We start from the raw sequence: 114,270 nt of genomic DNA on the forward strand, positions 1-114,270 counted from the left end.
CTTCAAGCCATTCGTTGTGAGTCATTTCGATTGTTGATTTTTTCACCATCATCACCCCACCCTTCTAAATTATCAGGAGAGTCTTTGTCAGTATTTTGTGATACATTTACAAAAATATGACTATCTGGATCTGCCATTGCGGTATCGTAATTAAACACTAGATTCACCTCTCTGTTTCTTAATTGCAAAATTGTTATCTTTTCCATTTGTGCGTAATAGCTTATAAAAGTAATAGGGTTTAACATTGAAATAGTTTGCGGCTTGTCTTCCAGATGGAAACGCCCTCTCTTCTCCAGTTTTTCTATTCGTCACTAGGATCGGGATAGCATGTAATTTTTGTGCAGCAGCTCGAACCTTTTCAGTAGGTTCTTTGATTCCAATCAAATAAGCATGCTTTACATTTTCTGATCTAGTTGACCATTCTAAATTTGAAAGATTATTATTATTTTTGTTTCCATCAATATGATTTACTTGTTCTTTCTCTAAAGGATTCTCAATAAATGTTTGAGCGACTAATCTATGAACTAACTTTTTGCTTTGTTTTTTGTCGACGTACAAGTTGACCATTCTATATCCGCAGGTCCCGTTACTTTGAGATAAGATTAAATTTTTCCTGATACTTTTTACTCTTCCAAAGGTACTAACTTGGTACAATCCTTCATATCCACTGATATCTTTCCAAATCTCTTTCAATTTGATATAATCCTCCTAGATAAACTTTCATTAGTGACTTACTTTTGCTTGCTGGCGGGTAAGTCTTTTTTTTGTATCCTCATAGTCCCAGCACCTTTTTGACAATCTTGTTCGCGAAAAATGAAACAGGTATTAATGTTAATGCGATTGGCCAGTATCCGATAGTAGCGATTCCAATCATCGCGCCAGTGAATATCACCTTAGTAGCTTTGTAAGTCGCTAATTTTTGTGCTAATTCAACTGGAACAGTCGGCACATATTCAAAATCTTTTCTCATGCTCTCACCTCATAGTTTCTAGTTGTGTTACGTTCTTTCCATTCCATTGCAACTTCAAAAGGAATCCGAACAGATTCTTTAGTTCCACGCTCTGTTGGTGCTGTTTTTTCCATAGGTAAAGGATCAAATTCCCGATCTGTCATTTTCTTAATCCAACCAATTGAATATCCCCACCGTCTTGCTAACTCTGATCGGCTAATCATTTCTGGATAATTCTTTTTAACTTGAATCTTATCGTTTCTAAATTGGACAACTTTTGGTTTTTCAATAATCATCGCTATTCTCCTTTCATATATTTTTTTGATACCCAATGAGGCATCCGCTTTTTGAACGCTTCAGAAATACTCATTCCTAGAATTTTTAATATTGAGAAAACAATCGAAAGTTCGACAACTATTTCATCTAAAAATTCCATGACGTATCTTTCTAAATCCTCTTTATCCTTATCATTAAGCGGTTCAAGTTTTGATTTGATTAGTAGAGCTTTTGCTCTTTCTCGTCTTTCTTCTCTTTGGATAGTTTCTTGATCTTGCAAAAAATCAAGCTCTGTTGGCGTTAGTACTTCGGAAACTTTTCCATCAAGAGCTTTCAAAGTTCCTAAGTATTTGTTACCCGCTTGGCTTCCAAATAGGTCATCCCCAACAGCGTTGTTGATATCAACAGCTTTATTAACTGGAACTTCTTGGGTTCCTTTGGTATATCCGTTAAACGTCGAGAATGGAATTTTACTCAAACTTGCGATTTCTTTTTGTGAAAGATTTCTTCGTATCAGCAAAGCATCTAATTCACTTTTTAAAGCGACTCGCATCATTACGATCCCTCCTTAAATTATTTCATGAATTTGTCCGAATTAGGTTTCGATGATTTCCTATTTTTAGGATCAAAATCAACCCTATTCCTTAGTTATTTCGTCTTTTTTTATATTTATTTCGATTTCGGCTTAACTGTAAAAGTAATCCCCAATAACGAAGCAAACATGTTTACAATTAACTTATGAAGCAAGTTGAGGTTCGCTTTCAAACTGCCATTTGGATTTAATGAACTCGAAAATATCTTGAGCTTGTTCGTCTGTCGATAAAAACAGAATAATCATTTCATCAACGCTATTTGATGCTGAGAACAACGATCCTTCGATTCCTGGTTCAACACCAAATTTTCTTTGAATAGCTGGTATCAGCATTTTGATGTATTGATTCAAGAAACGTGTATCAATTGAAGCTCGAATCATTTGTGGCTTGTCTTTCATTTCTTCACCTCCTTGTTTTTAAGAGTCGTTTCGCGTATTTCTTTTTCAAAAAAAATAGTCCAATCAAATCCAAGAACTGTTGCAATTCTCATAGCATTTTTGACAGATGGTCTGCGTCTACCTTGCTCAATAGATGAGTAAGTTGTTCTTGGCATATTAGAAAGCTTTGCAACTTGATATTGTGTCATTTTTTTATCTGTACGCTTTTTTTCTAGCCATTTTTTCATCTGTATACCTCCTCTTCGATGTGTCATATTGCGTACTTTTATATTACTACGCATAATGACACGTGTCAACAAAAAAAATAGTCTTTTTGACACATTTATCTATTTAACTTTTTTGTACGCTTTTTGCGTAGTATTATTAATACATAAAGAAGCATAAAGGAGCTGTTCAACTTGTTTGGTCAAAAATTAATCGAACTAAGAAAACAAAAAAAGCTAACACAAGCTGACATGGCAAAGATTTTAGGAGTTGCGCGCACGACATATTCATCATATGAACAAGGCCGTAGAACTCCAGATGTAGAACTTCAAAATAAAATCGCAGATTTTTTTGGTGTAACCCTCGATTATCTCCATGGCCGTGAAGCAAAAGACGAATCAGAACTTTCGAGTAATCAAATGACTGTAGCTGCACACATCGATGATGATGTTTCTGACGAAGAGATGAAAGAGATTCTTTCTTTTATTGATTACATTAAAAATAGAGACCATGGCAAGTAGGTGTTGCATTTGAATAACGTAGAGAAGTTAATGTCTAGATTTCCCGCCCTAGAGTACAGATTCGAAAATAGAATGTCAGATAAACAAAAAGGTTTATACATTGACAATGTTGTCTATTTAAATCCTCGCCAATCTTCGAAAGAGCTTGCGTGTACAGTTGCTGAAGAGATTGGTCATCATTTAACAAGTTTTGGAGATATTGTTGCCCAAGATAATAACGAGAAAAGAAAACAAGAGCAAAAGGCTCGTGATATTGGTGCAACTTTGATTGTTGGACCTGAGGACTTCATAGAATGTTACTATGAGCGTTTTACATTTATGTGGGAATCGGCAGAGTTTTTAGGAATCACAACTGAGGCTCTAAAAGAAGCTGTTAAAACCTACTCTAAAATGTATCCAGAAGGCCTGACTTACAAGAACTACCGAATTATTTTTAGAGCGAATGGGACTGTTGGTGTATTCGAGTGGTTTGAATGAACCTAGATTAATGGCGACTACTACTACCTGCCATTAAGTGGGAGTAAAAAAATGAAAAAGTCTAGGAGGCAATTGGTATGGCGAAGAAAAAAGTAACTGGGGAAGACGGAAAAACTTATGTCATGAAGGAGAAAAAACCGATCTACAAAAGAATCTGGTTTTGGGTCTTAGCGGTTCTTGTTGTAGCAGGAGTAGCTGGTTCCTTAGGTGGCGGAGATGACAATAACGCTGCAAAAGATGCTCAAGAAAGTAGTTCAACTACAGTTGAAACGGAAACTAATGAAAGTACCAAGGAAAGCGAAGCAACGAAAGAATCCGAACCAGCAAAAGAATCTGCACCAGCTTCTACGGAAAGTGAGGAAGAGGAAGCTACTAATGCTGATGAAAAATATCAAGCAATTTTAGATGAATACACCCAAAAAATTAAAGATGCAGTACCAGGTCTGGTGGATGAATATAATGCAGAAGCGGAGAAAAATCAAGATGGGGTTGAAGGTTTAGCTGAAATATCTAACAACAAGATTTCCGAGCTTGCTGAAATATCTAACGACGGAATTAGTAAGATGGCAGATGTACATTTTTCAAACGGCAGCGGTAAATACGAAGATTATGAATCTTGGGCTACTAAATTAACTGATGTTTATATGAAGGAAGCCGAAGCGATAACCGATGCATATATGGCATCTGCTCAATAAAAATACCAAAAGATCAGGCTTCGGCCTCTCCCCTACTGGCGACGCCGGTTCGATTCCGGTTTGGGGAATAGTTTTTTTAATAGTATTTTCGTAAAAAAATTTTCGATAGGAAAAGGGAGGAATAAAAATGAATACTATTGGCCCTATTCTTCTTATTGTGAGTTTCTTAGGTATGGTAATTACTGCAATTATTGCTAACAGAAAAAGAAAAAAACAGCAAGATTACACATTAACTAGGCGAATGCTTATTGCATTTACAGCAATACTAATTCTAACCATAATATTTGCGAAACTAACGGATCCAAAGGAGCCTGCAAAATCGACCACTGTAGAAAGTAGTTCTGCAGTTAAGAAAACGTCTGAAAGCAAACAAACTTCAAACAGTAGCACTAAAACTTCAACTGAAGAGTCCAGTTCTACTATTGAATCAAGCTCTTCAAGTGAATCAGATTCGATTAATACGCAGATCGCTGCCTATCTCGAACAAAATAAAGGATTTGCGAATGGCACATTGGATGAAAACGGAAATCCTACGGAAAATGGCACACCTAATCCTGTATTTAATTGGGCGTTAACTATTAATGAAATAGATTACGAAGAAAACCTTCTTAAAGTAAATGTGAACGATAATTTCCTAACGCTTAGCCAAACTGATGCTAGCTCAGCTATTCTTTCTGCTCAGAACGCTGCTGTTTCGATTGTAAGCGAAAGCGAAAATTGGGATATGGATAAAGCCAGCGATGGAATTTTTACTCAAATTTACTATAACGGTAATGTAATTGGCAGATCAAAAATGACTGACGTTAAAGAATTTAAGTGGAAATAACTGATTTAATGCTAAGAAAAAAGACTTACTGGGATTGTAAGGAGGAATAAAAATGAAAAAATTAAGCGTTGCATTGTTGGTATGCTCTGCCCTACTTTTATCTGCTTGTTCAAGAGATAAAAATGCTGAATCAACAGATTCAACTTCAAAGCAAGAAATAAAATCAAGTTCCACAAACGATTCAAAGAAAAAAGAAGCTGTTGAAGCTAAGAAACGTGCAGAAGAAGCAGAAAAGAAAAAACAAGAAGAAATCACTAAGAAGGTTTCTGAAGCTGATACTGCTATGAAAGCAGCTGAAGCTAATTTGACTGACGAAACAATAGCAGCAGCTAAAAATGCAATTAATGCTATCCCTGGCGGAAATACTGATCTTCAAAAACGGTTAGAAACAGCAGCAGCGAATCTTGAAGCAATCAAACAACAAGCTACTCAAGCGCAACAACAGCAAGCTACAACTCAAGAGCAATCAAATCAAGTACAAAATGATGCTGACGGCAACGGAATTCCCGATGATTCGCCGTATAACAATACTACGCCGGAAGAACGTGCTAGGGGCGCTCAAATGGAGGCAGAGGCTAACGCGCAATGGCATCAAGGCCAAGAAAACATTCAAAACGGTTACGATCCAAATGGGCAACCCCTACTTCCCGGGCAAGACCATGCTGCTGGTGCTAATCCAGACGGATCTCCTGATGCCTGGGTGCAAGATCAAATTGATTGGGCAATAGAAAATGGTTACTCTAATCCAGACGGAACACCTACAGAAAAAGGACAACAGGCAATAGATGAAGTCAATGCTAACGCTATCCCTACGGATGATCAGTATTAAAGTAACACCCCCGCCCCGTTCATCCGAGGCTCTTTAGTAAATACTCGTCTCTCATCCTAGCACGCAGGAGGAGTTTCATGTTTCAAGAATTCAACTCTTTAATTCTTTTAGAAATCCTCATGATTATTTATGGTATTGGTTTGGTAATCGGAACTGTCCGTATCTTCATTGAGGACAAAATATTAGACGCGCTAACACTATTTTGTGGTATTGCGTTAATTATCGCTGGGGTGTTTGCTATTCTCTTAACTCAGTTATTGGATTTATAGTTCCCTCCCCTCTTGGCACTACCGGTTCGGGGACAAAAATAACCGTGCAAAGCACGGTATGAAAGGAGTTTGTATTTTGTCAATAAGTTCATTACAGCAAAAGGAAAAAACATTACTAAACGACATAAATCGATTAGAAAGAAATTTAGCAAGTGAACAAAAGAAAGCATCAGATGCAGACAAAAAAGTTGCTGATTCTCGAAATGCTATTAGTCGTTCAAAAGTAGCTTCCACGATTCGTTCCAAAGAACGCACAATTGAATCAGAGACAAAAAAATCCATTAATGCTAAGAGTAAAGTAGCTGAAATTTCAGGTAAGCTTGCAAAAAAGAGAAAAGAGCTTGGAGATACACAAGTGAAGCTAAGTAAGGCACGAACTGATGAAAGCGAAAGATTCCAAAAAGATTTAAAAAAATCCTACGATAAACAAGTAGCAAAAATGAAACAGATCCAAGACAAAGAAGTGAAAGTAATTCAGTCTGAGGTTCTTAATGATCCATCATTAAATGATAAAGAGTACGATATCTTCATTTCATATGCATCAGAAGACTCAGACTATATTGATAAATTGGAAGCATCTTTAAAAAAAGAAGGATTCTCAATTTGGCGTGACAAAAGTAACATCGGCTGGGGACAAAGCATACGTCAATCTATTGATAATGGACTATTAAAATCGAAATTTGGTTTAATAGTCATCTCATCCAAATATATTGAAAAATATTGGACTGGATATGAGTTAGATGGAATTCTAAACAAAGAAAGTTCTACTGGAAGACAAATGGTGCTACCACTTTGGCATAATGTTACAAAAGATGAAATAGACAAAAAGAGTCCATCACTTTCTAACAGATTGGCTTTAGATACAAGAATAAACTCCTTGGACGAAATAGTTGACAACTTCAAATCACTATTGGAGTAGTTTTAATCTATATAATAGGTCAAGAATTCTATAGAAATCATAAGAACCATCACTACTGATTCCCATGAATGGTAATTCTACCAATCCAGCAGATTTGGCAGCCTTTAGTGATTCTTGAGCCCATTCTGGCGTACTATGCAGAACAATCTTTATTAATTGGTTTTGTTGAAGCTCTAAAGTTTTTATTTTGTTTTCTAAATGAATTATCTTGTCATTATCAGTCATACAAAACACCTCATAATTGGATGATAAATATACCATCCAATTATACCACAAAAAGAGCCTTCGGGCTTTTCTTTTAACCTGAAAACGAACACATGTTTGAATTTTATCAATAATAATTCAATTTATCTTTTCATATTTAAATCATATTGCGCTTAATTGATATTTTTTTGAATTTCTCTCTAAATAATCCGAAAGGAATGATTTTATGGCATCTATAAAACCATACAACTTAAAAAGTGGCGAACTTAGATATGAGGTTTTTATCTCGAATGGTATCGATCCTGGGACCAAGCGGCAAAATAAGATCCATAAGAAAGGTTTTAAATCTTGGGATGAAGCAAACAACTATGCAAAAATAACTGAAGGTGAAATTGCAAAAGGTGATTATCAAAAAAACGATGTTAAGTATATGACAATCGAGCAGTTCCTAAAAATATGGATTACTGATTATAAAATGAAAGTAAAAGAAGGAACTCGCATTGTTCATCGTGAAAATATCAGAATGTATATTGAGCCTTATATTGGTAAGTTCAAGTTAACCAAGTATTCTCGTGCTGATCATCAAAAATTTATCAACAAACTATTTACTCTTGAAGGTAAAGGTCGAAGTAAAAAAGGATTATCTTATAATACTGTGCAATCTATTAACGCTACCCTTTCGAACGCATACAGAAAAGCAATTCAGCTTGGTTATGTTAGCGAAAACCCAACGCAATTTGTGGAATTCCCGTTAAAACCAAAAGCTCCAAAGGTCCCGCCCCACTACAGCGCTGATGAAGTTGATCAGTTTTATGAAGCTGCCAAAAAGGAACATGAACCATTTTGGTATCCTTTTTTCTTACTAATTTTCGATTGCGGACTTAGGAAAGCTGAAGTGATGGCTCTTCGTTGGTCAGACTTCGATTTCACAAAAAGTTTTGTGAGTGTGGAACGTGAGCGATTATATAGAGCTGAAGCTGGCGCAAATAAAGATGCGATTATTATTGACGAAACCAAGACTCCCTCTGGAGAAAGAGATCTACCGATCACTCAAAGAACAAAATTTGCTTTAATAGAGTTTTATAAATACTTTTACGACAAAATTGGGATCACCCCTTTACAGAAAAATAATTCTGATTATATCTTCATTTACACAACTAGTAGTTCAAAAGGTAAAATTGTTCGTAATCGTTCGGTGAATGGTGCTTCTGTTCGAATTGCTAAAAGAGCTAAGCTACCTCCAATCAAAGTCCATGACGGACGTCACACATTTGCTATTCGGATGAGGCAAGCTGGTGTGGATTTAGATGACATAAAAGATTTGTTAGGTCATAAAGATATTTCTACTACTCAAATTTATGCTTCGGTCACTCCAGAAGTGAAAGAACGATCGATGAAAAAGTTCGAAGAATATCTCGAAGAGCAAAAGAAAAAGCACTCATAATTGAGTGCTTTTCTAGTTCACTATCACCTTTTCTATCACTAGAAAAGCATCGATGCAAACATGTTACTATCACCAGCTGTTATTAAATCAGCTAGAAACAGCGTATTATAAACGATCGTTTAATTCTTTAGCTAAATCTTCAAAGCCTGGTTTACCAAGCAAAGCGAACATATTTTTCTTGTAAGCTTCTACCCCTGGTTGATTGAATGGGTTAACACCCATTAAATAACCAGAAATACCGACAGCAATTTCAAAGAAGTACATAGCATAACCTAAAGTATAAGCATCCATGGTAGGAATGTTTAATACAAAGTTAGGAACGCCGCCATCCGTATGTGCTAACAAAGTTCCTTGATATGCTTTTGAATTAACAAAGTCTACGTCTTTACCTTCTAAGTAACCTAATCCATCTAAATCAGATTCTTGTGAAGGAATCGCCACAGATTTACGAGGTTTTTCAACTTTCACGATTGTTTCAAAAATATTACGACGGCCTTCTTGGATATATTGTCCAAATGAATGTAAGTCGGTTGAGAAGTTAGCACTTGATGGATAAATACCTTTCAAGTCTTTCCCTTCTGATTCGCCGTATAATTGTTTCCACCATTCGTTGAAATATTGCATACCTGGTTCATAGTTGACTAAAATTTCAGTCACTTTGCCTTTACGGTATAAAATATTGCGTAATGCGGCATATTGATACGCTTCGTTTTCATCCAAGTTATCACTTGAATAAGCTGTACGGGCATCTGCTGCACCTTGCATTAATGCGTCAACATCTGCACCGCTTGCTGCGATTGGTAATAAACCAACTGCGGTAAGTACTGAGAAACGTCCACCGACATCATCAGGAATAACGAATGTTTCCCAACCAGCAGCATCTGCTTCAACTTTTACAGCACCGCGAGCTTTATCTGTTGTTGCATAGATACGTTTGTTTGCTTCTTCTTGACCGTATTTTTTGATCAACAATTCTTTAAAGACACGGAATGCGATTGCTGGTTCAGTCGTTGTTCCTGATTTAGAAATCACGTTAACTGAGAAATCACGGTCGCCGATTACTTCGATCAAGTCAGCAATATATGTTGAACTGATTGAGTTTCCTGCGAAGAAAACTTGTGGTGCTTTACGATTATCTTTGCCTAATACATTAAAGAAACTTTGATGTAAGAATTCGATTGCTGCACGGGCTCCAAGGTATGAACCACCGATTCCGATAACCACTAATACTTCAGAATCAGATTGAATTTTTTCGGCTGCTTTTTTAATACGAGCAAATTCATCTTTGTCGTAGTTTACTGGAAGATCGATCCAGCCAAGGAAATCATTTCCTGCGCCAGTACCTTCGCGTAATTTTTTGTGAGCTAATGCTACTTCATCTTTGATGTAGTCCATCTCATGTTCGCTCACGAATGGTGCTACTTTCGAATAATCGAAATGAATGTGTGCCATTGTTTCTCCTCCTTGAAAGTCACTTCATACAATCTATACTTTACGTTTCTTTTAACTATTTTTCAAGCTTAAACCTTTTAAATTATTAAACTGTTCCTTGAGTAAGCATTGCAGCAGCAACTTTAGCAAACCCAGCAATGTTTGCTCCTGCGGCAAAATTGTCTTTGTTTGCATATTTTTCTGCGGTATCACGACAAGTTTCATAGATGTTTTTCATGATATCATCTAATTTGCTGTCAACTTCTTCTGCTGTCCAAGCCAATCGTTGAGAGTTTTGGCTCATTTCTAATGCTGAAACAGCTACGCCACCTGCGTTAGCAGCTTTACCTGGTCCGTAAAGTACGCCATTTTCATGATACAACTTGATTGCTTCCATTGTGCTTGGCATATTTGCTCCTTCAGCAACAACTTTCACACCATTTTTTACTAAGATCTCTGCCTTTTCATCATTGATCTCATTTTGAGTCGCACATGGTAAGGCGATATCTGCAGCTGTTTCAAGTTCCCAAACAGATCCTTCATGATACTCTGCAGTTGGTGATTCTTTAGCATATTCAGTCAACCGTGCACGACGAACTTCTTTGATTTCTTTTAAAAGTTCAACGTCGATACCATTCTTATCGTAAATATACCCGTTTGAATCAGAGCAAGTTAAAGCAGTTGCACCTAAAGCCTGTGCTTTTTCAATCGCGTAGATTGCCACATTCCCACTACCTGAGACAATGACTTTTTTTCCTTCAAACGAATCTTTACGATCTTCCAGCAAATGTTTTACAAAGTAAACTGCTCCGTAACCTGTAGCTTCTGTCCGTATTAAACTTCCATTAAAGCCTAATGGTTTTCCTGTCAATACACCCATATCATATTCACGCAACCGTTTGTATTGTCCGAACAAGTAACCAATTTCACGACCACCAACACCAATATCCCCTGCTGGTACGTCTAGATTTGGTCCGATATGTTTCGCTAATTCAGTCATGAAACTTTGGCAATAGCGCATAATCTCAGCATCAGATTTTCCTTTTGGATCAAAATCAGAACCGCCTTTGCCGCCGCCGATTGGAAGACCTGTCAAACTATTTTTGAAGATTTGTTCAAAACCTAAAAATTTCAAGATACTTAAATTCACGCTTGGGTGGAAGCGTAATCCACCTTTATATGGTCCAATCGCAGAATTAAATTGTACCCGATAGCCACGATTGACTTGCCAATTGCCTTTATCATCTTGCCAAGGAACACGAAATTGGATCAATCGTTCTGGTTCTAGGATCATACCTAAAATATTTTTTTCTGCGTATTCAGGATGCTCTTCTAGAAAAGGAATGACTGTCGGTAAAAATTCTTCCACCGCTTGTAAAAACTCTTCTTGGTTCGGGTCTTTTTTCACCAGTTCTTTTTGAATCTGCTCTACATATTGTTTTACTTCCATCAAATTCCTCCTCACATTTAATACACATATTTTACATCATTTTCTAATAAAAGTGAAAATTTTTTTGAATTTCATTGCAAATTGAATGTCAATTGTTCGTATTTACAGTATGATTATACCGACTTAACAGAAAATTAGTATTAAATGAGGAGATAATAAAATGAAGAAAACATTCGATGTGATCGTAATTGGTGGTGGCCCGGCTGGAATGATGGCCGCTATCACAGCAGCAATGAACGGTGCTAAAGTCGCGTTATTCGAGAAAAATAAACGATTAGGAAAAAAACTACTGATGACTGGCGGTGGGCGCTGCAATGTGACAAACAATCGTCCTGTTGATGATTTGATTGTCCATATTCCCGGTAATGGCCGATTTTTGTACAGTACATTTTCACAATTTGATAACCAAGATGTCATGCGTTTTTTTAGTGAACGTGGGGTCGCATTAAAAGAAGAGGATCATGGACGGATTTTTCCTGTTTCTGATAAATCGGCTACTATCGTTAATACCTTAAAAGAGGAATTAGAAAATTTGTCTGTCACCCTTTTCTTTAAAGAGCCGATTGAAAAAATCATTACAGATGGAGTGATTGTTCAAGGTGTCCGAACGACCGAAGGGGATTATTTTGCTAAAAGTGTTGTAGTAACTACTGGTGGAATCACTTATCCTTCTACCGGCTCACAAGGTGATGGGTATCGTTTGGCCAAAAGTCTTGGTCATCATGTCACTCCTTTGTATCCAACGGAATCCCCTATTTTCTTAACAAATGATTTTGTTGCCGCCAAAACATTGCAAGGTCTATCTTTACAGGATATTAAATTATCCGTGGTAGATGAAAGCAACAAACTAGTCGCTAGTCATGAAATGGATCTGCTTTTTACCCATTTTGGAATCTCTGGACCTGCTGCTTTACGTTGTTCAAGTTTTGTTAATCAATTGTTGCGAACTCAAAAAACAGCAACCTTAGTCCTGGATTGTTTTCCTGACAAAACGAGTGATGAATTGATGGATGAGATCATCGATTATTCAGCGACTAGTTCAAAACAATTAAAAAATGCATTAACTGGTTTCTTACCTGAACGACTGTTGCTGTATTTCTTAACAACTCTCGGAATCAGTGAACAAACTTTTGCCCAAACATCAAAAGAACAATTAGCAGCCTTCATTTCTTACTGTAAGGATTGGTTGTTGTCTGCTAATAAGACCTTTGGCTTAGAAAAATCATTTGTAACTGGAGGGGGAGTAGAACTAAAAGAGATCAATCCAAAAGAATTAGCCAGCAAAAAAATCCCCGGCCTTTATTTTGCCGGGGAAGTATTAGATGTCAATGGATATACAGGCGGCTATAATATCACCACCGCATTTTGTACTGGCTATGTTGCCGGCACACACGCTGCGTACCACGCCTTTACTTAATGAATCAATTCTACAAATCGCCCGCGAGTCAATTCCACAATGGCCTCGGGGGCAATTTCCATTTGTAGTCCTCTTTTGCCAGCTGAAATCGCGATTCTTTCGAATTTTGTTGCTGAGATATCAACATAAGTTGGAAAAAGTTTCTTCATTCCGATTGGAGAACAACCGCCGCGAATGTATCCAGTCGTTGTCTCTAAATCTTTTAAATGAAGCATCTCCACTTTTTTATTGCCGCTGGCTTTTGCTATTTTTTTTAGGTCTAACTCATGATCACTTGGAATAACTGCCACAATCGGACCTGTTTTATTTCCCACAGCTACTAATGTTTTGAAGATCCTTGCGGCTTCTATTCCTACCTGTTCAGAGACATGTCCGGCGCCTAAGTCTTGTTCACTCCAAGCATATTCATGTTCGATATAAGCGATTTTCTTTTGTTCGACTAATCGAATCGCATTGGTCTTTTGAATTTTCTTTTTTGCCAAGCTAATCCCTCACTTCATTTTTTCTAAAGTCTAGCAAAAAAATACTAGAAAACAAATTCGGCAGCGCTGAGCTGCGCTGCGTTTTTAAAATTCGAAAAGAATTTTCCAATTTCTACTGATTAATCCCTAAAAATAAGGCTTTTTTTCTATCTTAATTCATCAATCATTACGGCTAATTTTTCTGCTTCGATCTGTGCATCAGGATATGCTTGTCCTGCTAAACAACCATAGGCCATGCATGAACCGTCTAGCGAACCGCTGACTTGTGAAAATTTCCCTATCCGTCCAAGTGATACCGAAATGATCGGTAAGGAAACAAAGGTTTGAGCTTTCATAGCAATTTCCATCTGGCGCAAAACATCTGCTTCATTTTGTGGTTGGAGTACAATTTTTGCAATATCTGCACCACAATGTTCCGTCAAGTTTAAGCGAAATAAGATGACCGCATCTTCAGGAGTTTCTTCAAAATTGTAATAACTTAAAATCACTTTTACTCCTAAAGACTGCATCCATTTAATAAATGACGTCGACAATTGATCAACGATTGAAACTTCCACATCAGCTAGATCAATTGTTCGTGAAGAAACTGCAAATTCATTGATATGACGATATTGAGTTAGAGAAATATCGATTTGTCCCCCAGCTTCGGCCATCCGTAAATTGAAAATCAGTGGAATATTTCGAATCTCGTCTCGCAATGTTAACAGCGTAGTGTTCAGCTTCTCATCGTCTAAGATGTCTTCATAATAATCCGCGCGCCATTCGATCACTTCTGCAACTTTTTTAGCTTGAATCGCTTGTTCAATGATCTCCTCAAATGTTGCCCCCATGATTGGCACACAGATTTTAGGTTTTCCTGCATCAAAACGCACATCTCTTACTTGAATATCCATCATAAATATCCCACCTCAATTTCTTTATTTTTTTATCCTATAAAACAAGACCTTCAAGTAGTTACTCTCTTCAAAATCACTAGCTGGAAAATCAGCCGGCAAGCGATAACTTTCTACTAGTTGATAGGTGACTTGTTTGTCTTGCAACGCGCCTTCGATCGCATGTCTGAATTTTTTAATCGAAAGATTTGCGGCATTCGTTGAAGCGATGATCATTCCTTCTTCCGCCAAAATCTCCACACTTTCTTCAATCAATCGTCCATAATCTTTTGCTACGGAAAATGTTTTTTTCTTATTACGAGCAAAACTTGGAGGATCCAAAATAATCAAATCATAATTCAATTTTTTTCTGCGTGCATAGCGGAAATACTCGAAAGTATCCATTACGATAATTTTTTGTTGCGCCAAAGGCAATGCATTTACTTCAAATTGTTCTTGTGTCTTAGCTAAGCTGCGTTGGGCTAGATCGACACTAGTCGTCTCTAATGCACCGCCATATGCTGCTGCTACGGAAAACGCACCAGTATAACTGAACATGTTCAATACTTTTTTTCCAGCAGCAAGCCCTTCTGTCAGTCGTCTGCGGACATCTTTCTGATCTAAAAAAATCCCCGTCATATAGCCTTCATCAAGATATACTGCATAAGAAACCCCATTTTCTTTTATAATCAATGGCTCCTGCGGCTTTTCTCCTACCAACCATTGACTTTCTTTTGATTCACTTTTGAAACGAATCTTTTCGACAACGCCTTTTGCTTTTGGAAAAACTTCCAGTAAACTAGCAACGATCATCTTTTTAAAATGATAAATAGTCTGGTTGTACCACGAGATTACTAAATAATCAGCGTAGTAATCAACGGTCATCCCACCGAAACCATCGCCTTCACCATTGAACAGACGAAAAGCAGTCGTTGTTTCATCAGAAAAAAATGCTTGACGCTTTTGAATGGCTTGTTGGAATAGCTGCTTAAAAAACATTTGATCGATCGAACGTTGTGTTTGGTCAACCACCCAGCCAAAGCCTTTGTTTTGCTTGCCTAAGTAACCTGTTGCGAGATACTTTTGTTTATTATCAACAAATTCCACCCATTCTAAGGGAATTTGCTTGATGGTTTGTTTTAAGTCTTCTTCTTGGATCAATGGATTTCCTTGGCGGATCCGTTTTACTCCATAATTAGTTAATTCTATTTTCACACTCATCCCCGCTTTCTTCTATAGTATAGCAAAAAAAAATAGGATTTTTCGCTTATAAAGTTTTCTTTAAGGCTGATTGCTCTTGATTTGATAAGAATTGACGGGGTTGCTAGAAGCGAGTAAACTGATAACAAGTGAACATTTCGCAGTTTAGCTGCGTCAGAAAGGAAGTTTCCATTGAAAAAATTAAAGGCTCCTACATTTTTGAATAAACGTCTCGGCTTTTATGCGTTGTTAACATTCTTATTGTGGGCAAAAAGTGTTTTTGCATACTTATTTGAATTCAATTTAGGGATCGAAAGTCTGACACAATACTTCATCCTGTTTATTAATCCGATCGCATCGACAATGTTCTTATTATCGATTGCTTTATACGTGCGTCGATCAAAGGCTTCTTACTTTACGATGATGCTCATCTACGCATTGGCAAGCTTCTTACTTTTTGCCAACGTCGTCTACTATCGTGAATTTACTGACTTTATTACAGTCAATACTTTCCTAGGTGCGGGTAAAGTCGCTAGCGGCTTAGGGGAAAGTGCGATTCGTCTGTTTCGTCCATACGATCTTTTGTATTTGATTGATATCGTAATCTTGCCTTTGCTTTTATGGCGCAAACGTATCAAAACAGAAGAGCGTCCGGTTCGTGCCCGAATGGCTTTTGCGATGACTGCCCTTTCAGTTATGGTTTTCTCAGGAAATCTTTTTCTAGCTGAAGCAGATCGTCCGGAACTATTGACTCGTACTTTTTCTCGCGATTATTTGATCAAATATCTTGGCGTAAATGCCTTTACTGTTTACGACGGTATTCAAACATATAAGACAAATCAAGTCCGAGCAGAAGCAAGTCCCAATGATTTAAAAGAAGTTGAATCTTATGTAAAAGAACATTATGCTGCGCCTAACAGTGAGTATTACGGTCTTGCCAAAGGCCGGAATGTCATTACCATCCATTTAGAAAGTCTGCAACAATTTGTGATTGACTATAAATTAAAAGATGAGAATGGGCAAGAACATGAGGTTACGCCGTTTTTAAATAGCATTTTCCACAGCAACAGTACCTTTGCCTTTGATAACTTTTTCCACCAAGTAAAAGCTGGAAAAACTTCTGATGCTGAAACATTGATGGAAAACTCATTGTTTGGTTTGAATCAAGGATCCTTATTCTCACAATTGGGTGGAAAAAATACTTTCCAAGCTGCTCCAGACATTTTAAAACAAACAGCCGGTTATACAAGTGCTGCGTTCCATGGGAATTCTGGAAATTTCTGGAACCGTACAGAAACGTATAAAAACTTAGGCTATGATTATTTCTTTGATTCTTCTTATTATGACGTAACGGATGAAAACTCATTCCAATATGGCTTGCATGACAAACCCTTCTTCCAACAATCTGTGAAGTATTTGGAACGTCTGCAACAACCTTTCTACTCAAAATTTATCGCTGTTTCAAATCACTATCCATATAGCGAATTTAAAAATGATGAAGCTGGCTTCCCGATGGCAAATACGAATGATGAAACAATCAATGGTTATTTTGCCACAGCGAACTATTTAGACAAAGCAGTCGAAGAATTCTTCAATTACTTGAAATCTTCCGGCTTGTACGACAATTCTATCATTGTGATGTATGGCGATCATTACGGGATTTCAAATTCCAGAAACTCTGACTTAGCGCCATTACTTGGCAAGTCAAAAGAAACTTGGTCAAATTTTGACAATGCCCAAATGCAGCGTGTCCCTTATATGGTCCACATTCCTGGTCAAGATAAAGGCGGCATCAATCACACTTATGGTGGCGAAGTCGATGCATTGCCTACTCTATTACATCTTTTAGGCACGGATACAAGCAAGTATATCCAATTAGGACAAGATTTATTATCAGAAGACCATGATCAAATCGTAGCTTTCCGTGATGGCGATTATGTCACACCAAATTATACGTATTACAGTGGCAACTTATATGACAATAAAACTGGACTGCCTATAGCAGAACCTGATGCAGCCCTTCAAACACAAACAGACGCTTGGAAAGATGCCGTTTCGACTCAACTAAGTACGTCAGATAATATCAATAATGGCGATCTGCTTCGATTCTATTCCGCTAGTGGATTGAAACCAATCGATGCTTCACAATTTGACTACAAAGATGGGCTCAATAAAATGACGAAAATTGAAAGCAAACTAGGCGATAAATCAACCAGCCTGTTTGATCAAAATGGTAAAAAATCTACACAAGAATTATACAAGACCGAAACTTATAAACAATATCAAGAACAAGGTCAATAATAGCAAAACACTCTTCACAAAATTGTGAAGAGTGTTTTTGCGTTTGTTTCTTCAGATAGAATTCATATTTCTTTCAAATTCCGCTTCTATACTTAGCGATAAGAGGTGGAAATCTATGGAACTTATTTCTAGGACATTTTCGACTATCAAACAACAGAAAATCCAATTTTCAGTTTCTTGGTTGATCACTCTATTCGCTCTTTTGATTTTGACCAGTTTGTCTATGTTAAACTTGCTCTTACAACGATTAGATTCTGCTGATCAGATACAGTTGCTTACGACTGAAGAAGTCCATCAACTTCAGAAATATTTCTTTGATCAACTCGTTATTGTTGCCATCTGCTTTTTTGTCTTAATCGTGCTGTTTTTCGGATTTAGGATTTACCAACAGAAAAAAACTGCTGGCTTGAAACAATTGATTGATTCGATCAGTTTGGAATTTTTTTTCGAGATATTGATTGCAAGTGTCGGCTTGATTTTATTCGTCATTCTTTTTGAACCGATGTATACCTCAATTTTACAATTTTTTTATCATCAAGGATTGAATCAATTAACTGAACTACCAAACTTTGTCTTAAGTAATGGTACTAGCGGAATCGCCTACTCCATTCGTTCGCCGCTTTCCTTCGATCTATCTTCAACTGCTTGGCTGAATTTATTCTTTGTTTCATTATTTAAAATAGTCTTCTCTCTTTTTTTATGTCTATGTTTGTTAATTTCCACTTTTCGATTACTGTATTTTAGAAACAAATGAAAAACACACGATAAACACGAACATTACTTCATTCCCTTTCGTTTTTATTCAGATAATACTTGAAAGTCGATTGATCCTTCATTATACTTAGAAAGTATTCGGTTTTTACCGATATAATGAACTTATTTCTAAGGAGCGTTTACTTATAATGGAGAAATTCTTTAAATTAAAGGAACAAGGAACTAACATTTCTACTGAAGTAATGGCAGGAATCACAACATTTTTTGCTATGAGTTACATTTTGTTCGTTAATCCAACAATTTTATCTGCATCAGGAATGCCGTTCCAGGCGGTCTTCTTAGCAACAATCATCGCCTCGGTCATCGGAACTTTGGTTATGGGCGTATTTGCTAATGTCCCTTATGCACAAGCACCTGGTATGGGACTAAACGCATTTTTTACTTATACTGTTGTCTTTGGACTTGGTTATTCTTGGCAGCAAGCATTAGCTATGGTATTTATTTGTGGAATTATTAACATTTTGATTACTGTCACTAAAATTCGAAAGTTGATCATTCATGCCATTCCAGAAAGTATGCAGCATGCCATTGGCGGTGGTATTGGGATCTTTGTTGCTTATGTTGGAATAAAAAATGCTGGCTTGCTCTCATTTAGTGCTGATTCAGCGGCCATCACTAACAGTGTAGTCGAAGGCGGCAAAGCGACCAATGTTTCTATTAACAGCGGGATTATTCCAGCATTGGCAAATTTTAATAATGCGCCTATCTTATTGGCTGTGATTGGTTTAGTCATTACTACTATTTTAGTCGTTAAAAATGTTCGCGGTGCAATCTTGATTGGTATTGTACTTACAACGTTATTAGGTATTCCAATGGGCGTGGTGCAATTAGGTTCCATTGATTGGCATGCAAATTCATTAAGCAGTTCGATTCAAGAACTTGGTACGACTTTCGGAGCCGCTTTTGGTACAGAAGGAATGGGATCGCTCTTTTCTAATTCAGCTAAGTTGCCACAAGTTCTCATGACTATTTTAGCTTTTAGTTTATCTGATACCTTCGATACGATCGGCACCTTCATTGGTACTGGTCGCCGAACGGGGATTTTCTCAAAAGAAGATGAAAAAGCTTTAAATGATGATTCACGCGGTTTTAAAACAAAAATGGACAAAGCATTATTTGCTGATGCAATCGCTACTTCAATCGGTGCAATCTTCGGGACCTCGAATACAACGACTTATGTCGAATCAGCAGCTGGTATTGGTGCTGGTGGTCGAACAGGACTTACTTCCGTCGTCGTAGCAATTTTATTTGCATTAAGTAGTTTGTTCTCACCATTGATTGCCATTGTTCCTGCACAAGCTACAGCACCGGCATTGATTTTAGTCGGAGTCATGATGTTGGCATCATTTGCTGACATCAATTGGCTTGAGTTAGAAGAAGCCGTCCCAGCTTTCTTTGCCAGCATCTTTATGGGACTTTGCTACAGTATCTCCTATGGAATCGCAGCTGGATTTATTTTCTATACGATCGTCAAAGTTATCAAAGGAAAGACAAAAGAAATTTCTCCAATACTTTGGATTGTAGACCTTCTATTTATTTTAAACTTCATTATTTTAGCAATTTTGTAACCGATCGTTGTTCAACAATTTGAGCTTCCTAAAATAATTACTACTAGTTAAAAAAGGTCGTGACGCATTGCGTCACGACCTTTTTATTCGTTAGGTTTATCCGGAAATACAATGGTAAAAGTCGTCCCCTTGTCTAATCTGCTAGTAACTTCAATTGTTCCTTTGTGCAAACGAACCAATTCTTCTACGATCGACAACCCCAAACCAGATTCTCCGTATTTAGTATTTTTTCGTGATGGATCGGCTTTGTAATAACGATCCCAAATATTCTTCACTTGCTCTTCAGTCATTCCAATACCTGTATCTGTGATTGTGATCTTCGTTGCTTGTTCAAATTTTTTAATTGCCACAGTAATCGTTCCATCTTTAGTAAATTGAATCGCATTTTGGACCAAGTTGACCATGATTTGGACAAAGCGGTCATAATCTGCATAAACATTGATCGGCTCACTTGTTTGTAAGATTAAATGATTCCCTGATGCTTCTGCTTTAGGCTGTAACTGAGCAACCAGTGTTGCAACAGCTTCAGTCGCATTGAATGTTTGTAAAATGATACTTATTTGATTAGTACGAATCTTTTCATAGTCTAGATTCTCATTGACCAAACGAATCAAACGAGATGTTTCATTTTGCATCAATGTGATTGCTTTGGCTTTTTGGTTTTCAGGAATCGCATTATATTGCATACCTTCTAATAAGCCATTGATTGTCGTTAATGGGGTCCGCATCTCGTGGGACGCATCTGCCATAAATTGTTTGCGCCGTTCTTCTTGCCGTTCGATTTCTTCTTGTGATTCTTTTAATGAGACCGTCATCTGATTAAAATCATTGGCTAAATCATCAAATTCATCACGGTTTCGATTTGGTACGACTACATCAAAGTTTCCTGCTGCTACTTCTTTAGTTGCCGAACGCATACGGTTGATACGCCTTACTTGACGCATCGCAAAGAAATAACTGACGATGATTGCAAGAATCGAGGCGATGATAAAGGCTTTAAATAGATCCGTTACAATTAGATTCACACTAGTCTCCACATTCATCGCTGGTTGGCTAACCAGTAAGACACCAAAAAAAGCACCATCTGTAAAGAAAGGGACCATCGCATAAGAAGTTGTTTGATTGTTCCCCATCACATTTTTTGAACTCGTTTCTTTTTGTTGTTGACCGTCTTTCAATGCTTTCCATTGTGCGTCACTAACTAGATGTTTATTGACTTTCCCTGATTGCTCAGGATATTGGACTCTTCTGTCTTTATCAATAAAAACAAAAGAAACGTCTTGTTGATTTAAACTGGATTCTGTCACGCCGATAGCGAATTGAAAAATTTCATTGCTGGACATTCCTTCAAAACGGATATCTCTACTTAAAGAAAGATTGTTTTTTTCCATCGACTGGGCATAGCCGAGCAGTGCCTTATAGTTATTATCTTCTAAAGTTTTACGAGTAAATTGTGTAAATGAGACTCCTAATGTTAGTAAAATCAGGAGGATCAACCCGCCGAATGCTAACAATTGTTGATACAGGTATTTCATTGACTAACCTCAGTATCATCAAATTTGTATCCTACTCCCCAAACAGTTTGAATCACTTGCTCACCGACTTTCTCAATTTTTTGTCGTAATTTTTTGATATGAGCATCCACTGTTCGTTCATCACCAAAATATTGGTAATCCCAGACTAACTCTAACAACTGTTCCCGGGTAAATACTTGACGCGGTTTTTTCGCCATCGTATACAATAGATCAAATTCTTTAGGTGTCAATCCTTCAATCAATTTATCCGCTAAATACGCTTCCCGCGTTTTCAGATTCATTTTGAAATGAGCCGTTTGGACATCAAAATTTTCATCATTTGATTCGCTATCTTTTTGGGGTTCAGCTGTCAATTCACTACGCCGATACAAGGCTTTAATCCGAGCAATCAAAGTCAATGGAGAAAATGGTTTTGTCACATAATCATCTGCTCCCATCTCTAATCCAATCACTTGATCGCTTTCAGAATCTCTTGCCGTTAACATGATGATCGGTACAGTTTTAGAGATTTTACGAATCTGACGTCCAACCTCCATACCGTCCATACTGGGTAAATTCAAATCCAATGTAATCATATCCCATTTCTCTGGGTCTGATTTAAAGGCATCCAAGCCTTCTTTACCATCATATTTGAATTCTGCTTCCCAACCTTCATTCAAGAAAAACATCTGCATCATTTCAGAAACAGATTCATTGTCTTCAATCATTAATATATTCATGTTTTACCTCCTATAATGTCACTTGATTCTCATTATCAGTATACTCTATTTCATTTTTTTCAACCATCACCATACTCGTATCTTCATTAACAATTTGTTTTTTCTTCAATCTTTTCACCTATATATAGAAATTCTTAAAGTATCAGTTACTTCTTTGCATTTTTTATAACAGAATGTTATACTCATTTTTGCAACAAATTTATTTTATTAGGGGGCCGTTACGGATTCGACAGGCATAGTTTGAGCTTGAATTGCGCTTCGTAGGTTACGTCTACGTAAAAACGTTACAGTTAAATATAACTGCAAAACAAAACAACAACTCTTACGCTTTAGCTGCCTAAAAACAGTTAGCGTAGATCCTCTCGGTATCGCCCATGTGCTCGAGTAAGGGTCCTATTCTAAGTGGGATACGTTCCAATTTTCCGTCTGTAAATTGGAACAGAGCTCATCAGACTAGCAATGTCCACGGCCTGTCATGCGGCAGAGGACAACGCGAAATCCAAATGGTATGACTATGAGCGTAGATTTTTAGGTGTCGATATGTTTGGACGCGGGTTCGACTCCCGCCGGCTCCATTACTGTATTTTCAGTGGTTTTCTCTAGATTCTAAAACTACTTAAAATCCTTTTATACCAAGGGTTTTGGTTGTTTTTTTGTTTTCGGTGGTTTTCGCTAAAAAATATCATAGGGCATTCAAATTAGATTCATCAATCCACGTACCTTCTCTAAAAAAAACACTCCGCTAAGCGAAGTGTTTTTTTAATTATTTTCAAAAATTAACGAACAACCATAACATTACACGGTGCATGAGCAATGACATAAGAGGTCGTTGAACCAACTAAAACTCGTTCAATCGCACTTTTTCCTGTCGCACCCATCACGATTAAATCAATTCCTGCTTCCTTAGCAAACTGCACGATAGTTACTTTGGGACTGCCTTCAATTTTCTTAGTAGTATGATCGATCTTACCAGAAACCATTTGCGAAGCCTTGTCTAACGTTCGTTTGGCGTTCTCTTCTCCTACTTCTTTAGCGTATTGAATAAGGCGTGCGTCCACAGTAGCAACAGACATATCTGTCACCGTTAAAATATACAAGTGTGCCTCATTTCTCTGAGCGATTGACACGGCTTCTTTCAATGCATCGTACGACTGATTAGATTCATCAACTGGAACTAAGATTTTTTTATACTCATCCATAAAAGCGCCTCCTTTTTAATTGATTATACATGTTCCATCGATAGAACTTAACCATAACGTTTGGTATTAATCAAAGAACCGACTATTCAATTAAAAAACAAGTTCTTATTTTTACCCGAACTTGTTTTTTACTAACTATTTATTTTTTTCTAACTGATTTAACTGTGTCTCAATTTTTTCAAGTAGTTGAATCATCTGACTGTCCTCTTGATTTGGTAATAAGAATCGATTCAACTCTCCCACTTTTTCTTTAACCGACAAAGCAGTTTTTTTTCCAAGAGGTGTTAGTCTTAACAAGGCACTGCGTTTATCTTCCGAATTTAATTTCTCAATATAACCATTTTTGACTAGTGCATTGATGGCTCGGGTGATTGTGCTTTGATTCAATTTAACTAATGTAGAAAACTTACTCTGAGTAATCTCTGGATAATCTAGTAATTTCAATAGATAAAAATAATTGGTTGCATTGATATGAGGTGAAGCCAACATGTGATTTAAATAAACCGTAATCTCCTGGTTCAACAAAGCCAAACGTTGAACTAGGCCGTCTTCTTTTGTAAACGTCATAACCGTACTCCTTTGTTCATTAAATAAACACGGCTTTCCTCACTACTTCGTGAGAGAAGCCGTGTCTATTCAATTATAACCTTACGCGTTTAAAAATGTGGGATTTTCTTTAAACATTTCCCAAGTATTTTGAGTCGTTTGCTGATTGACCTCTTTGGATGCATTGAATTGCTCCTTTGAAGTACCGTAAGTCACATGGAATTGGTCTGCTTCGATTTGAGCTAAAACTGCCGGAATAAATTCATCGACTGCTACCCCGTAAGCATGTTCTGTAGAACCACCAAGTTCAGTATTTACTGCTGGTGGGAAAATTTCAAATACATCAACCGCAGTATCTTGTAATTGTAAACGCAACGCTTCGGTAAATCCATGCAAACCCGTTTTACCAGAAGTGTAAAGTGGTACCCAAGCACCTGGATTAATGACTAAACCAGAAGAAACATTGACAATCGCTGCTTCTTTTTTGGTCAAAAGGTGGTTCAACGTTAACATTGACAAATGCATTGGTGCTTCAAAATTAATAGCTAATTCTTGATGATAAAATGACCAGTCTTTGTCCGCATTTTGTAAATTGATCCATCGTTGAATTCCAGCATTGTTTACAAAAACATCGTATTCAGGAAATACTTCTTCTAATTTCCCAACAAGCTCCACCCGTTCTTCTGGATTACTTAAATCTGCTTGCAATGTTTGTAAAGATGGTTCTTTTTTCAATGCCTCGTTGATATTTTGCTCACTGCAATCTACTACTAAAACTTTATTACCTGCTTCTAATAAATGTTTTGCCAATTGAAAACCGATTCCTGTCGTGCCGCCTGTGATGACAATGTGCTTGTTTACTAATTTCATGATAAAACCTCCTTCTCGTTCTCTCAGGATAGCACTTTCATAAAGACAAATAAATGCATTTGCATGTTTATTCTAAAAAGTGGTACACTGAGAGCATAAAATAAAAAAGGAGGTATGCTCCATGATTTTAATCACATCAGCAGCAGGTAATACCGGTCGTGTTATCGTCCAACGTTTGGTCGACGCAGGATTAGATGTTTTGGCAACAGACATCAACCCAAAAGTAAAAGATTTACCGGGAATCAAAGATGCCATGGTAGGTGATTTAACTGATTTATCTTTTATTCATGATCTTATGGAAAAAGCAACAAAAGTAGTGTATATCCCGCCATTGTTTTCAGCTCAAGAGGCTTTAATTGGTAAACGAATGATTGATTCGGCTCAAGAACATGGCATTGACTATTTCCTATTTGTTTCTGTCATCCATCCAATTTTATCAACGTTATTACAACATACGGCTAAACGCGAAGCAGAAGAATATTTGATTTATAAAGGAATGGAAAGTCAACTACCTTACACTATTTTACAACCGATGCATTATATGCATAACTTTAATCCAAAAGTTGTAGCTGAATCTGGCAAATATCCTATTTTCTACAATGTCGATTCGAAAGTTGGCTATGTGGCAACAGAAGATGTGGCAGAGGTCATCATTAAAGTCTTTTCAGAAGGAAACAAGCACAACAAAGCCACGTATGAATTAGTTGGGACTCCAGCCTATTCACCAAATGACTTGATTGCTATGTTCAACAATATCACTGGAAAAACTGCGGTCACGGAATACGTAGAGGTGGAAACTTTCTTAGAACAAATCCATGCCAATGATCTATTCTTCCGAGCAGGATTCAAACAATTGGCCTATTCTTATTCTACGTGGGGATTAGATGGCAATTCAAACGTACTAACTTGGTTACTTGGCCATGAACCGACTACTTTTGAAGATTATGTAAAGAAAAATTTATCAAAATAAAAACTTAAAAGGCATTCAACTCATGGAAAGAGATCGAGCTGAATGCCTTTTTTACAAATATTTTTAAGCAGAACACTTTTTCCTTGATTCTAATAGACCATCCATAAGATTGAATCAATTTTTACCATTCAAATGTGTCTAATTGTTCTTCCAATTCAGTGATCTGATCTTGAAGAATTTGGATCTCTTCTTTGATTTCTTCCAACGTTGCGCCACTTGTACTATAACCTTTATAATATGCCGTCATATAATCGTTATCTTCTAATCGCTGCAAACGATCACGCAGTTGGCCCAGTAAATCCAGATTACTTTCATACTGTCTTTCATCCATAACAATCTGCCCCTTTCTATCTTAAGCCAACGCATTAGGACTAGCTAATTGTGGTCCGTCACCTGCTCTAGCTAATACCCAATCGTCATTATCCCACATTTCTGTTTTGCGACGACCACGGAAATAATCCCAGCGAGAATCGATTTCCATTTCAATCAGCTGCTCATTCGCACCTAAAGTAACCCAATTGTAGCTGCCATTTGAATGACCAAATTTGATCCACAAAACTGGAAATTGATGAGTTCTTCCGTCAGCATCTAGAAACTCACGACGCTGTTGTTCTATACGGATAAATGATAAGACACGTGCATAACTGCGATTGCTTTTTGAAAAAATAGTTTCCGCAATTTCACGAGCATGTTCCGATGAACTCATTTTTCCTGAAGGGACATTCGTCATGTTTTTCACACTTACTAACGTATCCTTCAAAAAGATTGCGATGATTCGAGGACCGTTTACTTGAAACTTTCCATCTTTTTGAAAACGCCATATCGTGATTTCTTGATTGTTGCGAATTTCATTTTTTTCTTCTACTAATTGATAATCTGCCGGAATAGCTACTACTTTATTTAATAATTCTTTCCGTTCCATTTTCCAGACCTTCTTTCGAGTTATTCACTCAATTTATTGATAGTTGCAATAAACGCTGTCTGTTCCTCCGATGTTAAAGGAGCAAAAAATACGGTATTCGCTTTTTGTAACGCTTCAGATATAACTTGATACATCTCTTTTCCAGTACCTGTCAAAGAAAGTACGTAGCCTCGCCGATCTTCAGGATTTTCTTTACGTAAAACATACTGACTATCCATTAATTTTTGGATTGCTCTTGTAACATTACTCGCATTGACTCCAGTTAGTTGAACTAATTTTTCTTGGGGAAGATCGCCAAAATCATGCAGCTTTAAAATATAATAGTAAAGGCTTGAATTTAATTGATACGGAGCAAGGTAATTATCGATTAATTTGATATATTTACGACTGACGATAGGTAATTGTTTCAGTGCATCGGTCTTACTAATTTCGTGGTGCAATCTATTCACTTCTTTCTAAAAGTTTATTTACTTGCGCAAGCAAATAATAAAACATATAATGAGCTTAGTCAAATAAAATGTTCTGTTTGGAGGAAAAAAACGTGTATAAGACAAACACTAAATGGATGGTCAGTGCGATTTATCTAGCTACTCTAGTAACAGCCATTGAATCTACGATTGTTGTTACGGCAACTCGTTCAATTGTCAGTGATCTGGGCAGTGCCAACTTAACATCATTGATTTTTGCAACTTATTTGTTTTCCAGTGCCTTGGCTACACCTATTTTTGGTCGCTTAGCAGATAATTATGGGAAAAAAAGAATTTTTCAAATAGGACTTTTACTTTTTTTATTGGGAACAATTCTTTGTGGTCTCTCTATCTCCAGTTGGATGCTTTTTGGTTCTCGAGTCATTCAAGGAATTGGTGCAGGGGGGATTATGCCTATGACCTTTGCTTTGATTGGTGAATTGTTTGATATCAGTACTCGTGGAAAAATTATGGGCTTGAATAATTCTGCTTGGGGAATCGCTTCATTGATTGCTCCGTTAATTGGCGGACTGATTTTGAAACAACTCACTTGGCATTGGATTTTCTTTATCAATGTCCCCATTGTACTCATCGTTCTTCTTATCGTACAAATCTCTTATAAAGAAAAACGGCCTCAGACTATCTCTCAAAAAGGAACTTTCCATCAATATACTTATCTTATTGCCGGTTTATTGCTATTGCTGAGTGGCATCCAATTATTTAGTACCTATTTTTTATTAGGTACAGTAATTTTGATTGCAGGGCTTTTCGTACTCCTCTTCTTTTATCGTCAAGAAAAAAAGAGCATGACCCGATTCTTCCAATCAGTACGATGACTATTTATGATTTTTCCTTGCTGACAATTTGTGTCTTTTTGATCAATGGCGCGTTGATCGGTTTTCAAGTTTATCTTCCTATGTGGATTCAAACGGAATTGCATTTATCACCTACTTCTGCTGGTTTAGCCTTATTACCCTCTTCCTTATTTTTTATTCTCGGCTCTTATTATTCTGGTAAGCTTTTAAACCGTTTCGGACAAAAACTTTTGTTACAATTAATTGTTGGAGGAGCTTTACTTGGATTTTTATCTTTGAGTGTTCTGCCCGGCAATACCGGATACATGGTCTTACTTATTTTCTCGAGTTTGCTTGGTTTTTTTATCGGAACGGGTGTGACTATCAGTGTAATTGCTGCTCAAGCCTATGCTACTCAGCAAAATCTTAGCACTGTTTCAGGATTCATCACATTGTGTCGGACACTTGGTCAAAGTTTTATGGTGACCTTTCTCGGTGTGATTAATCAACGAATCTTTCTATTGAAACATCTCCAACTAGCTGGTTATCACAGTGTGTATCTAACTATTAGCATTATTTTTATTTTACTGTTGTTTTTAGTTAGCCATCGTCCTACTGTAAATCCACACGAACAAAAAAACGAAGTCTCCTAATTGGAAGACTTCGTTTTTTGTTCTCTTTTAGCGAAAAGGATTATAAAAACGTCCGCCGTTGACCAGCAATAAGAAAATATCTGCTGAACATAATAAGATTACAATTAATAACGCAAGATAATCTGGGCCTTTCAAAGGTTTAGCCAGCAACCACGTACGCCCTTTTTTCTTGCCAAAACGCCGAAGTTCCATTGCAGAAGAAATCGTTTCAATTCGTTCCAAACTTGAAAAAATCAAAGGAATCGCAATGGTTAGATTTCCCCGCACTCGTTTCATCAATGAAGCTTTCTTGGAAAGTTCATTTCCTCGCGCTTGTTGTGCTTTAGAAATCGTTCGAAAATCTTCTTGAATATCTGGAATATAGCGTAGTGCTAAAGAAAAAGCATAAGCAATCTTATAGGAACCGCCCACTCGATGGATACTTGATGCTAACTCGCTTGGATTTGTAGTCAAAATAAAAATCAAACCTGGTGGGATCGTAACGAAGTATTTGATCAACAAGTTGAATTCATAAAAAAGCTGCTCTTGAGTCAGTGTATACCGGCCGATCCCTGCAAAGATTACATGACGCGTCCCATAAATTATCACTCCATATTCAGGTGCGAACAAATAGACTGTCAATAAATTCAAGATAGAAAAAAAGGCGATGAATTTTAAAACAAAGGCGATCTCATGATAACTGATTTCTGCTACTCGGAAAACGATGGCTGAAAATACGGCTAAACCCAATAAAAATCGAGTATCGTAAGAGATCATACCGACGATCGAGATCATTAAAAAACAGAGAAGTTTTGTGAATCCGCTAAGTTGATGAATCACTGTTTTTTTTGGCAGATAACCTATCAGATTATTCTCCATCAGTACCCTCCTCATGTTGGATAAATGCCGACACAAATCCTGCAGCATCAGTTAAATGATTATTTTTCGCCAAACGGTACAAACTTGTTTCGCGTAGACTAGCTGAAGTCACCAGTTCTGCCGATGATAGTACATCAGCCGGTGTTTTATCAGCGATGATCTGGCCGTCTTTTAACACGAGCGTTCGCCGAGTATGTTCTAACATCAGATGCATATCATGAGTGATCATCAAAATCGTAATTCCTTGTTGATTTAGCTGACGTAAAAATACCATCATTTCATTGTAATGATAATAATCTTGACCAGCTGTGGGTTCATCAAGGATTAACAATTCAGGTTCAAGCACTAAAATCGAAGCAATTGCAACTCTTCGTTTTTGTCCATGACTCAATGCTGAAATCGGCCAATTACGAAATTCATAGAGACCACAAACTTTCAAAGTATCCAATACTTTAGCTTGAATTATTTCAGGATCAATCCCTCGATTCTCTAGACCTAGAGCAACCTCATCAAAGATCAGATTCTTAGAAAGCATCTGACTACTGTTTTGTAGAACATAACCAATCTTATCCGCTCGTTCTTTGATACTTTCTTCTGCAATCGAATGATCCTTCCATAACAGTCTACCTGTCTGCAAAGAATGAAAACCAGTAATCAGATTAGAGAGTGTCGATTTTCCGGCACCGTTATGACCTACTAAACTGACCATCTCTCCTTGATAGAGCGTCAAATCAATGTCTTTAATTACCAATTCAGCACCAAAGCCAAAAGATACTTTATTTAAAGTGAGTAAAGGTACCTTTTTTTCAGCAGGTAATCGGAAAGTGCCTTGTTCTTTGGCTAATGCTGCCGAGATTTCCGGCGAAACCAATGAATCAACTTGTGTCAGCTCTGAAAAGTCTGTCAAAGAAATTCCGGCTCGCTTTAATGCTGTGAGATAAAGTGGTTCCCGAATCCCGTATTTAGCCAATAGATCACTTTTTAGCAGCTCAGTTGGTGTCATATCAGCGATTATCATCCCTTCATCCATCAAGATGACTCGATCGATTGATGCGGCTAATACCTCCTCTAAACGGTGTTCAATAATGATCGTCGTAAATTTTTGCGACTGATACAGTTGGTCGATCATCTGAATTGCTTCATAGCCTGTCTGCGGATCAAGATTGGCTAAGGGCTCATCAAACAAAAGAATCGGCGTCTCATCAATCAATACACCCGCCATCGTCACCCGCTGTTTTTGTCCACCAGAAAGGTCTTGCGGGCGCTTTTTTAGCTGTGCAGCTAGATTGGTCTTTTCTGACCAGTAATTCACTGCGTCGCGCATTTCTTTTTGCTCTATCATTTCATTTTCTAGTGAAAAAGCGATATCTTCTGCTACCGTTAGTCCAACAAATTGACTATCCGTATCTTGTAGTACGGTTCCCACATCTAATGAAAGATCATAAATAGAAGCTTCCCCAAAAGTTTTCCCATTGATTGTCAGACTACCAGTGAAATGTCCCTGTTCATTTTGTGGAATAATACCGTTGAGACATTTTCCCAGAGTTGATTTTCCAGAGCCGCTAGGTCCCATGATTAATATCTTTTCTCCTGGGCGAATGGTCAACTGAATATCTTTTAATGTTGGTTCAGCTTGACTATCATATTGAAATGTAAAATTACGAAACTCGATCATTTTATTTCCCCGCGTTCTAAGCTTCTTTATTCAAACTACCTTTTTTTGTTTTTGTCTGTGCGTATGCTTTTAACAAGATGACTCCAATGATTCCTGTGACAATCGCATTTGTGATTCCGGCTACGATTCCTTGTGTAAAGACTTTGCTTGGTGCTTCGGCATAGATCAAAATATCCCCAATCGGTGCGATAACGACCCAAGTAATCAAATTAGCGATTGTTTCACCAACTACAAAAGTACCGATTTCCTTTTTGCCAAAGATCCCTTCTTCAATTGGGATTCGTTTTGCTAACAAACCAAAGAAAACACCTAAAATTCCCGAAGCAATGATCCATGACCACCATGCACCATAAGTCGTCAAATCACCCAAGGCATGTCCGATGAATCCGGCTAACCCGGCAACGATTGGTCCATAAACTACTCCTAATAACGCTAAAAAAGGATACGCTGTCGCAATATCTGTATTTGGAATCCCGGTTGGAATAGTCACAAACCGTTTCAAGATAAAGAAAACTGCTGCTCCGATACCAATTGCTACAATGTGTTTTACTGTAAATTTTTTATTCATACTTTTTCTCCTCCAATTAATACTTGATACATACTTAAATTTTTGTTAGTTCAATCGTCCAATCATTGCCGGTCCCAATCTTATACACAGTAGAAAATGAATCCAAGTTGATTCCCAGACCAACATTTAATAATGAATTAATATAAAGCACTGCTTCTTTTGGAGCGACTTGAGCGAATGAGCGACCAAAGATGACGGCATCTTGGTAGCGAACTACACCTTGATAGTATATTTTTACTCGTAGACTTTGTCCATATTCAACTTGCCAGCTTTTGAAAAAGTCCACAGGAATATTTGTCCATAATGAGCCAAAACGAATGTCAGTAATATCGATTGTCCCAATAATTTTATTTTCATTTTGGACGGGAGCAACTAATGGAAAAGTCACCCATTCATTCATTGGGATAACTGAACCCAATTCAGCAAAAGTCACCTGTTGACTAGCTAAACGAGCACCATTATAAACATATACATCTCGTCCATGAAACGTATGACTTTCTGATGATCCCGGTAATCGTTGCGTCTCTTCATCGATTTGTCGTACTTCTTTAATCCCCACATACTGTGCTAAGTAAGTCAATGTCCCATTATCTGGAGTGATTACATATTGTCCATCTTTCAACTCTGCGACGACACTACGCCGTGTTGAACCCACTCCTGGATCGACGACCGAAACAAACACTGTTCCAGCTGGCCAATAAGTAGCCGCTTGTAATAAACGATAACTAGCATCATGTATATTGTATGGGTCAATCTCATGCGTCAAATTATTGATATTTAATGCTGGATCCACTTGGTAAGCTACACCATACATCGCATTGACTGCACCATCTTGTAACCCGAAATCAGTTTGTACTACTAAAAATCCTGCCATAAAAATTCCACCTTCCAATTTTTGAGGTTGATTATTGGTTTTTTCTTAGGGTCGTCACCCTTACTTCATACACAAAAAATGCCCTTAGCAAAAATTGCTAAGGGCATTGACTATGCGTTACCACCTTTAATCGTAAAATCCTCACAGATCTTACCTCAATCAGTACCCAAAAAATCTTTCTTGGAGACTGTGCTTTGTTAACGGGAGCATCCGTATTTCCTTAAACATTCGGGAAATCCGCTCAAAAGCCATTTTCAAGTAATTCATTCGCATTCCTTCTCACCAAACAGGAACTCTCTTAGCAACTGCTATTACTTTACTTTCTTTTTCATCGCGTTTCATTGATTGTTAATAAAATAGCAGAGAAATTTTCACTTGTCAATGAAAACTATCAAACAAGCCCAGCAAAATCAATTGGGACAAACATTGAAAACCAGAAAAATCTAACCTTTTGAATTGTTTATTATATCCAGACGTATTTTTATTTGCGTTCTTTTATTTCTTGGTATTTACGATTTTTAGAAACTTCCATATAAGCAGGACGTATGATTTTTTGCACATTGACCAACTCTTCGATGCGATGAGCGGACCAACCGACGATCCGAGCAATAGCGAACATCGGTGTATACAATTCTTGCGGCAGATCTAACATATGATAAACAAATCCGCTGAAAAAATCGATATTTGCACTGACGCCTTTATAGACCTTACGTTTTTTCATAATAATCTCTGGCGCCAAACGTTCGACTTTACGGTATAAATTAAATTCAGCAGCAGCCTCAGATCCTTTTTCCACTGCTAATTTTTCTACATAATGTTTGAATATCTCTGCTCGTGGATCAGATTCAGCATAAACAGCGTGGCCCATTCCGTAGATCAATCCTTGTTTATCGAAAGCCTCTTTATTCAAAATTTTTTCTAAATAATCTCGTATCTCATTTTCATCTTCACAATTGGTGATGTTGGTTTTTAAATCCTCCATCATTTGAGTGACTTTGATATTGGCACCGCCGTGTTTAGGCCCTTTTAATGAACCCAATGCTGCTGCAATAGTCGAATAAGTATCTGTACCACTGGAAGTCACAACGCGAGTCGTAAAAGTCGAGTTGTTTCCTCCGCCGTGTTCCATATGTAAAACTAAGGCCATATCTAACGTTTGCGCTTCCTGAAAGGTGTATTTTTTATCTGGACGCAACATCGTTAAAATAGCTTCTGCTGTGCTCAAATGTTCATCTGGACGGTGGATATACATACTTTCACCTTTACTGTAGTGATTATAAGCGTGGTATGAGTACACTGCAATCATTGGAAAAGTAGCAATCAGGGATAGACTTTGATCCAAAACATTCTCAATACTAATATCATCTGCTTTTTGATCATAACATCCTAATGTCAGAACACTGCGGCTCATGACATTCATAATATTATGTGAGGGGGCTTTCATAATAACATCACGCACAAAATTAGTTGGAAGTGTTCGTCTTTTACCAATGGATTCCTTGAATTCTGCTAGTTCGACTTGAGTTGGCAATGTACCAAATAATAACAAATAACTGATTTCTTCAAACCCCAAACGTTCTTCAGAAACAAATCCTTCCACTAACTCATTAATAGTGATTCCGCGGTAGCGTAATTCCCCTTCGTTAGAAATTAATTTGTCGCCATCCATGACTTGCGAATGGATCGTAGAAATGTTGGTAAGACCGGCTAAAACACCTTTTCCATCGAGATCTCGTAATCCTCTTTTTACTTGGTGTCTTGTATATAAAGAAGCCTCTAAATGGTCTTCTTTTTGACATACACCAGCCATTTTGTTTAAATCTAACATCTGTGTGTCCTCCTAACTATTTTCATCTTTACAATCAAGTTAGAAAACATTATAACATCATTGCTATAAAATGAAATACTTTTAATAATTTCATTTACTTTCTTTTTTTTTATTCGTATAATATAACCATTAAATCTAAACGATAACGTATTCAGGAGGGGATTTTTATTGAACTGGAAAAAAGAACTTTTCGTTAATAACGAACATTATACATATTTTGATCTTGCATCGATTGTTGCTGATTATCAGAAAAAAATTTCTGATTTCCCATATAGTATCCGCGTATTATTAGAAAGTCTAGCTCGTCATCAAGAAATCACTGATTTGGAGAATTTGATTGCTTTTGATGCAAAACATCCCACTGGTGTGGTTCCTTTCCGTCCGTCACGAGTTGTCTTACAAGATTTTACAGGCGTTCCTGCTGTTGTCGATCTTGCTGCAATGCGTGATGCAGTCGTTCAATTAGGAGGTGACCCAAAAGTCATCAATCCTGAAATCCCGGTCACTTTAGTCGTGGACCACTCTGTTCAAGTAGATCGTGCAGGAACGAAAGAGAGTTTGTCCTATAATACCGAGAAAGAATTTGAACGCAATCATGAACGTTATCAATTTTTAAAATGGGCTCAACAAGCCTTTGATAACTTTAATGTCGTTCCGCCCGAAACTGGGATCATCCATCAAGTCAATCTTGAATATTTATCGGATGTTGTTATAAAAAACGAGAAAAACCTGGTGTTTCCAGACTCTTTAGAAGGAACTGATTCACATACAACGATGATTAATGGATTAGGCGTATTGGGTTGGGGCGTTGGTGGGATTGAAGCAGAAGCAGCCATTTTAGGCGAAGCTTCATATTTTCCTACACCAGAAGTTATCGGTGTGGAAATAACCGGAACATTGAGTCCTGGTGCGACAGCAACTGATTTAGCCCTTTACTTGACTGAACTTTTGCGTAATGAAAAAGTTGTCGGAAAATTTGTCGAATATTTTGGATCTGGTTATAAAAGTTTGAGTCTTTCTGATCGGGCAACGATCGCGAATATGGCACCTGAATATGGTGCTACTTGCGGTTTTTGTCCAATCGATGAAGAAACATTAAGATATCTTCGTTTGACTGGACGTTCCGAAGAACAAGTGAACTTGGTTGAAGCTTATGCAAAACAAAATCAGCTCTTCTATGATGGGACTGAAACACCTACTTATACGCGAATAATTACCTTAGATTTAGCAACTGTCCATTCTTCTCTTGCAGGTCCCAAACGTCCACAAGACAGGATTCCTCTAGCTGAAGTAGCAGAAAACTTTCAAGATTCCTTGACTAAACCCACCGGACCACAAGGCTTTGGCTTGGATATTGATGAGATTCATCGAAAAGTCGTTTTACAAAAAACAGAAGCTTCTATCGAAACAGGTGATTTAGTTCTAGCTGCGATTACTAGCTGCACTAATACAAGCAATCCCTCTGTCATGGTAGCTGCGGGATTATTAGCAAAAAATGCCGTAAAACTGGGACTACATGTCCCTACAACTATTAAGACGTCACTAGCTCCAGGCTCAAAAATCGTAACGCAATATTTAGAAAAGGGCCATTTACTCGAACCTTTAGCTGAATTAGGATTTGATATTGTCGGTTATGGTTGTACCACGTGTATAGGAAACTCGGGGCCTTTGGATACCGAGATCGAAACGAGTTTGAAAGAAAGTGAATTGGTCGTATCAGCCGTATTATCTGGAAATCGGAATTTTGAAGGTCGGATCCACCCACTAATCAAGGCAAATTATTTGGCTTCTCCTCCTTTAGTCATCGCCTATGCTTTAGCTGGAACAATCAAAAAGGACTTAACAAGAGAACCCTTAGCAGTAATTGCTGACAAAGAAATTTATTTGCAAGATCTATGGCCTACTCAAGAAGAGGTGAATGCCTATATCAATGATTTCTTAAATCCTGATGACTTTCGTGATGCTTACAAAAATATTTATCACTCAAATGAACGCTGGAACCAAATTGAAACATCCAAAGGCGATTGCTATGAATGGGAAGATGCGTCGACTTACATTGCTAATCCACCCTTTTTCACTACTATCCATCAGCCCACAAGTGAGACTGGCCTGAATAATTTGAGCGTTTTAGCCAAATTTGGTGATACAGTGACGACAGATCATATTTCTCCAGCTGGAAACATCGGACTTCAATCCCCGGCTGGAAAATATTTAAAAGCTCACGGCATAGCTTACAAAGATTTTAATTCCTTTGGCTCTAGGCGTGGAAATCATGAAGTCATGATGCGGGGAACTTTTGGCAATATTCGAATCCAGAATCAACTAACTCCTGAAACCACAGGCGGTTATACCAAGTTAGCAACAACTGGCGAAGAACTCTCGATTTATGATGCAGCGATGTATTATCAAAAGGAAAAAATCGGGACATTAATTCTTGCTGGAAAAGATTACGGAATGGGTTCTTCTCGTGACTGGGCGGCTAAGGGGACGAATCTTTTAGGCGTCAAAGCCGTATTAGCAGAAAGCTATGAACGAATCCATCGAAGCAATCTAGTAATGATGGGCGTTGTTCCTTTTGAATATCTTTCAGGAGAAACCGCAGAAACCCTTGGATTAACAGGGATGGAAAGTTATCGTTTTAATCTTCCTGAAAATCCTACTATCAATCAAATCATTGATGTAACTGCTAAAGGAGAACAGACAATCCATTTTAAAGTCAAATTACGTTTCGATTCGAAAGCTGATATCATCTATTGGAAAAATCAAGGGATCTTGCCTTTAGTTATCAATAAAAAAATGCAAAAGGAGCAAGCTTAATGACGAATCTATCACAGATCATCCCTTATATTGAAGGCGATGGGATCGGACCAGAAATCTGGCAAGCAACACAAAAAGTTGTTGATGCTGCCGTCTATTCTGCGTATCAAGATCAAAAAAAAATTGAATGGCTAGAAGTACTTGCTGGACAAAAAGCTTTTGATCAAACTGGGGCATGGCTTCCTGAAACGACCTTAGAAGCTATAAAAAAATATAAACTTGCGATCAAAGGTCCGTTGACTACCCCTATTGGTGAAGGATTTCGTTCATTGAATGTCACATTGCGGCAAGAACTTGACCTATACGCTTGTGTGCGTCCTGTACGCTACTTTAAAGGAGTGCCTTCCCCTTTAAAAGCACCTGAAAAAACAGAGATAACAATCTTTCGAGAAAATACTGAAGATGTCTATGCTGGCATTGAATTTGCCAAAGATTCTGCTGAAGTAAAACAACTCTTGAGTTTTCTCACCGATCAATTATCAGTGACCAATGTTCGCTTCCCCCTAACAAGCGCTTTAGGGATCAAGCCAATCTCTCAAGAAGGAAGCCAACGTTTGATTACAGCTGCAATCGATTATGCAATCAAACAAGGGAAAAAACGGGTGATTCTAGTCCACAAAGGAAATATCATGAAATTCACAGAAGGCGGATTTAAAAATTGGGGATACGAATGGATTGAAAAAAATTATCCTCAAGTTTTCACAATGAATCACTATAAAAAAATCGCTGCAGAGTTCGGAAATAAACAGGCCCATGATTCATGGGAGGAAGCAAAAGATAGCGGAAAAATCATTGTAGATGATGTTATCGCGGATAATTTTTTACAACAAATCCTTTTATATCCAGAAAAATATCAAGTTGTCGCTACTACAAATTTGAATGGGGATTATATTTCTGATGCTTTAGCTGCACAAGTTGGCGGTATCGGTATCTCACCAGGAGCAAATATTAATTATCAGACCGGACATGCTATTTTTGAAGCAACTCATGGTACCGCTCCTGATATTGCGGGTAAAGGTTGGGCAAATCCTTGCTCTTTACTTCTTTCAGCTGCGATGCTGTTGGACCATCTTGGATGGAATAAAGCTAGCAAAAAAATCATTACTGCAGTTGAGCAAGCCTTACTAAATAAACAAATGACCCATGACTTCGCACAGATGCTTGCTATCGAGGAGTTGTCTACTACAGATTTTGCGGATTATTTGATTCATTCTATCCAAAAAAGTCAATAAACACTTGATATTTTCTGACATCTGCTTATTCATATACAGAAAAAAACCACTCAAACTGATTTTGAGTGGTTTTTTCGAATAGACCAATTGATTAACTGAAGAAACATTCTTTAGAAATAATCCCAGCTATCTCGCTATATTTGATTAATACTTGTCCATTTACTTGGTCAATTTTATCTGCATCCAGTCCGTAAAAACGCTCAACATTCACAATGCAACCGTCATTTTCCTTACGGATCACTTCGCCAATGATCGGCCGAGCAAAATCAGTTTTACGGCATTCATAGCTTTCTCCTATAATAATCGCTTCTTTATTCATTCAACCACCTCATTAACGTTTTATACTACACTTATATAATAGCACTAAGCGGCGTAAAAAACTATATTAACGGTGTTATTTCTGATAATAATCAGCATTTTTAATAGAAAAACGATTTTTAATCGATATTTTCTAATAATAACGACACATATTGTTCCAAATATGATTGATCTATTTGATCATACATACCAATCTCTGAACTATCTAAATCTAACACTCCGATCAATCGATCATTTTTTTTCATAGGAACCACAATCTCAGAACGTGCTGCTGAATCACATGCGATATAATTCTTATGTTCTAAAACATTCTCAACAATCATTGTTTGATTTTTTTCTGCCGCTTCGCCACAGACGCCTTTCCCCATAGCAATATGGACACACGAGACATTTCCTTGGAACGGTCCTAAAATCAATTCGTCCTGTTTAAACAAATAATATCCAGCAAAAACAGTTTCTTGCAGTGTTTGATTCAACAATGCTGATGAATTCGCTAAATTAGCAATTAAATCGGTTTCTCCTTCTAGCAATGCTTTTTGTTGCAATAATAATAATTTATAGGCTTCTTCTTTTGCTGTTTGGTTTTTCCAACTCATCATGATTCCTCCAATTAAAATCGATTTTCTTCTATTATTTAGTGAGAAATTAACACTTTTGATTTATTCTACCCTAACTTTAAGGATAACTCCATCGGTACTATCATTCTCTTTACTAATAGAAATATCAATTAAATAGATACTTTCTTAGTTGTTTAATTCGTTCTTCTTGTATATTAAATATTTCATTACTATTACAATCAATACGGTTAAATAAAAATTCAACTTTTCCACACTTTTTAGTTATTTCTTCTTATATAATTGAGTTCGAAAGATGAAAAGTGAGGGAACCCATTGATTAAATTAAAAAAATATACGGCACTAACGCTATGTGCCTTAACATTGACCACTGCACCATTAAGTGTTTTAGCAAATGAGTACGATCAAAAAATCACTGATCAAGAAAAAAAAATTACTGAGTTACAGCAATCAGAACAATCGGTGGAAGAGCAAAAAAATGTATTAGAACAACAAGTAACTGCCATTGAGCAAGAAGTCGCTGCTGTTTTGAAAGAAAAAACCAATGAAGAAAAGAAATTAAGTGAATTGACAACTAAAATCGGACTTTTACAAGAAAAGATCCAAAAACGGGAAGTCCAACTACGAAACCAAGCACGCGACGTCCAAACAAATCATGATAGTGCTTCGATCGTAGACGTAGTCATCAATGCCAAATCAGTAGGCGAAGCTGTGAAGAAAACAGTTGCTGTCTCTACAATCTTGAATGCAAGTAAAGATATCATGGAACAACAAAAAAAAGATAAGATAGCACTTGAAAAACTTGAAGCAGAAGCAGAACAACGCTTACAACAAATCAATAAAAAAACAACTGAGTTAAAAACAAAACAAGAACAGCTCGTACAAATGAAGTTAGATCAACAAGTAAAAATCAACGCCCTTCAAGCAAGTATCGCAACTGAAAAGGATCAGAAAAAGAAATACGAAAAACAAAAAGAAGAGGCCGAAAAGAAACGACAAGCGGCTTTGAAAGCTTTAGAAGAACAAAAAAGAAAAGAAACAGCAGCCCGAGAAAAAGCACAAGCCGAAGCAGAAAAACAAGCAAAAATAGCAGCTGAAAATGCTCGGAAACAAGCAGAAGAGGCACAAAAACAAGCGGATGCTGCAGAAACTGCTAAGCAAAAACAAGCAGCAGAGATTGCCCAATTAGAGGCACAAAAACAGGAACAGCAAGCAATTCAACAACAAGAACAAGCTCAAACAGTGACTGATACAAATGCCAATCAAGTGACAACATCCCCTACGACAAATAAGACAAAACCTGCCGCAAACAACAATGGCTGGGCCTCACCTTTATCAATTGGTCTGTCTGTCACTAGTCCATTCGGTTTGCGGCAAGACCCAACAGGTGCTTCTGGCGGACAACATGACGGCATTGACTTTGCAGGTTCTGCCGGTACCCCGATTATGGCCTCTAAAAGCGGGACAGTCGTAGAAGCAGGTTTTCATTGGTCAGCAGGTAATCATGTAGTGATTCAGCATCCAGATGGCTATTATTCATACTATATGCATATGGTCTCAGCACCAAGCGTCGCTGTTGGTTCAGAAGTTAGCACTGGACAAGTTTTAGGCGGCATGGGAACGACAGGAAATTCGACTGGTGTCCATTTACATTTTGGTGTATCCACTGCTTTATGGTCTAGTTTTGTTAACCCTGCTCCTTTATTAGGAGTCTAAAAATAGATAGAAAGTAGCAAGATCAGAGTATTTTTCTGATCTTGCTACTTTTTTTAATAAAGATCTATTCTGCCACTTCGTTATTCTTAGTGAACTCACCATTCCAATTGATTACAAGTGCTCTCAACAAAACATAGATATTGAACTACTTTTCAGATTTAAGCTAGTTATAGTTGAATAAGAATTTCTATTCATCTCAAGATAGTCTCATTGATTTTCCTCGTTTCATCTACACGATAAATAATTTATCAAAGTAAGAGCTTATCCATTCTTGAATGTGCCTCGCCTACTTTGCTTTAGATTGTTATCCTAAAAAAATTATGGGATAATAATTACGAACATTCGTTCCAAAAATACAGCAATAGATTCAGTAGATTAGAAGGAGGCCGTTTATGCATTACAAAGAATATCAGACAATACTCTCAACCAAAAATGGGTTGAACCTCTTTCGCGGCTGCACTCATGGCTGTATTTATTGTGACAGTCGCAGTAACTGCTACCACATTGATCATGTATTTGAAGATATCGAAGTAAAGAAACATGCTCTGGAAATTTTGGAACGAGAATTACAGAAGAGACGAAATCCTTGTATGATTAGTACAGGCGCTATGACTGATCCATATATCCAATTGGAATCACGTCTAAAAATCACACAAGGTGCATTGAGATTAATCGATCATTATGGATTTGGTGTGACTATACAAACAAAATCCTCACGAATTTTACGAGACTTGGAATTGTTGGCCTCTATCAATCAAAAAACAAAAGCTGTAGTTCAAATGACGTTGACGACCTATGATGAAGGATTGTGCCAAATCTTGGAACCTCATGTCTCTACGACTTATGAACGTTTTGAAACACTCCTAAAATTTAAAGCTGCCGGTATCCCAACCATTGTCTGGCTCTCTCCTATCCTACCGTTTATCAATGATAGTGAAGAAAATCTGCAAGGAATTTTAGATTATTGTATTAAAGCAGATGTGAAAGGAATCCTCTGTTTTGGATTTGGTGTAACACTCCGTGATGGAAATCGTGATTATTTTTACCAACAATTGGATAAACACTTCCCAGGTATGAAGAAAAAATATCACTATGCTTTTGGAAATAGTTACATCTGCCATAGTCCCCACAATGAACGATTGATGGAACTGTTCATTAAAACATGCAACAAACACGGCATTCTTTGGCGGACAGAAGAAATTTTTCGCTATTTAAAAAAATTTGAGACCAAACAAGAACAACTCACTTTATTTTAACAAACTAAAATGCTTGCTATGAAACTCGTTTCATCATTTATACTCCTCTTGTAAAGAAAAAGGAGGAATAAGTTTATGAATACGTATGTCTCAGTTCAGCAAGAAAATCTACAAGAACATTTTCAAGTTTCCCTACATTTTTCCGATGATCAATTACAACTTGTAAGAAACCGCGGACTCAAGCGGCCGATTATTCAAAAACTCCGCTTAGTTGAAATCAAACATTTGTTTATTCATGAAGTATTGGGCTGTCCCATTATTAGTTTCTTTTATCGAGATCGTCGGTATACTTTTTATCAATCCGGTCTTGGTGTGATGGAATACTTAAAAGAACATTTAATCAGTTAGAAAAGTTAGAAGAGGTGTATTTTCATGGCAAATATCCGTGATATCGCAAAAATCACTGGTTATTCGGTCTCCACGATTTCTCGTGTCATCAATAATCATCCTTATGTGGATGAAAAAAAGCGGGAAAAAATTTTGGCAGTAATGAAAGAACTAAATTATGTCCCGAATCGATCAGCACAAAATTTAAGTTATGGCAAGACAAAAAATATCGGTGTAATCTTACCTTTTATCAACCACCCCTATTATGACCAGATGCTCAGCGGTATTATGCAAGCAGCTTTTACTCACCGCTACCGTGTCAGTTTATTGCCAACAAATTATGACCGAGAGCTTGAAAAAAACTACTTGGATGAATTTGCGATGAAAACGTATGATGGCCTGATCGTTACCACCAAATCAAATCCCATTCGCGTTTTTAAAGACTATCATCGATATGGGCCGATTATTTTTTGCGAAAATATCCCGGATGAACCTGTTAATTGTGTTTATTACAATCTTGAGAATTCTTTGCGTGAAGCGTTTCGATACTTAAAAAATCATGGAGTGAAACACTTAGGAATGACACTTGGTCGCAGCAAAAATATCAGTCATAATTCCAAAGTGACCTTGCAAATCGCCGAAGAAATTTTTCCTGGCTTTGACAGACAGAATATTTTTTGGGATTGTTGTGCCCATGATCAAGATGGTCAAAAAGCAGTTGAATTTTTTAAACAACGGACCGTTGATGGCATTTTAACAAATGGAGATGAAGTAGCTGCTGTCCTACTCACTCAGTATCATGAGAATCCCCCTTTAGTAATTGGTCGTGAAAATTTATTAATCAGCCAATTGCTTGGTTTTTCTAGTATTGATCACCATCTAGCCGAAGTCGGTCAGTCTGCTTTTGAAGCTTTTTTTTATCATAAACAAGAAAAACTTTGTATACCCCACACTTTTATTCAACGATAAACAGCTGCTCTAACACTTTTTTATCGTCAATTAAAAAAACAGAGTGGGGACAAAATTAGTCACCACTTCCGAAAGTTTGATTTCATTTATTGTATCTTCAAGATAAATCTACTTAAAAGAAAATAATCCATGCAAAAAAGTTCACGATACGTTTTCTATCGTGAACTTTCTTATTTAATCATCAATTTCAGTTTCTAACACTTCACCTGATGTTGCATCGATTTTAACTTCTGTTTCATCCTGTCCTGCTATTACCTTGACTTCCCAATACATAGTTCCTGCATCTTTGTCCAAGCTCCAGTCAACTGCTTCTCCCTTACCGACATGTTTTTCAGCAATGTCTGATACTTGTTCGATACTTAAAAGACCCTCTAAGTCTAATTTGTCTTCTGTTCTTTTGACACCATTTCTATCTTCAGCATCTAAATTTTCTTCCCGCTCTTTAGAAACAGCTTTAGTATTGGCATCTACTCGCAGTTCATATTCTTTATCATCATCGACACCTTCAATTTTATACAAATATTTTCCCAAAGATGTTTCTAAATCAATCGAAGTAATATCACTATCTGGGTAAGCTTCCTGGTAGGCTTTAATTGCATCTGCAACACTCACGTTTACGTCCGCCCTCGTTTCTCCCTCAGAGGAAACCTTAACAGATTGGCTTGTTTTTTGTGTAGAACTAGAACCGCTCGAATCATCTGAATTAGACCCACAACCTGCTAAGCCAACTAATACTACCGCTGACAAACCTACGCTGATTATTTTTTTCACTATATCCACTCCTTACTTTATAACAAATGAGTCGCTCAAAACCCCGCTCACATTTATGAATGTATACTAATCATTACATTTATCTTATAATTTGTAAAATTATTGAATTAATTTGCTGTTTAAAAAAGCATTCTTCTTTGATAAATAAAAACTCTTGATTTCTCAAGAGTTTGTGATATATCTCTAGAATTAACAACAGATTACTTGTCAAATTATACAATCAAATTTCTAAATCATTTTATAGACCACAACAATCGATAAACGTAACTAAAAACAACTTGATTTTTTTACTAACATACAGTTTATTAAACAATCTCAGCCAATCAAAATCTCATAAATAATATACAGTTCCCAGGTCGATATCTTAATCTTATAAAATTGTTCCAATGTATAAAAAATCGTTTGGACATTTTGATAGAACGGTTTGCTATTAATGCTCAGTTGGTTAATATCTTCTGGAACTGGATAGTCCTCAGCACCGAGAATGGTACGTTCTACCATTAAAGCTATGTGCATCATCAGATTAAACTTCATCTTAGCATTTAATTGCAAATTAAATCTTTTCTCACATTTTCCAACGACATCTTCTACTTGTCGAATAATAACATCTGGATTTAAAAATTCAAGCTTTTCAGAAAGGCCTTCTTTAGAAAAGAAATGAATAAATTCATTTACCAATAATGGGATGCTACTAGGATGGATTAAATTTTTCAATTGTATATTCAATTGATTTTCAGCATCTTCATCTAAAACATCAATTAGATTGATACTAGCGACAGGTGTTTTATTATCTAGGTAGGAAGTCGTCAAGATTGCTGCTGTCTCTTTTAAATATCCTTCTTCTGAATAAGCTCTTTCTAAAGTATTTACTAGTTCACTGAAGTTCAAGACTATGAGTTTAATATCAGGATTAAAATATTTTTCACAAATCGCTTTTATTTTTTTGGCAACATCTCGTCCAGAAATACTTGCAATGATAACATTTTTTTCTACCGCAAATCCTTCAAAATACTGTACATTAGTAATAAAGTCTCGTTCAGTCGTTTTGGCAATTTCATAAAAAAGATTTCCATTGACTAGTTGTTGTCCAATCTCTAGAGCGTAAGAAGTTGTTAGATTATTGATTACTAGGAGTTCTCCAAGTATCTGAGGTTTTAAACTTTTATACAATTGTGTTAATGAACCCATGTCCACCAACATAATGACTCCTTCTGATGTGTCTCTTTCTGAAAGCCAGTCATTAACTTCTGCTATAATATCTCTGGCAGAAGAAGTTAATGGCATATTGATAGCATCAAAAACATAATCTCCACACATTTTATTTGCTACAGCTTGAATACTACTTGCTGTCGTATTGCCGTGTGCGACAAGAAGTGCTTGATACCGAATTTCTTCTGAAACTTTACCGATCAACATTACTCCCAAGAAAAAAGTGACAAAGCTCTGAATTTCCATTGGTAACTTTTTAGTCAGATTTGTGACTAGAAGTGACGTTCTAGGATATTGCTTTGAGAACAGATACATTTTTTCTTCTATTTTTTGCGGAGATATTTCCTCTTTTAAAACTTGTAACAACCGACAAACAGTATCTAGCGCTTCTTTAGTCAGCATTTCATTATCAACAATCTGATGATTTTGTTTTTGAACATTTGTTTTGATATTTAATGCTAAGCTATCATTTATCAACGTCACCGTATTTTCTAAATATTGACTATCAAAAGCACGCAATTCATCCTTTAATGTAATGAAATCAGTTATTTGGAGTAATGGCGTAATTTTTTTAGCAAAAAGCGGAGTCTCTTCTACCGAGGATGTCAAATCAGACGGATAATTGATTTGAATAACAGATTGCTTGTTTTCTCCAACAAACAAGGTTTGACTATTTGGAGATACGCGTAAAGCGTCTGCGCAATCCATTCTTACCTGATTAGCTAAACTTCCAATATTTCCCGACAGCTCTTGTGTTGTTAACTCAGAAAAAACATCATTTGAGATTATGATACTTTTCTTGATTCGTTTTGATTCACGTTCAAATAAATAGTTAACGAGCTCTATCCTCTCAAAGATTGGCCGTTCGTGAAAAGTGGGCAAGTCGATAATTACAGAGATGCGGCGATAAAAGGTTGGTAATAATACCTCTTCAGGTATCTCTGTGGTGGCGAATAATAAACGTACATTTGAATGGATTAACTCTGCTTCCTCTCCAACAGGTCGGAATTTTCCAGTATCCATAAATTGAAATAGCTTTTCCTGATTTTCATGGGAAAGTCGATGAACTTCATCTAGAAATAAAACGCCATTATTTGCTTGGGCCAGAAGACCTTTCTTTTCTTTTTCTGCACCCGTAAAAGCTCCCTTAGTATGACCAAATAAAATCGAAGAGAGTAACTCAGGGTTATTGGCATAATCTGCACAATTAAATACAAAGAAATTTTGTGCCCCATTACATTTTTTTTCGTGCAGATAATCAAAGATCAACTGTGCTAAAAAACTTTTCCCCACACCACTTGCTCCATGTAAAAGAAGCGGCAGACCCAACGGTGGGTATAAAACTGCAGCTTTGCATTTTTCGATTGCCTTTTTAGCACTTCCATTACTTCCGATATATTGAGAAAAGACATCCACGTCTTCATTGTCACCCACATTTTTGAGCGACCAATATACAGGCTTTGTTCCATTTTTTTGTATTTCTTTTTGATCCAATAATTCATTTAAGTACAAACTTGTAGCTGAACGGCTTAATAAGATAGAATCAGCGATTTCTTGCGTTGTTAAAGCTTTCTTTTCAGTCAATAAATTTAATAATTGTTCACGTGTCTCTTGTCGCATCACTCGACCTCCTTCAATAAAAATACCGTATCTCAGAAAAAATGTCATTTAATTGAATATTTTTACTTAACTCATAGCACTAAAAACTATCCCAGTTAAGAGTATGATTCATTTACTCTCTGACTAGAATAGTTTTCTTAAAATTAAATGAAACTTCTATGCATTTACATTACTAGAGCTGAGTAGTCGAGACAATAAAACGATCACTGCTTCACTACTTGTTTTTGCCTCCAATACTGATAATTCTCCTTTATCAGCAAATCGATTCAACCAAATCGGTTCCCAATTAGCAGCTTGAGCAGGAATGATATCGTTGCGATAACTGTCACCTAAATAGAGTATTCTTGTTATACTTTCTGGTATCTTAGCAGCTACTTTTTGAAAACAACTCACATTAGGTTTAGCATCTCCTAATGATTCCGAAATGAACTGCCACTTTGGATCAATGAAACGGCTAAGTTCTAATTGATCCAATTTAGCTTGTTGTTGTCGAGTAAATCCATTCGTTAAAACACCACAAAAAATATCTGCTCTTTTTAAAACTTGTAAAAGAATAGTCATTTCGGCAGATAATGTCTGCTTACTTTGACACTCATGGTAATAATTATCTAAATCGATAATCTTTGAATCATTAGTTACTTCCAATTTTTTTAAAATAGATAGCCATCGATTGTAATTATGAACTATTTGCCCTTCGTGATATTGTTGATAAATCTCCTCACTATGATGACGAAAATCACGATATAGTTGCATAAAATAATTTTCATCAAACGAAAGATTTGGAAAAAATTTTTTTATTGTACATTTGAATGCAGCATAATTATCTAGTAATGTGTCATCGATATCGAAAAAAACAGCATTTTTCTTTAACATATACCTAACAGTCCTAATACTATTCCTAAAAGCATGATCCCAAACATCACCATATTCACATTTACTTTTTTTCGTAATAGCCAAAATGCAAATAATGTTACAGCTAAGGGAACAATCCCTACAAATAATTGATCAAGATAATCTTGAATCTTCATTACTTCCTTACTACCTTTTACACTAACTTCTAAAATTGTTTTGAATTTAACATTTGAAGCAGTCATTGATCCCATCATCATCAGACCTAACATGCTAGAAGCTTTCGTCAGTATTTTCATACCACCTGATTCATACATCCGTTGAATAAAACTTGCCCCAACAGAATAGCCACTATATAACGCATAATAATGAATTAGAAATGCAGGGATATTATAAATGAGTAGAAACATAACCGCACCTAAAGGGGAACCAGTAGCAGCTAAAGAGATTCCTATCCCAGCTGCAATCACTCGTAAGATTCCCCAGAAAAATGAATCGCCAATTCCAGAGATTGGTCCCATTAGGGATGCTTTAACCGCTGTAATTGAACTAGGATCAAAGTGGTCGTCTTCACTATTTTGTTTTTCCATTGAAGCAACGAGTCCCATAATAAAATTATTTATATGCATTGTGGCATTAAACCAAGTTGTATGGCGAACAATTGCTGTTGCACGATCCTCTTTTGTTTTATAAAAACGATTAATGACAGGTAACAACGTATAGATTACTCCAACAGCGTGATATTGAGTTGCTCCTGTACGACTTGCATTCATTGTCCATGAACGCCAGAAAACAGAGCGCATCATTTTCTTTTCTTCTTTAGTTAAATTTTCTTGGAATTTCATGCGAAAAAGTCCTCCTCTTCTTCAGTTTTGGTCATGGAACCAGTATGATGATTTCCAGTACCATTACTCATATCTCTAATTTCCAAGTCGCGTTGTGCACTAATAACACAAATAACTACACCAATAACAGCAACTGCTACAGCTGGTAACTGAACATAGGCAGTTAGAACAAATCCTAGGATATAAAAAACTGCTAGTTTGTTGTCCCATAATAATTTCAGTAACATTGCAAACCCAACAGCAGGTAATAACCCCCCAGCAGCGCTAAGTCCGTTCATTAAATTTTGTGGAATATTTTCAACAAATGTATTTACTGGTCCACTACCCGCTAATATTCCGATAAACGAGATTGATGCAATAATTAAGTAATAAATTACCCAAGTACCATAATGAAGTGTGACGATCATTTTTTGGTTATTTTCTCGTGCAGCCTTGTCTAGGACTGGGGCAAAAATATTCATAAAGACATTTTTAAGAAACATTACAACAAACGCTGCTAACATTCCAATTGGTACTGCTAACGTCATCGCTGCATTTTGTTCCACGTTAGAAATAATTGCAAAAGTTGTTGCTAGTGTGGTCGCAGTTACTGGTTCTGCTGCTATTACCCCTCCAATATTTACATTTCCTAGAAAAACCGCTTCTAATGACGCTCCCATTAAAATACCTATTTTCATATCGCCCATTAGAATACCTGTTACAAGACCTACTACTAATGGACGTTCCATCATACTCTGTCCAGTTAAATAGTTTCCGGCAAAACAGATGAACACTGCTAAAGCCGCCATCGTTGCATGCATTAACATATTGTTTTCCTCCTATTTCAAAGCTTCTTTTAAACTCAATTGTGGATTCGTCGGCAAAACTTGATTGTAACTATTCACACGCTCCAAGCGAGATAATTCTTTTGCTGCAGCTAACTCATCCGGATTCAGCTGTACGCTAGGAAAGACCATTGTCTTAGTTTTTGGATCAGATTTGTCAAATCGTCCAGCATTTGCTACATTTACTGTTGCTAAATTTTCAACATTTTGAGCAATTTTGTTTGCATCTGATACACTATTTACAATGACAAAAATACGTTTATCAGCCCCTCTTGGATCATTAAATACTTTAATTGCATCATCTACTGAACGAATCAATAACTTCATACCATTTGGTACTGCCATTTTTAAAGTCATTTGCATAACCTCATTTTTTGCTGCCTCATCATTTGCAACTACTAATAATGGGGCATTTAATTCTTTTGTCCACACCACAGCCACTTGCCCATGAATCAAGCGATCATCCACACGAATTTGAGTTATCATTATATTTTCCTCCTTAGTTTTCTACTGTCTAATTATTACTTTCATATATTAAAAAAATGTTTCTTCTTTAGGTAATTGTGTCGTTACTAAACGGACTTGACTTTCATTGATTGCTTCATTGATAGTCTGTTGTGTAAAAATTTCTTTTTCTGGTGCCAAAACTAAAGTTAAAATAATAGCTAGATTGCTATTAGAGATAACAAAAATTTGGTCTTTTTTACTCATCATAAGTTTTGTTACGACCTTTTGATTGACACTACCTCCAAACAAATCAGTAAAAATCACGCCTTGTTCATTTTCTCCAACAGATTCAATAAATTCTTCGATGAGCGGCGTATAATCCTCATCAGTTAAATATGCATCAACTATGTTAAGTTCTGCCCCTTTATCTGCTAGAATTGTCAAGGAGCTTTGAAAGCCACTTGCTAGTTGCCCATGTGTTGCAACCAGGAATCTTTTTTTCATATTTATCACCTCACTTTATTATAAGCAAATACTGTGCCAAAAATAAAAGAAGTGGAAATGATGCACTATTGCACCTTTTCCACTCCTTTTATATCTGTTTAAACAGATTATTTTATTTTTAAACACATTGATTTATTGACAGAAATATCAGTATTGAAAGTTAGTTCTATATATTTAAACAAAAGAAAAAAAGCCCTTGATATACAAGGGCTTAAATCTATCGAATAACAATTGATTAACGACGGATTTCTTTGATACGAGCTGCTTTTCCGTGTAATGCACGTAAGTAGTAAAGTTTTGCACGACGTACTTTACCATAACGAACGACTTCAATTTTTGCAACACGTGGAGTGTGTAGCGGATACGTACGTTCCACACCAACACCGTTAGAGATTTTACGTACAGTATAAGTTTCGCTGATACCAGCTCCGCGACGTTTGATAACTACGCCTTCGAATAATTGGATACGTTCGCGAGTTCCTTCAACAACTTTCGCATGAACGCGAACAGTGTCCCCAGGACGGAATGCTGGGATGTCAGTACGTAATTGTTCTTGAGTTAAAGCTTCGATTAATGGATTCATTTTATCATTCTCCTAATTTCCAAACAATCTTAGGGCAGATTCCCTAGCGGATTATCGTAATAGATGAGTTTTACACTCACCTAAACATTTTACCAGAGGAATACTCATCTGTAAAGATAAATTTCTTGTCAGAAGTATTTGACGAATCGATTCACTGGTTCTCCTTCATTTGTTGATTATGCAAAGAAAGAGCGATTTACAATTGTTGTTTTTTACACTGATTTTAGCATTCTACTACAAAATCACAGACTTTTTTGTCTTTTACTGTTCTTCTTTAATCTCAGCTAAAAGTTTCTCCATCTCAGGAGTTAATTCTGCTTTTTCCAACATATCTGGCCGACGTAGATACGTTCGGCGCAATGATTCTTTTAACTGCCATTCTTCGATCAAACGATGGTTTCCATTCATTAGTACTTCCGGGACACCCATACCTTTAAATTCTGCTGGACGAGTATATTGGGGATGTTCTAATAAACCAGTCGAATGAGAATCCGTTTTAGCTGAGGTTTGATTTCCTAAAACGTCAGGCAACAAACGGACTGTGGCATCGATCATTACCATTGCACCAAGTTCGCCGCCGGTCAATACATAGTCACCTAAAGAAACTTCATCGGTTACTAGTGAGCGAATTCGCTCATCATAACCTTCATAGTGTCCGCAAATGAATACTAGTTGTTCTTCTTGTGAAAATTTTTCTGCCATTTTCTGATTAAATGGTTTTCCAGCAGGATCAAGTAAAATCACTCGTTTTTTCTGATCACCAGTTTCAGCTTCGATCGCTTTTAAGTTGTCATAGATTGGCTGAACTTTTAATAGCATTCCTGCTCCGCCGCCATAAGGGTAATCATCTACTTGTTTATGTTTATTATCAGAAAATTGGCGGAAATCATGAACGTTGATCTCAAGCAAATTTTTTTCAACTGCTTTTCCGATAATGGATTCTCCTAATGGTCCTTCAATCATTTTAGGAAAAAGAGTCAAGACATCAATCCGCATCGTCTAACAGTCCTTCTGGTATTTCGATGTGAACGACCCCTTCAACTAGATCGATGTCTTTTACTACAGAGGCGATATAAGGGATCAGTGCATCTTTTTGACCTTTACGTTTTACGACCCAGACATCATTGGCTCCCGGTGAGAGAATTTCAGTAATTTTACCAATCTCTTTATCATCTTTATCGACGACAGTCAGACCAATGATCTCGTGGTAGTAATATTCATGTTCATTCAATTCACTTAATTGTTTTTCTGAGATTTTTAAGATGCCATCACGGAAAGGTTCGACTAGATTGATGTTTCCATAGCCTTCAAAACTAAGTAAATCAAAGTTTTTATGTCTGCGATAACTGGCGATGGTTAAAGATAAAACTTCTTGATTTTCTCGAAATAAGAAAACTTGTTCACCTACTTGATAACGTTCTTCCGCGAAATCTGTAGTAGAAATCACTCGAACTTCCCCACGAATCCCGTGAGTATTGACGATTTTCCCGACTTTATAATAATTAGTCACTTATTTTCCTCTTTCTGCTTGTTCTATTTAGTCATTGAGACAGCCATTTTTAAACTGCTCATTGAATCAGCATTCATGATTGTATACACGGTTTGATTGTCTTGCCAAACCACTTGATTTGCTTGATAGTCACTTGGTGTCACTCGAAAAGAAATCTGTCCCACTTCATGCGGAATAGGTAAAAAAGCTCTTTCCAAATATTCAACCGTTTGTTTTGCTAACGGGAGCGGACTTTCCTGCTCAAGATTATTTGCTTGTACTGCTAAACTCCAATTGCCTTCTTGCCACATCAAGAAACTAGAACCAGCTCCTGCCGTCTGATAGCCTGTGATATCATATCCTAGATCGACCGGCTGACCATTTGGATCGTAGGTCTGTCCGACCTCATCTTGGGCTGCTTCTTTTGTACTGAAAATCTTGCGTTGAAATTGAGCAATCGGTGATTGACCATTTAATATTGGATCATTTAATGGAGTAGCTTTTTCAACAACGTAATAAGTAACTGTCAGTAGCTGGGACTCTTCAGAAACAGCGATCCCAATCGGTTTTCCTCCACTAATAGTTGCGGGATCAGGAAATCTTTCATTAGGATAGTTGGCTTGTAATTCTTCCATCGCTGATAATGCATGGTTTTCATGGGACGAATTCGTTTGGCTTGACTCGTTTTGTGGTTTAGTCTGAGTAACTGAAGTTGTGTTAGCTGTGGAACTATTTTTAGTTGAACTTGATGTGCTTTGTTTTGAATGATCCGTTGTTACAATCGTAGAATCTGCGGTGTTCTCTTTTGAATCATTATTTTCTGAGTTACAGGCAGCTAATACAAACAATGCACTAAACAACAACAAATATTTTTTCATGATGGACCACCTCCATCTACAGTCTACCGTATTTCTAACGAAAAAACACTCGAATCAAACCGACTCGAGTGTTCTCACTTTATTTACCATCCACGATGTTGAGACGAATTTTTTTCGGTCCATTCGTCCGAACACTATACACGATCGTACGGATCGCTTTTGCTACTCGGCCTTGTTTTCCGATGATTCTGCCGATGTCTTCAGGCGCAACCGTTAAGTTGTACTCTAAAAAATCATTAGATTCTTCGATCTCTAACTTCACTTCTGCAGGTTTTGTCACCAAAGGATGAACAATTGTTAACACAAGGTTCGTTAAATCTTGCATAATTGATCACCTTATTTCTTAGCGAATTTAGCTTCGTGGTGTTTTTGCATGATGCCTTCTTTAGAAAGAATGTTACGAACTGTATCAGAAGGTTGTGCACCTTTTTGTAACCAGTTTAAAACATTTTCTTCTTTTAACACGACTTCTGCAGGGTTTTTCAAAGGATTGTAAGTACCCACAGTTTCGATAAAACGTCCATCACGAGGAGAACGAGAATCAGCAACAACGATACGGTAGAAAGGTTTCTTTTTAGAACCCATACGTTTCAAGCGAATTTTAACTGCCATTGTATAACTACACCTCCATATAATTAATCACAAGATGTAGTTTAACACGCCTTGAGTTTGCTGTAAAGAGTTTTTTCTTTACAGCTCTTTTTTTCTTGAAAAGCATATCTTTTGCGCTACTTACTTATTTTTCGTAAGATGTATTTATAACATAACTGTACTAGGAAGCGGAGGAATTGTAATGACAAAAACAATTGGTATCTTGGTTGGTAGTCTGCGTAAAGATTCATACAACAAAATCGTTGCTAAACAATTTGCTGAATTATTACCAGAGGGTTTTGAAGCTAAATTTATCAAATTTGATGATCTTCCATTTTACAATGAAGACTTAGAAGTAGAAGGTTCTGTTCCTGAAGCGTGGACACGTTTTCGTAACGAGGTCGGCGAAGTTGATGGCTTGTTCTTCGTATCTCCTGAATATAACCGTTCAGTTCCAGCTGTATTAAAAAATGCGTTAGATGTCGGTTCTCGTCCAATGGGCAGCAGTGTCTGGGGCGGCAAGCCTGGTTTGGTCGTAACAGTATCTCCTGGCGGACCTGGTGGATTCGGAGCAAATCATGCATTGCGTCAATCGTTGGTCTTCTTAGATGTGCCAACCCTGCAGCAACCTGAAGCGTATATTGGTGGCATCATGAGCTTAGTTGATAGTGATGGACATATTGCCGACGGAACAGTGTCATTCTTTAAAACAATCACCGATAAATACATCGAATTTTTTAACAAATTAACTAAATAGTTCTATCTGAAAAAGCTGTAGAAAATAGTCATCCAATGGATCCTATCTACAGCTTTTTTAATTCATCGTTTTTCCAAATTTTCCTTGTGTTATACTTAATCAGACTACAGATTGGAAGGGATCATTTGACAACTATTATTAGACATGAAGAACCAAAAGATTATCGTACTGTGGAGGAAATCACCCGTGAAGCATTTTGGAATCTTTACGTCCCTGGAGCAGAAGAACATTACATTGCCCACAAACTACGAAATCATCCTGATTTTATTCCAGAATTAACGTTTGTAATCGAGTTAGATGGCAAAATTATCGGCAGTATTTTTTATAGTCATACTAAAATCGTTGGAGAAGATGGAACAGAATACCCTGTGATCTCTTTTGGGCCGGTCAGTATCGATCCGGCTTATCATCGACAAGGTTATGGACGATTATTGATTGAACATTCCATCGCTGAAGCCAAACGTCTTGGTTACTCAGCTATTGTCATTGCTGGCTTTCCTTACCATTACCATCCTTATGGTTTCATTGGTGCGAAAAAATACCAACTTTCAATGCCAGACGGGAAATTCTATACCGGCATTATGGCACTTGTTTTAAAAAAAGGGGCTCTTGATGGGATTAAAGGAACCATTCTTTTTTCTCCAGGTTTATATCCAGATCCTGCTGGGTTAGCAGCTTTTGACCAGACGTTTCCAAAAAAAGAAAAGAACGTGTTGCCTCACCAAGCACAATTTCAAGTTACAGCTAGTGAGATCGATGAAAATGAGTATTAAAAAAAGCCAGAATCTGGCTTTTTTATTTTTTTAAATGGAGTTGAGCAAACTGGCCGAATTGTTCGGTTTCAAGTAATTGGAATTTTTGCTGGTTAGACTGTGGTAAAAAGAGCGGGACACCCTCGCCTAATAGAATCGGGACAATTTGAATCCACCATTCATCGATTAGTCCTGCTTCGATAACCGGTTGTAACAATGAGCCGCCGCCAATGACCCAAATGGTTTTATCTGCCGGCAATCGTTTGATAAATTCAACAGGATCATCATTGACTACTTGTATATTGTCATCGACGTCAATCATAGAGTGACTAAAAACAAAGTTTTCTTTTCCAGGATTAATTACTTCTAACTTGGCATCTCGTTTGACGACATCATAGCTTCGCCGTCCCATCATCGTATAATCGATCATTTGATAAAACGGATCGAAGGGGACAAGATCTCCGCCTTCTTGTTGGTACAACCATTCTAAACGATCTTCTTTATCTGCTAAATAACCATCTAAACTGATTGCTCCATAAAAAACTGCTCTTGCCATAAAACACACCCCTTTTTATCATAGTAACAAGTAACATCATCAAAACCTATTTTTTTGCATAAAAACAGCCTCCCAATTAATCGGGGAAGCTGTTTTTCATTACAAATTGATATCCATCTTATAAATTAATTTTGATAACTCGATACTGTCTTTGACTAATTGACCAATGTATTTCATCGCTTTTGTTTTCATCAATGCAACGATTTCTTGATTTTGTTTAGTTAAATAATCCGTCAAAACTTCTCCGTGCAACTCTTTTGCTTTTTCATCTGTTTCAGCAACTAATCGAATCAACGTTTCACGACTAGCTTTGACAAAATCGATGTCTGATTCGATTAATTCACTATAATGACCTTCTACTAACGCAGTGATTGTCCGATACATCCAATAACCATCCGCTAAATTCCACTCTAAGGAAGTATCATTGAAGCTTGGTGCTGTGTCCGTTGCATTTCCATAAAATGGTAAGTGCGGATTGAATGCAGGAACTCCTAAACAGACCCACATAATGGTCGAAAGCTCTTCTGGCACATGATTTCGTACTTGCATAATATGTGAATCTTGCGTCCGATTCAAAGCAATTGGGCGATAGAGATGTTTTTCCCGTTCCGTTCCTTTTCCATAAGGATCATAAACCGTTTCATTATAATGAGAACCTAAAATATACGCGACATCCTCAAGGCTGATTTTTCGACTGGCTTTGCGTAAAAATGGCAAATCTGAAGAAACCGGAGTCTGCTCGATTTCTGGATTTAAGTAGCGTTGACCAAACCAAACGCGCGGTGTATTGTAGTAACGATCTTTTTCAGTATCTGTTCCGAAAATATGGCGGAAATTAAAGCCTTCATGATCCGGATTCAAATGATGGTTTTTGACGAATGCTTGAATCCCTTCTGACCACATAAAATTATCTGGATCATTAAAGTCGATTTCTTCTTGAGCGATTTGATTTGCAATCACGGAATAATGGTCTTCTGGAATCCGTTGAGCGACCCAGTGATGACCTGTCACGATCTCCATATACCACACTTCATCTTTGTCACTAAAGACGACTCCGTTACCTTCAGGTGAACCATATTTTTTAATGATTTCTCCTAAATATGCTACGCCATGACGAGCCGAATCAATATATGGCAAAACAGCAACCACCATTGAATCTTCTGCAATACCATTTGCAACTAAAGGATCATAAGCAAGGACATGTTCATTTGCATAAACACTTTCTGTTGCACTGATTCCGACATTTTTTTCATTAAACCCACTACCACCAAAGATTCCTTCTTTTTCAACATTCACATTAGGCACCATTTGATACCGATAGGCTTTTTCCGGATAGTCAAACGTAAAACCATTCTTATTGGAAATATACTTGCCTGCTTGATGGTCTTTGGCTGGGATCACTTGGATCTTTTGCGGAGTATCTGCTACAAACATATCATTGTTGCGCGCCATCATTGTCGATCCATCCATCGCTGCTTTCTTTCCTACTAAAATCGTTGTACAAGCCATTGTTATTGCCCCCTGTTTCGTATGCCTCATTTTTGTACAGGTCAACTATAACGCTGATGACTCAAAAAGACCAAAGATAACCTAAAGCGTTTCCTTTTTCACTAATTCTGTGTAACGAAAACAATTTTTTTCATGATCATTGACGATTCCAACAGCTTGTAAGAACGCATAGATGGTTGTACTGCCAACAAATTTGAATCCACGTTTTTTCAAATCCTTTGCGATTTGATCAGATAATGCTGTTTTTGTAGGGATATCTGAGGCGGTGATTGGATGATTGTCTATTATTTGATAATCAGTAAATCCCCATAAATAATCAGCAAAACTTAATCCTTTTGCATGCATTTCTACTATTTTTTGGGAATTGTTAATCGCCGCTTCGATTTTTCGCCGATTACGAATAATACCAGCATCTTGCATCAATGCTTCGATCTTGGCTTCATCAAAATTAGCGACTTTCTCAATCTCAAATTGTTCATAAGCCAAATCAAAATTTTCCATTTTATTCAAAATTGTTTGCCAACTTAATCCTGCTTGATCCATATCCAAAACTAGTTTTCGAAAAAGTCGTTGCTCATCGTATTCTGGCACACCCCAAACGGTGTCATGATAGCGTTGCATCTTTTCATTATTTCCTGCCCATTGGCAACGGTACATTTCTCTCACTCCTTTAAGAATAGCTGCTTGTAGTATAGCAATGGGAAAGCGCTATGACGAGAAAAAATACCTGAACTAGCTATGATGTATTGCCTCTGTGACCTTGTAGGTCCTTCATCCCAATTTCATGAGAAGCAGCATTACAATATAGAAAGTTCAGGTATTCAGCTAGTTTATATTTTTTTATTTACGTTTCTTTTTCTTCTTTTTATTCTTCTTAACCATCCGGTTCAATGCCATCTTACCCATTTTACCTTTGATTCCTGAACCAAACATTTGATCCATTCCTGCTGGCATACTGCCTTTGCTCATTTGTTGCATCATCTTGCGTGATTCTTTAAATTGTTTAATCATGCGGTTAACTTCTACTACAGAGTTTCCTGAGCCAGCAGCGATTCGACGGCGACGACTTGGATTCAATAAATCAGGATCTTCTCGTTCTGCTGGTGTCATCGAGTAAACCATCGCTTTTTTGCGCTCTACGTCTTTAGGATCAACTTTGACATTTTCGATTCCTGGCATTTGGTTCATACCAGGGATCATTTTTAATAGATCTTCAATGGGGCCCATCCCCATCACTTGATCCAATTGTTCGATAAAATCATTGAAGTCAAAACTATTTTCTTTCATTTTACGAGCAAGTTCTTCTGCTTTTTTCTCATCATAGTCTTGCTGGGCTTTTTCAATCAGAGTCAGCATGTCTCCCATGCCCAAGATTCGACTAGACATCCGATCTGGGTGGAAAACTTCTAAGTCCGTTAATTTTTCACCAGACCCTACGAATTTGATTGGCGCACCGGTCACAGCTCGAATAGATAGTGCCGCACCTCCACGAGTATCCCCATCTAATTTAGTAATCACAACCCCGGTAATTCCTAATTGTTCGTTAAAACTTTGTGCTACATTGACTGCATCTTGACCAGTCATCGCATCGACAACTAAAAGAATCTCGTTAGGTTGTGCGAGTTCTTTAATCTGTTTCAACTCATCCATCAATGCTTCATCGATATGTAAGCGACCAGCTGTATCAATCAACACATAATCATTTTTATTTGCTCGTGCTTGCTCCATCCCTTGACGAACAATCTCAACAGGACTAACATCCGTGCCCATATCAAAAACTGGAACATCTAATTGCTGTCCTAAAACTTTTAATTGGTCGATTGCCGCTGGACGGTAGACGTCACCTGCGATCATTAGAGGACGGGCTTTTTCATTTTTAATCAGTTGGTTCGCAAGTTTTCCAGCAAAAGTTGTTTTACCGGCCCCTTGTAACCCAGCCATCATGATAACAGTCGGGATTTTCGGTGATTTTTCAATACCAACTGCTTCAGTTCCCAATGTTTTGGTTAATTCTTCATCAACGATTTTTACGATTTGTTGGGCGGGTGACAAGCTGTCTAACACTTCTGCCCCTAACGCACGTGTCCGCACTTCTTTGGTAAATTGCTTCACCACTTGCAAGTTCACATCGGCTTCAAGTAACGCAAGTCGGATCTCCCGCATCATTTCTGTAACGTCTGATTCCGTGATCTTTCCTTTTTTACGTAATTTTCCCATCGCAGCTTGTAAACGCTGCGTTAAACTTTCAAATGCCATTGATCAATTTTCCTTTCTATTCATCCAAATCCTGTAAGTTCGTAATTATTCCGGCTAAAAATTCATCCTTAGGATAATGTTCCGTTACATATAATTCTAACTTATCAAGTTGTTCTTCTCGTACGATATAATCAGAGAACAAATGTAATTTACGCTCATAATCTTCCAAGATTTTTTCTGTTCTTTTGATATTATCATAAACTGCTTGCCGACTCACCTGATATTCCTCAGCAATTTCTCCTAAAGAAAAATCATCTGCATAATATAACTCCATATAATTCATTTGCTTTTCAGTCAACAACGTTGCATAAAACTCAAACAACGCATTCATACGATTGGTTTTTTCGATTTCCATTACGTCATCCTCATCTCTTGCCAATTTTCTTCAGAATAAACGGGTAGCCCTTGTTGGATAAAGTATGCTGTTGCCACACCGACACCTTTGATGCGAGTGCCAGAAAAACTACCATCATAGATCAGGCTGCTGCCGCAAGAAGGACTTTTTTCTTTTAAGACCAATCCTGTAATCTGCAATTTTTTCAATTCATTGTAAGCGCTGATCGCACCTTGTTTAAACGCATCAGTCAGATCATTGCCCATTTTATCAAAGACTTTTGCTCGACCTTGCCAGACATCAAAACCATCGCCGCCTTGAATCTCAGCAGGTGGACGCGGTGTAGGCAAGCCGCCCAAAACTTCTGGACAAATCATTATCGCTTGTCCTGTTTCAACTAATTTTTTCAGCGCTGCGATTTCATTTGAATCGCCGTCATATCGACACGCTATCCCACCTAAGCAGGCACTAATTCCCAGCATGGCTATTTCTCCTAGTAAATTGATAGAAAATAGGTGACAAAACTGCCTTCCCATTATACCATTTATTCAGGTATGGAAATAGTCTTTCAGAAATGTTCTACCAAGAAAAATGAATTCCCTTACCTCAGAGAGGAGACACTTATGAAACGTGTATTAGTCGTAGATGATGAGCTTTCGATTGTAAAATTATTGAGTTTTAACTTAGAAAAAGAAGGCTATGCCGTTACTACCGCTGAAGATGGAAAAGAAGGTTATGAATTAGCCTTGAATGAAAAATTTGATTTCATTATTTTAGATGTGATGTTGCCATCAATGGATGGTTTAGAAATCGCCAAAAAATTACGGCAAGAAAAAATCGACACACCTATTCTAATGCTCACTGCCAAAGATGATACCATTGATCGAATCTTGGGTTTGGAAATTGGGGCAGATGATTACCTCACCAAACCATTTTCACCACGTGAAGTTTTAGCTCGAATGAAAGCTATTTTTCGACGAGTGGAACCTCGCCAAGAAACAGTAGAACATGAATTTTTAACAGCTGGTGAGATCAAGGCAGACTTAGCCAACTATCAAGTGAGCGTCCGAGGGGAAACCATCGACTTGACCCCGAAAGAGTTTGAATTATTAGTCTACTTTATGAAACGACAAAAACGTGTGATTGATCGCGACACATTACTCGATCGAATCTGGAAATATGATTTTTCTGGACAAAGCCGAATCGTAGATGTCCACGTCTCCCATCTACGAGAAAAAATCGAAGTCGATCCTAAACACCCACAATATTTGCAAACCGTACGAGGCTTTGGTTATAAATTTCAGGTACCTGCCCAATGAAACGTAAATATTTAGATTATCTGGTTCCTTTTTTACTAATCTGTCTGCTTTTTTTTGGTAGTTGGAAGTTAGCCAATCACTTTTTTACTAAAGAATTATTGGAGCTGCAAGAAGAATTTCTAACTAATAATGGCGAACTGCTTATCCATCGACTAGATTTGACCCGCCTTGATTCTGAGCAAAATCAAACTGCAATCCAAGATTTTGCACACGAGGCCCACGATCGAATCACCTTATTAGACCCAAAAGGAAGAATTATTTTTGATAGTGCAGAACCTGATCTTTCTGGCAATCGAGAAAATCGACCTGAAGTAAAATTTGTTTTAAATAAAAATGATATCGGCTCTTCTGTTCGGTATAGTACGACTTTGCAGGCGGAACTACTCTACACTGCTCAGCCGATGCGTTCAGGTGATGAGATTGCAGGTATTTTACGAGTGGCGAAAAAAACCTCTGATTTTCAATCAAAAACACAAAACTTCCAGCGAACCATATTTACTATTTTACTTTTGTTTTATGCCTTTATTTATTCGATCATTTGTTACTTGATATATCAGCGAAATCGACCGATTGAAACTGTCCTTCCTGTTTTGCAGCGAATGTTGAAAGAACCCGAAAAAAGCAATTATGTCATGCAAAATTCCTCACAATGGCGGGAACTTTATTTCACAGTCAACCAAATCAGTGAACAATTAAATGAGACTTATGCCGCCTATACATCGACGGAAGAGCAATTTTCTACTCTCTTCCATGAATTGACGATTGGTGTCTTTATTATTGATACTGAAGGACGCTTCATGATGATCAATCCAGCGATGGAAGAATTATTACAAATCGGCGGTGTCAGCCAACATTATTATTGGCAGGTCATCCAAGATAATAAATTCATCCAGTTGATTCAACAAGTCTTAGTCGATAAAAATCAGATTCATCAAGAAATCGCAACAAAATTGCCCAATCCGCTCAATCTCGATATTCGCTTGCGTTATATCGAAAATGAACTTAAAGGGGATCAAGTTATGGGAACGGTCTATGATTTGACTCATGTCCGTCGTTTGGAAAAAATCCAACGTGATTTTGTTGGTAATGTCTCTCACGAGTTAAAAACACCTGTGACCTCTTTGTTGGGCTTTACTGAAACTCTACTAGACGGTGCCAAAGACGACCCTGATCTGACTGAAGAATTTTTGACAATCATGGAAAATGATGCCAAACGATTGCAGCGCCTGATCCAAGACATTATTGAGTTATCAAAAGACGGTGATGATTTGGCAGAAGATCGACAAGCACTCGAGCTCAATTATTTCTTCCAACAGCAAATCGGATTGTATCAACATTTATTAAAAAACAAACAAATCCGAGTCACAATCGATGGTGCCAAAAATTGTTTCTATCAAACACGGTTGACTTTTTTTCAGCCGATCATCAAAAATCTTTTAGAAAATGCGATTCAATATTCTTCAAAAAATAGTCAGATTGAATTAAGTTATCATCTGTCAGATCAATTGATTATAACGGTCACTGATCATGGAATCGGCATGTCAAAAGATGATCAAAAACGGATTTTTGAACGTTTCTACCGAGTAGATAAAGCGCGTGCTCGCCATTCAGGCGGGACCGGTTTAGGCCTTGCTATCGTCAAAGAATACAGCGAGATCCTTGGTGGAACAGTCAAGGTAGAAAGTCATCCAAAACTTGGTTCTACTTTTACAGTCATCTTGCCAAATAATTAAAAATTAGACAAAAAGAGTGGAGACAAAAATTGTCTCCACTCTTTTTGCTAGGTAGCATGAATATTTCTCCAATAAATGACTTATTTTATTGTGCCATCTGCAGTTCGTTCCACTTTCATTGCTGTGATTGGCAAGTATCCTAATTCTTTAACTGGTCCGGATTGTATCTCGTCGCTAGTCATGTAGGTCAAAAAATCTGCTAACACTTTATCTGGTTCACCTTTTGTATACATATGCTCATAAGACCAGATCGGCCATTTATTTGTAGTGATGTTTTTCATATTAGCTGTCACACCTTCTAATTGTAACGCTTGTAAACTATCATCAACATAAGATAAGGCTAAATAACTGATGGCTCCTGGTGTTTGGGCGACAATTTTTTTCACTGTTCCTGAAGAATCTTGTTCCTGAGATTGGATAGACTCTTTCCCGTCTAATCCCCATTTCTCAAATGTCGCGCGTGTACCGCTACCAGATGCGCGATTGATTACTTGGATTGTTTCATCCTTACCACCAAGCTCCTGCCAGTTTTTGATTTGTCCCGTAAAAATATCAATCAATTGCTGTTTAGTGATATTTTTTACACCGACGTCTTTATTGACCACTGGTACAAAACCAACAACAGCTACTTTATGATCAATCAATTTACTGGCATCTATGCCTTCTTTTTCTTCTGCAAAAACATCAGAATTACCGATTTCTACAGCACCGCTCTCAACTTGGCTCAATCCTGTGCCGCTCCCGCCTCCTTGAACGGAGATTTGGACATTCGGATGATTTTGACGATAACTTTCTTGGGCTGCATCGACTAATGGTTGCAGCGCAGTCGATCCAACTGCTGTGATTTTTTCAGCTTCTTTTGCTGAACTGGAATCTTTCGTGGCATTACCAGCACCACACCCTGCTAAGACAATCACTGAAAATGCTATCGCTAAACTAATTTTCTTCATCATTTACACTCCTCATAAATTTTTTTTTTGAGAAAACCTGTGAAAAACTGGTTTTGATTCTCGTTTATTTCCTCTTTACTTTAACAATAGGATGTAAATATCTGATTGGGTGCTTGTAAATGATTCGTAAAGAACTGTAAATATTTGGTAAAGACGAATTTACTTACTTTTTATTAGTTTTAAGATACAATATGCCTATACAAAATAATTCATGAGAGAAGTGAAAGATATGTTCGTTATAACCTATGAATTGAATGGCTCAGTAAAAGAAGCGAGTTACACTAACACCAATGAATTTATTGCCGCTCAACTAAAAGAAGTCCCTGATTTGCCTGATTACTATCATGTGATAAAAGCCGAGACTAATAATAAAACAATTCCCTTAAAGGACCAAACAATCAGCGGTTTGTTCAATTACTTAAATAACTAAAAAAAGGCGGATCAATTGATCCGCCTTTTTTAATTGTTTAGATAGTCTGTCAAACGCTTCATCGCTTCTACCAAGTTTTCCATCGAAGCAGCATAACTAAGTCTGATATATCCTTCGCCTTCAGGACCGAATGCAATTCCCGGAATGAGGGCAAGTTGATTTTTCTCAGCCAAATCGATACAGAATTTCATCGAATCTTGCTCTTGATCTGCAGGGATCTTAGCAAAAATATAAAACGCTCCTGATGGACGTGCCACATCAAAACCTAAGTTAGTCATAGTTTGATAAACAAAATCGCGTCGTTCTCGATATTCTTCTCTCATGACTTCTGCATCCGAAATCCCTTGCACGAGTGCTCGGACCGCTGCTTTTTGTGAGATCGTCGACGCAGCTGTTACTAAATATTGATGAACTTTGATGATTTGTTCTACCAATTCTGCCGGCGCAAAAATAAAGCCGATCCTCCATCCTGTCATAGCATGAGACTTGGACAAACCATTGATTAAAATTGTTTGTTCCCGTAAGTATTTACCAAATGAGACATGTTTGGTTTCATAATTCAGTTCACTATAGATCTCATCACTGATTACAAAAATCGGATATTTTTTCAATGTCGCACTTAAAGCAGCAACCTCTGCTTCATTATAAGCTACTCCTGTTGGATTTGACGGTGAAGTAATGATAATTGCCTTAACCTTGTCGCCATGTTCTGCTATCGCTTGATCAATCTGCTCTGGCGTTAAAACAAAGCCGCTTTCACGTGTGTCAATATAAACCGGTTCAGCACCTGCTAATAAAATTAATGGTTCATACCCTGGATATGTCGGTGCTGGTAATAATACTTTATCTCCAGCTTCCAAAATCGCTAATAAGCTAGCCGACAATGCTTCCGTTGCGCCGACAGTCACTAAAACTTCTGTCTCCGGCTGATAATTAACTGTATATTTTTCAGATAAAAAACAGCTCGCAGCTTTTCGAACATCAATCAAACCAGACATACCGGTGTAATGGCTGAAATTATCCTTAATTGCCTGTTGCCCTGCTTCTTTAATATGCTCCGGGGTATTAAAGTCTGGCTCGCCTAACGTCAACTTTAACATATTAGGAATTCCAGAAACTTTTTCATCAAATTGACGAATCAATGAGACGGCAATTTCATACACATTTTTATTAAATCGATCTTGCACTTTATTCATATAACCCCTCCATTTCTAATCATATTATCACAATTATTCAGATAGTAAAGTAGAAATATTGTGTAATTTTGTTAGGTTTAATAAAGCTTTTACCATATCTAACACTTCTTTGCTTGTTCTCACCTAATTTTTACAAAAATATTCATTTAACTTATTTTTCCTTTTTAGAGCATCTTAATTACTTTACTAAGAAAAAAATTTACTTCTAAACAGATAATGGTTTGTTGATAGCAGCATAAAATAACTTTAATTATTCCCGTCATTTTTCGATTTGTGTTGAATTGACATTTTATCAATCATAAAATAACCTTAGAGGCACTCGATTGGAGGTTATCTATGATGTATAAAAAAATCTTACTGTTGCCATTTAGTTTCTATTTAGTTCCATACATGCATCTTTCACTGGCAATTGATTATCTTTTTGATTCACTGATAGGAATTTTTTTATTTATGATAGTAACTATCACTATCGGGTTTTATGCAAAAAAAATACACTGTATATCTTTACTGATTTTAGGCAATATCATCAATATTTTATTGAGTTATACCTTGATTGTTTTAAAAAGTCCTTTAGTTGAGCTCTATCATTCTTCTTCACCTTTTATAGTTGCGATTCCGCTGATCATTCTCTTTCTATTTACACAGTTGACAGGTATTTTTTGGGCACACGTTCTTCAAAAAGAAGGCGCTCTTTCCACTGATAAAGGAAATAAAAATTAACTGTCTTACATTTTAATACAGTCAAAAAGCTTCGGATCTCCTCAGTGATCCGAAGCTTTTATTGGTTGATGAATCAGCAACGATTAAATAACTTTTATTTCTTAAAATAATCTCTAGTAGCCTGTTCGTCTACTTCAAGTTGGCGAATCAATCCATCCACAGTTTCAAAAGCTACCTGACCACGCAACATCTGATACCAACGGACTTTTACTTTTTCTCCATAGATTTCTTGATGAAAATCTAAAATATTGATTTCAACAGTCAGCAGGCGATTAGAGCCAAAGGTATCATTATGTCCGATTGATCCCATCGCTGGGTACCATTGATCACCAACCTTGATCTCATTAACATAAACACCTTCTTTAGGCAGTTTCATGTCTTCTGGCACTTGGATATTCGCTGTAGGATAACCCAACGAACGTCCACGTGCTTCACCGTGAATGACAGTCCCGCTAATTTCATAAACATACCCTAACAAATGATTGGCTTCTTCTAAACGCCCTTCTGATAACAAACGACGGATTCGTGAAGAACTGATTTTTTCTGTTTCATGTTCTTCCGTTTTTTTTGCAACAATGACTACTTCAAACCGATCCTTTGCGTATTTCGGCAGATGTTCCGCATCGGCCGACTGATCTTTTCCAAAATTGTAATCAAACCCTGAGACTGCGACTTTGCCATGCAGTCCAACAATATATTGATCAACAAATTCTTGAGGTGTCAACGCGGCAAAAGATGACGTAAACGCTACTTCATATAAAAGATCCACGCCTAGTTTCGCCATTCGTTCTTCTTTTTGCTTCAGAGTTGACAGGTATTTGATTGGTTTGCTTTGAACTTGTTGAAAGACGATTGCTGGGTGTTGATTGAATGTCATAACAGCTAATTTTAATTTCTTTTCCTCAGCGATTTTTTTTCCTGTATTGATTACTTCTTGATGTCCTCGATGAACACCATCAAAAAAGCCTAAAACTAATACACAATCTCCTGTTGGGATTTCTTCCGGTTGATATGGATGACGTAATTTTATGATTTCCATCTGCTATACCTCGTTTCGAATCACTTTACTAGGTTTTAAAAGCCAGCTTTTTTCTGGATGCTGTTTATAAAGACTGACTAATTGCTCTTGATAAAAAAATGCAATCAATTCTCCCGGCATCTTTTCCAAGTTAAATGTCTTCAACGGTAAAACTTGGCCGTTTTTTACTTTTTGCCAATCTTCAGTAGTAAGATTGATCCGTGGAAAAGCATTCATCGCTTCCTCGATTGGCCGCAAGGCGTGATCAATCTGGTTTTGCTCCATTAACTCACTAACCTGTGCTAAGGTCATTGCCTGTCCGACTGAAAAACCTCCGCTTGCCAAGCGAGTCAAATCAGACATATGAGCAGGATAACCCAGTTTTGCTCCAAGATCTACGGCTAATGTTCGAACATACGTCCCTTTCCCACAAGTTACTTGAAAGCGCCAACTCTGCGTTTTAGTCTCGGCATCATAAACAGGTGCCGTGGTCCGCTTGAAGTGTTCAATGATTGCTTCGCGTTCTGGTCGTTCGATCGTTTCACCTGCTCGAGCGTATTCATACAAACGTTTGCCGTTTACTTTTACCGCAGAATACATCGGCGGCACTTGTTTGATCTTTCCAATGAATGTCCCCATCATCTGGTCGATTTCTACTTCGGTTAAAGGAAGATCTACCGCTTTTGTTTCCACCACTTCACCGCTGCGGTCTTCTGTCGTAGTAGAAAAACCAATCGTGATTTCACCTTCATAGATTTTTCCACTGTCTTGTAAGTATTCAATTACTTTTGTTCCTTTACCGATGCAAATAGGCAAGACACCATCTACATCAGGATCTAGTGTTCCTCCATGACCAACTTTTTTAGTCTGTAAAATCTTTCTTAATTTAAAGACACAGTCATGACTTGTCATACCGCGCTCTTTCCATAACGGCAAGATACCGTCCATTTTGTCTCCTCATTTCATCTTATAATTAACGTTCCCATTATAGCATAGCCGTTCCGAGAATTGGCAAGATAGCTTTTGACTCCACGACTTTGATTTATTTTTCCCATCTTTACTGCAAAAGTTAAATTACAATCGAATCATTCTACTCGTTTAACAATGTACAACTAAATGGAACACCGCTAAATTGACTATTATTCCTAACAGAATACAAAAAAATATCCGAACTATCATCGATGTATTGCTTTTGTACTTTCACAGATTTTTGTCACTAATCTGTGATGGACAGCCGCTTTACATTTTAGCTAGTTCAGATAGTTCGTTTAGTGTTAATTTGGACATACAGTTATTCTTTTTTTGCTCTGGCTTTTTTCTTTTGTCGTTGACGATTCAGCGCAAATGAGATACTCGGCTCAGAAGATTGGCGCATAGTATATGATTCTAACTGATTGACTTGGTGCCGATAATTATTTGCCGTAAAATTAGTAATTTCTTCGTCAACTTCGTACTTGTCAATCGTTTTTCTTTCTAGGTAGAACCCACGGATCAATTCTTTTGCATACAGCGGATCTTGTTGAATCAGGTATGTTCCAAACAAACCATGTCCACTCACTTGATGCATCAAATTTTTTCGTTCGTCTACAAAAAAATCAATCAGATCTTCATCATAAACATCTCGCAAGTTTTCTAAACTGTCTAAGATTGCTTCACTGTTTCGGATAAATATTTTTCTAAGAGACGAAATATCTTGATTATCAACGATTTCTTTGCGTTTTTGCTGTCGTTGCCAGAACATTTTCGGATGCATGATGATCCGAATGATCCGCCGAACAAAAATCAGCCAAAAACTTAGTAAAGATAACATCTGCTTAGTTACCGACTCAGAGACATTTGAAATAAAACGTGAATAAAGACGATATGCACCCGCATCGATTTGATGTCTTCTATAACTTTCATCCAGCCCATCTCGTTCAACGGAAATAATCAAGGCTTGGATTTCTTGAAATTCTTGTTGCGCACTCTCAGGCATCGAATTATTGAAGATTTGTTGAATTCGTCCTTGGTAATTTGCGATGACTGCAAGTAAGGCAAAACGTTCTTTTTCACTGAGTTGTTTATTGTCCAGATCAGCATACAGCTCATTGATAACCTCACGTAGTATCAACATCAGTTTCGGGTCTGTTGGAGGGATGACTTCACCTTCAGATAAGATCGGCAGTAAGATCATCCCGATAATCAAGGTTAAGAAAGTCACACAAGCGGTGATAAACAAAAGCAGCGAACGTTCAGGAAATGCCAAACCATTCACCGTTGCTGGTAAAATAAAAATCGTCGCAATACTAACAGTTCCTTTGACACCGCCAAAAGTCAATAACAAACGGTTTCTTAACTGTGTACGATTTATCTGCCAGCCTTGAGTAACAATATAAAAACCGCTGACAAATAAAAACCGCAGGGCAAATAAAAGAGCTGTCAATAATAATACGATTCCTAAAAGATGAGTATTGGAATAACTTTGACTATTCCAAACAGGTGAAAAGACTTGCGACAACTCGATCCCTAAGAAAATAAAGACTAAGGCATTTAGCATAAAACTGATTGTATTCCATGTACTCTCAGTTACATTTGATAACTGAGCTTCAAATAGATTGACACGGCGAAAGCCTGTCGCTTGTAAAATACCAGTAACTACTGCAGCAATAATTCCTGAAGCATGGAATAATTCGGCAATAAAATACGCTGTAAACGGTAAAATCAGTTCAATCAGTAGATACGCAGAGACATCTTGCGCAGAGATCCGTTCAATAATTTTTATAATCTCATTTTTTAGCCAAATGATCAATAATCCTACTAAAACACCAACAACACTAGATTCTAACAATGAGATCGACGCATCCATCGCTGAAAATCGACCTGTCAAAAGAGCCGCTACCGCAAACTGAAACGCTGTTACTCCGGTTGCGTCATTAATCAAGCCTTCACCTTCTAGAACATGCATGACTGACTCAGGAATCTGCAATCGCTTCGCTAATGAATTGACAGCTACTGCATCAGTCGGTCCCAATGAGGCTCCAAAAGCTAAGCAAGCTGCCAGCGGAATCATCGGCAGTATTTTATGCAGTACAAAGCCTAGACCAAACAGTGTGAAAATTACACCGCCAAAAGCCAATAATAAAATCAAGCCAAAGTGTTTCAAAATCGAAGGTATATCTGCCGTCTCACCTTCTCGAAACAATAACGGTGCAATGATCATCACCAAGAACACCTCAGGTTCAAAATGAATCGAACTGCCAACTTTAGTAAATCCTAAAATAATGCCAATAATAATTTGGATCATAAAAATAGGAAAGGAAGGAAAAACTTTTGCTAAAACATTTGATAAGGTAATGGCAATGGCTAAAATGATAATAATCTCAATTAAGCCCATTCACTCACCTCGGGGAACAATTCTCTTTGGCTTTAGATAATAATTTTAAGAACTCGCGTTTCTTATTGATGATACGATCTTCTAATTCAGATAACTCTTTTGAGTCGTCATCTAATGAAAGTTGGGCTCGTTTTGTTTCCATTCGTAATAACTCATGCTTCATCCGTTCTAATTTCCGTGATGTCAGCAGATTGATTTTTTTAATTTTTTGTTTCACAGCTTTTCGTTCTTCCGGGCTCAAGTTCTCAAACTCTTTATGGAGAGCTTTCATCCGTTCTTCAAATTCTGTTGTCATTTTAGACTTTGCCTCCTTGAAAATATCCAGCAAAAGGATTACTTACAAACTGCCTACACTGTAACAGGATTTTTCCAATAATGCAAAAAGAACCTGAAAAATTTTTTCAGGTTCTAACGAATTTATTCTTTATTTAAATCACGGATCAGCTGGTCGATTTTAGAACCGTACTCAACTGATTCATCCAATTCAAAAAACAATTCAGGCGTCTTATAGATTGATAGCGCCTGGCCTAGTTCTCGGCGAACCAAACCGCTTGCTTTATTCAATCCTTCTTGCGCCTTTTCTTTATCTGAAGCTTTGTCAGATAATAAGCTGTAATAAATCGTCGCTTGTTGCAAGTCCCCAGTAACGTGTACATCTGTGATGTTCACATTCTGGACGCGCGGATCACGAACTTTTTTTCGCAAGATATCATTGACTTCTTTTAAAATCTCCTGCGCAAGACGACGATCGCGATAATTTGGCATAGCGATTGCCTCCTTAAAAACTATTTTTGTTTGATTTCTTCCATGATGAAGGCCTCGATAACATCGTCAACTTTGATGTCGTTGAAGTTTTCAATCATTGCGCCACATTCGTAGCCCATTTTCACTTCTTTTACATCATCTTTGAAACGTTTCAAGCTGGCAAGTTTACCTTCAAGAATAACGATCCCATCACGGATGATCCGGACACCGCTATCTCGTTGGATTGACCCTTCGTTAACGTAGCATCCTGCAATCGTTCCAACTTTCGAAACTTTGTAGGTTTCACGAACAGTCATTTGACCAGTGATTTTTTCTTCGTACTCAGGATCAAGCATTCCCTTCATCGCTGTTTCGATTTCTTCGATTGCTTTATAGATGATCCGGTGTAGACGAATATCTACTTCTTCAGCCGCTGCTTGTTGTTTTGCTTGCGGTGTAGGTCGAACGTTGAATCCGATAATAATCGCATTACTTGCTGCCGCTAAGGTAACATCACTTTCGTTGATTGCCCCAACAGCCGAATGAACGATTTTTACCCGTACGCCTTCGACATCGATTTTTTGCAATGATGCAGACAATGCTTCAGCAGAACCTTGTACATCTGCTTTAATGATAACATTTACTTCTTTTAATTCGCCTTCTTTAAGGGATTCAAATAAGTTATCCAACGTCACACGAGCATTGGCACTGCGATGTTCTAACACCGCACGTTTAGCACGTTCTTCACCTGCTGCACGAGCTGTTTTTTCATCATCAAAGATTGCAAAACGATCGCCAGCTTGAGGAACGTCATTCAATCCCGTAATTTCGACTGGTGTTGCTGGTCCAGCAGCTTTTTCACGACGACCAATATCGTTCGTCATGACACGAACACGTCCATAAGTATTACCAACAACGATTGGATCGCCGACTCTCATCGTACCTTGTTGTACCAATAATGTCGCAACTGGTCCTTTTCCTTTGTCTAGACGAGCTTCGATAACTGTTCCAATACCATGTTGTGTTGGATCAGATTTCAAATCTTCTACTTCAGCAACTAAGAGGATCATCTCTAATAATTCATCGATGTTTTGATTGAACTTCGCTGAAATCTCTACAAAGATCGTATCACCGCCCCAAGCTTCTGGAATCAGTTCGTATTCACTTAATTCTTGCATTACGTGTTGTGGGTTAGCACCTGGTTTATCGATCTTATTTACGGCTACGATAATCGGTACTTTTGCTGCTTTTGCATGGTTGATGGCTTCGATTGTTTGCGGCATTACTCCGTCATCAGCTGCAACAACTAAAATCGTGATATCTGTGATACTTGCACCACGTGCCCGCATACTTGTAAAGGCCGCATGTCCTGGTGTATCTAAGAAAGTGATTGGTTTGCCATCAATGTCGATTTGATACGCTCCAATATGTTGTGTGATTCCGCCGGCTTCTCCACTAGTTACTCGAGAATGACGCAAAGTATCTAGCAACGTCGTTTTCCCATGGTCAACGTGTCCCATAATCGTTACAACTGGTGGACGAGAAACTAAGTTTTCTTCATTCACATCTTCTGCATCAAAGAAACGATCAATATCTGCAACGTCAATCGTCACTTTTTCTTGTGACTCAATACCGTAGTCAGTTGCTAATAATTCAATTGTATCTTTATCCAATGGTTGGTTTTGATTAACCATAACGCCCATCATAAATAATTTTTTGATGATTTCAGCAGGCTCGCGATGAATTTTCTTTGCGATATCCGCTACGTTCATGCCTTCTGTATATTCCAATACTTCTGGTAATTCACGGAATTTACGTGGTGGAACAGCTGGTTTTTGACTTTGTTGCTGTCTACCTTTTTTACCCTTTTTATTGAATCGGTTTTTATTACGATTTTGGTTGCCGCCAAAACTATTATTACGGTTTTGATTGCCTCCTGAACGTTGCCCTTGGTTGCTGTTTTGATTGGAACGTTGGGTATTGTTTGTTCCGCTTTGCGCTGGACGTTGCCCTTGGTTTTGACGTTGCGCATTATTTGTTCCGCTTTGTGCTGGACGCTGGCCTTGGTTTTGACGTTGCGCATTATTTGTTCCGCTTTGCGCTGGACGTTGGCCTTGGTTTTGACGTTGCGCATTATTTGTTCCGCTTTGCGCTGGACGTTGCCCTTGGTTTTGACGTTGCGCATTATTTGTTCCGCTTTGTGCTGGACGTTGGCCTTGATTTTGGCGCTGCGCATTGTTTGTATTGCCTTGCGTTGGGCGTTGCCCTTGGTTTGAACGGTTTGCGTTCGCTGAGTTGTTTGTCTTATTATTTTGTGTCAAGTCTTTATTTCCTTTTCTATTCTGGAAATTTGGGTTGTTCTTCGAGCTCTTTCCATGGAATTTTGATTTTTCGTGCTGGTTAGCTGATGGTTTTGCTTGAGTAGTTTGTTCAGACTTGCTAGAAAAAGCTTGTTTCAATTTTGATTCGTCATCTCCGGATAATGTACCCATATGATTTTTAACGTCCATACCTAAAGACTGTGCTTTTTCCACGACATCCTTATTTGATTGATTCACTTCTTTGGCAAATTCATATACTCTTTTTTTTCCCATGCAATCACCTTCCTAACCTGTTATTAACGTCATAATTTTGTTGGCGAATCCTTGGTCTAAAACCCCGATAACTTTTCGCGGTTTTCCAATCGCGCCTAAAATCTCTCCTTGAGTAAATTCGATAAAACATGCCGTTTGGTAATACTTACTTTTATCTGATACCTTTTTTTGGGTATTTTCACTGGCATCAGTAGTAACGATCACGAGTTTTACTTTATTTTTACGAATCTCATTGATCGTTAATTCTTCCCCTGTAATCAGTTTGCCTGCACGCATTGCAAGGCCTAACATGTTCAAGGCCTTCTGTTTATTCATTGCCGAAGAGCTCTTTTCTGGCTTTTTGGTGCTTCACATAATCAAGTAGTTCTTGATAAAATTCATCGCTTAAATCAGTCCCCAAAGTTCGGTCTAAGATACGTTTTTTCCACGCTTCTTCGACTTCAGCCGGCTCCAATGCCACATAGGCGCCGCGACCTGGTTTTTTACCTGAAGGATCGATTGAAACATCTCCTTCTTTTGACTTAGCAATACGAATCAATTCTTTTTTAGGGAACATTTCACCGGAAACGACCGATTTACGCAAAGGAACTTTTCTTTTTTTCATTTGCTGTCCTCCTATCGGGCTATTCTTTTGTTTGATCAGAAGCAGGATCTTCTGTCAATTCTGGTGTTATTTCTTCAATCTTTTCGTCGATCACTGGATCAATTTCTTCAACTTCTGATTCATCGTAGTTTGCGTAAAATTCTTCCATGTCAGATTCAGATTTGATATCGATCTTATGAGCTGTTAGTTTAGCTGCAAGCCGTGCATTTTGGCCGCGTTTACCGATAGCAAGTGACAATTGATAATCAGGAACTACCACTGTACAAACTTTTGGATTTGCGACGTCAAAGATAACATCTTCCACTTGCGCTGGATTCAAAGAGTTCGCAATAAATACTGCGGGATCTTCATTCCATTCAACGATGTCCATATTTTCGCCTTTTAATTCGTTGACGATTGCTTGAACACGTTGACCTTTAGGACCTACACATGTTCCCACTGGATCGATATTAGGATCTGTTGAACGAACAGCTACTTTTGCGCGGTCACCAGCTTCACGAGCGATGCTGACAATTTCCACGATTCCATCATAGACTTCTGGAATTTCTTGTTCAAATAAGCGGCGCAATAAATCCGGATGACTGCGACTTACAAAAACTTGTGGTCCTTTTGACGTATTTTCTACTCGTGAAACGTAAACCTTTATCCGATCATGGGGCTTGTAATGTTCATTGGGCATTTGGTCTTGTTTTGATAAGACCGCTTCGATCTTACCTAAATTGACATAGATGTAACGATTGTCTTGACGTTCTACCACACCTTGCATGATATCGTTTTCGTAGGCGCTGTATTCATTATAGATAATACTGCGTTCAGCTTCACGCACACGTTGTAAAATAACTTGTTTCGCTGTTTGAGCAGCAATCCGGCCAAAGTCTTTGGGTGTTACTTCAAAACGAATCGTATCACCGATTTCATATGCTGGGTTGATAGCCATCGCATCTTTCAATGAAACTTCTAATTGTGAATCCATGACTTCTTCCGTCACTTCTTTTACGGCATATACATGGATATCCCCTTTTTTCTCGTTGAATTCAACTTCAACGTTTTGAGATTGACCATAGTGGCGTTTATATGCAGAGACTAAAGCTGCCTCCAACGCTTCGATCACGATTTCTTTCGAAACACCTTTTTCTGCTTCTAAAGTATCCAAAGCATTTAGCATTTCTTTACTCATTTTAACTTTCTCCCTAGTTCATATTAACGAATCTATTTTTTGAAAAAAATAGGTTTGATTTCAACTTAAAATTCGATCGCAAAACGGGCTTTTGCAATATTCTTACGTTCAAAAACCATATCTTTAGTACGTGTTTTGATTTTGACTGTCAATATTAATGTATCTTCAGTCACTTCTTTTAAGAAGCCTTGATATTGTTTCTCACCATCAATCGTTTGATACAACGAAACGTTGATGTATTGGCCGATTGCGTTTTGGTAATCTTTTTCTTTTTTCAATGGACGTTCGGCCCCTGGTGAAGAAACTTCAAGAAAATATGCTTGCGGGATTGGATCTGGATCGAACGAATCCAACTTATCACTGAGTTTCTCGCTGACAAAAGCACATTCTTCAATATCGATGCCGCCTTCTTTATCGATAAACACTCTTAAAAACCAACTTTTTCCTTCTTTGACGAATTCCACTTCGACTAACTCAAAATTTTGCTCATCCAAAATGGGTGTTACTAAGTCAGTCACTGTTTCGACTACACTGCTCAAACTGTCAGCCTCCTTTAATCCATTAAAAAGAGTGAGCGAAAAATCCGCTCACTCACCATCAGTCTATGATTACTTTGTTATATTAGCATAAATTCTTTGAAAATTCAACCTTCTCATTTTCATAATGAGAGTTTCTTTCATTTTAGGTTGGAATTTATCCTTTTCTTTACATATCAAAAAGTGAAAGTTGATTTTCATCTGGTAGATCTTTCAAAACACCATGGGTATCCATGTATTCAATCAAAGTCTTTGATACTTTCCCACGTGAGGCTAGATCTTCTTTTGATAAGAAAACACCATCCTTACGTGCTTCGACAATCTGTTTTGCTACGTTTAGTCCAAGCCCTGGCACTGCACGGAAAGGTGCAATCAATGTATCACCATCAATCACGAAATCTTGGGCATCTGACTTATACAGATCAATCATCCCAAAATGGAAATTCCGCTCCAGCATTTCGTTACATAATTCCAAAACAGTCAGCTGGTTCTTTTCTTTTGTCGATGCGTCCATTCCTTTATCCGTGATAGCCTTCATCGCCGCTTTCACTGCATCTTTGCCTTTTGCCATCGCAACTAAATCAAAATCATCGGCACGAACGGAAAAATAGGCACAGTAATAAAGAATAGGAAAATAGACTTTAAAATATGCTACTCGCAACGCCATCAGTACATAAGCTGCCGCATGGGCTTTGGGGAACATATACTTAATCTTAGAACATGAATCAATATACCAATCAGGAACATTGTTTTCTTTCATGGCAGATAAATACGTTTCACGTAATTCCTCATCAATTTTATTCCATTGCCCTTTACGAACGGTCTCCATGATTTTGAAGGCCATCCCACTATCAAGTCCCGCATGAATCAAATACACCATGATATCATCCCGACAACCGATAACTTCTGCTAGATTTGCTTCTCCGCGGCTAATCAATTCTTCCGCATTACCCAGCCAAACATCTGTCCCATGAGACAATCCAGAAATTTGCAATAATTCAGCAAAAGTAGTTGGGCTGGTTTCTTCTAACATCCCGCGAACAAAGCGAGTCCCAAACTCTGGAATACCTAAAGTCCCTGTTTTTGAATAGATTTGATCTGGTTCAACTCCTAAAACTTGTGGGCCAGAAAAAATCTTCATTACTTCGGGATCATCTGTCGGAATCGTTTTAGGATCAATTCCTGATAATTCTTGCAGCATCCGAATCACCGTTGGATCATCGTGACCCAAGATATCTAATTTCAATACATTATCGTGGATCGAATGGAAATCAAAGTGCGTTGTTTTCCATTCAGAGTTTCGATCATCCGCTGGGTACTGAATCGGAGTAAAATCATAAACATCCATATAATCAGGAATAACGATTATCCCACCTGGATGTTGTCCAGTCGTTCGTTTGACTCCCGTTGCCCCTTTGGCTAAACGATCAACCTCCGCATTACGGAAATGTAAATTGTGATCGCGTTCATAGCCTTTGACAAATCCATACGCAGTCTTATCGGCAACTGTACCAATCGTCCCAGCACGATAAACATATTCTTCACCAAACAATACTTTCGTATAGTTATGCGCCTCTGGCTGGTAATCACCAGAAAAGTTCAAATCGATATCAGGTACTTTATCTCCGTGGAATCCTAAAAATGTCTCAAAAGGAATGTCGTGTCCGTCTTTATTAAGCCGTGCACCACATTTTGGACAAGCTTTTTCCGGCATATCAAAACCTGAACCATAAGACCCGTCTTCAAAAAATTCAGAGTACTGGCACTCAGGACAATAATAATGCGGCGGTAGTGGATTAACTTCAGTGATCCCAGTCATCGTTGCGACAAAACTCGAGCCGACTGATCCACGTGAGCCTACTAAATAACCATCTGCATTACTTTTATGGACTAATTTCTGAGCAATCAGATAGATAACTGAAAACCCATTACCGATAATCGAAGTCAATTCTTTTTCTAAACGCTTTTCAATAATCTCTGGCAATGGATCGCCATACAATTCCCGAGCCCGATCATAACTTAATTTTTTGATTTCTTCTTCTGAACCAGGAATTTTCGGTGTGTACAACTCATCTTTGACTGGAATAATTTCTTCACAGCTATCAACGATTGTATTAGGACCAGCTACAACGATTTCTTTTGCCAATTCTGGCCCTAAGAAACTAAAAGCTTGCAGCATTTCATCGGTTGTTCGGAAATGAACATCGGGCAAACTGTGACGATTCAACGGATTCGCTCCACCCATCGAGCTGATGAGAATTTTTCGATAGATTGCATCTTCTTTATTTAAATAATGAACATCGCCTGTTGCTACGACAGTCTTATTTAATTCTTTGCCGATCTGAATCAAGTTTCGCAAAATATCTTCTAGGTCAGCTTCGCTTTTTACCAACTCTTGTTCGAGTAATGGCGCATAAACTGCTTTTGGCATCACTTCGATATAGTCATAGAAAACCGCACGTTTTTTTGCTTCTTCTACCCCTTTTTGCATCATTGCTTCAAAGATCTCGCCTTGTGAACAGGCAGAACCGATCAATAGATTTTCTCGCATCTTACTTAGCTGTGAACGCGGGATTCGCGGAACTCGTTCAAAGTATTCCACATTAGACATGGAGATCAATTTGAATAGATCCTTTAATCCATCTTGGTTTTTAGCCAAAATTGTAGCGTGAAAAGGACGGGCTCGTTTGTAAGAATCCCCTTCACCTACATGATCATTTAATTGATCATGATAAATCATCTCGTGTTTTTCCATTGCTTCTTTGACAAAGATCCAGGCTAAATGACCAGTTGCTTCCGCATCATAAACTGCTCGGTGATGTTGTTCCAAGCTGACACCAAACTTTTTAGTCAACACGCCTAACCCAAATCGTTTAAATTCTGGATATAAGAATCGGGCCAGCTCCAAGGTATCAATAACCGGATTAGGCGTTTCCGACATATCATGGCGAACGTAAGTTGTATTAATAAAGCCAATATCAAACGTCGCATTATGTGCGACTAAGATCGCTCCTTCACAGAATTTTTCAAACAATTCCATGACTTCTTTTTCTGGTTTTGATCCACGAACCATCTCGTCAGTGATTCCTGTCAAATTGATTGTGGTTTCTGACAATGGATGTCCTGGATCAATAAACTCTTCAAAAGTATCAATGACGTTTCCTTTGTGCATTTTGACAGCAGCTAATTCAATGATTGTATCGTAAACAGCAGATAGACCCGTCGTTTCCACGTCAAACACGACATAGGTAGCGTCTGTCAAAGATTCATGGGCATCGTTATAAGCAATTGGCACACCATCAGAAACGACATTGGCTTCAACTCCGTATAAAATTTTCACACCGGCTTTTTTGCCGGCTGCATGAGCTTCTGGAAATGATTGAGCTCCGCCATGATCGGTAATCGCAATGGCTTTATGTCCCCATTTCCCTGCTTGAGCAACCAATTCACCGGCACTGTTGATTGCATCCATCGTACTCATATTAGTGTGTAAATGTAATTCCGAACGTTTTTCAGTAGCAGTATCTTGTCGTTGCGGATGTTTTACTTCTTGGATATCTTGAGCATTCATAACTAGATCACGCATAAACGTATCTTCTTGTACGCTTCCTCGGACACGGATCCAACTATTGTTTGCAATAGCATCAAAAATAGCTTCATCTTTTTCACCATTGGAGAATTTTTTCACTACAAATGATGAAGTATAGTCAGTCATTTTTAAGATCAGAATCTTTCGTTTTGAACGTAATTCTCGAACTTCTTTATCGAAAATAAAACCTTCAATAGTAATCCGGCGTTCTTCTTCAATGATATTTCCCATTGGTGTGATTGCTTCATCAGCTGGGATATTTCGTCCCATTTGGATTGGTCCATCAAAATGAGCAGTATTTTCTTTCTTTTCTTTTTTCTTTGATTCATATTGAGCCAAGCTAGCGGCGGCTTGTTCTTGCATCACCTGTGCCTGTTCTTGTTTACGAGCCTCAAATTCTTGTAGTTTTTTATCTGCTTGTTCTTTGTCTACTTCTGGGTCGATCCGCAAATGAGGAAAACCATATGAGACTAGATTTTCTTCGATCTTTGGTAAATACTGCTGTTTCAAAAAGGGGATGACTGTCTCATTGTCAATCAATAAAACAATCCGCTTATCTTGAATCAGCGGCAACGGCTGGCTTAAAACTTGTTTAACTAAGGGAGTATCACATTCTTGCTCACCTAATGCCAGTTGCCAATAATTTTGTAAGAGAGCTTCTTCAAACTGTCTGTCATCTGGTACGATATGTAATTTTACCTTTGCGATCGATTGAAAGGCTAGTTGCAACTTTTGATGAAAGGTATAAAACAATTTAGCTGGTAAAATTTGCGGGGTTTGAATAAAAAATTCCCACATCCGAGATTTTTCGTGAACAACTACTTCGCGGATCTCTGCTGCTTGGATCGCTGGATGTTGTTGCTCGGTCTCGGCTAGTTCAATTTGTCGTAATAAATTTTCGAACAACTCACGATTTTTAGACAAAATGACATCTCCTTCACTTTTTCAAGTATGTTCCAGTATACCTGTTTTTATTTATGATTGCATTAGAAAAAGGATCGAAAAAATTCGATCCTTTCATTTAAAAGAAGAAACGTTGAATATCGTTCCATGTGACTAAAATCATTAGAAGCATGATAAAACCAAAACCAATCATAGTAATCAAGCCTTCTTTAGCTGGATCGAGAGGTTTTCCCCGCAAGCCTTCGATAAGGTTCAATAAAATTTTCCCTCCATCAAATGCTGGGATGGGCAACAAGTTGACAATCCCTAAGTTGACTGATAACACTGCCATCAAGTAGATGACTGTCTTAAGACCTGCTCGTGAAGCTTCAGCAGACATTTGATACATCATTACCGGTCCTCCAAGTTTATCTAAACTAAAGCCGCTAAACAATGAACCTAACGCACTGAAAATATTTTGAGTCATTTCCCATGACTGAGTCAAGCCACCAACGATTTTATCTAAAAAGCTCGTTTTAAGATAAGGTGTCACACCAATTTGACCGACTTTTTGACCATTGCTCTCCACGCTCTTAGGCGTCATTTGAACTGTTTTTTGTTTCCCGTCTTGCTCGATGACGACTGTCAATTTCTTTCCGGGCTTTTTCGTGACAGTAGTTGTTAGGTCATCCCATGAAGAAATTTTTTCTCCTTCGACCGCAACGATTGCGTCATGATCTTTTAAGCCAGCAACAGCTGCCGGACTGCCTGCTTGTACGGTGCCGATCTGATTCGTATTATAATCTGCTACCCCACCTTGCAAAAATGCCAACGCAATAAAAAGAATAATCGTCAAAAGAAAATTATTCATCGGTCCTGCAAAATTAGTCAAGATTCGTGCACCTAATTTTGCAGATTGAAATTGGACATCGCGTGGTGCGATGCGGACTTCTGTTCCACTTTCTTCGATGACCGTCGCATCATGCTGGACTTTATAAGTCGTCTCTTGACTCTCATCACCATTTACATAGCCCTTAATCGTAAGCGCATCGACCAAGTCTGCTGAAATCAATTCCATTGGAATACTATTAGGCAATTGGACTTTCTTGCTGACGTTGATACGTCGTACTTCGTTTTGATCGGTCAGCTCCACTGAAAGCGGCATTCCAGGACTTAATTCCGTCTCTTCATCTTCTAAACCAGCCATTCGGACATAACCGCCAATTGGCAGCAAACGCAATGTATAAGTTGTTCCGTCTTTTCCCATATGAGCAATCAATTTTGGGCCCATTCCAATTGAAAATTCACGAACCAATATCCCTGAGCGTTTCGCAAAGAAAAAGTGGCCAAACTCATGAACAATCACCAGGACACCAAAAACGATTAAAAACGTAATAATCGTACGCATAATTTTCCTACCTTCATTTATTTCTTAGAGTTAGTTTATCATAGACTCAAAAAAATACAGCTCTTTTCAAAGAAAATTTAAAAAAAAAGAGCGTTTCCGCTCTTTAGAAAACACCTAATAAATGCATCATAGGAAAAACAAACAACATGCTATCGAAACGATCCAAAATACCACCATGTCCCGGTAAAATAGTGCCGGAATCTTTCACACCATAATGACGTTTGATTGCAGATTCTACTAGATCACCAAACTGACCAACTACTGAGAAAATGATTGTAAAAATAATCATCGTCACTAAATTGTGTTGAAATACTTGTGGTTGGACCAAGACAAAGATCACTGCAACAACGATTGCACTAACGATTCCGCCTAGTGCTCCTTCAATGGTCTTGTTAGGTGAGATATCTGGCCAAAGTTTATGCTTGCCGATTTGACGACCTACCATGTACGCACCGATATCCGTTGCCCAAACAACGAAGAAAGCAAACAATAAAATAGCTAACCCTTCTGCACGTGCCGTTACTAAATTTTGAAATCCTACGCCTACATACAAACTAGCCACAACGGGAAAACCAGCTTCATCGATTGTATAGGTATTTTTTGATACTACTGAAAAACCTAAAATCATCATTACTGTCAAATAAAATAGTAAGAAATTACTATTTTCCCCACTTAAAAAAGGCAGCCAACGTTCTGCTGGTAAAACAAGAAAAACTGCACCTATTATGGAAAGTACCCCTTCAAAACTGAGGATTGTTAGTCCCCTCATACGAAATAATTCATACACACCAACTCCTGCTAACACCGCTGCTGCAAGTTCTACAGCAATCCCGCCTACATATAGAATTGGAATAAAAATCGCTAACGCGACGACTGCGGTGATTACTCGCTGTCTCATTTTTTCTCCTCCTTGTTCAAGCCTCCAAAACGCCGATTTCTTTGTTGGAAAGAAGCGATGGCAGCTTTTAAGTGATCTTCATCAAAATCTGGCCACAAAGCTTTAGTAAAATACAATTCGCTATAAGCTAACTGCCACAGCAAAAAATTACTGATCCGTTCTTCGCCACTTGTGCGAACGACTAATTCCGGGTCTCGTAATTCTTGTGGCAAAAAGCCCGTCATTAAATGATCCCCTACAATGGTATCATCAATTGTTTCTACAGCGAGTTTTTCATCTTTAACTTCTTGTGCTATCTGTTTGATTGCGGTAACGATTTCTGCCCGACTGCCGTAGTTTAGTGCAAAATTCAAAACAAGGCCATCATTTTGTGCAGTTTGTTCAATCGCTCGTTTCACTGCATCTTGTGTATGGGCAGGTAAATATTCTTCGTAACCCATCACATGAACTCGAACATTTTCTTTGATCAACTCTGGTACGAAGGTATCAAAAAAATCTACTGGTAGCTGCATCAAAAATTTTACTTCTTCTTCCGGCCGTTTCCAATTTTCCGTTGAAAAAGCATACAACGTCAGTACTTTGACTCCTAAACGATTCGCATGTTTGGTAATTTTTTTGACAGTCTCCATTCCTTCTTTATGACCGGCAATTCTAGGAAGACGACGATTTTGCGCCCAACGCCCATTGCCATCCATAATAATTGCAATATGTTTTGGAATTGCTCCTTCAGGATCGAAATTGAAACTGGATTCTTCTGGTGTATATTTTTCTTTCTGTGGAAAAAAACGTAAGACCATATTTTCCCTCCTACTTTTAACTAATACCTCTCTTAATCCATTTCCTAAATTTTTCAGAAAATAAGCAAGTATTTAGATTCATCAGCCATTATAGCAATAATCTAAATGCTTGCCTATGACTATCTATGGGTATTTAGACTTTTTCAAACTTTCAATATACTCATGTTTTTGTTTCAACTAAGTGTTGGCCATATTTTTGGATAGATATAAGATTTGTACCAAGCTAAACTTATCCAATAACTAACAAAAAAACTGGTATACAATGAATGCACACCAGTTTTTAACTTAAACTTCTAATAATTCTTTTTCTTTTTCTGTAACAATTTGATCGATTGCTTTGATGTTTTCATCTGTTAATGTTTGAATATCTTTTTCAACGTTGCGTAGATCATCTTCAGTCAAGTCGCCGTTTTTTTGTTGTTTTTTGTAGTCATCCATCGCATCGCGGCGAATGTTACGAACAGCAATCTTTGCGCCTTCAGATTCTTTTTTCACTTCTTTAGCCAATTCTTTCCGGCGTTCTTCTGTCAATTGAGGAATCACTAAACGAATCACATTTCCATCATTGGCAGGATTCAAGCCGATATCGCTAGCTAAAATCGCTTTTTCAACATCTTTGATCATATTTTTGTCAAATGGTGTAACCATCAATACGCGTGCTTCAGGAATCGTGATTGATGCCATTTGATTAACGGGTGTTGGAACACCGTAATAATCAACTGTGATGCGATCAAGCAAACTTGCATTTGCGCGCCCAGCACGAATTTGTCCTAATTGACGTTGCAAGGCCTCTTGTGCTTTTTTCATTTTGTCTTTTGCTTCATTCATTACTGCATCTGCCATGTTATTTCCCCCTTACAGTCGTCCCGATGTTTTCACCGAGTACAACTCGTTTAATATTTCCTGGTTCATTTAAATTAAAGACAACAAGTGGAATATCATTGTCCATACTCAATGAACTTGCAGTCGAATCCATGACTTGCAACCCTTTGGAGATCACATCTAAATGGGTCAATTCTTCATATTTCACTGCATTTTCATCAAGTTTTGGATCAGCCGAATAAACGCCATCGACATTATTTTTTGCCATTAAGATTACATCTGCATTGACCTCTGCTGCTCTTAATGCCGCAGTTGTATCCGTTGAAAAATAAGGATTCCCTGTTCCACCGGCAAAGATTACGATACGCCCTTTTTCAAGATGACGTTCTGCTTTGCGGCGAATGTATGGTTCTGCGATTTGTCGCATCTCTATAGATGTTTGGACCCGTGTTGGGACATCGATATTTTCTAAGGCATCTTGTAACGCTAAAGCATTCATCACAGTTGCTAACATCCCCATATAGTCTGCTTGTGCACGTTCCATCCCCATTTGTGCACCGATTTGTCCACGCCAAATGTTGCCGCCGCCAACGATGATTGCCATTTCGATTCCTAGATCATGAACCTCTTTGATTTCTTCAACGATCTCTTGGATCACTGGTGGATTGATGCCGAATTTCTCATCACCTGCTAAGGCTTCTCCACTAAGTTTCAATACTACACGTTTATACTTTGGTTCATTCATCACAATACCTCCACTGTCACTCTACTGATATTTTAGCATATTCTGTCTTTGAAGCCAGCCAAATTTGGATTTGCTTAAAAAAAGGGAGCGCACATCTCCCGTGCGTTCCCACCTGTTGGAAAACAGAATTATTTTTTGATTTGGCTCATAACTTCTTCTACAAAGTTATCTTCGCGTTTTTCGATACCTTCGCCGACTTCGAAACGAACGAAGCTTTCAACTGTCGCACCTTTAGAAGATACATATTTTTCAACAGTCATATCAGGATCTTTAACGAATGGTTGATCAACCAAAGCGATTTCTGCTTTAAATTTGTTCAAACGGCCAATAACCATTTTTTCAACGATATTAGCTGGTTTGCCTTCATTTAATGCTTGTTCAGTTAGAACTGTTTTTTCATGTTCTAATTCTGAGTCTGGAATTTGGCTTTCATCTACATAGCGAGGATTAATTGCCGCAACGTGCATCGCAACGTCTTTTGCAACTGTTTCATCAGTTGTACCGTTCAATAATGCTAAAACAGCGATACGTCCGCCCATGTGTAGGTAGCCGCCAAATGCTGCATTGTCTTCTTTTTCAACAACTTTGAAACGACGGAAGTTGATTTTTTCACCGATAACTTGAGTAGCTTCAATCAATGCAGCATCTAAAGTTTCACCTTTAGCATTTGTTAATTTCATCGCTGCATCCATGTCAGCTGGTTTATGTTCAGCAACTAATTCTGCGATTTCTTTAACTAAGTTTTGGAACATTTCATTTTTAGAAACGAAGTCTGTTTCAGAGTTTACTTCTACGATTGCAGCAGTATTTCCATGGATTGCAACTGAAGCTAAACCTTCAGCGGCGATACGGTCATTTTTCTTAGCTGCTTTAGCCATACCTTTTTCGCGTAAAAGATCTACAGCTTTTTCAATGTCGCCTTCTACTTCTACTAATGCGCGTTTTGCATCCATCATCCCTACGCCAGTCATGTCGCGTAGTTCTTTTACCATTTTAGCTGTTACGTCTGCCATTTTAAGGGCCTCCTTAATTTTTCTAAAAAAGCTGCTTCAAAGGAATATATTTACTTTGAAGCAGCATAAGCTACTAGATTATTCAGCTGATTCAGTAGAAGCATTGTCGCCTTCCACTACATCAACGATTTCTTCGATTGAAGTTGCTTGTCCGCCATCTTCAGCTACGAAGTCTTCTTCAGCTACTTGATCTTCCCCTTGATTACCTTCGATGAAAGCATCAGCCATTTTAGCAGTGATTAATTTCACCGCACGAATCGCATCATCATTTGAAGGGATTACTACGTCGATTTCATCTGGATCGCAGTTTGTATCAACCATAGCTACGATTGGAATGTTTAATTTTTGAGCTTCTTGAACAGCAATACGTTCTTTACGAGGATCAACGATATACATAACATCTGGGATGCGAGGCATATCAGCGATACCGCCTAAGAATTTTTCTAAACGTTCACGTTCTTTGTTCAAACCAACAACTTCTTTTTTAGGCAATACTTCGAAAGTACCGTCTTGTTCCATTGCATTGATTTGTTTCAAACGAGCGATACGTTTTTGGATTGTATCCCAGTTTGTTAAAGTTCCGCCTAACCAACGGTGGTTTACATAGTATTGACCAGCGCGGATTGCTTCTTCTTTGATTGCTTCTTGAGCTTGTTTTTTAGTACCTACGAACAATGCAACGCCGCCGTCTTCAGCAACATCTTTCATGTAATCGTAAGCAACGTCTACTAACTTGACTGTTTTTTGTAAGTCAATGATGTAGATTCCGTTTCTTTCTGTGAAGATATATTTCTTCATTTTTGGGTTCCAGCGACGAGTTTGGTGACCAAAGTGTACGCCGGCTTCTAGTAATTGTTTCATAGACAATACTGACATTTGTGTTTCCTCCAATTGGTTTTTTGTTTTCCTCTTCTGCTCTCGTTTTTGTAAAGAACTGACGATGCAGCACCACTTTACAAATCAAGTCAGAATGTGGATTTTTGCGTTGTAGTCGCCTACACACAATTAGTAATTATACAAGAATATTTTTAATAAATCAATCTTTTTTTCTCTGTTAGATTGGAGATTAATATTTATGAAGGAATACTGCCCAAAAATACTTTTTCTGCTATACTGAGTGCATAATTATTATTCAGCTTGCTAGATGAATAAAGCGACTAGTTGTGTTTTCAAAGGACAAAAGATTGAGCTGATCAAGAGAAACTTATCGACTAGAAAAACTGCATTCTATAAGAAATAAGGAGATTTTTATGCGAAAAAAAGACCGCCATGAATTAATCAAACAAATTATTTCGGAAAATCCGATTCGTAATCAAAATGAATTAATGGATTATCTGCAACGATATCATGTCTCAGCGACTCAAGCGACGATTTCAAGAGACATTCGCGACCTGAAAATCGTAAAAACAATTGATGAATCTGGGAAACCGCGCTTTGAATTATTCCAAGACCATCAAACTCCGACGGAAGATGACGATATTAAGCGATTGATCCGTATGACAAGTGACGTCATTGTCAAAGTTGCTACAGTTCAATTTATGACAATCGTCAATACTTTGCCGGACAACGCACATTTATTGGCTTCTGTCTTAGATGATCTTTCCAGTGAATTGATCGTTGCTACTATGGCCAGTTTCGATACGATTATTATCATCTCTAAAACACCTGAAGATGCCCAAAAGGTTGCTGATTTTTTGCAAAACCCCACGCAAGAATCTATCTTTACTACTATCAAGACGGCAGGAAATGACTAACACCTGCAAAAAGACAAACAAGGTATCGATCTCGGAAAATGAGATTGACACCTTGTTTTTTTATTTTTCTGGAACGATTAATTCCTCTTTGATAATTTTATTTTTGGCAACTGCGACTGCTTGGCGGGCACTTTCAGATAATTGTCCGTCAGTTAGATCAACTCCGGCTTCTTTCAATCCAAAATGCAGGCTTTTTCCCCCAGAAAACTTATTATCAGAAATTGATTCAGCAATTTCAGTAACTGCTGCTCCCACATTTTTCTTCGTTGAAGTTAAAGTAAAGTTACCCATTTTACCATCAGCTAATTGATAATTGCCTTCATCGCTTTGATCACGATCAACTCCAATCACCCAAACTTTTTGATCGGGGGCATTTTCATTACGAGCTTTAGCTTCTTGAAAAACACCGGCTCCCGTACTACCAGCTGCTTGATATAAAATATCTGCACCCGCTTCATACATTGCGGCTGCAATCACTTTTCCTTTATCTGGAGCATCATAGGATGCAGCATATTGCACACTTACTTTGATTTCTTTTTTCAATTCTTTCGCGCCAGCTTCGACTCCGGCTTCAAATCCTTTTTGAAAACGTTGGATCACCGGCCCTTCCATCCCGCCAATAAATCCAACCTCGTTGGTCTTTGTCGTATAAGCCGCTGCAAGACCAGCTAAATAAGCACTTTCTTGGTCTTTAAATGTTGCGGAAACGACATTCTTTATTCCCTTGACTTCTCCATCGACCAAGGCGAATTTTAGCTCAGGATGTTGCTTGGCTGCTTCTTCCAGCGCATCTGCTTGCAAGTAACTCAAACTAATAATCGTCGTAAATCTATTTTCGACTGCCTGATTAATATTTGTGCTGTTTTCTTGCGGATCATTTGTTTCAATGTAAGTAAAATCTTTTTTTGCTTGTAATTTTTTAGCAGCGCCCCATTTTTCAAGTCCTTCCCAACCAGCTTGATTAAAAGAACGATCATCAACGCCGCCAAATCCCAATATTAACGCTATTTTTTGCTTTGTTTCTGCATCTTGCTGTTCTGCTTGTCCTTGACCGCAACTTGTTAAAACTAGTAATAATCCTGCACAAAATAAACTGAACCAAATTTTTTTCATGAGTTCCCTCCGATGTGTCTTGACACGTTTTCTTAAAATATACCATACTTGCAGGCTAATTGGAGAAAAAAAAGAAAGTCGTGATTGACACGACTTTCTTTTAACAACTTACATTTTATTTGGTGCATGAACACCTAATAGACGCAGATCTTCTTTTAAGATGACTGTCACGGCATGGACTAAGGCGAGACGTGCCTCTTTTTGATCATCATCGACTAAAACTTTGGTATGAGCATAATATTTATTGAAGGCTTGTGCTAAACGGATCGAATGCTTGGCAATCACAGATGGTTCATATTGATCGGCTGCTTGCATGACTACTTCTGGATAACTTTGAAGCAGTTTGATGATCTCCCAACTATCCGCATCATTTACTGCATATACCGCTTCAGGATCAATCACAAAATCAGCTTTTTCTAAAATAGTCATTGCACGAGCATGGGTGTATTGAACATACGGCCCTGTTTCTCCTTCAAAACGGACAACTTCTTCCAAATTAAAGTCAAAGTTATTCAATCGATCATTTTTTAAGTCGTGGAAGACAACCGCTCCGACACCAACTTGATGAGCAACTTCTTCTTTGTTTGGCAGCTCAGGATTTTTCTCTTGGATTTGGGCTAAAGCGGAATCATTGGCTTCATTCAACACTTCTTCTAATAAAACAATCTTTCCTTTACGTGTTGATAACTTTTTGCCATCTTTAGTGATTAAACCAAATGGAACATGAACCATTTCATCGGACCAATCAAAAGATAGTTCTTTCAAAACAGCTTTCAACTGTTTGAAATGTCCGCTTTGTTCGTTACCGACAACATACAATGATTTCACAAAATTGTATTCACGCTTACGATAAAGTGCTGCCGCCAAATCACGCGTGATGTATAATGTCGCCCCATCTGATTTTTTAATCAAGGCTGGATTTAATCCATATTGCTCAAGATCAACGATTTCTGCGCCTTCATTTGTTTGAAGTAAATGTTTTTCCTCCAACATTGTAACAACTTCATCCATCTTGTCATTGTAGAACGCTTCTCCATTATATGAATCAAACTCAACTTCCAACATACCATAGATTTTGTTGAATTCTTTTAACGATTCACTGCGGAACCATTTCCATAATGCTAACGCTTCTTCATCGTTTTCTTCTAGTTTTTTGAACCATGCGCGGGCCTCATCATTTAATTCAGGTTCTTCTTCTGCTTTTTCATGAAATTCTACATATAGCCGTAAAAGTTCATTGATGGGCTCTGCTTTGACTTTTTCTTCTGACCCCCATTTTTTGTAAGCTACAATCAGTTTGCCAAATTGAGTTCCCCAGTCGCCTAGATGATTGATTTTAATTGGATTATAGCCTATCTTGCTTAAAATCAAGCTGATGGAGTTTCCAATTACCGTAGAACGCAAGTGTCCCATCGAGATTGGTTTGGCGATATTGGGTGAAGACATGTCAATCGTGACGTTTCCTTCATTGCCGATATTGCTATCGCCGAAATGACTGCCTTCTTTTGCAATTTGTTTTAAGACCATGCTAGAAATAACTTCTTTTTTCATAAAGAAATTTAAGTATGGACCAACAACTTCAATTTTTTCAAATGCTTCTGGATTGATTTTTTCTGCTAATTCAGCCGCGATTTGTTGCGGAGCTTTTCGAAACACTTTAGCTAAAGAAAATGCTGGAAAAGCTACATCCCCATGATCGACTGACTTTGGATTTTCTAATAAGCGTGCCACTTCTGACAATGTGAGATTCTCTTTAACTACTTCAAAAACAGCCTGTGCAACGATTTCTTTATTATTCATTCTAGTTCCTCCTAATTCCTGCTCATGAAAAATTTTCTCTAAGGTACATTTGAGTTCACTCAGCAGCTAATCATTATTAAATCAACTTTTCTACTCATTTAAGCCTATCGATTGATTGTGTCTATTATATAAGAATTCGAAAAAAAAAGCCCCTGATGTATACATACATCAGAGACGAGAATTCCCGCGGTACCACTCTTATTGTCGAAAACGACCAACTTAGACTATAACGGTAGCTGCCGGTTCATCTCAAAAGTGCGCCCTCTATTTTTGTTTATCCGGCTCCCATCTACCCGAACTCGCTGTAAAACAGACCATAGACTTCTCTTTTTCATCAATGAAATAAATATCTGGGATTATACTAACAGAAATTTCTTCATCTGACTAGTCAAGAAAAGTTTTTTATTATGGATGGGGAATGAATAAATTACCCAATGTGGCTGCCATCACTGCTTTGATTGTGTGCATTCGATTTTCTGCCTGCTGAAACTGCAGCGCATTTGGACTGCGAAAAACTTCATCAGTGACTTCCATTTCAGCAAGACCATAAGTTGCTTTTATTTCTTCGGCAACTTGTGTTTCAAGGTCATGGAAAGCTGGCAAACAATGCAAAAAGATTGTCGTCTCTTTATGAGTCTTGGCCATCAATGTTGAATTGACTTGGTATGGCAACAAAAGATCAATCCGTTCTTTATAAGCTGCTTCTTCTCCCATAGATACCCAGACATCGGTATAAATAATATCTGCTTGTTCCACCCCTTGATCGATGTCCTCTGTGATTAAAATTTTTGACTTTGCGGCATCCGCATATTTTTTTGCCATCGTCAGTAATTCTCGTTCCGGATAAAGTTCTTTAGGCGTTACGATGGAAATATTCACCCCTAAAATCGCACTGGTAATCAAAAGTGAATTTGCCACATTGTTGCGGCCATCTCCTACATAAGCTAAAGTCAGCCCTTCCAATTTCCCAAAATGTTCCTTGATTGTTAAAAAATCTGCCAGCATCTGAGTCGGATGCCATTGATCGGTTAATCCATTCCAGACTGGCACTCCTGAATGAGTTGCCAAAGCTTCTACAATCTCTTGGGAAAATCCGCGATACTCAATTCCATCAAACATACTCCCTAAAACTTTTGCCGTGTCTTCCACCGATTCTTTTTTTCCTAATTGAATATCATTTTTGCCTAAATATTCAGGATGTGCTCCGAGATCGAGGGCCGCTGTCGTAAAAGCCGCCCGCGTTCGCGTCGAAGTTTTTTCAAACAACAATGCGATATTTTTTCCCGCTAAATAATTATGCGGGATATTTTGTTGTTTCAATTTTTTTAAGTGTGCTGAAAAATCAATTAGATAAAGAAGCTCTTCTTTAGTGAAATCAATTTCTTTTAGAAAACTTTTCCCTTGAAAAATATTCGTCATTCCGCTACCTCCGTTTTGAATATTAATTCTATTTATCATAATTTTATTTATTTTTATTCATAATAACGAAATAAATCAGAAGTAGCAACCTTTTTAAAAATTATTTTAAAAAAACTCCCCCGAAAGTTTCCGAGGAAGCAGTTGAATTATCTTACAATCTGATTTTTAAGCATCTTAGTTATGTTGAAAAGCTAAACTTGGATCAGCATTTAAACTCATTTTCGCAAAATGATGCTTTTGTAATTCTACATGGGCCGCCGCTCCAATCATCGCAGCATTGTCTCCGCATAAGCGTACGGGGGGGACAATCAATCGTACATTTGGGATCTCTTGTTCGATGGCGTTAGTCATTTGTTCTCTTAATCCACGATTTGCAGCGACTCCCCCTGCTACGATCAATTGTTTGACCGGATACGTTTTACAGGCTCGGATCGTCTTAGTAACCAATACCTCAATCACACTGGCTTGAAAACTTGCCGCTAGATTGTTTGGATCTAAAATTTCTCCACGTTGTTCTGCATTATGGGTCAAATTGATAAACGCGCTTTTTAATCCACTGAAACTAAAATCGAAATTATCTTCTTTGATCATCGCACGAGGAAAATTATAGGTATCTGTTCCTTGATGTGCTAATGTATCGATCTCTTTTCCGCTTGGATAACTTAAGCCTAAGACACGACCCACTTTATCGTAGGCTTCACCTGCGGCATCATCACGCGTTTCTCCAATAATCTCAAATGAACCATCTTTTTCCATGTAAACTAATTCAGTATGTCCACCACTAACTAGTAAAGCCATCAAAGGAAATTCTAATGGTTCAACTAAACGTGCGGCATAGATGTGTCCGGCCATATGATTGATCGGTAACAACGGCAAATCATTTGCCCAAGCAAAAGCTTTTGCAGCACTTAGACCAATCAATAATGCCCCAACAAGTCCTGGACCATAGGTTACCGCCACAGCACGAAGGTCTTTAGCTGTTACATTTGCTTCTGTCAGTGCTTCTTCGATACAGATTGTAATCTGTTCAACGTGGTGGCGACTCGCTACTTCTGGCACGACACCGCCAAAACGTTTATGACTTTTGATCTGCGACGCCACAATATTAGATAAGATTGTTTCGCCATTTTCAATAACTGCGACACTTGTTTCATCACAGCTACTTTCAATCGCCAAAATAAGTTCTGTTTCATTCATTTGCTTTTCCTACTTTCAAAGACATCAGTACCGCATCTTCTTGCGGATGTTGATAATAATTTTTCCGTCGACCGATTTCTAAAAAACCGAACTTTTTATAAAAAAGACGCGCCTCTTGATTCGAAGCACGTACTTCTAAAAAAATACTCGCTATTTGTTGTGCTTTTGCATATTCAAGCAAACGGTTCATCAACTGTTGGCCAAATCCTTGCCCTTTTATTTGGGTCGCAATATTTGTGATCTCGATTTCATCACACACTTGATGGAATCCTAAAAAAGCCGCCTTGCCAGCTGTTTCTTCAATAAAATAATGACTATGGGCTAGCTGCATATCGCTAGCAAACTGTTCAACACTCCAAGGCGCATCGTAAGTATATGCAGCTTGACTGATTGCCCAGATTTTTTCTGCTAATTCGTCCAACTTATCTCACTTCCAAATGTTTGATCATGTCTAACGCATCTTCATTGTTCTCAGTATAATAATTTTTCCGAATATTGCGAGCAGAAAAACCCAAGCGTCGATACAACCGTTGGGCATCTGTATTGCTGATTCGCACTTCTAAAGAGAGTGTTTCACAATCGTTCATTATAGCGAAATTTTCTACTTCGTCAATTAACAGCTTACCGATTCCACGATTTTGAAAAGCCGTTCCTACTGCGATATTAGTGATGTGTGTATCATTGCCAATTAAACGGCTACCAATAAATCCCGCAATTTGTGCCTGCTTACTTACAATACAAATATATAAATGGGGAATAGGTGAATGGATTTCTGCAAGAAAAGCACTTTTTGTCCAGGGCGTCTCACCAAAGTATACATCTCGTTCTAACGCGATCAACTCTTTGATGTCTTGATCGACAATTTTTCTCAATAAATATGCTTCCTCATGTAATTCGATAGATTTTTCATCGAAGGGATACTGCTTTCCATATAAAATTGTTTTGACTAATCCACTAAATTTTTTCAACATAGTTATCGTCCTCAGAGTGATGTGTCTCCAGCCATTTTTCTTCTGCCTCTACTCGTTTTAAATACTCTGGGACGACGCCATGAATATTCTCGATTGGTTTTGCCTGCCTTCCAAATTTTCCTAGAATCATCCCGCTGGGTAAATTGATTTCGTCTAATTCAGAAACTTCTGCTTCCGGTAAGGCTGATTGGATTTGTTCTTTAAATTTATTTATTTCACCAACGAAAATCGCTGGTTGTTCAATCTGGTCCAATAACTCGGATAATGCGACGTGCTGATCTGCTAAAACATTTACCAGCTGTTGTTCTTTCCAACGATACGCACCTGCATATACATTATTTCTTCGCGCGTCCATCACCGGAACAATCAATTTATCTGTTTGAACATTTCCAGCAATCACCGCTAAACTAGAGACCATTGTCAATTCAATCCCTAGGGTGTGGGCCAATGTCTTAGCAGTTGTCACTGCTATACGAATCCCAGTATAAGAACCAGGCCCTTTGGCTACAACGATTCGATCCAGATCAGTTGGTTTTAGCCCGCTTGCTTGCATCACCGCTTCGATTGTCGGCATCAAGGTTAAGCTGTGATTTAATTTTCGATTTAATTGAAAGTGAGCTAGTACATGTTCGTCTTCTAAAACTGCCACGGCTAGTGTCTGATTGGATGTATCCATCGCTAATAATTTCATAAAAGTTCATTTCCTCGCATTTAAGATAGCCATATTTTAACACAAACCATATTTGCTTTCCTACTAACTAATCAAAGATTTCTTTTTTCCTAAGCAACTAACTGTTCCAAGTAGCCATGAAAAAAAGAGCAGCGATTGCTGCTCTTTTATTGCGTCGAATCTCGTTCAATCAACTTAGTCCCCAGCATGATCTTCCGCGGGGCAGGAGAAAATTCTTTCGCCAAATCTACTATCGTCGAAACAGCTAATTCACCCATCCATTCCGTTTCCACTTTGATCGTCGATAATGCCGGCGACACATATTTTGCCACACTGACATCATTGAACCCGATTACTGAAATATCAGCCGGAATCTGTAATCCTGCCTCTTGGATTGCTTGCATCGCACCTACTGCTAACGCATCGCTTGAAGCAAATAATGCATCCGGCAGTTCCGATTGATCCGCTAAAAAATGAGCCATTGTTTTTTTTCCAGCTTCCATTGAAAAAGCAGCCGTTAAAGTAAATTCTGGTCGATAAAGATTCAGTTGTTCCATTTTTTGTTTAAAGACTGCTAACCGCGGATCCTCGATTGGTTGCAGATTATGTTTAGTCTTTTCTTTTCCTGAGAGAATCCCGATTTTTTTGTGACCATGTTGAATAAAATGATCAATCACTAGATCCATACTTTGATCGAAATCGACTACTAGTGAATCAATTCCCATCTTCATGCCATCAAAATCAACCAATAATAAATTTTCCTCGTATTGTCTTAATTGGCGAATTTGTTTTGCATCAAATTTTCCTAAAGCGATCGTCCCACTGACTTGACTATCTGATAATTCAGCCAAAGTTTCTCGTTGGATATCAATGTGCAATTCTTCTGCTTTTTTCTCAATTCCTAAACGAATCGATAAATAGTATAAATCAGCTAATTCTTCTGCTTCATCGTACCATTGAACAAGTCGGATTACTGCTTTCCCACTTTTATTCACTCGCTTATGTTTGGTGTAATTCAATTTTTCTGCCATTTCGAAGATACGTTGCTTTGTTTCTTGAGCAACAGACAGTTCTTGATCATAATTCAGTACACGCGAAACTGTTGCGGGCGAAACGCCAGCCAGCTTTGCAATATCTCGAATAGTTGCCATCGCTGCCCCTTTCTACAAAGTGTGAATAAATCGCATAAAGCCTGCTTGTCCTTGTTCATTACGTTTGAAAACTCCTGCATCCTCCAACACACGAGCAAAAACTGTTCCAACTGCTTTTTGTACGACTTGCGTCACATTTTCGTCTGTAATCTGCTGATCTTGTTTTAATTGTTCTGCCCACTTCACATGATAGTCCGCAATTGTGTTCTCATTGCCTAATAAGTATTGTTCTACTTCGTTTAATTCTGAGGCTAATCGAGGCGGTAAGATAGCTAGTCCCATCACTTCAATCAAACCAATATTTTCTTTTTTGATATGTTGAACATCCGGATGCGGATGAAAAATCCCATCTGGAAATTCAGCTGAAACATTATTATCACGCAAGACTAGGTCTAATTCAAATAGGCCATCTTTTCGCCGAGCAATCGGTGTGATTGTATGATGTGCAGTTCCGTCTGGTGTTTGAGCAATAATTTGTAAAGCTTCATCTGAATACGTCTGCCATTTTTTTAAGATATGATCTGCTGCAGCAACCAACTCATTTTGCTTCTTCCCTTGTAGACGGATCACTGACATGGGCCACTTCACGATGCCTGCAGTGATATCAGGAAATCCTTGCAACGTAAAAGAATGTTCTATCTCAGCTACAGCCATCGGAAATGTGTGGCGTCCGCCCTGATAATGATCATGTGAAAGAATCGAACCTCCAACGATTGGTAAATCAGCATTGGAGCCAACAAAATAATGCGGAAGCACTTCTGTAATCTTCAATAAACGTTGAAAGGTTGCCTTAGTTATTTTCATTGGACGATGTTCTTCCGATAAAATAATACAGTGTTCATTGTAATATGCATACGGGGAGTATTGAAAACCCCAACTTTCTCCATCAAGATTCATGCGAATGATTCGATGATTGCTCCGTGCCGGATAATTCATCCGTCCTTTATATCCTTCATTTTCCATACACAATAAACACTTCGGATAATCGACTTGGACTGCTTCACGTTCTGCCGCAATCTGCTTTGGATCTTTTTCTGGTTTTGAAAGATTGATTGTGATTTCTAACTGACCGTACGCTGTTTCAACCGGAAAGAAAACATTGCGAGCAATCTCGCGTGTTTTGATATAATCATTGTCTTTACACAGTTGGAAAAAATAATCCGTTGCTTGGATTGGATCTTTTGAATAATATTGGGCAAAATACGCATTTACTACCGATGGTGGCGGCGTTAGTAGATCCATCAATTGAGCTTCTAATAGCTCTTTTTCTGCTAGAATATCTGTAATCACTTGATTTTTTTGTGCCTGTTGCAAAAGTTGTTCCACCAGTTCAACTGCCGATTCAGTTACCGCACGAACTTCATTTTTTGCTAATCTTTCTTCTCCAATCATTGCGAGCACTCGATTTTCTAGATATAAGCGATCCATTTCCATCCATCCGCCTGATTGGATAGCTAGTGTAATGAAATCTCTGACTGTTTGACTAATCGACACGTCGATTTCCTCCTTATTCTTCATAACCATGTGGATGACTTACATGCCAATTCCACGCTGTTTCAATGATTGCTTCGATATCAGTATATTCTGGTTCCCAGCCTAAAGTTGCTTTTACTTTTTCACTTGACGCAACTAAATGGCTTGGATCACCTGCACGACGCGGACCGATTTTAGCTGGAATTGCTTTACCAGTTACTTTGCGAGCCGCATCCAACATTTCTTTCACTGAGTAGCCATTATTTGAACCAAGATTAAAAAAGTCGCTCGGATTGCCTGCTTTTAAATAGTCTAAAGCAAGAATATGAGCAGCAGCTAAATCTTCTACTTGAACATAATCACGGACACAAGTTCCATCCAACGTGTCATAATCATCTCCGAAAATTGTCAGCTGATCTCTTTGACCTAATGCTACTTGTAAAATAATCGGTACTAAATGGGTCTCCGGATCGTGATCTTCACCAATGCTTGCATCTGCTTTTGCTCCGGCTACATTGAAATAGCGCAACGCGACATAACGCATATCATAGGCGTTATCACACCATTTCATCATTTTTTCCATCATTAATTTGCTTTCACCATATGGATTTGTGGGATTTGTAGCTACTTCTTCTGTGATTGGAGAAATTCCTGGTTCTCCATAAGTTGCTGCAGTCGAAGAAAAAACGATATGTTTTACATCAAATTCTTCCATGACTTCTAATAAATTTTCCATACCAACAACATTATTATTGAAGTATTTTAATGGCTTTTCAACAGACTCTCCAATTAATGAGCTAGCAGCAAAATGAACGACTCCCTCAATCGATTCTTTTTCAAAAACATCCATCAGAAAAGTTTTATCGCGACAATCGCCTTCATAAAATTTAGCCTTGGAGTGGATTGCACCGCGATGGCCAGTTAATAGATTATCAACTACGACCACTTCATAATTTTGAGAAATTAATTTATCGACTGTGTGAGAACCAATATATCCAGCACCGCCTAGAACTAAAATTGCCATTTGATTTTCTCCCGTCACATTTATTTAGTAAACAAATTATAATTTGTTTACTAAATAAATGCAAGTAGTTTTCCCATTCATTAAACTTTTCATTTTTGGATTTTTGCTTCATAATGAGAGTATCAGGTAGGTAATGCATTTATTTTTGCAAATCTCACCGTTATAAAATGACTTTAGAGTAAATGTATTTTTCATTAGAAAATACATTTTTTACACTTGAGAAAGGAGTGATGAAACGATGCGTAAATTTGCTTCAGGATTCGTTACTGGTACTTTGACTGCAGCAGCAGTCGTTGCCGGCGTAGTAATGGGTGTGAAAAAGAAAGTAATCGATCCAATCGAAGAAAGAGATTCCAAAATCGATGAAAATCGTAAAAAAGCCCGCAGAAAACGAATCGCTCGTTAAAAAAAGAAAGCCATCTGGCTTTCTTTTTTTAACGATAAATTGTTTGAACCATTTGATTTGCTAAATAAAAGATTCGATCTTTACTTTTAGGTCGCGGTGAAGTAGCATTCAGCCAATCAAGTCCTTCCAATGGGAGACCGTAACAATATATATGCGGCAAAATCTGTCCATCTTGAGCAATCAGTTGATGTGTCTTACGATTCACTCGGATGGCCCCAGTCAGCTGTTTTTTCCCCTCAATAATCAAGTAATGCGGAACAATATAACCTTTTTCACGCATCCGAATCAATAAAGGATTTTTCGTGTGTTCCAAACCGGTTGCAGACAAACGAGCCTCAATCAAATTTTTACTGAAAAAAGAACGGCTTGGATTTTTTTTGCTATAAGCTAAAAACTGTCCGTCTATTCTTTCTACCATCATTTCAGGAGCTAAAAATTTGACTACGCCAGCTTCGATCAATGCTAGTAATTGTTTTTGCCGAATGATTGGTGCACCGACAGTCAAAAAATTATAGTTGCGTTTGAATGTGCCAAAGAAATCTTCCAAATATTCTTTAGGCGTAAATTTTTCTTGATCCAACATAGCATGCAACGGGGCTTGTATTTCTTTATACGTATCGGTTGCGCTTGCTATTGCTCCAGTTTTATTCCCTAATGCTGCTGCTTCGATATCTTTTTTTAAGTACCTTTGGACAAATTCAGGAAAGTCTTGTGGAGCAACTTTTTTTGCTGGATCAAAAAGTACTGACCAGTCCAAACGATCCTCTACAGGAATCTGGTATTTATCCAAAATAATCTCACGCTCACCTATACGGTAATCTGCTAAAAATTGCGGCATATTTATTTTTGTATCTGCCAATTTTTTTTGATAATAAACCAATTCAGCTTCTTTTCTCAATAGATCAAATAATTCTTGGGCACTGCCGTTAAACTGATTCATAAATTCATTAGTCAAAATTTGCGGCTGAGCATCTTCGCTAGGCCTTTTTTGATTTTTAGGTCGTGTATGATACGGCAATCCTCTGCCCGATCCCACGATCAAGGTCTGTTCATTACCTGACGGAAGGTAGTTCAGATGATTATTTTCTTCACTGAATCGACCACCCCATTTATCAACAAACAATGCCAAATAATCAAAAAAACTCAACCCCACTCCTCGAATAATCACAGTATCCGTAGCGAGTATTTTTTCAAGCGGCGTATCAGATGGATTCCCCGGTCCCTGGTAAAAAAGTTCATGTTTTTTAGCGTAATCTTCGTTATTTTTTCCTTCTATAAAATAGTTAGGCGAATGTCCTGTTGCTAAAATTACATCCGTAACTTGATGAATATCTGACGCTTGGATCAAGATACATTCTTTTGTCACAGTCAGATCGATGACTGCTTCTTTGATTAAAGAGACTGTGATATTTGTCGGTAACTGCTCAGTTAATTGTTTAAAAAACCAACATTGATAAACACCATAATACCGACGCTGACAGTAATCATTTTTCCCTAATTTCGTCTCTGATAAAAACGAGTCCCCCTCAGCGAAAGTAGATAAAAATTTCACGGCTTCTGTCTGACTCCACTCGGCTAAGCTTGGTCCTTCCTCTTCTGAAAATAAGGTGACATGTTGCATAACCGTGTTCATAATTACTTGATCACTTTGTTCTTTACGCCAAACCTCTCCTCCAGGACCAGCAGGATCAAATACGAGTAGCTCAATTTTTTCACAAGGAGCCTGTTTAATCAACCGATCTAATGCGATCAATCCATAAGGACCTGCTCCAACAATTGCAATTTTTTTCATATACATTCTCCGTTTTTGATACATCCTTATCTTAAGAGTAGAGAATAATCACAGAATAAGCAATCAAAAAAAGCTTCTGATGAAGATTCAGCAAAAGCTTAGAAATTAATTTAATACCCAGCGTTCAAAGGCTTCTTTTACACCGTCTTCTAAATTCGTTGCTACTGTATGAGTGGCAGCTGATTTGATCATTTCACTAGCATTTCCCATCGCTACACCAGTACCAGCAAATTCAATCATTGATAGATCATTTTCCGCATCTCCGATTGCCATCACTTCGGATTGTTGGATACCTAGATGCTCACTCAGTTCTTTTAATGCCAGCCCTTTGCTGGCATTTGGATTCAAAACTTCCAAGAAATAAGGTGAACTGCGAACAAGTGTATATTTTTCGAAATATTCTGCAGGGATCTTTTTGAAGGCAGCACTTAAAATTTCTGGTTCATCAATCATCATCATCTTAACAGCTGTGATGTTCTCTGCGATTTCTTCAGGTGTTCGATAATGCAAAGGCATATTTACCAAATAAGATTCCACCACTGTGTAAGGGCTGATGTCACGATTGGCTGTATACATCGCTTTTTTATCTGCAACGTGCAAATGGACATCTAACAATCTTGCTAAATGATCGATCTCAAGATAATTCTCCCGCGTCATACTATGTTCTGCTACAATATCCCAAGTTTTCGTATTTAAAACTAATGCGCCGTTATAAGTAATGATGTAATCATCTGCATTCGTCAAACCCAACACCTCTAATTGTGCCTTGGTTCCTGATAACGGACGTCCTGTGGAAAGAACCACATAAACTCCTGCCGCACGAGCAGCTTTAATACTTTCAACGACAGGTAAATTAATCTCATGATGATCGTTCAACAATGTCCCATCTAAATCGATGGCCACTAATTTTATACTCATAACTAATTAGCTCCTATTTCTTATCAATTATTGTACTTTACAAAAGTTTTCAACTTTCATAATAAAGGTTATTTAATAGCTCGTCAAATCTCACAAAACAGATTCTTTTTTAATTACTGGCTTACTCACCAAAAATCCCAATAATTTATTAGTTCTTTGCTGACGTTATTGTAACCAATCCCTAGTTACACACCCATTTTCAAAAATATTCAACCAGACTCGACTATCCTGCCTGATTGAGCACTAGTAAAAAAAAAACGGCTAGACAATTAGCTAGCCGTAAAAATTAATCAATCTTCTTTTGTTTTACTTTTCCTGTCCATTCTTGGATACCGCCTTTAAGAATATACAGATCTTTGTAACCTTTTTTACGTAGCATATTGGCTGCACGAGCGCTAAGTGCCTTGTTGTGATCATAAATATAGATTGGTTGATCTTTGCGTAAAGAACCGATAGATTCTTTCAACATACTAAACGGGAAACTACGCGCTCCTAAAATATGTTTTGCATTGAATTCATCACGTTCGCGAACATCGATGATTTGCGCCTTACGCATCCCTGCTTGAAATTCTTCTTGTGTAATGACCTTTGCCGAGCGTTTCATCATGATCCGCATGACCAGTTCATACAACCCAAACAGAACAATGACCGAAATTAGTACAATATTAATTTTCCACCAAATTGACATGACTTGATTCCTCTCTTATTTCTGATCTATTTAGCCAATGAAGCCGCCCCGATTACACCAGCTTCATTTCCTAACTCTGCTAGTTTAACTTTAGTACTTTCACGAACTTGCGGGAAAGTAAATTCTTTAAAGTATTTTTCAACACGGCTACGCAAGAATTCACCTGCTGCTGAGACACCCCCGCCAATTACGATCGTTGATGGGTTCAAGGTATTTCCAAGGTTACCGCAAGCTAAGCCTAGGTAGAAGGTCACTTTATCTACTACCATTAATGCTAGGTCATCGCCATCATTTTCTGCTAGCTCAAAAATATCTTTACTTGTAATGTCTTCCCCGTTATCTAAACGTGCCTTTAATGTTGAATTTCCTGCATATTCTTCTGCTAACTGACGAGCTACTCGAACGACACCTGTCGCACTAGCCACAGTTTCTAAACAGCCCCGTTTTCCACAAGTACATTCAAAACCTGTTGGGTCCACAGTCACATGTCCAATTTCACCTGCACAACCGGCTGCTCCATGAAGCAATCGTCCGTTCATAACGATTCCGCCGCCGACACCAGTTCCTAAAGTCATAAAGATAACGTCAGCTTCGTTTTCTCCAGCACCTTTCCAACGTTCGCCCAAAGCTGCGACATTGGCATCATTATCAATACTGAATTTGATGTTCGTTCCTTTTTCGATTTCTTTTTTGACTTGTTGCAACTTCGTCCAATTTAAGTTATAGGCTCCAATGACAGTCCCTGCTTCGATGTCGACACTACCTGGTGTTCCCATCCCGATCCCGATAAATTGTTCTGGTTTCATATCATACAACGACAAATGATGGTTGATTGAATCAATAATATCTGGCACGATATGTGAACCATCGTCTAAAATATTCGTTTCAATACTCCATTTTTGCTGAATTTCACCTGATTCAGTCAAAATAGCAAATTTCACGGTTGTCCCGCCTAAATCAATACCTAATAATTTTTTATCCACTCTAGTCACCTTCTCGACTTTCTTCAATGTGATGTTCTCGTTTTAAAATGCCCCAACCCTGCAAATAAGTATCCCGATCAATTACACGGCTCTCATATAAATTTTTCAATTCGATCTGCATCAATTCAATATCATAGATTCGCTTTCCAACGTAAACATAAATACCAAATTGTTTGAGTAGTTGCTGCACATCATACAAACTTTTCATTAAACCACATCCCTAATATTATACAGAAAAAAATAATTTTTTTATAGTCCAATTTTTTATTTCCTGATTTATTTTAAAAAAATAGCCTTTTCATCCATTTGATAGTGTATAGTATCAGCTGAACAGACGCAACTTGTATGAGCTTACTCTTCTAATAGTGCAATCAATCTAGTAACTGTTTTCCAATTACGTGCAGTCAATCCTTTAGACAGCTGATTGATCTTTGTCGTCAATTTAGAAAAACGAATACTTTGCTCAGCAAGATAGTAAATATCTTTCTCGGCTACGACTGCCCATTCTCCCAAAGCTGAAAGTTCTTGTTGGATCAGCTGGTCGGCTGAAAAATAAACATACAGATGAGAAATCTTAGGGTCTTTCTTTTCAACTTCTGCAACCTTCTCTTGAGTAAACGGCAAACGATCTCTTACGCCGATCATTTCAGCTTTCGTTCGATAGAGAATCGGCACAAAAAAAGCAAACCGTTTTTCAAATGCCGCTTCTACTTCAGCTGAAAAGTCCGTTAGCTGCCGATCCGTTGTAAACAAAATATTCCCACTTTGAATGTAACTGCGAACATCCGTGAAACCCAATTCGATAAATAGTTCTTTTAATTCCTGCATTTTAATACGGTTTTTACCACCAACATTGATTCCTCTAAACAACGCTACATATCGCATTTTTTGCTCCTTCACTAAAAAAGCGGACGTTGCTGTCCGCGCTCATTGATACATACTAAATTTTCTTAACCCAAAAAAGACGAATAAGACGATTACGAAAATAAAAAATAAGACAGATGTAATCCGTGCTCGTAGTGAGAAGCGATCTTTTCCATAAGGAACAGCTACTGCCCAACCAGATAAGGCTCCACCGATAATTCCTCCTAAATGCCCCCAAATATCAATCGTAGAATCAAATAAGCCAAAAACTAGATTCATCACAATAAACAGAGCAAATTGACGCGTCAAAGCTTGGATAGCACCATTATCTCGGTAGTGCAGACCGACTACTAAAAAAGCACCAAATAACCCAAAAATTGCTGTACTAGCACCGCCTGATAGCGTTGTTGGCTGATTGAATGCAAAACTAGCGAAATTTCCCATCACACCACTCAATAAATACACAAGTGCAAAGCGCCAATGACCAAAAATCGCTTCACATTGTTGTCCCATATAGTATAAGACCACACCATTTAACGCAAAATGCATCAGACCAAAATGAATAAACATCGGTGTGATAAACCGCCAATACTGATGCTGCCAAATAACTGCTGGCGAAAACATCCCTAAATGGTTCTCAATCGATAATCCTGGTAATAAATATTGCAGCAAAAAAATGAATGTATTGATTGCAAAAAGAGTATACATTACATATGGCTGATCTTTTCTCATACAGTTACCTCTTTCTTCTAGTGATTCTCATTATTCCCAGCTAGAACAAAAAATGCTGACTAAGAAAGAAATAATTGTTGAATCTGTTGATCAAATGCTTCCGTCTGCCAATCTTCCATCAGCTGTTCGGCAAAGACCAGACTGCAAGTCTTGCCATGATAATTTGCCAAGTAACGATCATAATAACCGCCACCAAAACCAATCCGATAACCTGAACGCTTAAATACTAAACCAGGAACAATCAATAGATCTAGTTCATCAGCTGGTGCGATAGCTTCGATTGTAGGCTCTTCCACTCCAAACCTCGTTGTAGAAAATGCGGTATCCGGATCGACCCAATGAAAGACCAGTTTCCCTTTTGGCATCGATTTTGGAACAGCTACTTTTTTCCCTGCTTCAAACGCTCGTTGAATCAACAAAGACGTAGGAAATTCAAAGGATGTTGCCATTGTTACACCAATACTAGTTGCATTGTTCCATGTAGCACTTTTAAAAAATTTATCGAGAATAATCTCGACTTGTATTCGTCTTTTTTCGCTCCCAGCAATTTTTTGTAACCGAGTAATCGCTAATTGTCGAAGTTCTTGTTTTTCCATCTAATCACCTTCTTATTAGAAATACTAACAAAATCGATACAAAATAAAAAGGGGGTGACTCCCCCTTAACAAAATCACTAGAAACTAACTAAAAATTTTTTCGCTCGCACTTAGCTTAGATACGTGGATCATCTATTTTTTTTCATCAATTGAAAAATAAAATATGGTGCGCCAATTAGTGAAACAATTATTCCAGCTGCCATTTCACCATCTGGCAAGATGACCCGTGCCAAGATGTCACTAAACAATAATAAAATACCACCGATCAAAGCTGACATTACTAGCGTCTGATTGTTTTTTCGTCCTGTTAATTGACGCGCGATGTGCGGTGCGATCAGACCGATAAAACTGATACTTCCAGCAATCGAGACACTTACTGCTGCTAAACAAACTGCGCAGATTAAAAAGAATAATTGTGTCCGCTTTAACTTTATACCCAGACCAACTGCTATCTCATCGCCTAATTCTAATACTTCTAATGAACGACCTCTTAATAAGATCAATGGTAATAGAAAAACTAACCATGGAAGCAATAGCCAAACATGATCTTGCGTTGTTCCCCAAATTGTTCCGGCGAGCCAAGATGTGACAAATTGATAGTTGTCCCTAGACACTCGAATCGTTCCTATCAGTGTCAAAGCAGAGATTCCTGCATTTACTGCGACGCCTGCTAGCAACAAGCGATTCGGTGTAATTCTTTCTGCTTGTCGACCAAAGTAATAAACCAAAGCCGTTGCAATAAAGCTGCCTGCACAAGCAATCAGTGGCAAATACCAACTACTTTCACCTCTAGCAAAAAAACCTAAATAAATCAAAACAGTCAGTCCTGCTCCGGCATTGATGCCTAAGATCCCTGGATCTGCTAAATCATTATGCGTAATCGTCTGGAATAAATATCCTGACACCGCTAGACCCATGCCAGCTAATATCGAAACAAGTAAACGAGGAACTCGAAAATCAAATACAATCAATTGTTGACTCGTTTTAGCAGTTCCTTGGAAAACATGAATCAGATCGTTGAACGTCAATGGGATCGAACCTACTGTCAAACTAAGTGATGCGCCGATTATTAGTAAGAAAAGCAAACTCAGCCAACCTATTTTTTTCCTCATAAGCTTCCCTTCCTAATTTGTAGAAGTAAAAACGGGACCCCAATCAGCGTGATAATAACTCCCGTCGGTGTTTCTAGAGGTGGTGCGATCAAGCGAGAAGCAATGTCTGCTACAACAAAAAACAAGGCGCCAAAAAAGCCTGAAGCAAGAATCACATAACGATAATCATGGCCCACAAAAAAACGAACGACGTGGGGAACCATCAATCCAATAAAACTGATTGTCCCTACTAAAGCCACCGAACTTCCAGCTAGCAACAATACCAAAATCATGCTCAATTGACGAATACGGTTAGGATTTTTCCCTAATGAAATCGCCGTCTCATCTCCCATACTTAGTAAAGTAACTTGTGGACTAATCAAACATGCCCCAATGATACCTAATACGATCAATGGAGAGATCGTCTGCAGTTGGTTCCAAGTAAGATTTGCGGTGCCACCTACAAACCAAAAAGTGACGTCTTGATTCAAATCAAACAACAAACTAATGCTTTGACTGATCGCAGCAAAAAAAGAACTCAATGCCGCTCCTAATAAAACGATCCGAATCGGTGATAAACCAAAAGACACGCGTGTTGAAACAAAATAAATCAATAAAACTGAGATTGAGGCTCCTAAAAATGAGCCTATTACCCCCATCGTCGGTGATGGATTGGTAGTAAGAGCAAAAACTAGCGCCAATCCTAGTCCAGCTCCTGAATTGATTCCTAAAAGTCCAGAGTCTGCAATCGGATTAGAAGTAATTCCTTGAATCAATGCCCCAGAAATCGCAAAAGCAGCACCGACTAAAACAGCTCCTAACATTCTCGGCAAGCGTAAGTAACGAATCAACTGTTCTCCTTGATTACTAGAATCAAAATGCAACAACGCATGAGTAACATCTGACCATTTACTCGTAACGGCACCATAGCGCAAAGACAGCAACATCGCGAGCAACAGGAGAATCAAAACGACTGGAAAGAAAGAATTTCGTCTAGTCACTTGCTAACACTCCTTTACTAAGTCATAAGCGATAACTAATGGTTTATCGCTATTAGGCAATGTTGCAAACGTTGCTTGGATATCGAAAAGATTCAGCAACTTATCTGCCGTAAAAATTTCTTTGGGTGTACCTTGAAAAAGTAATCGTCCTTTTTTCATTCCTAATAAATAATCAGAAAATCGGGAAGCATGATTCAGGTCATGGATCGTCATTAAAATTGTTTTTCCTTGACGATTGATTTCCTGCAATAGTTCCAAAATTTCTAATTGATGTGCTGGATCCAAAAAAGTGATTGGTTCATCAAGGATTAAGATATCAGTATCTTGGGCTAAAGCCATGGCAATCCAAACACGCTGTTGTTGACCGCCAGACAACGTAGCTAATGTTCGATCTTTTAACTTTTGTAAATTAGTCGCTTCAATCGCCCAATCAATCAACTGATGATCCCGTTCTTTCAAACCAGAAAAACCCTTTTGATAAGGAAAACGACCGTAAGCGACGATCTCTGCCACAGTTAAACCGGTTATTTGAGTACTACTTTGTGATAAAGAAGCGATTTTTTGAGCGATAGATTTGGTATCTAGACATTGGACATTTTCACCATCAAGTAAAACTTCTCCTTTGATTGGATTTAAGATCCGCGCTAAAGCTTTTAAAAATGTTGATTTTCCGCTGCCATTTGGTCCAATCAAACTTGTAATCTGGCCTTTGGGAATTTCTACTGTAATATCGTTTACAACGATTTTTTTCTCGTATCCGATTGAAAGATCAGCCGTATTTAATTTTGTCATAGATCTTCCTCATTTCTTTGATAATCGTTCTCAATTATGACGCTCTTTTTCATCAGCGTCAACCCGTCAATTAAAGAAAGATCGTTGTTGACAGCCTTTGTTCTTTCGGTAATAATAGTAATTGAGAATATTTCTCAATTACTGTTGAAGGAGTTTTTTTATGTTCAAAAAAATAGTTCTAGGAACCGTTACTTTGTTAGCGCTGTTAAGCTTGGCTGCTTGCGGACAAAGTAGTGAAAGTAAAGACGCAACTAACGAAGTGCGGACAATGACCGATGCGCAAGATCATAAAGTTGAAATTCCCCAAAAACCCAAACGAATCATTGCTTCTTATTTAGAAGACTATTTAGTCGCTTTAGATGAAAAACCTGTCGCTCAATGGACAGTTGGCGAAGGTAGAATCCAACATTATTTACAAGACAAGTTAAAAGGCGTTCCTACCATCAATTACGATTTACCTTATGAAGATGTTTTAAAATTAGAACCAGATTTGTTATTGATAGGCGCTAATGGTACCCTTGAAGGTGGAAAATACAAAGAATATGCTAAAATCGCCCCTACTTATGTTGTAAAAAATGGCGATAACGTTACTTGGCGTGACCAATTAGAAATCATCGGTAATGTACTAGACAAACAAGATCAAGCCAAAAAAGTAGAAAAAGATTACGATCAATTAGTCGAGCAAACGAAAAAAGACTTGAAAGACAAAATCGAAGGCAAATCTGCTGCTGTTTTGTGGGTAACGAATAACTCTGCCTTCATGGTAGCAGACAATCGTTCTAGCGGACAATTACTTTATGACGAACTAGGATTTGACATTCCGCAATTAACAAAAGATATCAGCAAAAAAGCCACTGCAGATTTCTCACAAGTATCCTTGGAAAGTTTGTCACAACTTGATGCTGACTACATTTTCTTAGTCAATAGTGATTCTGGAGCTGCTATGTTTAACGATCCACTATGGAGTAATATTCCTGCTGTGAAAAACAATCAGTTATTTGAATTTGACGGAAAATCCAGCTGGCTATACAACGGCCCAATCGCCTATACCAAAATGATTGAAAACATCCGTGAAGTCTTAAAATAAAAAAAGATGTCGTTCTGATCAACCGCCCTTATCAATAAAAGCGGCTTTGATCAGAACGGCATTTATTTTTTACTTCGACGTGTACGTGTAGCTGTTTCTTCCGTTTTCGCTAAAAATTTCAAGCGATAAGGCTCATGATAACGTACGCCGTCCTTGACAAAATCACCACCAACGATAAACAAGCCGATTGGTTTTAGTGGCTCGTTTTGATGGATTGTTCCTATTGTCTCTAACTCACGATAATTTCTTCCAATCTGTAGTTGATACGTCTCTGGCGTGAGTTGTTTTACATAATAATAAGGATATAAAGTATTCTCATCCAGCAAGAATCCTTCTTCCTTCGTCAAATCACGAATATTTAGTTCCTTGCCATCGATTAGCGCTTGGATATTTTCAACTAATTTTAACTGATAGTCTTCCGTAAATTCAACAGGGATCTCTTTTGCCTGCTTAAAAACTTTCTTTTCTTTTTTAGGATGCTCGTTTTGAATATTGAAGGCATCGTCGGGTAAATATTTGACAAAAAATTGAGTGATGTCCCCTTTTAAATTTTTATCCAAAAAGTAATAAAAAAAGTTTAAGATGATGAAATAGACCAATCCAATAAAAACCAGACTATAAATCACTAATTGTAGATAGTTTTGGTTCACCCACAGACCATAAACAATCCGTAAAATATAAATAGTTGGCAAAATGCTCAACAAGGTATACGCCCGATTTGAATACTTAGGGCTGATATCTAAAAAACCTAAAAATTTGTTTAATCCATTAATGATATCTAATAACAAGGTCATTGGCTCACACTCGTTTCTACTCCAGCCGATTCATCAACTGATTGTTGGGTCGGTGTTGTTTGTGATTCTTCTGTTGAAGGCTGCACCCCACCAGGACTTACTTCCGTCGAAGATTGGGGTGTTTCTACTTGATTATCTGCAATCGCATTTCCTTCGCTATTATTGATATCGGGTGTTACATTTGATTCTTGATTTTCGCTGATAGTACTAGTTTCTTGTGTGGTATCAAGTGACTCCTGAGAAGAATTACTAGTACTTGTCGAAGACTCTGTTTTTGATGTCGTAGCCTTGACTTGGCGATAACTGGAATTATTTAAAATCCCTGATGTAGTCGCAATCAAGATCGACAGCGTCAAAAGCGCGATTGGCTTTAAAATAGGTGGCACTTTGCGCATTTGATCCTTCCTTTCTAAAAATGCTTTATTAATAACTAGTTTTATCATTGGAAGATTAGCTTTTGTTTAGGAATGTGTGAAGATTTTATGTAGATTTAGCGGATCACTCCACTTTACTGTTTCTGCGACTAATAAATGAACAAATCAATCAAAAAAAGCCAGCAATCGCAAACGATTGCTGGCTTGGATGGACAATTATTTTACTTCTTTATGCAAAGTAACTTTACGTTCACGTGGGCAATATTTCATTTTTTCCAAACGATCAGGGTTGTTACGTTTGTTTTTACTTGTTAAGTAGTTACGTTCTTTACAAGAAGTACATTCTAAAGTGATATTTACGCGCATGATTTTCCCTCCCTAGCTAAAATCAGTTTGCCAAGATAATTCTCAGACTTTGATATCATACCATGTTTTCTTTTTATTGACTAGTCTTTTTACAAATTTTGTTAAGTAAATCTACTTGACGTTTTAAAGTTGGGCTTCAATATCTTTTGCGATTTCTTCAGGCTTTGTTTGCGAAGCATAGCGTTTCAATACGTTTCCTTGACGATCAATCAAGAATTTTGTGAAATTCCATTTGATCGCTTTGTTAAGTAAACCACCTTGCACATTTTTCAAATAACTATACAAAGGAGCTTCCTGAGCACCATTTACATCAATTTTTGCAAATGTTTGAAATGTCGTATGATATTTCAACTGACAAAACTCTGCCACTTCAGTATTTGTCCCAGGAGCTTGATTGCCAAATTGATTGCACGGGAAGTCTAAGATTTCAAATCCTTGGTCTTGATATCGTTCATATAGATTCTGCAAGCCTTCATATTGTGGTGTGAATCCACAACTTGTCGCTGTATTGACGATCAAAAGCACTTTTCCTTGATAATCAGCCAAAGATTTTTCTGTTCCATCGGTTTGTTTTACTTCAAAATTGTATACAGTCATACTTTTCACTCCTTGTTGTTTGCTACATCGGTCCTCGCTGTCACTTTAAAAAAGCTAAGGAGCCAAGCTCCTTAGCTTTATTGTACGCCATAGGTGTCTGCAAATGCATTTATTATCTCTTTTGCGATGGCTTTATTTGTGTCATCATGTTCTTCATCTAAGTTTGGCAGCATCACGCTGATGGCTACTTGCGGATTATCATAAGGCGCATACGCTACGATATTGCTGTTAATCGTACTTGCCCCATTTTCTGCTACCGTTTCTGCAGTACCTGTTTTAGCTGCTGGATCAATTTTAGCAGAAGCCAGATCTGTCGCAGTTGTATACGCGTCATTTCCATGAACCGCTTGGTAAAACCCTTCTTTGATGATGCCCATCTGATCAGCTGAAATATTTACTTGATTTAATTTTTTTCCAGTGATTTCTTTTTGTAATTTACCAAGACCACCACTATCATTGTTGTCGTAAATCCCTTTGACCACATGAGGAGAGATGCGTGTACCTCCATTTGCGACAGTTGCCGCATATTGTGCAAGCTGCATCGGTGTATAGGTATCATATTGCCCAAAGGAAAGATCTAGTAGATTCCCGCCGCCTGGACCGTTTTCTTTTCCAAAATTAGTATTCATGACACCCGTAGCTTCATTTGGTAAATCGATCTGTGTTTTTACACCCATCCCGTATTCTGCAAATGCGTTTCGCAACTTATCATACATCTCTTTTGTCGAAGCAATTTCTGGTAAAGTCATGTTTTGCTGGTATTGTACACCTAGCATTCGCAATACGAGCTGCATCATGTACGCATTAGAAGACCATTCCAATGCTTTTACCGTATTCAAAGGAATTTGGTTTCCTAAAACTTGATTGTAAATCGAACCTTTTAATGACGTGCCAGACAATTTGATTGGTTGGTCGATCAAAACATCGTTGCCGCTGATTGCTCCAGTTTCATATCCTGCAGTGACAGTACCACCTTTAACGACAGAACCAGGAACAAACGCATTAGTAATCGTACCTAACGTATTTTCTTCCAATGTCTTGCTGTTGATATCATGAGTAAACCCAGTCATGGCATAAACTTCACCTGTGCTTGGATTCAGTGCCACCGCATACGCACCAGGTGAATAACGGGCAACGCCGCTGTCTACTAACCCTTGGAAATGCGTTTTTAAAATAGTTTCAACTTTTGTCTGAAAATCAGCATTGATGGTCAAAACAATATTCGAACCTTTTTCGCCTTTTTTGACTTCTTTTTGTTTTTCAATGTTTCCTTCTTGATTCAAGGTGACTTTGTATTCACCTTTTTTGCCTTGCAGCTGGTCTTCATATTGTTTTTCTAAATAGCTTTTGCCCACACGATCATTACGAGAATAACCTTTTTTCAAATATTCATCGGCATCTTCAGCTGGCAAGCCTTCTTTTTCCGTTGTGATTGTTCCTAGGATACTTTTCAATGACCCATCTAGTGCTTCATTATACGAGCGATCCCAGTCAGTTCCAGTCGATAC

Annotated in this window: 124 protein-coding genes, 1 other RNA gene and 1 other annotated feature (2 of these 126 running past the window's edge); of the genes, 31 read left to right on the plus strand and 94 right to left on the minus strand. The window is 37.9% G+C overall.

All coding sequences use genetic code 11. The features are described 5' to 3' along the window. From P7D84_RS03205 to P7D84_RS03240, 8 genes are all read right to left on the minus strand, one after another. Positions 1-46, minus strand: partial view of a YqaJ viral recombinase family nuclease gene (locus P7D84_RS03205; RefSeq protein ID WP_311801355.1) — the 5' portion only. The gene continues 896 nt to the left of window position 1, outside the view; 46 of the gene's 942 nt are visible here — the first part of the coding sequence; its start codon is at positions 44-46; its stop codon lies beyond the left edge, outside the window. Continuing rightward, positions 3-158, minus strand: coding sequence for a hypothetical protein (locus P7D84_RS03210; protein ID WP_311801324.1), 156 nt, complete (start codon positions 156-158; stop codon positions 3-5). The genes P7D84_RS03205 and P7D84_RS03210 overlap by 44 nt, the downstream gene beginning before the upstream one ends. Next, positions 151-693 carry an NUMOD4 domain-containing protein gene (locus tag P7D84_RS03215; protein WP_311804985.1) on the minus strand — a complete coding sequence of 181 codons (543 nt, stop codon included), beginning with the start codon at positions 691-693 and terminating at the stop codon, positions 151-153. The genes P7D84_RS03210 and P7D84_RS03215 overlap by 8 nt, the downstream gene beginning before the upstream one ends. Positions 694-772: 79 nt before the next feature. Beyond that, positions 773-970 (minus strand): hypothetical protein, encoded by a 198-nt coding sequence (locus tag P7D84_RS03220; protein ID WP_311804986.1) that lies wholly within the window; start codon positions 968-970, stop codon positions 773-775. Next, positions 967-1,245: a hypothetical protein gene (locus P7D84_RS03225; protein WP_311801323.1), complete on the minus strand. Its 279-nt coding sequence runs from the start codon at positions 1,243-1,245 to the stop codon at positions 967-969. The genes P7D84_RS03220 and P7D84_RS03225 overlap by 4 nt, the downstream gene beginning before the upstream one ends. A 2-nt stretch (positions 1,246-1,247) precedes the next feature. Then, positions 1,248-1,778: a hypothetical protein gene (locus P7D84_RS03230; protein WP_311804987.1), complete on the minus strand. Its 531-nt coding sequence runs from the start codon at positions 1,776-1,778 to the stop codon at positions 1,248-1,250. Between the two features lie 183 nt (positions 1,779-1,961). Continuing rightward, positions 1,962-2,216, minus strand: a complete 255-nt coding sequence (locus tag P7D84_RS03235; protein ID WP_311804988.1) for a hypothetical protein — start codon at positions 2,214-2,216, stop codon at positions 1,962-1,964. Continuing rightward, on the minus strand, positions 2,213-2,443 hold the full coding sequence (locus tag P7D84_RS03240; RefSeq protein WP_311804989.1) for a helix-turn-helix transcriptional regulator: 231 nt from the start codon (positions 2,441-2,443) through the stop codon (positions 2,213-2,215). The genes P7D84_RS03235 and P7D84_RS03240 overlap by 4 nt, the downstream gene beginning before the upstream one ends. Positions 2,444-2,614: 171 nt before the next feature. Between P7D84_RS03240 and P7D84_RS03245 the strand changes: the two genes are divergently transcribed. The 7 genes from P7D84_RS03245 to P7D84_RS03275 all read left to right on the plus strand — a co-directional run bounded on the left by P7D84_RS03245 (position 2,615) and on the right by P7D84_RS03275 (position 6,956). Continuing rightward, positions 2,615-2,941, plus strand: a complete 327-nt coding sequence (locus P7D84_RS03245; RefSeq protein ID WP_311804990.1) for a helix-turn-helix transcriptional regulator — start codon at positions 2,615-2,617, stop codon at positions 2,939-2,941. Positions 2,942-2,950: 9 nt separating this feature from the next. Next, the gene (locus tag P7D84_RS03250; protein ID WP_311804991.1) at positions 2,951-3,418 is read left to right on the plus strand and encodes an ImmA/IrrE family metallo-endopeptidase; all 468 of its coding nucleotides are present in this window, start codon (positions 2,951-2,953) and stop codon (positions 3,416-3,418) included. 77 nt (positions 3,419-3,495) lie between these two features. Next, complete coding sequence (locus P7D84_RS03255; protein ID WP_311804992.1) at positions 3,496-4,113, plus strand: hypothetical protein; 618 nt, start codon at positions 3,496-3,498, stop codon at positions 4,111-4,113. Between the two features lie 127 nt (positions 4,114-4,240). After that, on the plus strand, positions 4,241-4,939 hold the full coding sequence (locus tag P7D84_RS03260; RefSeq protein WP_311804993.1) for a hypothetical protein: 699 nt from the start codon (positions 4,241-4,243) through the stop codon (positions 4,937-4,939). A 52-nt stretch (positions 4,940-4,991) separates the two neighbouring features. Then, the gene (locus tag P7D84_RS03265; protein WP_311804994.1) at positions 4,992-5,768 is read left to right on the plus strand and encodes a hypothetical protein; all 777 of its coding nucleotides are present in this window, start codon (positions 4,992-4,994) and stop codon (positions 5,766-5,768) included. A 77-nt stretch (positions 5,769-5,845) separates the two neighbouring features. Continuing rightward, positions 5,846-6,037 (plus strand): hypothetical protein, encoded by a 192-nt coding sequence (locus tag P7D84_RS03270; RefSeq protein ID WP_137604286.1) that lies wholly within the window; start codon positions 5,846-5,848, stop codon positions 6,035-6,037. A 76-nt stretch (positions 6,038-6,113) separates the two neighbouring features. Beyond that, positions 6,114-6,956 carry a TIR domain-containing protein gene (locus P7D84_RS03275; protein WP_090408408.1) on the plus strand — a complete coding sequence of 281 codons (843 nt, stop codon included), beginning with the start codon at positions 6,114-6,116 and terminating at the stop codon, positions 6,954-6,956. Here P7D84_RS03275 and P7D84_RS03280 read toward each other — a convergent pair. Beyond that, the gene (locus tag P7D84_RS03280; protein ID WP_090408405.1) at positions 6,945-7,181 is read right to left on the minus strand and encodes a hypothetical protein; all 237 of its coding nucleotides are present in this window, start codon (positions 7,179-7,181) and stop codon (positions 6,945-6,947) included. The two genes, P7D84_RS03275 and P7D84_RS03280, sit on opposite strands and share 12 nt — an antisense overlap. 205 nt (positions 7,182-7,386) lie before the next feature. On the opposite strand from P7D84_RS03280, the gene P7D84_RS03285 reads away from it, so the two are divergent. Beyond that, positions 7,387-8,604: a tyrosine-type recombinase/integrase gene (locus P7D84_RS03285; protein ID WP_222225484.1), complete on the plus strand. Its 1,218-nt coding sequence runs from the start codon at positions 7,387-7,389 to the stop codon at positions 8,602-8,604. Between the two features lie 105 nt (positions 8,605-8,709). Here P7D84_RS03285 and P7D84_RS03290 read toward each other — a convergent pair whose 3' ends face one another. Both P7D84_RS03290 and gdhA read right to left on the minus strand, forming a co-directional pair. After that, positions 8,710-10,056, minus strand: coding sequence for a glucose-6-phosphate isomerase (locus P7D84_RS03290; protein ID WP_311804995.1), 1,347 nt, complete (start codon positions 10,054-10,056; stop codon positions 8,710-8,712). An 85-nt stretch (positions 10,057-10,141) separates the two neighbouring features. Continuing rightward, entirely contained in the window at positions 10,142-11,485 is a 1,344-nt protein-coding gene (gene gdhA / locus P7D84_RS03295; protein WP_311804996.1) for an NADP-specific glutamate dehydrogenase, read from the minus strand. Positions 11,486-11,645: 160 nt separating this feature from the next. On the opposite strand from gdhA, the gene P7D84_RS03300 reads away from it, so the two are divergent. Further along, positions 11,646-12,902, plus strand: coding sequence for a BaiN/RdsA family NAD(P)/FAD-dependent oxidoreductase (locus P7D84_RS03300; RefSeq protein WP_311804997.1), 1,257 nt, complete (start codon positions 11,646-11,648; stop codon positions 12,900-12,902). Here the strand turns inward: P7D84_RS03300 and ybaK are convergent. From ybaK to P7D84_RS03315, 3 genes are all read right to left on the minus strand, one after another. Beyond that, complete coding sequence (gene ybaK, locus P7D84_RS03305) at positions 12,899-13,384, minus strand: Cys-tRNA(Pro) deacylase (RefSeq protein WP_311804998.1); 486 nt, start codon at positions 13,382-13,384, stop codon at positions 12,899-12,901. The two genes, P7D84_RS03300 and ybaK, sit on opposite strands and share 4 nt — an antisense overlap. A gap of 146 nt (positions 13,385-13,530) precedes the next feature. After that, positions 13,531-14,280 (minus strand): type I 3-dehydroquinate dehydratase, encoded by a 750-nt coding sequence (aroD, locus tag P7D84_RS03310; protein WP_311804999.1) that lies wholly within the window; start codon positions 14,278-14,280, stop codon positions 13,531-13,533. Positions 14,281-14,301: 21 nt separating this feature from the next. Continuing rightward, positions 14,302-15,471: a class I SAM-dependent rRNA methyltransferase gene (locus P7D84_RS03315; protein WP_376716910.1), complete on the minus strand. Its 1,170-nt coding sequence runs from the start codon at positions 15,469-15,471 to the stop codon at positions 14,302-14,304. Positions 15,472-15,648: 177 nt separating this feature from the next. Between P7D84_RS03315 and P7D84_RS03320 the strand changes: the two genes are divergently transcribed. The 3 genes from P7D84_RS03320 to P7D84_RS03330 all read left to right on the plus strand — a co-directional run bounded on the left by P7D84_RS03320 (position 15,649) and on the right by P7D84_RS03330 (position 20,099). Then, the gene (locus P7D84_RS03320) at positions 15,649-17,757 is read left to right on the plus strand and encodes an LTA synthase family protein (RefSeq protein WP_137604405.1); all 2,109 of its coding nucleotides are present in this window, start codon (positions 15,649-15,651) and stop codon (positions 17,755-17,757) included. A 115-nt stretch (positions 17,758-17,872) separates the two neighbouring features. After that, positions 17,873-18,511: a hypothetical protein gene (locus tag P7D84_RS03325; RefSeq protein ID WP_311805001.1), complete on the plus strand. Its 639-nt coding sequence runs from the start codon at positions 17,873-17,875 to the stop codon at positions 18,509-18,511. Between the two features lie 148 nt (positions 18,512-18,659). After that, the gene (locus P7D84_RS03330) at positions 18,660-20,099 is read left to right on the plus strand and encodes an NCS2 family permease (RefSeq protein WP_311805002.1); all 1,440 of its coding nucleotides are present in this window, start codon (positions 18,660-18,662) and stop codon (positions 20,097-20,099) included. A gap of 83 nt (positions 20,100-20,182) precedes the next feature. Here the strand turns inward: P7D84_RS03330 and P7D84_RS03335 are convergent, their stop codons facing one another. Both P7D84_RS03335 and P7D84_RS03340 read right to left on the minus strand, forming a co-directional pair. Then, entirely contained in the window at positions 20,183-21,634 is a 1,452-nt protein-coding gene (locus P7D84_RS03335; protein WP_311805003.1) for an ATP-binding protein, read from the minus strand. Then, positions 21,631-22,353 (minus strand): winged helix-turn-helix domain-containing protein, encoded by a 723-nt coding sequence (locus P7D84_RS03340; protein ID WP_311805004.1) that lies wholly within the window; start codon positions 22,351-22,353, stop codon positions 21,631-21,633. Before P7D84_RS03340 ends, P7D84_RS03335 begins: the two co-directional genes overlap by 4 nt. 211 nt (positions 22,354-22,564) lie before the next feature. On the opposite strand from P7D84_RS03340, the gene ssrA reads away from it, so the two are divergent. Then, positions 22,565-22,931, plus strand: a transfer-messenger RNA (tmRNA) gene (gene ssrA, locus P7D84_RS03345). A gap of 198 nt (positions 22,932-23,129) precedes the next feature. Here ssrA and P7D84_RS03350 read toward each other — a convergent pair. The 3 genes from P7D84_RS03350 to P7D84_RS03360 form a co-directional block, all read right to left on the minus strand. Then, positions 23,130-23,552: a universal stress protein gene (locus P7D84_RS03350; RefSeq protein ID WP_137604410.1), complete on the minus strand. Its 423-nt coding sequence runs from the start codon at positions 23,550-23,552 to the stop codon at positions 23,130-23,132. 135 nt (positions 23,553-23,687) lie between these two features. After that, positions 23,688-24,119 carry a MarR family winged helix-turn-helix transcriptional regulator gene (locus P7D84_RS03355; protein ID WP_311805005.1) on the minus strand — a complete coding sequence of 144 codons (432 nt, stop codon included), beginning with the start codon at positions 24,117-24,119 and terminating at the stop codon, positions 23,688-23,690. 81 nt (positions 24,120-24,200) lie between these two features. Next, positions 24,201-24,968, minus strand: a complete 768-nt coding sequence (locus P7D84_RS03360; protein ID WP_311805006.1) for an SDR family oxidoreductase — start codon at positions 24,966-24,968, stop codon at positions 24,201-24,203. 121 nt (positions 24,969-25,089) lie between these two features. On the opposite strand from P7D84_RS03360, the gene P7D84_RS03365 reads away from it, so the two are divergent. After that, positions 25,090-25,938 carry an SDR family oxidoreductase gene (locus P7D84_RS03365; protein WP_311805007.1) on the plus strand — a complete coding sequence of 283 codons (849 nt, stop codon included), beginning with the start codon at positions 25,090-25,092 and terminating at the stop codon, positions 25,936-25,938. A 121-nt stretch (positions 25,939-26,059) separates the two neighbouring features. Here P7D84_RS03365 and P7D84_RS03370 read toward each other — a convergent pair whose 3' ends face one another. From P7D84_RS03370 to P7D84_RS03380, 3 genes are read right to left on the minus strand one after another with little or no spacing between them, the layout of a single operon-like run. After that, positions 26,060-26,269, minus strand: a complete 210-nt coding sequence (locus tag P7D84_RS03370) for a hypothetical protein (RefSeq protein WP_311801305.1) — start codon at positions 26,267-26,269, stop codon at positions 26,060-26,062. 21 nt (positions 26,270-26,290) lie between these two features. Next, positions 26,291-26,860, minus strand: coding sequence for a hypothetical protein (locus P7D84_RS03375; protein ID WP_311805008.1), 570 nt, complete (start codon positions 26,858-26,860; stop codon positions 26,291-26,293). 20 nt (positions 26,861-26,880) lie between these two features. Beyond that, positions 26,881-27,300, minus strand: a complete 420-nt coding sequence (locus P7D84_RS03380) for a MarR family winged helix-turn-helix transcriptional regulator (protein ID WP_311805009.1) — start codon at positions 27,298-27,300, stop codon at positions 26,881-26,883. Positions 27,301-27,401: 101 nt separating this feature from the next. Here P7D84_RS03380 and P7D84_RS03385 point away from each other — a divergent pair, with 101 nt between their 5' ends. Next, positions 27,402-28,163 (plus strand): MFS transporter, encoded by a 762-nt coding sequence (locus P7D84_RS03385; protein ID WP_311805010.1) that lies wholly within the window; start codon positions 27,402-27,404, stop codon positions 28,161-28,163. Then, positions 28,160-28,774, plus strand: a complete 615-nt coding sequence (locus P7D84_RS03390; protein ID WP_311805011.1) for an MFS transporter — start codon at positions 28,160-28,162, stop codon at positions 28,772-28,774. The genes P7D84_RS03385 and P7D84_RS03390 overlap by 4 nt, the downstream gene beginning before the upstream one ends. Before the next feature lie 27 nt (positions 28,775-28,801). On the opposite strand, the gene P7D84_RS03395 is transcribed toward P7D84_RS03390, so the two are convergent. The 5 genes from P7D84_RS03395 to P7D84_RS03415 form a co-directional block, all read right to left on the minus strand. Continuing rightward, complete coding sequence (locus P7D84_RS03395; protein ID WP_311805013.1) at positions 28,802-29,632, minus strand: energy-coupling factor transporter transmembrane component T family protein; 831 nt, start codon at positions 29,630-29,632, stop codon at positions 28,802-28,804. Next, entirely contained in the window at positions 29,622-31,307 is a 1,686-nt protein-coding gene (locus P7D84_RS03400; RefSeq protein ID WP_311805015.1) for an ABC transporter ATP-binding protein, read from the minus strand. Before P7D84_RS03400 ends, P7D84_RS03395 begins: the two co-directional genes overlap by 11 nt. A 16-nt stretch (positions 31,308-31,323) precedes the next feature. Then, positions 31,324-31,875, minus strand: a complete 552-nt coding sequence (locus P7D84_RS03405; protein WP_311805017.1) for an ECF-type riboflavin transporter substrate-binding protein — start codon at positions 31,873-31,875, stop codon at positions 31,324-31,326. 34 nt (positions 31,876-31,909) lie between these two features. Further along, positions 31,910-32,749 carry an SAM hydrolase/SAM-dependent halogenase family protein gene (locus tag P7D84_RS03410; RefSeq protein ID WP_311801298.1) on the minus strand — a complete coding sequence of 280 codons (840 nt, stop codon included), beginning with the start codon at positions 32,747-32,749 and terminating at the stop codon, positions 31,910-31,912. 96 nt (positions 32,750-32,845) lie between these two features. Further along, positions 32,846-33,090, minus strand: a binding site (T-box leader). 140 nt (positions 33,091-33,230) lie between these two features. After that, positions 33,231-34,577 (minus strand): citrate/2-methylcitrate synthase, encoded by a 1,347-nt coding sequence (locus P7D84_RS03415; RefSeq protein WP_311805019.1) that lies wholly within the window; start codon positions 34,575-34,577, stop codon positions 33,231-33,233. Between the two features lie 168 nt (positions 34,578-34,745). Between P7D84_RS03415 and acnA the strand changes: the two genes are divergently transcribed. Together acnA and icd are read left to right on the plus strand one after the other, a co-directional pair. After that, positions 34,746-37,394, plus strand: coding sequence for an aconitate hydratase AcnA (acnA, locus tag P7D84_RS03420; RefSeq protein WP_311805021.1), 2,649 nt, complete (start codon positions 34,746-34,748; stop codon positions 37,392-37,394). Beyond that, a complete protein-coding gene (icd, locus tag P7D84_RS03425; RefSeq protein ID WP_311805022.1) occupies positions 37,394-38,626 on the plus strand; it encodes an NADP-dependent isocitrate dehydrogenase in 1,233 nt (410 codons plus the stop codon). Before acnA ends, icd begins: the two co-directional genes overlap by 1 nt. A gap of 91 nt (positions 38,627-38,717) precedes the next feature. Here the strand turns inward: icd and P7D84_RS03430 are convergent, their stop codons facing one another. Together P7D84_RS03430 and msrC are read right to left on the minus strand one after the other, a co-directional pair. Beyond that, positions 38,718-38,945 carry a hypothetical protein gene (locus P7D84_RS03430; protein ID WP_137604475.1) on the minus strand — a complete coding sequence of 76 codons (228 nt, stop codon included), beginning with the start codon at positions 38,943-38,945 and terminating at the stop codon, positions 38,718-38,720. Positions 38,946-39,063: 118 nt separating this feature from the next. Continuing rightward, positions 39,064-39,540, minus strand: a complete 477-nt coding sequence (gene msrC / locus P7D84_RS03435) for a free L-methionine (R)-S-oxide reductase MsrC (protein WP_137604474.1) — start codon at positions 39,538-39,540, stop codon at positions 39,064-39,066. 294 nt (positions 39,541-39,834) lie between these two features. Between msrC and P7D84_RS03440 the strand changes: the two genes are divergently transcribed. The 4 genes from P7D84_RS03440 to P7D84_RS03455 all read left to right on the plus strand — a co-directional run bounded on the left by P7D84_RS03440 (position 39,835) and on the right by P7D84_RS03455 (position 43,787). Continuing rightward, positions 39,835-41,235 carry a M23 family metallopeptidase gene (locus P7D84_RS03440; RefSeq protein ID WP_311805023.1) on the plus strand — a complete coding sequence of 467 codons (1,401 nt, stop codon included), beginning with the start codon at positions 39,835-39,837 and terminating at the stop codon, positions 41,233-41,235. Positions 41,236-41,627: 392 nt separating this feature from the next. After that, entirely contained in the window at positions 41,628-42,491 is an 864-nt protein-coding gene (locus tag P7D84_RS03445) for an SPL family radical SAM protein (protein ID WP_311805024.1), read from the plus strand. Between the two features lie 75 nt (positions 42,492-42,566). Further along, a complete protein-coding gene (locus tag P7D84_RS03450) occupies positions 42,567-42,839 on the plus strand; it encodes a hypothetical protein (protein ID WP_137604471.1) in 273 nt (90 codons plus the stop codon). Between the two features lie 24 nt (positions 42,840-42,863). Further along, complete coding sequence (locus tag P7D84_RS03455; protein ID WP_311805025.1) at positions 42,864-43,787, plus strand: LacI family DNA-binding transcriptional regulator; 924 nt, start codon at positions 42,864-42,866, stop codon at positions 43,785-43,787. Between the two features lie 174 nt (positions 43,788-43,961). Here the strand turns inward: P7D84_RS03455 and P7D84_RS03460 are convergent, their stop codons facing one another. From P7D84_RS03460 to rpsP, 13 genes are all read right to left on the minus strand, one after another. After that, positions 43,962-44,561 carry a PepSY domain-containing protein gene (locus P7D84_RS03460; RefSeq protein ID WP_376716911.1) on the minus strand — a complete coding sequence of 200 codons (600 nt, stop codon included), beginning with the start codon at positions 44,559-44,561 and terminating at the stop codon, positions 43,962-43,964. A gap of 312 nt (positions 44,562-44,873) precedes the next feature. Further along, entirely contained in the window at positions 44,874-47,387 is a 2,514-nt protein-coding gene (locus P7D84_RS03465) for a sigma 54-interacting transcriptional regulator (protein WP_311805027.1), read from the minus strand. Positions 47,388-47,543: 156 nt separating this feature from the next. Next, entirely contained in the window at positions 47,544-48,260 is a 717-nt protein-coding gene (locus P7D84_RS03470) for an HAD family hydrolase (RefSeq protein WP_137604468.1), read from the minus strand. After that, positions 48,254-49,081, minus strand: coding sequence for a PTS system mannose/fructose/sorbose family transporter subunit IID (locus tag P7D84_RS03475; protein WP_137604467.1), 828 nt, complete (start codon positions 49,079-49,081; stop codon positions 48,254-48,256). Before P7D84_RS03475 ends, P7D84_RS03470 begins: the two co-directional genes overlap by 7 nt. Continuing rightward, positions 49,078-49,887, minus strand: a complete 810-nt coding sequence (locus tag P7D84_RS03480; RefSeq protein WP_311805028.1) for a PTS mannose/fructose/sorbose/N-acetylgalactosamine transporter subunit IIC — start codon at positions 49,885-49,887, stop codon at positions 49,078-49,080. The genes P7D84_RS03475 and P7D84_RS03480 overlap by 4 nt, the downstream gene beginning before the upstream one ends. A gap of 12 nt (positions 49,888-49,899) precedes the next feature. Continuing rightward, positions 49,900-50,391 (minus strand): PTS sugar transporter subunit IIB, encoded by a 492-nt coding sequence (locus P7D84_RS03485; RefSeq protein WP_137604465.1) that lies wholly within the window; start codon positions 50,389-50,391, stop codon positions 49,900-49,902. A gap of 48 nt (positions 50,392-50,439) precedes the next feature. Next, positions 50,440-50,856: a PTS sugar transporter subunit IIA domain-containing protein gene (locus P7D84_RS03490; RefSeq protein ID WP_137604464.1), complete on the minus strand. Its 417-nt coding sequence runs from the start codon at positions 50,854-50,856 to the stop codon at positions 50,440-50,442. 235 nt (positions 50,857-51,091) lie between these two features. Continuing rightward, positions 51,092-51,439 carry a 50S ribosomal protein L19 gene (rplS, locus tag P7D84_RS03495; RefSeq protein WP_137609293.1) on the minus strand — a complete coding sequence of 116 codons (348 nt, stop codon included), beginning with the start codon at positions 51,437-51,439 and terminating at the stop codon, positions 51,092-51,094. Between the two features lie 261 nt (positions 51,440-51,700). Continuing rightward, on the minus strand, positions 51,701-52,435 hold the full coding sequence (gene trmD, locus P7D84_RS03500; RefSeq protein WP_311805030.1) for a tRNA (guanosine(37)-N1)-methyltransferase TrmD: 735 nt from the start codon (positions 52,433-52,435) through the stop codon (positions 51,701-51,703). Then, the gene (gene rimM, locus P7D84_RS03505; RefSeq protein WP_311805032.1) at positions 52,425-52,949 is read right to left on the minus strand and encodes a ribosome maturation factor RimM; all 525 of its coding nucleotides are present in this window, start codon (positions 52,947-52,949) and stop codon (positions 52,425-52,427) included. Before rimM ends, trmD begins: the two co-directional genes overlap by 11 nt. 23 nt (positions 52,950-52,972) lie before the next feature. Next, positions 52,973-53,806: a membrane lipoprotein lipid attachment site-containing protein gene (locus tag P7D84_RS03510; protein WP_311805034.1), complete on the minus strand. Its 834-nt coding sequence runs from the start codon at positions 53,804-53,806 to the stop codon at positions 52,973-52,975. 79 nt (positions 53,807-53,885) lie between these two features. Further along, positions 53,886-54,131 carry a KH domain-containing protein gene (locus tag P7D84_RS03515; protein ID WP_311801128.1) on the minus strand — a complete coding sequence of 82 codons (246 nt, stop codon included), beginning with the start codon at positions 54,129-54,131 and terminating at the stop codon, positions 53,886-53,888. Positions 54,132-54,142: 11 nt separating this feature from the next. Beyond that, positions 54,143-54,418: a 30S ribosomal protein S16 gene (gene rpsP / locus P7D84_RS03520; RefSeq protein ID WP_311800067.1), complete on the minus strand. Its 276-nt coding sequence runs from the start codon at positions 54,416-54,418 to the stop codon at positions 54,143-54,145. A gap of 181 nt (positions 54,419-54,599) precedes the next feature. Between rpsP and P7D84_RS03525 the strand changes: the two genes are divergently transcribed. Continuing rightward, positions 54,600-55,154, plus strand: coding sequence for an NADPH-dependent FMN reductase (locus tag P7D84_RS03525; RefSeq protein WP_311805036.1), 555 nt, complete (start codon positions 54,600-54,602; stop codon positions 55,152-55,154). 125 nt (positions 55,155-55,279) lie between these two features. Beyond that, the gene (locus tag P7D84_RS03530; RefSeq protein ID WP_311805037.1) at positions 55,280-55,927 is read left to right on the plus strand and encodes a GNAT family N-acetyltransferase; all 648 of its coding nucleotides are present in this window, start codon (positions 55,280-55,282) and stop codon (positions 55,925-55,927) included. Positions 55,928-55,949: 22 nt separating this feature from the next. Here the strand turns inward: P7D84_RS03530 and P7D84_RS03535 are convergent, their stop codons facing one another. The 6 genes from P7D84_RS03535 to P7D84_RS03560 all read right to left on the minus strand — a co-directional run bounded on the left by P7D84_RS03535 (position 55,950) and on the right by P7D84_RS03560 (position 61,043). Beyond that, the gene (locus P7D84_RS03535; RefSeq protein ID WP_311800070.1) at positions 55,950-56,462 is read right to left on the minus strand and encodes a dihydrofolate reductase family protein; all 513 of its coding nucleotides are present in this window, start codon (positions 56,460-56,462) and stop codon (positions 55,950-55,952) included. 99 nt (positions 56,463-56,561) lie between these two features. Continuing rightward, complete coding sequence (locus tag P7D84_RS03540) at positions 56,562-57,971, minus strand: C69 family dipeptidase (RefSeq protein ID WP_311805039.1); 1,410 nt, start codon at positions 57,969-57,971, stop codon at positions 56,562-56,564. An 81-nt stretch (positions 57,972-58,052) separates the two neighbouring features. Then, a complete protein-coding gene (locus P7D84_RS03545) occupies positions 58,053-58,628 on the minus strand; it encodes a DNA-3-methyladenine glycosylase I (protein ID WP_311805041.1) in 576 nt (191 codons plus the stop codon). Positions 58,629-58,811: 183 nt separating this feature from the next. Next, positions 58,812-60,227: a signal recognition particle protein gene (gene ffh, locus P7D84_RS03550; protein ID WP_311800073.1), complete on the minus strand. Its 1,416-nt coding sequence runs from the start codon at positions 60,225-60,227 to the stop codon at positions 58,812-58,814. A gap of 16 nt (positions 60,228-60,243) precedes the next feature. Next, complete coding sequence (locus tag P7D84_RS03555; protein WP_311800074.1) at positions 60,244-60,582, minus strand: putative DNA-binding protein; 339 nt, start codon at positions 60,580-60,582, stop codon at positions 60,244-60,246. Further along, entirely contained in the window at positions 60,582-61,043 is a 462-nt protein-coding gene (locus P7D84_RS03560) for a 2-thiouracil desulfurase family protein (RefSeq protein WP_311800075.1), read from the minus strand. The genes P7D84_RS03555 and P7D84_RS03560 overlap by 1 nt, the downstream gene beginning before the upstream one ends. Positions 61,044-61,184: 141 nt before the next feature. Here P7D84_RS03560 and P7D84_RS03565 point away from each other — a divergent pair, with 141 nt between their 5' ends. Beyond that, a complete protein-coding gene (locus tag P7D84_RS03565; protein ID WP_311800076.1) occupies positions 61,185-61,880 on the plus strand; it encodes a response regulator transcription factor in 696 nt (231 codons plus the stop codon). Beyond that, positions 61,877-63,613 carry a sensor histidine kinase gene (locus P7D84_RS03570; protein ID WP_311805042.1) on the plus strand — a complete coding sequence of 579 codons (1,737 nt, stop codon included), beginning with the start codon at positions 61,877-61,879 and terminating at the stop codon, positions 63,611-63,613. Before P7D84_RS03565 ends, P7D84_RS03570 begins: the two co-directional genes overlap by 4 nt. An 80-nt stretch (positions 63,614-63,693) precedes the next feature. Here P7D84_RS03570 and P7D84_RS03575 read toward each other — a convergent pair whose 3' ends face one another. Then, a complete protein-coding gene (locus tag P7D84_RS03575; protein WP_311801136.1) occupies positions 63,694-64,563 on the minus strand; it encodes a phosphate ABC transporter substrate-binding protein PstS family protein in 870 nt (289 codons plus the stop codon). Between the two features lie 229 nt (positions 64,564-64,792). On the opposite strand from P7D84_RS03575, the gene P7D84_RS03580 reads away from it, so the two are divergent. Then, positions 64,793-64,993 (plus strand): DUF4649 family protein, encoded by a 201-nt coding sequence (locus tag P7D84_RS03580; protein WP_311801137.1) that lies wholly within the window; start codon positions 64,793-64,795, stop codon positions 64,991-64,993. A 29-nt stretch (positions 64,994-65,022) separates the two neighbouring features. On the opposite strand, the gene P7D84_RS03585 is transcribed toward P7D84_RS03580, so the two are convergent. Beyond that, a complete protein-coding gene (locus P7D84_RS03585; protein ID WP_311805044.1) occupies positions 65,023-66,189 on the minus strand; it encodes a pyridoxal phosphate-dependent aminotransferase in 1,167 nt (388 codons plus the stop codon). 336 nt (positions 66,190-66,525) lie between these two features. Here P7D84_RS03585 and P7D84_RS03590 point away from each other — a divergent pair, with 336 nt between their 5' ends. After that, complete coding sequence (locus tag P7D84_RS03590) at positions 66,526-66,909, plus strand: hypothetical protein (protein WP_311800082.1); 384 nt, start codon at positions 66,526-66,528, stop codon at positions 66,907-66,909. A 94-nt stretch (positions 66,910-67,003) separates the two neighbouring features. Here P7D84_RS03590 and ribF read toward each other — a convergent pair whose 3' ends face one another. The 18 genes from ribF to rpsB all read right to left on the minus strand — a co-directional run bounded on the left by ribF (position 67,004) and on the right by rpsB (position 87,985). Then, positions 67,004-67,948: a riboflavin biosynthesis protein RibF gene (gene ribF, locus P7D84_RS03595; RefSeq protein ID WP_311801139.1), complete on the minus strand. Its 945-nt coding sequence runs from the start codon at positions 67,946-67,948 to the stop codon at positions 67,004-67,006. 3 nt (positions 67,949-67,951) lie between these two features. Continuing rightward, positions 67,952-68,875, minus strand: a complete 924-nt coding sequence (gene truB, locus P7D84_RS03600) for a tRNA pseudouridine(55) synthase TruB (protein WP_311805046.1) — start codon at positions 68,873-68,875, stop codon at positions 67,952-67,954. A 343-nt stretch (positions 68,876-69,218) separates the two neighbouring features. After that, complete coding sequence (locus tag P7D84_RS03605; RefSeq protein WP_311805049.1) at positions 69,219-71,300, minus strand: cation:proton antiporter; 2,082 nt, start codon at positions 71,298-71,300, stop codon at positions 69,219-69,221. Positions 71,301-71,304: 4 nt separating this feature from the next. After that, entirely contained in the window at positions 71,305-71,595 is a 291-nt protein-coding gene (locus P7D84_RS03610) for a hypothetical protein (RefSeq protein ID WP_311800087.1), read from the minus strand. 122 nt (positions 71,596-71,717) lie between these two features. Next, the gene (gene rbfA / locus P7D84_RS03615; protein ID WP_311800089.1) at positions 71,718-72,065 is read right to left on the minus strand and encodes a 30S ribosome-binding factor RbfA; all 348 of its coding nucleotides are present in this window, start codon (positions 72,063-72,065) and stop codon (positions 71,718-71,720) included. Positions 72,066-72,085: 20 nt separating this feature from the next. Further along, a complete protein-coding gene (gene infB, locus P7D84_RS03620; RefSeq protein WP_311805051.1) occupies positions 72,086-74,638 on the minus strand; it encodes a translation initiation factor IF-2 in 2,553 nt (850 codons plus the stop codon). 12 nt (positions 74,639-74,650) lie between these two features. Next, positions 74,651-74,953, minus strand: a complete 303-nt coding sequence (locus P7D84_RS03625) for a L7Ae/L30e/S12e/Gadd45 family ribosomal protein (protein WP_311800091.1) — start codon at positions 74,951-74,953, stop codon at positions 74,651-74,653. Next, complete coding sequence (rnpM, locus tag P7D84_RS03630; RefSeq protein WP_311800092.1) at positions 74,946-75,242, minus strand: RNase P modulator RnpM; 297 nt, start codon at positions 75,240-75,242, stop codon at positions 74,946-74,948. Before rnpM ends, P7D84_RS03625 begins: the two co-directional genes overlap by 8 nt. Positions 75,243-75,261: 19 nt before the next feature. Next, on the minus strand, positions 75,262-76,419 hold the full coding sequence (gene nusA, locus P7D84_RS03635) for a transcription termination factor NusA (RefSeq protein WP_311801142.1): 1,158 nt from the start codon (positions 76,417-76,419) through the stop codon (positions 75,262-75,264). A 65-nt stretch (positions 76,420-76,484) separates the two neighbouring features. Beyond that, positions 76,485-76,958 (minus strand): ribosome maturation factor RimP, encoded by a 474-nt coding sequence (gene rimP / locus P7D84_RS03640; RefSeq protein WP_311805052.1) that lies wholly within the window; start codon positions 76,956-76,958, stop codon positions 76,485-76,487. Positions 76,959-77,124: 166 nt separating this feature from the next. Next, entirely contained in the window at positions 77,125-81,468 is a 4,344-nt protein-coding gene (locus P7D84_RS03645) for a PolC-type DNA polymerase III (protein ID WP_311805054.1), read from the minus strand. Between the two features lie 97 nt (positions 81,469-81,565). After that, positions 81,566-82,834: an RIP metalloprotease RseP gene (gene rseP / locus P7D84_RS03650; RefSeq protein ID WP_311801145.1), complete on the minus strand. Its 1,269-nt coding sequence runs from the start codon at positions 82,832-82,834 to the stop codon at positions 81,566-81,568. Positions 82,835-82,937: 103 nt separating this feature from the next. Beyond that, a complete protein-coding gene (locus P7D84_RS03655) occupies positions 82,938-83,732 on the minus strand; it encodes a phosphatidate cytidylyltransferase (protein ID WP_311800097.1) in 795 nt (264 codons plus the stop codon). Beyond that, positions 83,729-84,529 (minus strand): undecaprenyl pyrophosphate synthase, encoded by an 801-nt coding sequence (uppS, locus tag P7D84_RS03660; protein ID WP_311800098.1) that lies wholly within the window; start codon positions 84,527-84,529, stop codon positions 83,729-83,731. The genes P7D84_RS03655 and uppS overlap by 4 nt, the downstream gene beginning before the upstream one ends. Before the next feature lie 285 nt (positions 84,530-84,814). Continuing rightward, positions 84,815-85,372: a ribosome recycling factor gene (gene frr, locus P7D84_RS03665; RefSeq protein WP_311800099.1), complete on the minus strand. Its 558-nt coding sequence runs from the start codon at positions 85,370-85,372 to the stop codon at positions 84,815-84,817. 1 nt (position 85,373) lies between these two features. After that, a complete protein-coding gene (gene pyrH / locus P7D84_RS03670) occupies positions 85,374-86,096 on the minus strand; it encodes a UMP kinase (protein ID WP_311800100.1) in 723 nt (240 codons plus the stop codon). A 128-nt stretch (positions 86,097-86,224) separates the two neighbouring features. Continuing rightward, positions 86,225-87,109, minus strand: a complete 885-nt coding sequence (gene tsf, locus P7D84_RS03675; RefSeq protein WP_311800101.1) for a translation elongation factor Ts — start codon at positions 87,107-87,109, stop codon at positions 86,225-86,227. A 78-nt stretch (positions 87,110-87,187) separates the two neighbouring features. Then, positions 87,188-87,985: a 30S ribosomal protein S2 gene (gene rpsB, locus P7D84_RS03680; RefSeq protein ID WP_311800102.1), complete on the minus strand. Its 798-nt coding sequence runs from the start codon at positions 87,983-87,985 to the stop codon at positions 87,188-87,190. A 374-nt stretch (positions 87,986-88,359) separates the two neighbouring features. Here rpsB and P7D84_RS03685 point away from each other — a divergent pair, with 374 nt between their 5' ends. After that, positions 88,360-88,863 (plus strand): arginine repressor, encoded by a 504-nt coding sequence (locus P7D84_RS03685; RefSeq protein ID WP_311801147.1) that lies wholly within the window; start codon positions 88,360-88,362, stop codon positions 88,861-88,863. Positions 88,864-88,923: 60 nt separating this feature from the next. Here the strand turns inward: P7D84_RS03685 and P7D84_RS03690 are convergent, their stop codons facing one another. The 10 genes from P7D84_RS03690 to galE form a co-directional block, all read right to left on the minus strand. Next, entirely contained in the window at positions 88,924-89,976 is a 1,053-nt protein-coding gene (locus P7D84_RS03690; protein WP_311805057.1) for a BMP family lipoprotein, read from the minus strand. Between the two features lie 108 nt (positions 89,977-90,084). Beyond that, positions 90,085-91,776 carry an arginine--tRNA ligase gene (argS, locus tag P7D84_RS03695; protein ID WP_311805059.1) on the minus strand — a complete coding sequence of 564 codons (1,692 nt, stop codon included), beginning with the start codon at positions 91,774-91,776 and terminating at the stop codon, positions 90,085-90,087. Between the two features lie 405 nt (positions 91,777-92,181). Then, entirely contained in the window at positions 92,182-93,195 is a 1,014-nt protein-coding gene (argF, locus tag P7D84_RS03700) for an ornithine carbamoyltransferase (RefSeq protein ID WP_311805061.1), read from the minus strand. A 174-nt stretch (positions 93,196-93,369) separates the two neighbouring features. Beyond that, positions 93,370-94,392: a tRNA (adenosine(37)-N6)-threonylcarbamoyltransferase complex transferase subunit TsaD gene (gene tsaD / locus P7D84_RS03705; RefSeq protein ID WP_311800107.1), complete on the minus strand. Its 1,023-nt coding sequence runs from the start codon at positions 94,390-94,392 to the stop codon at positions 93,370-93,372. Then, positions 94,385-94,813 carry a ribosomal protein S18-alanine N-acetyltransferase gene (gene rimI, locus P7D84_RS03710; protein ID WP_311800108.1) on the minus strand — a complete coding sequence of 143 codons (429 nt, stop codon included), beginning with the start codon at positions 94,811-94,813 and terminating at the stop codon, positions 94,385-94,387. Before rimI (P7D84_RS03710) ends, tsaD begins: the two co-directional genes overlap by 8 nt. Position 94,814: 1 nt before the next feature. Beyond that, positions 94,815-95,363, minus strand: a complete 549-nt coding sequence (rimI, locus tag P7D84_RS03715; protein ID WP_311800110.1) for a ribosomal protein S18-alanine N-acetyltransferase — start codon at positions 95,361-95,363, stop codon at positions 94,815-94,817. Next, entirely contained in the window at positions 95,347-96,054 is a 708-nt protein-coding gene (gene tsaB / locus P7D84_RS03720) for a tRNA (adenosine(37)-N6)-threonylcarbamoyltransferase complex dimerization subunit type 1 TsaB (protein WP_311805062.1), read from the minus strand. The genes rimI (P7D84_RS03715) and tsaB overlap by 17 nt, the downstream gene beginning before the upstream one ends. Before the next feature lie 146 nt (positions 96,055-96,200). Next, entirely contained in the window at positions 96,201-97,184 is a 984-nt protein-coding gene (locus P7D84_RS03725) for a LacI family DNA-binding transcriptional regulator (protein ID WP_311805064.1), read from the minus strand. 12 nt (positions 97,185-97,196) lie between these two features. Further along, complete coding sequence (gene galT / locus P7D84_RS03730; RefSeq protein ID WP_311805066.1) at positions 97,197-98,678, minus strand: UDP-glucose--hexose-1-phosphate uridylyltransferase; 1,482 nt, start codon at positions 98,676-98,678, stop codon at positions 97,197-97,199. Between the two features lie 13 nt (positions 98,679-98,691). After that, on the minus strand, positions 98,692-99,681 hold the full coding sequence (galE, locus tag P7D84_RS03735; protein ID WP_311805067.1) for a UDP-glucose 4-epimerase GalE: 990 nt from the start codon (positions 99,679-99,681) through the stop codon (positions 98,692-98,694). A 238-nt stretch (positions 99,682-99,919) separates the two neighbouring features. Between galE and P7D84_RS03740 the strand changes: the two genes are divergently transcribed. Next, complete coding sequence (locus P7D84_RS03740; RefSeq protein ID WP_311800115.1) at positions 99,920-100,087, plus strand: DUF3042 family protein; 168 nt, start codon at positions 99,920-99,922, stop codon at positions 100,085-100,087. A gap of 28 nt (positions 100,088-100,115) precedes the next feature. Here the strand turns inward: P7D84_RS03740 and P7D84_RS03745 are convergent, their stop codons facing one another. The 11 genes from P7D84_RS03745 to P7D84_RS03795 form a co-directional block, all read right to left on the minus strand. Further along, the gene (locus P7D84_RS03745) at positions 100,116-101,879 is read right to left on the minus strand and encodes an FAD/NAD(P)-binding protein (RefSeq protein ID WP_311805069.1); all 1,764 of its coding nucleotides are present in this window, start codon (positions 101,877-101,879) and stop codon (positions 100,116-100,118) included. Positions 101,880-101,984: 105 nt separating this feature from the next. After that, a complete protein-coding gene (gene yidA, locus P7D84_RS03750; RefSeq protein WP_311805071.1) occupies positions 101,985-102,797 on the minus strand; it encodes a sugar-phosphatase in 813 nt (270 codons plus the stop codon). 286 nt (positions 102,798-103,083) lie between these two features. Next, positions 103,084-103,485: a rhodanese-like domain-containing protein gene (locus P7D84_RS03755; protein WP_311800118.1), complete on the minus strand. Its 402-nt coding sequence runs from the start codon at positions 103,483-103,485 to the stop codon at positions 103,084-103,086. Positions 103,486-103,511: 26 nt separating this feature from the next. After that, positions 103,512-104,468, minus strand: coding sequence for an ROK family glucokinase (locus tag P7D84_RS03760; protein ID WP_311800119.1), 957 nt, complete (start codon positions 104,466-104,468; stop codon positions 103,512-103,514). Between the two features lies 1 nt (position 104,469). Next, positions 104,470-104,676, minus strand: coding sequence for a YqgQ family protein (locus tag P7D84_RS03765; protein ID WP_311800120.1), 207 nt, complete (start codon positions 104,674-104,676; stop codon positions 104,470-104,472). A 143-nt stretch (positions 104,677-104,819) separates the two neighbouring features. After that, positions 104,820-105,353 carry a DUF1697 domain-containing protein gene (locus P7D84_RS03770; RefSeq protein ID WP_311805072.1) on the minus strand — a complete coding sequence of 178 codons (534 nt, stop codon included), beginning with the start codon at positions 105,351-105,353 and terminating at the stop codon, positions 104,820-104,822. A 42-nt stretch (positions 105,354-105,395) separates the two neighbouring features. Beyond that, entirely contained in the window at positions 105,396-106,064 is a 669-nt protein-coding gene (locus tag P7D84_RS03775; RefSeq protein ID WP_311805074.1) for a rhomboid family intramembrane serine protease, read from the minus strand. Positions 106,065-106,123: 59 nt separating this feature from the next. After that, the gene (locus P7D84_RS03780; RefSeq protein ID WP_311805075.1) at positions 106,124-106,660 is read right to left on the minus strand and encodes a 5-formyltetrahydrofolate cyclo-ligase; all 537 of its coding nucleotides are present in this window, start codon (positions 106,658-106,660) and stop codon (positions 106,124-106,126) included. A gap of 128 nt (positions 106,661-106,788) precedes the next feature. Beyond that, on the minus strand, positions 106,789-107,772 hold the full coding sequence (locus tag P7D84_RS03785) for a FecCD family ABC transporter permease (RefSeq protein WP_311805077.1): 984 nt from the start codon (positions 107,770-107,772) through the stop codon (positions 106,789-106,791). Further along, positions 107,769-108,752 carry a FecCD family ABC transporter permease gene (locus P7D84_RS03790; protein ID WP_311805078.1) on the minus strand — a complete coding sequence of 328 codons (984 nt, stop codon included), beginning with the start codon at positions 108,750-108,752 and terminating at the stop codon, positions 107,769-107,771. Before P7D84_RS03790 ends, P7D84_RS03785 begins: the two co-directional genes overlap by 4 nt. A gap of 3 nt (positions 108,753-108,755) precedes the next feature. Further along, positions 108,756-109,544, minus strand: a complete 789-nt coding sequence (locus tag P7D84_RS03795; protein WP_311805080.1) for an ABC transporter ATP-binding protein — start codon at positions 109,542-109,544, stop codon at positions 108,756-108,758. 160 nt (positions 109,545-109,704) lie between these two features. Between P7D84_RS03795 and P7D84_RS03800 the strand changes: the two genes are divergently transcribed. Further along, positions 109,705-110,631: an ABC transporter substrate-binding protein gene (locus P7D84_RS03800; protein WP_311805082.1), complete on the plus strand. Its 927-nt coding sequence runs from the start codon at positions 109,705-109,707 to the stop codon at positions 110,629-110,631. Positions 110,632-110,693: 62 nt separating this feature from the next. On the opposite strand, the gene P7D84_RS03805 is transcribed toward P7D84_RS03800, so the two are convergent. From P7D84_RS03805 to P7D84_RS03825, 5 genes are all read right to left on the minus strand, one after another. Beyond that, positions 110,694-111,425, minus strand: a complete 732-nt coding sequence (locus P7D84_RS03805) for a DUF6681 family protein (protein WP_311805083.1) — start codon at positions 111,423-111,425, stop codon at positions 110,694-110,696. After that, entirely contained in the window at positions 111,422-111,820 is a 399-nt protein-coding gene (locus tag P7D84_RS03810; RefSeq protein ID WP_311805085.1) for a hypothetical protein, read from the minus strand. The genes P7D84_RS03805 and P7D84_RS03810 overlap by 4 nt, the downstream gene beginning before the upstream one ends. Positions 111,821-112,015: 195 nt before the next feature. Then, the gene (gene rpmG / locus P7D84_RS03815) at positions 112,016-112,165 is read right to left on the minus strand and encodes a 50S ribosomal protein L33 (RefSeq protein WP_067623696.1); all 150 of its coding nucleotides are present in this window, start codon (positions 112,163-112,165) and stop codon (positions 112,016-112,018) included. 123 nt (positions 112,166-112,288) lie between these two features. Further along, the gene (locus tag P7D84_RS03820) at positions 112,289-112,762 is read right to left on the minus strand and encodes a glutathione peroxidase (protein WP_311801155.1); all 474 of its coding nucleotides are present in this window, start codon (positions 112,760-112,762) and stop codon (positions 112,289-112,291) included. A gap of 77 nt (positions 112,763-112,839) precedes the next feature. Beyond that, positions 112,840-114,270 carry the 3' portion of a penicillin-binding transpeptidase domain-containing protein gene (locus P7D84_RS03825; RefSeq protein WP_311800131.1) on the minus strand. 687 nt of this gene lie beyond the right edge of the window, so 1,431 of the gene's 2,118 nt are visible here — the last part of the coding sequence; its start codon lies beyond the right edge, outside the window; its stop codon occupies positions 112,840-112,842.

It is taken from the genome of Enterococcus dongliensis (genome assembly GCF_031927985.1).
Taxonomy (GTDB): Bacteria; Bacillota; Bacilli; order Lactobacillales; family Enterococcaceae; genus Enterococcus_A; species Enterococcus_A dongliensis.

What these genes read in the sequence shown, in the direction of transcription:
- P7D84_RS03540 (WP_311805039.1), bottom strand. Translation starts at nt 57,971, where the DNA reads ATGGCTTGTACAACGATTTTAGTAGGAAAGAAAGCAGCGATGGATGGA.
- tsaB (WP_311805062.1), bottom strand. Translation starts at nt 96,054, where the DNA reads ATGAAATTATTAGCGATGGATACATCCAATCAGACACTAGCCGTGGCA.
- P7D84_RS03270 (WP_137604286.1), top strand. Translation starts at nt 5,846, where the DNA reads ATGTTTCAAGAATTCAACTCTTTAATTCTTTTAGAAATCCTCATGATT.
- P7D84_RS03605 (WP_311805049.1), bottom strand. Translation starts at nt 71,300, where the DNA reads ATGGGCTTAATTGAGATTATTATCATTTTAGCCATTGCCATTACCTTA.
- P7D84_RS03360 (WP_311805006.1), bottom strand. Translation starts at nt 24,968, where the DNA reads ATGAAATTAGTAAACAAGCACATTGTCATCACAGGCGGCACGACAGGA.
- rnpM (WP_311800092.1), bottom strand. Translation starts at nt 75,242, where the DNA reads ATGAAAAAAAGAAAAGTTCCTTTGCGTAAATCGGTCGTTTCCGGTGAA.
- argF (WP_311805061.1), bottom strand. Translation starts at nt 93,195, where the DNA reads ATGACGAATATTTTTCAAGGGAAAAGTTTTCTAAAAGAAATTGATTTC.
- P7D84_RS03745 (WP_311805069.1), bottom strand. Translation starts at nt 101,879, where the DNA reads ATGAAAAAAATTGCAATTGTTGGAGCAGGTCCTTATGGATTGATCGCA.
- P7D84_RS03810 (WP_311805085.1), bottom strand. Translation starts at nt 111,820, where the DNA reads ATGCGCAAAGTGCCACCTATTTTAAAGCCAATCGCGCTTTTGACGCTG.
- P7D84_RS03410 (WP_311801298.1), bottom strand. Translation starts at nt 32,749, where the DNA reads ATGGCAGGATTTTTAGTAGTACAAACTGATTTCGGGTTACAAGATGGT.
- P7D84_RS03800 (WP_311805082.1), top strand. Translation starts at nt 109,705, where the DNA reads ATGTTCAAAAAAATAGTTCTAGGAACCGTTACTTTGTTAGCGCTGTTA.
- P7D84_RS03390 (WP_311805011.1), top strand. Translation starts at nt 28,160, where the DNA reads ATGACTATTTATGATTTTTCCTTGCTGACAATTTGTGTCTTTTTGATC.
- rseP (WP_311801145.1), bottom strand. Translation starts at nt 82,834, where the DNA reads ATGCGTACGATTATTACGTTTTTAATCGTTTTTGGTGTCCTGGTGATT.
- rplS (WP_137609293.1), bottom strand. Translation starts at nt 51,439, where the DNA reads ATGAATCCATTAATCGAAGCTTTAACTCAAGAACAATTACGTACTGAC.
- P7D84_RS03370 (WP_311801305.1), bottom strand. Translation starts at nt 26,269, where the DNA reads ATGGATGAAAGACAGTATGAAAGTAATCTGGATTTACTGGGCCAACTG.
- P7D84_RS03740 (WP_311800115.1), top strand. Translation starts at nt 99,920, where the DNA reads ATGCGTAAATTTGCTTCAGGATTCGTTACTGGTACTTTGACTGCAGCA.
- P7D84_RS03775 (WP_311805074.1), bottom strand. Translation starts at nt 106,064, where the DNA reads ATGAGAAAAGATCAGCCATATGTAATGTATACTCTTTTTGCAATCAAT.
- P7D84_RS03350 (WP_137604410.1), bottom strand. Translation starts at nt 23,552, where the DNA reads ATGGATGAGTATAAAAAAATCTTAGTTCCAGTTGATGAATCTAATCAG.
- rpmG (WP_067623696.1), bottom strand. Translation starts at nt 112,165, where the DNA reads ATGCGCGTAAATATCACTTTAGAATGTACTTCTTGTAAAGAACGTAAC.
- P7D84_RS03690 (WP_311805057.1), bottom strand. Translation starts at nt 89,976, where the DNA reads ATGAAAAAAATTTGGTTCAGTTTATTTTGTGCAGGATTATTACTAGTT.
- P7D84_RS03395 (WP_311805013.1), bottom strand. Translation starts at nt 29,632, where the DNA reads ATGGAGAATAATCTGATAGGTTATCTGCCAAAAAAAACAGTGATTCAT.
- P7D84_RS03225 (WP_311801323.1), bottom strand. Translation starts at nt 1,245, where the DNA reads ATGATTATTGAAAAACCAAAAGTTGTCCAATTTAGAAACGATAAGATT.
- P7D84_RS03765 (WP_311800120.1), bottom strand. Translation starts at nt 104,676, where the DNA reads ATGAAAAGTTTGTATGATGTGCAGCAACTACTCAAACAATTTGGTATT.
- tsaD (WP_311800107.1), bottom strand. Translation starts at nt 94,392, where the DNA reads ATGAATGAAACAGAACTTATTTTGGCGATTGAAAGTAGCTGTGATGAA.
- argS (WP_311805059.1), bottom strand. Translation starts at nt 91,776, where the DNA reads ATGAATAATAAAGAAATCGTTGCACAGGCTGTTTTTGAAGTAGTTAAA.
- infB (WP_311805051.1), bottom strand. Translation starts at nt 74,638, where the DNA reads ATGGGAAAAAAAAGAGTATATGAATTTGCCAAAGAAGTGAATCAATCA.
- gdhA (WP_311804996.1), bottom strand. Translation starts at nt 11,485, where the DNA reads ATGGAAGTAAAACAATATGTAGAGCAGATTCAAAAAGAACTGGTGAAA.
- P7D84_RS03455 (WP_311805025.1), top strand. Translation starts at nt 42,864, where the DNA reads ATGGCAAATATCCGTGATATCGCAAAAATCACTGGTTATTCGGTCTCC.
- ffh (WP_311800073.1), bottom strand. Translation starts at nt 60,227, where the DNA reads ATGGCATTTGAAAGTTTAACGCAGCGTTTACAAGCTGCGATGGGAAAA.
- P7D84_RS03230 (WP_311804987.1), bottom strand. Translation starts at nt 1,778, where the DNA reads ATGCGAGTCGCTTTAAAAAGTGAATTAGATGCTTTGCTGATACGAAGA.
- P7D84_RS03365 (WP_311805007.1), top strand. Translation starts at nt 25,090, where the DNA reads ATGATTTTAATCACATCAGCAGCAGGTAATACCGGTCGTGTTATCGTC.
- P7D84_RS03450 (WP_137604471.1), top strand. Translation starts at nt 42,567, where the DNA reads ATGAATACGTATGTCTCAGTTCAGCAAGAAAATCTACAAGAACATTTT.
- aroD (WP_311804999.1), bottom strand. Translation starts at nt 14,280, where the DNA reads ATGATGGATATTCAAGTAAGAGATGTGCGTTTTGATGCAGGAAAACCT.
- P7D84_RS03400 (WP_311805015.1), bottom strand. Translation starts at nt 31,307, where the DNA reads ATGATCGAGTTTCGTAATTTTACATTTCAATATGATAGTCAAGCTGAA.
- P7D84_RS03575 (WP_311801136.1), bottom strand. Translation starts at nt 64,563, where the DNA reads ATGAAGAAAATTAGTTTAGCGATAGCATTTTCAGTGATTGTCTTAGCA.
- P7D84_RS03340 (WP_311805004.1), bottom strand. Translation starts at nt 22,353, where the DNA reads ATGAATATATTAATGATTGAAGACAATGAATCTGTTTCTGAAATGATG.
- P7D84_RS03625 (WP_311800091.1), bottom strand. Translation starts at nt 74,953, where the DNA reads ATGAATAAACAGAAGGCCTTGAACATGTTAGGCCTTGCAATGCGTGCA.
- P7D84_RS03285 (WP_222225484.1), top strand. Translation starts at nt 7,387, where the DNA reads ATGGCATCTATAAAACCATACAACTTAAAAAGTGGCGAACTTAGATAT.
- P7D84_RS03610 (WP_311800087.1), bottom strand. Translation starts at nt 71,595, where the DNA reads ATGACAACAGAATTTGAAGAACGGATGAAAGCTCTCCATAAAGAGTTT.
- icd (WP_311805022.1), top strand. Translation starts at nt 37,394, where the DNA reads ATGACGAATCTATCACAGATCATCCCTTATATTGAAGGCGATGGGATC.
- tsf (WP_311800101.1), bottom strand. Translation starts at nt 87,109, where the DNA reads ATGGCAGACGTAACAGCTAAAATGGTAAAAGAACTACGCGACATGACT.
- P7D84_RS03280 (WP_090408405.1), bottom strand. Translation starts at nt 7,181, where the DNA reads ATGACTGATAATGACAAGATAATTCATTTAGAAAACAAAATAAAAACT.
- P7D84_RS03265 (WP_311804994.1), top strand. Translation starts at nt 4,992, where the DNA reads ATGAAAAAATTAAGCGTTGCATTGTTGGTATGCTCTGCCCTACTTTTA.
- P7D84_RS03795 (WP_311805080.1), bottom strand. Translation starts at nt 109,544, where the DNA reads ATGACAAAATTAAATACGGCTGATCTTTCAATCGGATACGAGAAAAAA.
- P7D84_RS03585 (WP_311805044.1), bottom strand. Translation starts at nt 66,189, where the DNA reads ATGAATAAAGTGCAAGATCGATTTAATAAAAATGTGTATGAAATTGCC.
- P7D84_RS03785 (WP_311805077.1), bottom strand. Translation starts at nt 107,772, where the DNA reads ATGAGGAAAAAAATAGGTTGGCTGAGTTTGCTTTTCTTACTAATAATC.
- pyrH (WP_311800100.1), bottom strand. Translation starts at nt 86,096, where the DNA reads ATGAATGAACCAAAGTATAAACGTGTAGTATTGAAACTTAGTGGAGAA.
- P7D84_RS03255 (WP_311804992.1), top strand. Translation starts at nt 3,496, where the DNA reads ATGGCGAAGAAAAAAGTAACTGGGGAAGACGGAAAAACTTATGTCATG.
- P7D84_RS03220 (WP_311804986.1), bottom strand. Translation starts at nt 970, where the DNA reads ATGAGAAAAGATTTTGAATATGTGCCGACTGTTCCAGTTGAATTAGCA.
- P7D84_RS03475 (WP_137604467.1), bottom strand. Translation starts at nt 49,081, where the DNA reads ATGAAATTCCAAGAAAATTTAACTAAAGAAGAAAAGAAAATGATGCGC.
- P7D84_RS03330 (WP_311805002.1), top strand. Translation starts at nt 18,660, where the DNA reads ATGGAGAAATTCTTTAAATTAAAGGAACAAGGAACTAACATTTCTACT.
- P7D84_RS03590 (WP_311800082.1), top strand. Translation starts at nt 66,526, where the DNA reads ATGATGTATAAAAAAATCTTACTGTTGCCATTTAGTTTCTATTTAGTT.
- truB (WP_311805046.1), bottom strand. Translation starts at nt 68,875, where the DNA reads ATGGACGGTATCTTGCCGTTATGGAAAGAGCGCGGTATGACAAGTCAT.
- P7D84_RS03725 (WP_311805064.1), bottom strand. Translation starts at nt 97,184, where the DNA reads ATGGCAACTATTCGAGATATTGCAAAGCTGGCTGGCGTTTCGCCCGCA.
- P7D84_RS03415 (WP_311805019.1), bottom strand. Translation starts at nt 34,577, where the DNA reads ATGTTAGATTTAAACAAAATGGCTGGTGTATGTCAAAAAGAAGACCAT.
- P7D84_RS03820 (WP_311801155.1), bottom strand. Translation starts at nt 112,762, where the DNA reads ATGACTGTATACAATTTTGAAGTAAAACAAACCGATGGAACAGAAAAA.
- P7D84_RS03510 (WP_311805034.1), bottom strand. Translation starts at nt 53,806, where the DNA reads ATGAAAAAATATTTGTTGTTGTTTAGTGCATTGTTTGTATTAGCTGCC.
- msrC (WP_137604474.1), bottom strand. Translation starts at nt 39,540, where the DNA reads ATGAGTTGGAAAAACCAAACAGCAAAAGAAGAAGCCTATAAATTATTA.
- rimI (WP_311800110.1), bottom strand. Translation starts at nt 95,363, where the DNA reads ATGTTGAAAAAATTTAGTGGATTAGTCAAAACAATTTTATATGGAAAG.
- P7D84_RS03580 (WP_311801137.1), top strand. Translation starts at nt 64,793, where the DNA reads ATGTTCGTTATAACCTATGAATTGAATGGCTCAGTAAAAGAAGCGAGT.
- P7D84_RS03405 (WP_311805017.1), bottom strand. Translation starts at nt 31,875, where the DNA reads ATGAATAAAAAATTTACAGTAAAACACATTGTAGCAATTGGTATCGGA.
- ribF (WP_311801139.1), bottom strand. Translation starts at nt 67,948, where the DNA reads ATGGAAATCATAAAATTACGTCATCCATATCAACCGGAAGAAATCCCA.
- P7D84_RS03465 (WP_311805027.1), bottom strand. Translation starts at nt 47,387, where the DNA reads ATGCGACAAGAGACACGTGAACAATTATTAAATTTATTGACTGAAAAG.
- frr (WP_311800099.1), bottom strand. Translation starts at nt 85,372, where the DNA reads ATGGCAGATGCAGTAATGAATGAAGCAAAAGACAAAATGAAAAAAGCA.
- nusA (WP_311801142.1), bottom strand. Translation starts at nt 76,419, where the DNA reads ATGAGTAAAGAAATGCTAAATGCTTTGGATACTTTAGAAGCAGAAAAA.
- P7D84_RS03535 (WP_311800070.1), bottom strand. Translation starts at nt 56,462, where the DNA reads ATGGCAAGAGCAGTTTTTTATGGAGCAATCAGTTTAGATGGTTATTTA.
- P7D84_RS03565 (WP_311800076.1), top strand. Translation starts at nt 61,185, where the DNA reads ATGAAACGTGTATTAGTCGTAGATGATGAGCTTTCGATTGTAAAATTA.
- P7D84_RS03470 (WP_137604468.1), bottom strand. Translation starts at nt 48,260, where the DNA reads ATGTTAAAGAAAAATGCTGTTTTTTTCGATATCGATGACACATTACTA.
- P7D84_RS03570 (WP_311805042.1), top strand. Translation starts at nt 61,877, where the DNA reads ATGAAACGTAAATATTTAGATTATCTGGTTCCTTTTTTACTAATCTGT.
- P7D84_RS03290 (WP_311804995.1), bottom strand. Translation starts at nt 10,056, where the DNA reads ATGGCACACATTCATTTCGATTATTCGAAAGTAGCACCATTCGTGAGC.
- rpsB (WP_311800102.1), bottom strand. Translation starts at nt 87,985, where the DNA reads ATGTCAGTATTGTCTATGAAACAATTACTAGAAGCCGGCGTACACTTT.
- P7D84_RS03240 (WP_311804989.1), bottom strand. Translation starts at nt 2,443, where the DNA reads ATGAAAAAATGGCTAGAAAAAAAGCGTACAGATAAAAAAATGACACAA.
- P7D84_RS03755 (WP_311800118.1), bottom strand. Translation starts at nt 103,485, where the DNA reads ATGTCAATTTGGTGGAAAATTAATATTGTACTAATTTCGGTCATTGTT.
- P7D84_RS03335 (WP_311805003.1), bottom strand. Translation starts at nt 21,634, where the DNA reads ATGAAATACCTGTATCAACAATTGTTAGCATTCGGCGGGTTGATCCTC.
- P7D84_RS03655 (WP_311800097.1), bottom strand. Translation starts at nt 83,732, where the DNA reads ATGAGACAGCGAGTAATCACCGCAGTCGTCGCGTTAGCGATTTTTATT.
- P7D84_RS03300 (WP_311804997.1), top strand. Translation starts at nt 11,646, where the DNA reads ATGAAGAAAACATTCGATGTGATCGTAATTGGTGGTGGCCCGGCTGGA.
- rbfA (WP_311800089.1), bottom strand. Translation starts at nt 72,065, where the DNA reads ATGCCAAATTATCGCGATCGTCGTCTTGCGCAGGAGATTTTAAAAGAA.
- galE (WP_311805067.1), bottom strand. Translation starts at nt 99,681, where the DNA reads ATGGCAATTTTAGTTCTAGGCGGTGCTGGATATATTGGTTCTCACACA.
- P7D84_RS03515 (WP_311801128.1), bottom strand. Translation starts at nt 54,131, where the DNA reads ATGCAAGATTTAACGAACCTTGTGTTAACAATTGTTCATCCTTTGGTG.
- P7D84_RS03490 (WP_137604464.1), bottom strand. Translation starts at nt 50,856, where the DNA reads ATGAAAAAAAGATTCCTGGTTGCAACACATGGGCAACTAGCAAGTGGC.
- P7D84_RS03355 (WP_311805005.1), bottom strand. Translation starts at nt 24,119, where the DNA reads ATGACGTTTACAAAAGAAGACGGCCTAGTTCAACGTTTGGCTTTGTTG.
- yidA (WP_311805071.1), bottom strand. Translation starts at nt 102,797, where the DNA reads ATGAGTATAAAATTAGTGGCCATCGATTTAGATGGGACATTGTTGAAC.
- uppS (WP_311800098.1), bottom strand. Translation starts at nt 84,529, where the DNA reads ATGGTCTTACGTTTTTTTCCACAGAAAGAAAAATATACACCAGAAGAA.
- P7D84_RS03770 (WP_311805072.1), bottom strand. Translation starts at nt 105,353, where the DNA reads ATGCGATATGTAGCGTTGTTTAGAGGAATCAATGTTGGTGGTAAAAAC.
- P7D84_RS03430 (WP_137604475.1), bottom strand. Translation starts at nt 38,945, where the DNA reads ATGAATAAAGAAGCGATTATTATAGGAGAAAGCTATGAATGCCGTAAA.
- P7D84_RS03260 (WP_311804993.1), top strand. Translation starts at nt 4,241, where the DNA reads ATGAATACTATTGGCCCTATTCTTCTTATTGTGAGTTTCTTAGGTATG.
- P7D84_RS03525 (WP_311805036.1), top strand. Translation starts at nt 54,600, where the DNA reads ATGACAAAAACAATTGGTATCTTGGTTGGTAGTCTGCGTAAAGATTCA.
- P7D84_RS03445 (WP_311805024.1), top strand. Translation starts at nt 41,628, where the DNA reads ATGCATTACAAAGAATATCAGACAATACTCTCAACCAAAAATGGGTTG.
- rpsP (WP_311800067.1), bottom strand. Translation starts at nt 54,418, where the DNA reads ATGGCAGTTAAAATTCGCTTGAAACGTATGGGTTCTAAAAAGAAACCT.
- P7D84_RS03235 (WP_311804988.1), bottom strand. Translation starts at nt 2,216, where the DNA reads ATGAAAGACAAGCCACAAATGATTCGAGCTTCAATTGATACACGTTTC.
- P7D84_RS03555 (WP_311800074.1), bottom strand. Translation starts at nt 60,582, where the DNA reads ATGGAAATCGAAAAAACCAATCGTATGAATGCGTTGTTTGAGTTTTAT.
- P7D84_RS03805 (WP_311805083.1), bottom strand. Translation starts at nt 111,425, where the DNA reads ATGACCTTGTTATTAGATATCATTAATGGATTAAACAAATTTTTAGGT.
- P7D84_RS03325 (WP_311805001.1), top strand. Translation starts at nt 17,873, where the DNA reads ATGGAACTTATTTCTAGGACATTTTCGACTATCAAACAACAGAAAATC.
- P7D84_RS03780 (WP_311805075.1), bottom strand. Translation starts at nt 106,660, where the DNA reads ATGGAAAAACAAGAACTTCGACAATTAGCGATTACTCGGTTACAAAAA.
- trmD (WP_311805030.1), bottom strand. Translation starts at nt 52,435, where the DNA reads ATGCGGATTGATGTCTTGACTCTTTTTCCTAAAATGATTGAAGGACCA.
- P7D84_RS03685 (WP_311801147.1), top strand. Translation starts at nt 88,360, where the DNA reads ATGCGAAAAAAAGACCGCCATGAATTAATCAAACAAATTATTTCGGAA.
- P7D84_RS03560 (WP_311800075.1), bottom strand. Translation starts at nt 61,043, where the DNA reads ATGCTGGGAATTAGTGCCTGCTTAGGTGGGATAGCGTGTCGATATGAC.
- P7D84_RS03375 (WP_311805008.1), bottom strand. Translation starts at nt 26,860, where the DNA reads ATGGAACGGAAAGAATTATTAAATAAAGTAGTAGCTATTCCGGCAGAT.
- P7D84_RS03545 (WP_311805041.1), bottom strand. Translation starts at nt 58,628, where the DNA reads ATGTACCGTTGCCAATGGGCAGGAAATAATGAAAAGATGCAACGCTAT.
- P7D84_RS03480 (WP_311805028.1), bottom strand. Translation starts at nt 49,887, where the DNA reads ATGTTAATGCATGCAACGATGGCGGCTTTAGCAGTGTTCATCTGTTTT.
- P7D84_RS03485 (WP_137604465.1), bottom strand. Translation starts at nt 50,391, where the DNA reads ATGATAACTCAAATTCGTGTGGATGATCGCTTGATTCATGGGCAAGTG.